Annotated in this window: 105 protein-coding genes, 1 tRNA gene and 2 pseudogenes (1 of these 108 running past the window's edge); 61 read left to right on the top strand and 47 right to left on the bottom strand. The window is 63.9% G+C overall.

Features of this window, described 5'->3' with window-relative positions:
• Positions 1-458 carry the 3' end of a chromate efflux transporter gene (gene chrA / locus MRB47_RS09670; protein ID WP_027457583.1) on the top strand. The gene continues 772 nt to the left of window position 1, outside the view, so 458 of the gene's 1230 nt are visible here — the last part of the coding sequence; its start codon lies beyond the left edge, outside the window; it ends in the stop codon at positions 456-458.
• Positions 459-512: 54 nt separating this feature from the next.
• Here chrA and MRB47_RS09665 read toward each other — a convergent pair whose 3' ends face one another.
• From MRB47_RS09665 to MRB47_RS09650, 4 genes are all read right to left on the bottom strand, one after another.
• A complete protein-coding gene (locus MRB47_RS09665) occupies positions 513-1469 on the bottom strand; it encodes an IS110 family transposase (protein ID WP_027457584.1) in 957 nt (318 codons plus the stop codon).
• 616 nt (positions 1470-2085) lie between these two features.
• Complete coding sequence (locus MRB47_RS09660) at positions 2086-2295, bottom strand: hypothetical protein (protein ID WP_252102567.1); 210 nt, start codon at positions 2293-2295, stop codon at positions 2086-2088.
• 62 nt (positions 2296-2357) lie between these two features.
• The gene (locus MRB47_RS09655) at positions 2358-4406 is read right to left on the bottom strand and encodes a ParB/RepB/Spo0J family partition protein (RefSeq protein ID WP_252102566.1); all 2049 of its coding nucleotides are present in this window, start codon (positions 4404-4406) and stop codon (positions 2358-2360) included.
• A 65-nt stretch (positions 4407-4471) separates the two neighbouring features.
• A complete protein-coding gene (locus MRB47_RS09650) occupies positions 4472-5296 on the bottom strand; it encodes a DUF932 domain-containing protein (RefSeq protein ID WP_252102611.1) in 825 nt (274 codons plus the stop codon).
• Between the two features lie 741 nt (positions 5297-6037).
• On the opposite strand from MRB47_RS09650, the gene MRB47_RS09645 reads away from it, so the two are divergent.
• From MRB47_RS09645 to MRB47_RS09605, 9 genes are all read left to right on the top strand, one after another.
• Positions 6038-6757 carry a DUF6088 family protein gene (locus MRB47_RS09645; protein WP_252102565.1) on the top strand — a complete coding sequence of 240 codons (720 nt, stop codon included), beginning with the start codon at positions 6038-6040 and terminating at the stop codon, positions 6755-6757.
• A complete protein-coding gene (locus MRB47_RS09640; protein WP_252102564.1) occupies positions 6754-7830 on the top strand; it encodes a nucleotidyl transferase AbiEii/AbiGii toxin family protein in 1077 nt (358 codons plus the stop codon). The genes MRB47_RS09645 and MRB47_RS09640 overlap by 4 nt, the downstream gene beginning before the upstream one ends.
• Entirely contained in the window at positions 7827-8738 is a 912-nt protein-coding gene (locus MRB47_RS09635) for an AbiJ-NTD4 domain-containing protein (protein WP_252102563.1), read from the top strand. Before MRB47_RS09640 ends, MRB47_RS09635 begins: the two co-directional genes overlap by 4 nt.
• A 241-nt stretch (positions 8739-8979) precedes the next feature.
• Complete coding sequence (locus tag MRB47_RS09630) at positions 8980-9888, top strand: DUF4007 family protein (protein WP_252102562.1); 909 nt, start codon at positions 8980-8982, stop codon at positions 9886-9888.
• Positions 9881-13336, top strand: a complete 3456-nt coding sequence (locus tag MRB47_RS09625; RefSeq protein ID WP_252102561.1) for a hypothetical protein — start codon at positions 9881-9883, stop codon at positions 13334-13336. Before MRB47_RS09630 ends, MRB47_RS09625 begins: the two co-directional genes overlap by 8 nt.
• A gap of 54 nt (positions 13337-13390) precedes the next feature.
• Positions 13391-14365, top strand: a complete 975-nt coding sequence (locus tag MRB47_RS09620) for an IS5 family transposase (RefSeq protein WP_252100569.1) — start codon at positions 13391-13393, stop codon at positions 14363-14365.
• A gap of 85 nt (positions 14366-14450) precedes the next feature.
• Positions 14451-15299, top strand: coding sequence for a phosphoadenosine phosphosulfate reductase family protein (locus MRB47_RS09615; protein ID WP_411275743.1), 849 nt, complete (start codon positions 14451-14453; stop codon positions 15297-15299).
• Between the two features lie 74 nt (positions 15300-15373).
• Positions 15374-17797: an ATP-binding protein gene (locus tag MRB47_RS09610; protein ID WP_252102559.1), complete on the top strand. Its 2424-nt coding sequence runs from the start codon at positions 15374-15376 to the stop codon at positions 17795-17797.
• Between the two features lie 47 nt (positions 17798-17844).
• The gene (locus MRB47_RS09605; RefSeq protein ID WP_252102558.1) at positions 17845-19617 is read left to right on the top strand and encodes a hypothetical protein; all 1773 of its coding nucleotides are present in this window, start codon (positions 17845-17847) and stop codon (positions 19615-19617) included.
• Here MRB47_RS09605 and MRB47_RS09600 read toward each other — a convergent pair.
• Positions 19608-20472, bottom strand: a protein-coding gene (locus MRB47_RS09600) for an IS5 family transposase (protein ID WP_252100767.1) whose coding sequence is annotated in 2 segments (ribosomal slippage) — positions 19608-20055 and positions 20054-20472 — 867 coding nt in all. Because the reading frame shifts where the segments join, the coding sequence is not laid out codon by codon here. The genes MRB47_RS09605 and MRB47_RS09600 overlap by 10 nt on opposite strands.
• Positions 20473-20578: 106 nt before the next feature.
• Here MRB47_RS09600 and MRB47_RS09595 point away from each other — a divergent pair.
• Positions 20579-20725: a hypothetical protein gene (locus MRB47_RS09595; protein WP_252102557.1), complete on the top strand. Its 147-nt coding sequence runs from the start codon at positions 20579-20581 to the stop codon at positions 20723-20725.
• 36 nt (positions 20726-20761) lie between these two features.
• On the opposite strand, the pseudogene MRB47_RS09590 reads toward MRB47_RS09595, so the two are convergent.
• Positions 20762-21322: pseudogene (locus MRB47_RS09590) on the bottom strand (site-specific integrase); the annotation flags it as partial.
• 188 nt (positions 21323-21510) lie between these two features.
• Here MRB47_RS09590 and istA (MRB47_RS09585) point away from each other — a divergent pair.
• Together istA (MRB47_RS09585) and istB (MRB47_RS09580) are read left to right on the top strand one after the other, a co-directional pair.
• The gene (gene istA, locus MRB47_RS09585) at positions 21511-23055 is read left to right on the top strand and encodes an IS21 family transposase (RefSeq protein WP_252100662.1); all 1545 of its coding nucleotides are present in this window, start codon (positions 21511-21513) and stop codon (positions 23053-23055) included.
• A 36-nt stretch (positions 23056-23091) separates the two neighbouring features.
• The gene (gene istB / locus MRB47_RS09580) at positions 23092-23829 is read left to right on the top strand and encodes an IS21-like element helper ATPase IstB (RefSeq protein WP_011805003.1); all 738 of its coding nucleotides are present in this window, start codon (positions 23092-23094) and stop codon (positions 23827-23829) included.
• Between the two features lie 153 nt (positions 23830-23982).
• On the opposite strand, the pseudogene MRB47_RS09575 reads toward istB (MRB47_RS09580), so the two are convergent.
• Together MRB47_RS09575 and MRB47_RS09570 are read right to left on the bottom strand one after the other, a co-directional pair.
• A pseudogene (locus tag MRB47_RS09575) lies at positions 23983-24633 on the bottom strand (integrase arm-type DNA-binding domain-containing protein); the annotation flags it as partial.
• A 296-nt stretch (positions 24634-24929) separates the two neighbouring features.
• Positions 24930-25337 (bottom strand): GlcG/HbpS family heme-binding protein, encoded by a 408-nt coding sequence (locus MRB47_RS09570; RefSeq protein WP_011805615.1) that lies wholly within the window; start codon positions 25335-25337, stop codon positions 24930-24932.
• A 227-nt stretch (positions 25338-25564) separates the two neighbouring features.
• Between MRB47_RS09570 and MRB47_RS09565 the strand changes: the two genes are divergently transcribed.
• Both MRB47_RS09565 and MRB47_RS09560 read left to right on the top strand, forming a co-directional pair.
• Positions 25565-26257 (top strand): Bax inhibitor-1/YccA family protein, encoded by a 693-nt coding sequence (locus tag MRB47_RS09565; protein WP_252102556.1) that lies wholly within the window; start codon positions 25565-25567, stop codon positions 26255-26257.
• A 113-nt stretch (positions 26258-26370) separates the two neighbouring features.
• On the top strand, positions 26371-26757 hold the full coding sequence (locus tag MRB47_RS09560; RefSeq protein ID WP_088886992.1) for a hypothetical protein: 387 nt from the start codon (positions 26371-26373) through the stop codon (positions 26755-26757).
• Between the two features lie 75 nt (positions 26758-26832).
• Here MRB47_RS09560 and rlmD read toward each other — a convergent pair whose 3' ends face one another.
• Both rlmD and MRB47_RS09550 read right to left on the bottom strand, forming a co-directional pair.
• Positions 26833-28281: a 23S rRNA (uracil(1939)-C(5))-methyltransferase RlmD gene (gene rlmD, locus MRB47_RS09555; RefSeq protein WP_252102555.1), complete on the bottom strand. Its 1449-nt coding sequence runs from the start codon at positions 28279-28281 to the stop codon at positions 26833-26835.
• Between the two features lie 49 nt (positions 28282-28330).
• On the bottom strand, positions 28331-28657 hold the full coding sequence (locus tag MRB47_RS09550; RefSeq protein WP_015913035.1) for a hypothetical protein: 327 nt from the start codon (positions 28655-28657) through the stop codon (positions 28331-28333).
• Between the two features lie 142 nt (positions 28658-28799).
• Between MRB47_RS09550 and MRB47_RS09545 the strand changes: the two genes are divergently transcribed.
• The 5 genes from MRB47_RS09545 (at position 28800) to MRB47_RS09525 (ending at position 31408) form a co-directional block, all read left to right on the top strand.
• Positions 28800-29354 carry a sigma-70 family RNA polymerase sigma factor gene (locus tag MRB47_RS09545; RefSeq protein WP_252102554.1) on the top strand — a complete coding sequence of 185 codons (555 nt, stop codon included), beginning with the start codon at positions 28800-28802 and terminating at the stop codon, positions 29352-29354.
• A gap of 15 nt (positions 29355-29369) precedes the next feature.
• Complete coding sequence (locus MRB47_RS09540; RefSeq protein WP_252102553.1) at positions 29370-29825, top strand: anti-sigma factor family protein; 456 nt, start codon at positions 29370-29372, stop codon at positions 29823-29825.
• A complete protein-coding gene (locus tag MRB47_RS09535) occupies positions 29822-30292 on the top strand; it encodes a Spy/CpxP family protein refolding chaperone (protein WP_252102552.1) in 471 nt (156 codons plus the stop codon). Before MRB47_RS09540 ends, MRB47_RS09535 begins: the two co-directional genes overlap by 4 nt.
• Before the next feature lie 136 nt (positions 30293-30428).
• Positions 30429-30908 carry a hypothetical protein gene (locus MRB47_RS09530; RefSeq protein WP_015913031.1) on the top strand — a complete coding sequence of 160 codons (480 nt, stop codon included), beginning with the start codon at positions 30429-30431 and terminating at the stop codon, positions 30906-30908.
• 152 nt (positions 30909-31060) lie between these two features.
• On the top strand, positions 31061-31408 hold the full coding sequence (locus tag MRB47_RS09525; protein ID WP_015913030.1) for a DUF4148 domain-containing protein: 348 nt from the start codon (positions 31061-31063) through the stop codon (positions 31406-31408).
• Between the two features lie 56 nt (positions 31409-31464).
• Here MRB47_RS09525 and MRB47_RS09520 read toward each other — a convergent pair whose 3' ends face one another.
• The gene (locus tag MRB47_RS09520; protein WP_011805624.1) at positions 31465-31944 is read right to left on the bottom strand and encodes an Lrp/AsnC ligand binding domain-containing protein; all 480 of its coding nucleotides are present in this window, start codon (positions 31942-31944) and stop codon (positions 31465-31467) included.
• A 71-nt stretch (positions 31945-32015) separates the two neighbouring features.
• On the opposite strand from MRB47_RS09520, the gene putA reads away from it, so the two are divergent.
• Complete coding sequence (gene putA / locus MRB47_RS09515) at positions 32016-35738, top strand: trifunctional transcriptional regulator/proline dehydrogenase/L-glutamate gamma-semialdehyde dehydrogenase (protein ID WP_252102551.1); 3723 nt, start codon at positions 32016-32018, stop codon at positions 35736-35738.
• Between the two features lie 65 nt (positions 35739-35803).
• Here putA and MRB47_RS09510 read toward each other — a convergent pair whose 3' ends face one another.
• Complete coding sequence (locus MRB47_RS09510) at positions 35804-36409, bottom strand: 2'-5' RNA ligase family protein (RefSeq protein WP_172206682.1); 606 nt, start codon at positions 36407-36409, stop codon at positions 35804-35806.
• A 258-nt stretch (positions 36410-36667) separates the two neighbouring features.
• On the opposite strand from MRB47_RS09510, the gene MRB47_RS09505 reads away from it, so the two are divergent.
• From MRB47_RS09505 to MRB47_RS09485, 5 genes are all read left to right on the top strand, one after another.
• Positions 36668-37963, top strand: coding sequence for an ISL3 family transposase (locus MRB47_RS09505; protein WP_252101325.1), 1296 nt, complete (start codon positions 36668-36670; stop codon positions 37961-37963).
• Between the two features lie 380 nt (positions 37964-38343).
• Positions 38344-39363 (top strand): IS30 family transposase, encoded by a 1020-nt coding sequence (locus tag MRB47_RS09500; protein WP_252100635.1) that lies wholly within the window; start codon positions 38344-38346, stop codon positions 39361-39363.
• A 108-nt stretch (positions 39364-39471) separates the two neighbouring features.
• Complete coding sequence (gene dsrO, locus MRB47_RS09495; protein WP_252102610.1) at positions 39472-40191, top strand: sulfate reduction electron transfer complex DsrMKJOP subunit DsrO; 720 nt, start codon at positions 39472-39474, stop codon at positions 40189-40191.
• A 17-nt stretch (positions 40192-40208) separates the two neighbouring features.
• Entirely contained in the window at positions 40209-41255 is a 1047-nt protein-coding gene (gene nrfD, locus MRB47_RS09490) for an NrfD/PsrC family molybdoenzyme membrane anchor subunit (RefSeq protein WP_252102550.1), read from the top strand.
• Between the two features lie 100 nt (positions 41256-41355).
• The gene (locus MRB47_RS09485; RefSeq protein WP_252102549.1) at positions 41356-44550 is read left to right on the top strand and encodes a tetrathionate reductase subunit A; all 3195 of its coding nucleotides are present in this window, start codon (positions 41356-41358) and stop codon (positions 44548-44550) included.
• A 150-nt stretch (positions 44551-44700) separates the two neighbouring features.
• On the opposite strand, the gene MRB47_RS09480 is transcribed toward MRB47_RS09485, so the two are convergent.
• The 3 genes from MRB47_RS09480 to MRB47_RS09470 all read right to left on the bottom strand — a co-directional run bounded on the left by MRB47_RS09480 (position 44701) and on the right by MRB47_RS09470 (position 50410).
• Positions 44701-45780 (bottom strand): calcium/sodium antiporter, encoded by a 1080-nt coding sequence (locus MRB47_RS09480; protein WP_252102548.1) that lies wholly within the window; start codon positions 45778-45780, stop codon positions 44701-44703.
• A gap of 350 nt (positions 45781-46130) precedes the next feature.
• The gene (locus MRB47_RS09475) at positions 46131-48728 is read right to left on the bottom strand and encodes a helicase C-terminal domain-containing protein (RefSeq protein WP_252102547.1); all 2598 of its coding nucleotides are present in this window, start codon (positions 48726-48728) and stop codon (positions 46131-46133) included.
• On the bottom strand, positions 48725-50410 hold the full coding sequence (locus MRB47_RS09470) for a VRR-NUC domain-containing protein (RefSeq protein WP_252102546.1): 1686 nt from the start codon (positions 50408-50410) through the stop codon (positions 48725-48727). Before MRB47_RS09470 ends, MRB47_RS09475 begins: the two co-directional genes overlap by 4 nt.
• 109 nt (positions 50411-50519) lie before the next feature.
• Here MRB47_RS09470 and MRB47_RS09465 point away from each other — a divergent pair, with 109 nt between their 5' ends.
• From MRB47_RS09465 to MRB47_RS09455, 3 genes are read left to right on the top strand one after another with little or no spacing between them, the layout of a single operon-like run.
• Positions 50520-51197: a response regulator gene (locus tag MRB47_RS09465; protein WP_015913018.1), complete on the top strand. Its 678-nt coding sequence runs from the start codon at positions 50520-50522 to the stop codon at positions 51195-51197.
• Entirely contained in the window at positions 51194-52654 is a 1461-nt protein-coding gene (locus MRB47_RS09460; protein ID WP_015913017.1) for an ATP-binding protein, read from the top strand. Before MRB47_RS09465 ends, MRB47_RS09460 begins: the two co-directional genes overlap by 4 nt.
• A gap of 7 nt (positions 52655-52661) precedes the next feature.
• Positions 52662-53495 (top strand): TlpA disulfide reductase family protein, encoded by an 834-nt coding sequence (locus MRB47_RS09455; RefSeq protein WP_011805638.1) that lies wholly within the window; start codon positions 52662-52664, stop codon positions 53493-53495.
• A 39-nt stretch (positions 53496-53534) separates the two neighbouring features.
• Here MRB47_RS09455 and MRB47_RS09450 read toward each other — a convergent pair whose 3' ends face one another.
• Positions 53535-54437, bottom strand: coding sequence for an MBL fold metallo-hydrolase (locus tag MRB47_RS09450; RefSeq protein ID WP_015913015.1), 903 nt, complete (start codon positions 54435-54437; stop codon positions 53535-53537).
• 107 nt (positions 54438-54544) lie between these two features.
• Here MRB47_RS09450 and MRB47_RS09445 point away from each other — a divergent pair, with 107 nt between their 5' ends.
• From MRB47_RS09445 to MRB47_RS09430, 4 genes are all read left to right on the top strand, one after another.
• The gene (locus tag MRB47_RS09445; RefSeq protein ID WP_047349308.1) at positions 54545-54868 is read left to right on the top strand and encodes an ArsR/SmtB family transcription factor; all 324 of its coding nucleotides are present in this window, start codon (positions 54545-54547) and stop codon (positions 54866-54868) included.
• 4 nt (positions 54869-54872) lie between these two features.
• Complete coding sequence (locus MRB47_RS09440; RefSeq protein WP_123676436.1) at positions 54873-55316, top strand: YeeE/YedE family protein; 444 nt, start codon at positions 54873-54875, stop codon at positions 55314-55316.
• A gap of 22 nt (positions 55317-55338) precedes the next feature.
• Positions 55339-55761, top strand: coding sequence for a YeeE/YedE family protein (locus tag MRB47_RS09435; RefSeq protein ID WP_196995689.1), 423 nt, complete (start codon positions 55339-55341; stop codon positions 55759-55761).
• 103 nt (positions 55762-55864) lie between these two features.
• Entirely contained in the window at positions 55865-56482 is a 618-nt protein-coding gene (locus MRB47_RS09430) for a DUF599 family protein (protein WP_252102545.1), read from the top strand.
• Between the two features lie 4 nt (positions 56483-56486).
• On the opposite strand, the gene MRB47_RS09425 is transcribed toward MRB47_RS09430, so the two are convergent.
• The 3 genes from MRB47_RS09425 to MRB47_RS09415 all read right to left on the bottom strand — a co-directional run bounded on the left by MRB47_RS09425 (position 56487) and on the right by MRB47_RS09415 (position 58843).
• Entirely contained in the window at positions 56487-57059 is a 573-nt protein-coding gene (locus MRB47_RS09425; protein WP_015913012.1) for a hypothetical protein, read from the bottom strand.
• A gap of 410 nt (positions 57060-57469) precedes the next feature.
• On the bottom strand, positions 57470-58090 hold the full coding sequence (locus MRB47_RS09420) for an FMN-binding negative transcriptional regulator (RefSeq protein ID WP_252102544.1): 621 nt from the start codon (positions 58088-58090) through the stop codon (positions 57470-57472).
• Between the two features lie 171 nt (positions 58091-58261).
• Complete coding sequence (locus MRB47_RS09415) at positions 58262-58843, bottom strand: TetR/AcrR family transcriptional regulator (protein ID WP_015913010.1); 582 nt, start codon at positions 58841-58843, stop codon at positions 58262-58264.
• Between the two features lie 106 nt (positions 58844-58949).
• On the opposite strand from MRB47_RS09415, the gene MRB47_RS09410 reads away from it, so the two are divergent.
• A complete protein-coding gene (locus MRB47_RS09410) occupies positions 58950-59291 on the top strand; it encodes a beta-ketoacyl synthase N-terminal-like domain-containing protein (protein ID WP_411275742.1) in 342 nt (113 codons plus the stop codon).
• Positions 59292-59429: 138 nt separating this feature from the next.
• Here the strand turns inward: MRB47_RS09410 and istB (MRB47_RS09405) are convergent, their stop codons facing one another.
• Both istB (MRB47_RS09405) and istA (MRB47_RS09400) read right to left on the bottom strand, forming a co-directional pair.
• Entirely contained in the window at positions 59430-60167 is a 738-nt protein-coding gene (istB, locus tag MRB47_RS09405; protein WP_011805003.1) for an IS21-like element helper ATPase IstB, read from the bottom strand.
• A gap of 36 nt (positions 60168-60203) precedes the next feature.
• On the bottom strand, positions 60204-61748 hold the full coding sequence (gene istA, locus MRB47_RS09400) for an IS21 family transposase (RefSeq protein WP_252100662.1): 1545 nt from the start codon (positions 61746-61748) through the stop codon (positions 60204-60206).
• Here istA (MRB47_RS09400) and MRB47_RS09395 point away from each other — a divergent pair.
• The 13 genes from MRB47_RS09395 to MRB47_RS09340 all read left to right on the top strand — a co-directional run bounded on the left by MRB47_RS09395 (position 61726) and on the right by MRB47_RS09340 (position 72879).
• Positions 61726-62202: a hypothetical protein gene (locus MRB47_RS09395; protein ID WP_252102661.1), complete on the top strand. Its 477-nt coding sequence runs from the start codon at positions 61726-61728 to the stop codon at positions 62200-62202. The two genes, istA (MRB47_RS09400) and MRB47_RS09395, sit on opposite strands and share 23 nt — an antisense overlap.
• A 324-nt stretch (positions 62203-62526) precedes the next feature.
• On the top strand, positions 62527-63396 hold the full coding sequence (locus MRB47_RS09390) for a hypothetical protein (RefSeq protein ID WP_252102543.1): 870 nt from the start codon (positions 62527-62529) through the stop codon (positions 63394-63396).
• Entirely contained in the window at positions 63393-63602 is a 210-nt protein-coding gene (locus MRB47_RS19975) for a helix-turn-helix domain-containing protein (RefSeq protein WP_411275741.1), read from the top strand. Before MRB47_RS09390 ends, MRB47_RS19975 begins: the two co-directional genes overlap by 4 nt.
• Before the next feature lie 111 nt (positions 63603-63713).
• Positions 63714-64064, top strand: a complete 351-nt coding sequence (tnpA, locus tag MRB47_RS09385) for an IS66-like element accessory protein TnpA (RefSeq protein WP_008903582.1) — start codon at positions 63714-63716, stop codon at positions 64062-64064.
• Entirely contained in the window at positions 64061-64408 is a 348-nt protein-coding gene (gene tnpB / locus MRB47_RS09380) for an IS66 family insertion sequence element accessory protein TnpB (RefSeq protein WP_008903583.1), read from the top strand. Before tnpA ends, tnpB begins: the two co-directional genes overlap by 4 nt.
• A 63-nt stretch (positions 64409-64471) precedes the next feature.
• Entirely contained in the window at positions 64472-66043 is a 1572-nt protein-coding gene (tnpC, locus tag MRB47_RS09375) for an IS66 family transposase (protein WP_034693102.1), read from the top strand.
• Positions 66040-66561 (top strand): hypothetical protein, encoded by a 522-nt coding sequence (locus MRB47_RS09370; RefSeq protein ID WP_008903585.1) that lies wholly within the window; start codon positions 66040-66042, stop codon positions 66559-66561. Before tnpC ends, MRB47_RS09370 begins: the two co-directional genes overlap by 4 nt.
• 54 nt (positions 66562-66615) lie before the next feature.
• Positions 66616-67650 (top strand): tyrosine-type recombinase/integrase, encoded by a 1035-nt coding sequence (locus MRB47_RS09365; protein WP_252102542.1) that lies wholly within the window; start codon positions 66616-66618, stop codon positions 67648-67650.
• 270 nt (positions 67651-67920) lie between these two features.
• Positions 67921-69132, top strand: coding sequence for a tyrosine-type recombinase/integrase (locus MRB47_RS09360; RefSeq protein ID WP_252102541.1), 1212 nt, complete (start codon positions 67921-67923; stop codon positions 69130-69132).
• Positions 69133-69341: 209 nt separating this feature from the next.
• Positions 69342-70316: a DNA-methyltransferase gene (locus tag MRB47_RS09355; RefSeq protein WP_210434046.1), complete on the top strand. Its 975-nt coding sequence runs from the start codon at positions 69342-69344 to the stop codon at positions 70314-70316.
• Positions 70313-70777, top strand: coding sequence for a BglII/BstYI family type II restriction endonuclease (locus MRB47_RS09350; RefSeq protein ID WP_103739051.1), 465 nt, complete (start codon positions 70313-70315; stop codon positions 70775-70777). The genes MRB47_RS09355 and MRB47_RS09350 overlap by 4 nt, the downstream gene beginning before the upstream one ends.
• A gap of 114 nt (positions 70778-70891) precedes the next feature.
• Positions 70892-72115, top strand: coding sequence for a hypothetical protein (locus MRB47_RS09345; protein WP_252102540.1), 1224 nt, complete (start codon positions 70892-70894; stop codon positions 72113-72115).
• An 86-nt stretch (positions 72116-72201) separates the two neighbouring features.
• Complete coding sequence (locus MRB47_RS09340) at positions 72202-72879, top strand: hypothetical protein (RefSeq protein WP_252102539.1); 678 nt, start codon at positions 72202-72204, stop codon at positions 72877-72879.
• A 3-nt stretch (positions 72880-72882) separates the two neighbouring features.
• Here the strand turns inward: MRB47_RS09340 and MRB47_RS09335 are convergent, their stop codons facing one another.
• Entirely contained in the window at positions 72883-73902 is a 1020-nt protein-coding gene (locus tag MRB47_RS09335; protein WP_252100635.1) for an IS30 family transposase, read from the bottom strand.
• 82 nt (positions 73903-73984) lie between these two features.
• On the opposite strand from MRB47_RS09335, the gene MRB47_RS09330 reads away from it, so the two are divergent.
• Together MRB47_RS09330 and MRB47_RS09325 are read left to right on the top strand one after the other, a co-directional pair.
• Positions 73985-75145, top strand: coding sequence for a DEAD/DEAH box helicase (locus tag MRB47_RS09330; RefSeq protein ID WP_252102538.1), 1161 nt, complete (start codon positions 73985-73987; stop codon positions 75143-75145).
• 1 nt (position 75146) lies between these two features.
• Entirely contained in the window at positions 75147-75980 is an 834-nt protein-coding gene (locus MRB47_RS09325; protein WP_252102537.1) for a DUF3883 domain-containing protein, read from the top strand.
• An 80-nt stretch (positions 75981-76060) separates the two neighbouring features.
• Here MRB47_RS09325 and MRB47_RS09320 read toward each other — a convergent pair whose 3' ends face one another.
• Positions 76061-76663: a recombinase family protein gene (locus MRB47_RS09320; protein ID WP_252102536.1), complete on the bottom strand. Its 603-nt coding sequence runs from the start codon at positions 76661-76663 to the stop codon at positions 76061-76063.
• A 582-nt stretch (positions 76664-77245) separates the two neighbouring features.
• Between MRB47_RS09320 and MRB47_RS09315 the strand changes: the two genes are divergently transcribed.
• The 4 genes from MRB47_RS09315 to MRB47_RS09300 all read left to right on the top strand — a co-directional run bounded on the left by MRB47_RS09315 (position 77246) and on the right by MRB47_RS09300 (position 81975).
• Positions 77246-77605, top strand: a complete 360-nt coding sequence (locus MRB47_RS09315) for a helix-turn-helix domain-containing protein (protein ID WP_252102535.1) — start codon at positions 77246-77248, stop codon at positions 77603-77605.
• A gap of 4 nt (positions 77606-77609) precedes the next feature.
• The gene (locus MRB47_RS09310; RefSeq protein ID WP_252102534.1) at positions 77610-79376 is read left to right on the top strand and encodes a DUF927 domain-containing protein; all 1767 of its coding nucleotides are present in this window, start codon (positions 77610-77612) and stop codon (positions 79374-79376) included.
• 165 nt (positions 79377-79541) lie between these two features.
• Positions 79542-80561, top strand: coding sequence for an IS30 family transposase (locus MRB47_RS09305; RefSeq protein ID WP_252100635.1), 1020 nt, complete (start codon positions 79542-79544; stop codon positions 80559-80561).
• Between the two features lie 88 nt (positions 80562-80649).
• Positions 80650-81975, top strand: coding sequence for a phage/plasmid replication protein, II/X family (locus tag MRB47_RS09300; RefSeq protein WP_252102533.1), 1326 nt, complete (start codon positions 80650-80652; stop codon positions 81973-81975).
• Between the two features lie 288 nt (positions 81976-82263).
• Here the strand turns inward: MRB47_RS09300 and MRB47_RS09295 are convergent, their stop codons facing one another.
• Together MRB47_RS09295 and MRB47_RS09290 are read right to left on the bottom strand one after the other, a co-directional pair.
• A complete protein-coding gene (locus MRB47_RS09295; RefSeq protein ID WP_252102532.1) occupies positions 82264-83403 on the bottom strand; it encodes an Ig-like domain-containing protein in 1140 nt (379 codons plus the stop codon).
• A 75-nt stretch (positions 83404-83478) separates the two neighbouring features.
• Positions 83479-84753: a hypothetical protein gene (locus MRB47_RS09290; RefSeq protein WP_252102531.1), complete on the bottom strand. Its 1275-nt coding sequence runs from the start codon at positions 84751-84753 to the stop codon at positions 83479-83481.
• Positions 84754-84841: 88 nt separating this feature from the next.
• On the opposite strand from MRB47_RS09290, the gene MRB47_RS09285 reads away from it, so the two are divergent.
• Positions 84842-85216: a helix-turn-helix domain-containing protein gene (locus MRB47_RS09285; RefSeq protein ID WP_252102530.1), complete on the top strand. Its 375-nt coding sequence runs from the start codon at positions 84842-84844 to the stop codon at positions 85214-85216.
• On the opposite strand, the gene MRB47_RS09280 is transcribed toward MRB47_RS09285, so the two are convergent.
• The 10 genes from MRB47_RS09280 to tolB all read right to left on the bottom strand — a co-directional run bounded on the left by MRB47_RS09280 (position 85202) and on the right by tolB (position 92847).
• Entirely contained in the window at positions 85202-85693 is a 492-nt protein-coding gene (locus MRB47_RS09280) for a hypothetical protein (RefSeq protein ID WP_252102529.1), read from the bottom strand. The genes MRB47_RS09285 and MRB47_RS09280 overlap by 15 nt on opposite strands.
• Positions 85690-86445, bottom strand: a complete 756-nt coding sequence (locus MRB47_RS09275) for a hypothetical protein (RefSeq protein WP_252102528.1) — start codon at positions 86443-86445, stop codon at positions 85690-85692. Before MRB47_RS09275 ends, MRB47_RS09280 begins: the two co-directional genes overlap by 4 nt.
• Position 86446: 1 nt before the next feature.
• Entirely contained in the window at positions 86447-86836 is a 390-nt protein-coding gene (locus MRB47_RS09270) for a type I restriction endonuclease subunit M (RefSeq protein WP_252102527.1), read from the bottom strand.
• 139 nt (positions 86837-86975) lie between these two features.
• Positions 86976-87632, bottom strand: a complete 657-nt coding sequence (locus tag MRB47_RS09265) for a hypothetical protein (RefSeq protein WP_252102526.1) — start codon at positions 87630-87632, stop codon at positions 86976-86978.
• Positions 87633-87930: 298 nt separating this feature from the next.
• Complete coding sequence (locus MRB47_RS09260) at positions 87931-89118, bottom strand: hypothetical protein (protein ID WP_252102525.1); 1188 nt, start codon at positions 89116-89118, stop codon at positions 87931-87933.
• A gap of 136 nt (positions 89119-89254) precedes the next feature.
• A tRNA-Lys gene (locus MRB47_RS09255) sits at positions 89255-89330 on the bottom strand.
• A 48-nt stretch (positions 89331-89378) separates the two neighbouring features.
• A complete protein-coding gene (locus MRB47_RS09250) occupies positions 89379-90161 on the bottom strand; it encodes a ThiF family adenylyltransferase (protein WP_252102524.1) in 783 nt (260 codons plus the stop codon).
• On the bottom strand, positions 90158-90943 hold the full coding sequence (gene ybgF / locus MRB47_RS09245; protein WP_252102609.1) for a tol-pal system protein YbgF: 786 nt from the start codon (positions 90941-90943) through the stop codon (positions 90158-90160). Before ybgF ends, MRB47_RS09250 begins: the two co-directional genes overlap by 4 nt.
• Positions 90943-91485 carry a peptidoglycan-associated lipoprotein Pal gene (gene pal, locus MRB47_RS09240; protein ID WP_011804994.1) on the bottom strand — a complete coding sequence of 181 codons (543 nt, stop codon included), beginning with the start codon at positions 91483-91485 and terminating at the stop codon, positions 90943-90945. Before pal ends, ybgF begins: the two co-directional genes overlap by 1 nt.
• 39 nt (positions 91486-91524) lie before the next feature.
• Positions 91525-92847 carry a Tol-Pal system beta propeller repeat protein TolB gene (tolB, locus tag MRB47_RS09235; protein ID WP_252102523.1) on the bottom strand — a complete coding sequence of 441 codons (1323 nt, stop codon included), beginning with the start codon at positions 92845-92847 and terminating at the stop codon, positions 91525-91527.
• A gap of 121 nt (positions 92848-92968) precedes the next feature.
• Here tolB and msbA point away from each other — a divergent pair, with 121 nt between their 5' ends.
• Positions 92969-94753: a lipid A export permease/ATP-binding protein MsbA gene (gene msbA, locus MRB47_RS09230; RefSeq protein ID WP_252102522.1), complete on the top strand. Its 1785-nt coding sequence runs from the start codon at positions 92969-92971 to the stop codon at positions 94751-94753.
• A gap of 123 nt (positions 94754-94876) precedes the next feature.
• Here the strand turns inward: msbA and MRB47_RS09225 are convergent, their stop codons facing one another.
• The 6 genes from MRB47_RS09225 to mltG all read right to left on the bottom strand — a co-directional run bounded on the left by MRB47_RS09225 (position 94877) and on the right by mltG (position 99462).
• The gene (locus tag MRB47_RS09225) at positions 94877-95563 is read right to left on the bottom strand and encodes an ankyrin repeat domain-containing protein (protein ID WP_252102521.1); all 687 of its coding nucleotides are present in this window, start codon (positions 95561-95563) and stop codon (positions 94877-94879) included.
• On the bottom strand, positions 95560-96369 hold the full coding sequence (locus MRB47_RS09220; RefSeq protein ID WP_123675730.1) for a TatD family hydrolase: 810 nt from the start codon (positions 96367-96369) through the stop codon (positions 95560-95562). Before MRB47_RS09220 ends, MRB47_RS09225 begins: the two co-directional genes overlap by 4 nt.
• 73 nt (positions 96370-96442) lie before the next feature.
• Positions 96443-96802 (bottom strand): PilZ domain-containing protein, encoded by a 360-nt coding sequence (locus MRB47_RS09215; RefSeq protein ID WP_011804989.1) that lies wholly within the window; start codon positions 96800-96802, stop codon positions 96443-96445.
• A 16-nt stretch (positions 96803-96818) separates the two neighbouring features.
• Entirely contained in the window at positions 96819-97814 is a 996-nt protein-coding gene (locus MRB47_RS09210) for a DNA polymerase III subunit delta' (protein ID WP_088886563.1), read from the bottom strand.
• Positions 97811-98464: a dTMP kinase gene (gene tmk / locus MRB47_RS09205; RefSeq protein WP_252102520.1), complete on the bottom strand. Its 654-nt coding sequence runs from the start codon at positions 98462-98464 to the stop codon at positions 97811-97813. Before tmk ends, MRB47_RS09210 begins: the two co-directional genes overlap by 4 nt.
• Complete coding sequence (mltG, locus tag MRB47_RS09200) at positions 98461-99462, bottom strand: endolytic transglycosylase MltG (protein ID WP_252102519.1); 1002 nt, start codon at positions 99460-99462, stop codon at positions 98461-98463. The genes tmk and mltG overlap by 4 nt, the downstream gene beginning before the upstream one ends.
• A 45-nt stretch (positions 99463-99507) precedes the next feature.
• Between mltG and MRB47_RS09195 the strand changes: the two genes are divergently transcribed.
• Positions 99508-100443 carry a YgfZ/GcvT domain-containing protein gene (locus MRB47_RS09195; protein WP_252102518.1) on the top strand — a complete coding sequence of 312 codons (936 nt, stop codon included), beginning with the start codon at positions 99508-99510 and terminating at the stop codon, positions 100441-100443.
• 59 nt (positions 100444-100502) lie between these two features.
• On the opposite strand, the gene MRB47_RS09190 is transcribed toward MRB47_RS09195, so the two are convergent.
• The 3 genes from MRB47_RS09190 to MRB47_RS09180 form a co-directional block, all read right to left on the bottom strand.
• Positions 100503-101366: a YbgC/FadM family acyl-CoA thioesterase gene (locus tag MRB47_RS09190; RefSeq protein ID WP_123675725.1), complete on the bottom strand. Its 864-nt coding sequence runs from the start codon at positions 101364-101366 to the stop codon at positions 100503-100505.
• Positions 101367-101387: 21 nt separating this feature from the next.
• A complete protein-coding gene (locus MRB47_RS09185) occupies positions 101388-102314 on the bottom strand; it encodes an alpha/beta hydrolase (RefSeq protein WP_172209278.1) in 927 nt (308 codons plus the stop codon).
• Between the two features lie 79 nt (positions 102315-102393).
• The gene (locus MRB47_RS09180) at positions 102394-103269 is read right to left on the bottom strand and encodes a 2-keto-4-pentenoate hydratase (protein WP_252102517.1); all 876 of its coding nucleotides are present in this window, start codon (positions 103267-103269) and stop codon (positions 102394-102396) included.
• A gap of 62 nt (positions 103270-103331) precedes the next feature.
• On the opposite strand from MRB47_RS09180, the gene MRB47_RS09175 reads away from it, so the two are divergent.
• Positions 103332-104468, top strand: a complete 1137-nt coding sequence (locus MRB47_RS09175; RefSeq protein ID WP_252102516.1) for an iron-containing alcohol dehydrogenase — start codon at positions 103332-103334, stop codon at positions 104466-104468.
• A gap of 104 nt (positions 104469-104572) precedes the next feature.
• Positions 104573-106024: a PAS domain-containing protein gene (locus tag MRB47_RS09170; RefSeq protein WP_252102515.1), complete on the top strand. Its 1452-nt coding sequence runs from the start codon at positions 104573-104575 to the stop codon at positions 106022-106024.
• 30 nt (positions 106025-106054) lie between these two features.
• Here MRB47_RS09170 and MRB47_RS09165 read toward each other — a convergent pair whose 3' ends face one another.
• The 3 genes from MRB47_RS09165 to MRB47_RS09155 all read right to left on the bottom strand — a co-directional run bounded on the left by MRB47_RS09165 (position 106055) and on the right by MRB47_RS09155 (position 110501).
• On the bottom strand, positions 106055-107200 hold the full coding sequence (locus MRB47_RS09165; protein WP_252102514.1) for a phospholipase: 1146 nt from the start codon (positions 107198-107200) through the stop codon (positions 106055-106057).
• Positions 107201-107228: 28 nt separating this feature from the next.
• A complete protein-coding gene (locus MRB47_RS09160) occupies positions 107229-108053 on the bottom strand; it encodes an HDOD domain-containing protein (RefSeq protein WP_252102513.1) in 825 nt (274 codons plus the stop codon).
• Positions 108054-108125: 72 nt separating this feature from the next.
• Positions 108126-110501, bottom strand: coding sequence for a Tex family protein (locus tag MRB47_RS09155; RefSeq protein WP_252102512.1), 2376 nt, complete (start codon positions 110499-110501; stop codon positions 108126-108128).
• 91 nt (positions 110502-110592) lie between these two features.
• Here MRB47_RS09155 and MRB47_RS09150 point away from each other — a divergent pair, with 91 nt between their 5' ends.
• From MRB47_RS09150 to MRB47_RS09140, 3 genes are read left to right on the top strand one after another with little or no spacing between them, the layout of a single operon-like run.
• The gene (locus MRB47_RS09150) at positions 110593-112077 is read left to right on the top strand and encodes an NYN domain-containing protein (protein ID WP_252102511.1); all 1485 of its coding nucleotides are present in this window, start codon (positions 110593-110595) and stop codon (positions 112075-112077) included.
• On the top strand, positions 112074-112481 hold the full coding sequence (locus MRB47_RS09145) for a hypothetical protein (protein WP_252102510.1): 408 nt from the start codon (positions 112074-112076) through the stop codon (positions 112479-112481). Before MRB47_RS09150 ends, MRB47_RS09145 begins: the two co-directional genes overlap by 4 nt.
• 3 nt (positions 112482-112484) lie before the next feature.
• Positions 112485-113594, top strand: a complete 1110-nt coding sequence (locus tag MRB47_RS09140; protein WP_252102509.1) for a DUF72 domain-containing protein — start codon at positions 112485-112487, stop codon at positions 113592-113594.
• Positions 113595-113630 lie beyond the last annotated feature (36 nt).

Below are 113630 nucleotides of genomic sequence, written 5' to 3'. Positions count from 1 at the left end.
TGCTGCAGGCCTCGGTGGTGCCCAGCGGCGTCGTGAGCAATGCCGACTTCCTGGCCGGCTACGGTGCGGCGCAGGCCGTGCCGGGGCCGCTGTTCACTTTCTCGGCCTACCTCGGCGCGGTCGCCCACGGACCGCTGCATGGCTGGATCGGCGGGCTGGCACTCCTGGGCACGATCTTCCTCCCCGCTTTTTTCATGCTGGTCGGTGCACTGCCGTTCTGGGAAGTGCTGCGCCACCGCGCGGGCATCCAGACGGCCATGGCCGGCATCAACGCCGGCGTGGTCGGTATTCTGGTGTCCGCCCTCTATGACCCGGTATGGACGAGTGCCATCCACAGCAAGGCGGATTTTGGGCTGGCGCTGCTCTCGTTCGGGCTGCTGACGGTGGGACGCGTGCCGCCAGCGCTCGTGGTGCTGCTGGCCGGGCTGGCGGGCTGGGTCATGGCGATGGGTATCTGAAGCCCATTCGCCGGCGCAGCGGCCGGCCGGACATGGGGACACTCTCCAGCAATTTCAGGCCTGTGCAAGCTGGTCATTCCATGGCCGCCCGCTTTTGACCATGGCATTCAGGATAATCAGCAGCTTGCGCATGCAGGCCACGATGGCCACCTTCTTCGGCTTGCCTGCCGCCAGCAGACGCTCATAGCAACGCCGTATCACGGCGTTGTGACGCATGGCGACGATGGCGGCCATGTACAAAGCGCTCCTGACCGCGGCACGTCCGCCGCAGATGAAGCGTTTGCCGCGGGCCTGGCCCGAGTCCCGGTTCATCGGAGCGACGCCTACCAGCGCAGAGATCTGCCTGGCCTTGAGCCGGCCAAGCTCTGGCAGCTCGGACATCAGCGTCGCAGCCGTTGCCGGACCAACCCCTTTGACGCTCTTGAGCAAGGCGGCCAGATCGGGCTGATGGTACGCCAAGTGTTCCGCAATCCTCCGATCCAGCGCTTCAAGCTGTCTCGACAGCACATCCATCAGTTCCACAATGTCCTGCACCACCTCGGCATGCGCCATGTGCTTGCGCTGGCGCTCACTGACCAGAAGGCGCACCAGTTGCCGGCGTCGAAGCACCAGTGCATGAAGGTATTGCTGCGCCTGGTCTGGCATCGGCTTGATGAAGCGGTCTCGATCCGGCCGCAGATTCAGCACCTGGGCCAGCTCAGCCAGCATGCGGGCATCCACGCTGTCGGTCTTGACTAGGCGCCCCATGGCCTTGGCGAAGTCCCGTGCCTGCCGAGGGTTGATGACGACGACAGCGAATCCCGCAGCTTGAAGTGCGCAGGCGCAGGCCAGTTGGTACTGTCCGGTCGCCTCCATCACGATCAGCGAGACCTGATGGTTTTTCAGCTCTTCGATCAACGCTTGATGCCCGGCACCATCGTTGCTGAATATGGCCGTAGGCTGCTCGTGCCCCATGGCTACATCCATGGTCTTCTTGGAGATGTCGATACCGACTGCAATTTGATTGGCCATGATCCCTGCGTCCCTTCCTTGCAAATGCGAACGGCGTTCACGCAACTGTTCGGGCTTTCAGAGATCGGGCGCATGCATGCGCCCAAGACTCACGCACGGGCTCCATGGGCACCGAGGGATGACGGGCTACATGCTGCGGCCAACCCCGAACCCTGACAGGTCCGGGCGTGACGGCACTGCCGGACACGCACTTCAAAGATACAAGGGATTGAAGCCGAATGGCCGTGACAGCGAAGTCGGCACGGGGCGCAGCCCGAAAGCCCGGCGGCGCATCGCGCCGACACGCCCAGGCCGTTCCAGATTTCCATGCAGGAAACGCGGATATGCCGCCGATGAAATGGAAGCGGCCCACGCTGCGGGGTATGCACGCGACAAGCCGAAAACTGCTGATGATTCCCGCGCAGGGTGGGCGCTTCGGCTTGCAGGCCCATGTGGGCCTGCCCATTGCCGGGCGGGAGGCCCGACCACTTCAACGCCGCCGCATGAGCTACGGCGAAGGCGGCGGCGTTCTGATTTGGCTGTTGGCCTTGAACACCGGGCGCGGCCACTGCCGCGCCCGGATTTTGCGTTTCACCGCGCCCAGGACGGAACGACCTGGGCGCGGTGCTGAACGCGGTTATTCCTTCGTCTCGATGATCCACCACACGGCACGCGGCAAGGCGCGGCCCGTGATGGGGTGAATGTCGGTGAGGTCGGCGCGGGCCGACCAGCCCGAGGGCGGGCGGTAGCCGCGCACGTCGCCATCGCCGTGCCAGCGGCGGGCGCGCACCGTGCCGGGGGCGTAGATCGCCGCCATGCGCGGGCGGCTGGTGGTGGTACGGGTCATGGGAGCTTTTCCTTCCAGCGAAGCGCCCCGGTCGGAGCCGGGGCGTTCGCCTTCTGCACGGGTCAAGCGGCCAGCGCCTCGGCGGGTTCATCCGCCATTGCCTCGGCATCCTCCGGGCCAGCCTCCTGCGCGGCATCCTGCGGGCCTTCGGCCTTGAAGATGGCAGGCATCCAGCCCGTGCCATCGGCCAGCCGCTCGGCTTCGCTGGCAATGTCGGCCTTCTTGAGCTTTGCCAGCCGGGTGACGGATTCCGGTGCAAACGCGCCCACGGCATCCAGAATCACGGCCTTGGAAACATGCTTGAAGTAGCCTTCGGCGGTCGGCTGCCACCATGCGGCCATGTCGAGGCCCACGGCCTGCGCCAGTTCCGCGCCGCGCTGGTGCGGCGTGGCGCGAGGCGTCACCACGTCCACCGTGGAAGCCACGCACACGGCCAGCAGTTTGACCAGTTCATCTTGCGGCTTCGCCAGCAGCACGGCGAACAGTTCGGCGCTGTCCTCCGGCAACCCTTGACCGGCCACCTGTTGCAGTTCGCGCAGTGCCACGGCGGCGGGCGATTCCGGCCAGTCCGGGGCCATGCCTTCCAGTCGGTCTTGCGGTTTCAGGCTCACGCCCAGCGGCAAAGAATCACGGTTGAGGCCGTAGCGGCTTTCCTGCAAGACGGTCTGCACCATGCCATGCACCACGGCGGCCAGCGCGGATTGCGGATGCCGTGCGACTTCGATTTGCAGCGCGGCGGTGCGGTGGGCGCTCAAGCGTTGCGCCAGCCGGTCAGACATGGCGGCGCTCTTGGGTTGCTCGTCGTCCTCGCCTTCGTCGTCGTTTTCGGCATCCTCGCCGCTGAACCCTTGGCGCAGCCGTTCCAGTGTGCGCAGCGCCTTGGCCTCGGCCTCGCGCATCAGACCGCGATGAATGACCGCCTCGCCGTTGCGGTCGATGCTGACGATGGCACCGGCTGCGGCCTTCACGTTCGCGCCGTAGTCCTGCAAGCCATCTTCCAGCGCCTGCAACTGCTCGCCCAGGGTTTCGCCTTCCTCCTGCAAGGCATCGGCCTTTTCCTCGTCGTCGGCGTCCATCGCGGCGTCCACAGCTTCACCGATGGCCCGCATTTTCTCTTGCAGCTTTTCGATGCGCTGCGCTTCGCGCTTGTTTGGCTCGCGCCGTTCCCTCGGCGCACGCTGGAAGGCGTGCAGGTCGGCATGAGTTACGCCCGGCGTGGCGTCCACCCACGCCCAACCCTCGGCGCGGACAGTGGCGGCAATGCCTGCCAGCTTGTCTTGCGCCAGCCGTTCCAGCAGCGCGGCGTCGGTCAGGTACACGCCCGCATCGCCTTCCGCGAACAGGTCACGGCGGATGCCGCCGCCTGCGGCTTCGTAGCTGTCCAGTCCGACGAAGCGCACCAGCGGATGCCGGTAGGCGTCGATTTCCCGTTCGGTCAGGCGCTCGCGCAAGTGCGAGGGATGGCGCTGCCACTGCGGCGCATCGTAGAACGCGGCTTCCTGCGCGGCGTGGTCGTCGGTGATGGCAAGGGCCATCAACTGGTCAAGGCTCACAGCATCGGCCCGATAGTCCGCCATCAGGCGCGGCGAGACATTCGCCAGCTTCAAGCGGCGCTGCACCACCAGCGGCGTGACGCTGAAATCCGCCGCAATGTCCTCGATGGGTCGGCCTTCGGCCACCAGAGCGGCAAACGCTTCAAACTGGTCTGCCGGGTGCATGGCTTCGCGCTGCACGTTCTCGGTGAGGCTGGCCGTGCGGGCCGTGCCATCGGCCACCTGCAAGCAAGGCACCTCCCAATCCTTGGCGATGCGGTGTTTCTTCGCCAGCAGCTTCAACGCGGCGAGGCGACGGCCACCGGCCACGACTTCGTAATGCTCGCCATCGGCGGATGCAATCACGATGAGGTTTTGCAGCAGGCCCACGCGCTGGATGCTCGCGGCCAGTTCAGGGATGGACATGCGCGGGGTCTTGCGCACGTTGCGGCCCGTGGGGCGCAGCACCAGCCGCGACAGCGGAACCAAAATCAGGTTCTTGGTCGGGTCAGCAGCTTCCAGCGGAATAGCTGCGGCGGTATTGACGGCGCGGGCTTCGGTTTGGGTGATGGCGTTCATGGTGTATCTCCAATCGAGTGAAACAAGGGAATGGAGGGGAAACCGCCCCTCCGGCGGGGGAGCGGTCAAACCTTGAGGGAGCGCATGCCATCAGCCAGCAGCCACAGGGCGCGGTTCAGGCGAATGTCGGAATCAATGCCCTGCACGGGCCGGGTGCTCTGGCGGCGTCCATTGCTGCTGCGGCCATGCAATCCGCCCTTGGTCAAGTTCTCCTGCGTGCGGTTGAACACGCTCCACAGGTCGGGGCGGCGGTCGTCGAACCGGCGCGGCATCAGGATTTGCGATTCGGTGATGGGCGCGGGCTTGTCCGGGTCGTCGTACTTCAACGCAAGCGCAGCACGGGCGAACACTTCGGCTTCGCCATCGTCCAAAGTGATGCTGCGCATCAGGTCGCGCGATTCCTTCACGCGCTCGAAGCCGCTCAACACCTCGAAAGCGCCTTCGATGACGGAACCGGCCACGTCGCCTTTGTGGGGCACGCGCACATCGGCCACGGTGTCACCACACACAAGGCCATTGCTGCACACGAAGCGGAACATTCCGGCCAGCATCTGATAGCTGCTCGTGCCGTCGTGCGAGTTCAGCAGCACGATTTCGTTAGCCTCCGCGCCGTTGATCTGGCTGGCATGGCGCAGGCGCAGCATGTGTTTGGTGTGCTCGCGCTTGCCTTCATCGCGCACGCGGGTCTGCGTCACCATGAAGGGCTGGAAGCCTTCTTTGCGAAGCTCGGTCAGGACGGCAGCGGTCGGGATGTAGCTGTACCGTTCGGAACGGCTCTCGTGCGGGGCGTCCGCGAAGATGGACGGGGCCACCCTGCGAATCTGGTCATCGGACAGCGGGTAGTCGCTGCGCAGCGCCGGGGAGTGGGAAGCGAAACGGGTTGCAAGCATGTCGTTCTCCTGAACAAGAAGGCTGTTGAAGAAAACCGCACACCGGATTCCTAGATTCGGAGCCCAGCCTTGCGGCTGTTCGGTGCGGTCGGCACGAGGAACCCGGTTGGCCCTGTTGCCACCGTCTTTCCTGAGTTCATCGCCCGCGACGAAAGGGAGCCCGTGGACGGGTGCAGTCAAGGAGACAAGCGCAGGGTTGGTGCGGCCCGCAGGCGCAGCCGAGGACACGGCCCTGCGCGCCTTGACGGCACACGGCCGCGGGCTACAGTCGCGGACAAGGTGATGAAGTCAGGGAAGACGGCTGAACAAGGCAACGGCTATCCCTGTGTGCCGACCGCACGGCAAGCGAAGCGCGCAGGCCCGAAGCTGGAAGCCGGGCCGGAGGCGTCAGCCGAGCAGCGCGAGGGGACGATGGAAGCCCGACAGGGGCGAGACGCCGTGACCGCAGGGAACGGGGGCTCGATGCGCTGCGAGCACGACAGCGCGACCGGCCATCTCCCTGGGGGGCCGGGGGCGCCCGCATCGCGGTTCATGGGCTTGCACGATCAATCCATCGGCATACGGATCCCGAGCCGTAACGCTGCTCGTTGATAGAACAAGGGATCCATTTTGTCCGAAGAACTCTACATTTTTCGGACATAATGAGCTTGTCGAGATCGACAAAAAGCTGAAGTTTCACCACAAATTTCGGACAAAAGTCTTGCCACAAGTCCGCAAAACAGCTACAAACATCGGACAAACATGTCCGACCTCAAAGCTGCTGTTCTATCCCTCATCACAACTGGCGGGGCCAGCCACGTCTGGGTGCCGACCGACTTTGCTGCTTTCGGCAGCCGCGATGCGGTCGACAAGACGTTGCAACGCATGGTTCACGACGGTGAACTGCGACGCATCGACAGAGGGCTGTATGACCGGCCGACGATCAACAGCCTGACCAAACGACCCACCAGCCCAGACTATTGCGCTGTCGTCGATGCCATCGCCCGTCGGGATCAACTACGGCTGCTGGTCGATGGCATGACTGCGGCGAACGACCTTGGCCTGACCGACGCAGTGCCTGCCCGTGTCACGATCCACACCGACGCCAGACGTCGATCCGTGAAACTGGACAACCTCGTCATCGAGTTCAAACAGACGGCACCCAGCCGCCTGTACTGGGCTGGCCGACCGGCCATGCGTGTCGTGCAGGCCCTCCACTGGCTGAAGGACACCCTGACCACCGACAGGCAGCGAGTCTTGAGCAAGCTGGGCAAGCTGCTAGCAGATCCAGTCCACGGCGATGCCATACGCAAAGACCTTCTGGAAGGCTTCAACACATTGCCGACCTGGATGCAAAGCTTCGTACGCGAACTGCCGGGATGCGATCCCAAGGCTGCGGCCACCACACAGCTCAAACGCCCCAAGGCCAACACCAGCGCAAAGCGCCCTCGCCCAAAAAGCGCGATCGGGGAGGCTGCTTGAACGCCGACTTCAAGACTGTGATCGCGGCAACAGATGCTGAGCGACGGGATCTCTTCCTCGGCGCGGCAGTGCGCCTGGGCACTGCCGTCCAAAACGTCGAGAAAGACTTCTGGGTCTGCTGGACCCTGGACGCACTGTTCAACGGCCTGCCTGTTGGTGGCCCACGACTGCTCTTCAAGGGTGGTACGTCACTGTCGAAGGCCTTCGGGCTTATCTCCCGGTTCTCCGAAGACATCGACATCACGGTCTTCCGAGATGACCTCGGTCAGGGTATCGAAGCGGCAGACCTGGAGGGGCTCAGTGGCAAGAAGCGCCGCGCTCGCCTCGACGCCATTCGCAATGCCTGCCAAAGCTACATCGCAGGCCCGCTGACCACCCAGTTCACCGAAGTCGCGGCGGCTGCGATTCCAGGGATGCGTTTCCGACTGGAGGCTGACCGCGACGACAAGGACGGTCAAACCCTGTTGTTCTGGTATCCCGCAGTTACGGCTACCGAGGGCGACTACATTCGCGCCGCTGTCAAGATCGAGGCCGGCGCGAAATCCGCGCTGGACCCGCACATCGCCGCGACAGTGACGCCATACGTGGCGGCAGATGTGCCCGACCTGAACCTAGCTGTCGGAAACGTCACGACGGTGCAGCCGGAGCGAACGTTCTGGGACAAGGTCATCATCCTGCACGGCCTGCGCCAGTGGTATGACCGCCGCAAAGAACTGCGACACGAAGGCCAACGGGTCTCGCGCCACTACTACGACATCCATCGGCTGATGCAGGCGGAGGGAGGGGTAGACTGGCAAGCCGATCACCATCTTGCCGCCGACTGCGCAACGCATGCCAGGTTGTTCTTCGGCAGCCCTGACCTAGGGTTGGACTCAGCGGTCCCAGGCACATTCACGCTGACTCCCGACGCCGCGATGCACGACGCGCTCGGGCGGGACTACGCAGCCATGTCCGGAATGATCTTCGGCGACATCCCTTCCCTGGATACGGTGCTAGCCAGCGTCGCGGCGCTGCAAGAAGCGATCAACGTCGCAGCCTCTAAGCCAACCTCACGCAGGGGGGTGTCCGCATGATCGACTATTACAGCGACCGCGAAAACGGACCTGTCGCCCGCACCGAAGACGTGATCACACCAGCGGTGTGGGCTGCCATCGTCGCCACTGTCCAGGGCTTGATCAACAGCGGCGCATTCGGTCAGCGATTCCCAGACCGCTGCCCTGACGGGCAGGCCGTTTGCGGCTGTGACGAAGCCGCCTTTGGCGCAGCTGTCGTCGGTGAAATCCGCGGCCTGGAATGGCCGCTGCAAACGACCCAAAGAGTTGAAGAAGGCTTTAGCTCTCAGTGGGAGCCGTTCGCACCAGACACCCTCCTCATCCTGGACTTTGTGACATTCGTTCACGCCATGGTGGCGAAACCCATCCAGCGCGAATATCACAAGTTTCTGCGGCACGATCACCTGGTGTTTGACCAGGCAGCTGGTCAAGAAGACTTCTGCGAAACGATCAATCGCTACTTCGCGCGCAACGGCCTTGCCTTTGAAATGCAGCCGACAGGCCGCGTCATTCGTGTGCTGCCTCCGGTCATCGATCTGGCGCTCAGGCGCACGACGTTTAACACCGGCGAGCGCACCTTGGATGTCCTGCTCGAAGAAGCACGAACCAAGTTCTCAGACCCCAACCCTCTGATCAGGCGCGAAGCGCTGGAGCGGCTTTGGGATGCTTGGGAACGCCTCAAATCCTTGGAAAATCCGTCAAACAAGAAAAACTCGGTCCACCTTATTCTGAGTGCGGTGACTGCGGAGCCCACGCTGTACGCACGGCTGAACGCCGAAGCGCTCGAATTGACCTCCATAGGTAACGATCACCTCATTCGGCACTACGAAGTCGATCAAAAGCCTGTGATCGACGCCGATCACATAGATTATTTATTCCATCGCCTGTTCGCAATGATCCAGATGATGCTCAGAAAAAAGGCGACCTGAACATGCTCGTTAGATTGCACGCCTCCCCAGTACAGCCATTTCTGCACTTGACCGCAGGAAAGGATGAACGCTCCATCTGCGGAAGAGGCTGCGTGTATGTCGAATCGAATATCCTCTAAGGATGCTCAAACACCATGAATAACAACAAATACTGCTTGCCCCTCGGTCGTGCCGTCTGGGAGAGAAATATTAGGCGCCAGACGAATAAGGTTGGCAAAACCAAAGGAATGCGGGGGACGTTATGAGAAGCAACGTGGATCGATTTTCAGGACATGAGTCCTTTGTGTGCCGCTACGGCTGGTTGCCCAAGGTCTACGCCGCGGTAAAGACCGAAGGCACTTTGCTGCGCAACGAAGAAAGCGCAATGAATGTGCTGGGCATCGGACGGAACATGGTGAAGTCACTTCAGTTCTGGGCCGAGGCCACGGGCGTTCTGAAGGCGGCCGAAGGCGGTGGTCACGAGCCAGGGCTGGTCGGGGTCAAGCTGTTCGGGGGCAAAGATGCCTGGGACCCGTATCTGGAGTCGCTGGAATCCTTGTGGCTCATTCACTGGCAGCTTTGCACCGGAGGAGGTCTTGCGGCATGGAACGAGGTTTTCGGCGAAGGCAGACTCATCCGGTTCGAACGCAAGCAACTGATCGCGGCGCTGGGTCGCCGTGGCGAGGGTGCCGCCCGCCCACTGGCGGCCAGCACGCTGGAGCAGCATTCTTCGATCTTCATCCAGTCCTACTATCAGGAAGAACGTGGCAGTGACGATACGTCCTGGTCACCGATGCAAGACCTGGGACTGCTGCGGGCAGTCAAGGGCGAGGACGGTAGAACCATCTTCAACAGTGAACCGCGCGCGCCGATGGGGCTCTCGTTGCGTGTGTTCGCAATGGCGCTGATTGACTTCATTGCCGCCGAAGGCCGGACCGAACTCTCGGTCGATTTCATCCGCCTGCTCAAAGGGGCGTACAGCCCCGGGGTCGTGTTCCGTCTTGATGAACAGCAGCTCCGGGTGTTCGTCGAAGCCCTTTGCGCGGGACCGCTGAAAGGTGCGCTCCGATTCGTCGACACAGCCGACACCCAGAGCCTCGTGTTGAACTTGAAAAAACTAGACCCGCAGTACCAGCTGCGACAGGCAGAGGAGGCCTACGCGCATGTCTAATCGCATTCTGCAAAGCATTGAGCTGGGCGGTGGTCACACGCGATCCATCGCGCTCGACAGGGATCTGCACGACGAATCGGCCGTCAAGAATTATTTGTTGACGCCTGCCGCCATGGGCGCACTGAAACAGATCGGCCAGGGATTGGTCGACAAGCATGCGCAGAGGGCCTGGAAGATCGTGGGGCCTTATGGCAGCGGAAAGTCTGCGCTGGGCGTCATGTTGGCCCAACTCCTGAGCGGTCGCGCATCACATCCTGCAGCATCGCTGGCGATCACCAAAAGCGCGCCTCAACTCGTTCCGCTGTTCAAGACGGCCAACCGTTTCCCGTTGGCAATCGTCGGGGCCCGCGTGTCCATTGGCGCTGCGCTTGCGCACGCCATCGGTGAGGCATTGGGTCGTCTGGGCAAAGGCAAAGCGGTGTCGGCGCTGAAGAAGCAGCTGGACACCGAGGCACTGACCTACAAGGGCATGCCGGTGAACTCGGTCGCCGGCAGTCTGGCAGCCGACTTTGCGCAGGCCATTGTTGCAGAAGGGTTCGATGGCGCCCTGCTGCTCATCGACGAAGTCGGCAAGTTTGTCGAGCACGCGGCCTTGCATCCAGATACGGGCGATCTGATCGCGCTGCAACAGATCGCGGAACAGGCATGCCAACCGGCGGACGCAAAGCTGGCTGTCGTCGCCATGTTGCACCAGCATTTCGCAAGCTACGCCGCAGGTGTGGGCCGCGCGCTTGGCGACGAGTGGCAAAAGGTGGCGTCGCGGTTCGACGAAATCCCATTCGACGAACCCGTCGAACGTTACGCACATTTCGCGGCTCACGCCATCGGCGCCAAAGCTGCAATTCACTCAAACCGCGAAGTGGTCCGTGAAGCGCAGGCGCTGTATGCATCGGCAAAGAAACTGGGTGTCCTGCGATCGTTGACGGCAACAGACCAGGCGCTGTTCGAACGGGCAGAAGCGCTGTACCCCCTGCATCCTTTCAGCATCGCAGCGCTTGCGGTGGTCGCCAAACGATACGGTCAAAGCGAACGCTCATTCCACGCGTTCCTGCGCGGAAACGAGCCACTCGGGTTGCGTGACTTCGCTGATCGCCATGAAGTCGATCCTGCTGTCTGGTACCGACTGCCCGAGGTGTTCGACTATCTCGCCAGTGGCAATGGACTGCGCTTCAGGGATCTGAGCGCTGAGCGTCGCTGGGCCTTCGCGTTGGCGTCGATGGAACGGCAGACCTTTGACGTCGAAGCCTTGAGAGTGCTCAAGAGCATCGCCGTGCTTGAACTGGTTTCGGCGGGTCTGGGCGTCCCGGTCACGGCCGAGACAGTCGCTTTTGCGCTCGGCAACGCCACCAAAGCCTCGGTATCCAAGCACTGCGATGGCCTCGTGGAGCAAGGATTGCTCGTACGTCGGCGGAACAAGGCGGAGTACGCCTTCGCCGTGTCGGAGGCCGTCAACATCGAGGCTGTCTACGAGAAAGCAGCAAGAAGCGGCGAAGACGAATTGGTCATCACCGGCGTGTCGCACGCCCTCTCGCAGCGGCTCATCGTGGCAAACAAGCATTACGACCAATCCGGCACGATCCGGACCGTCGGTGTTCTTGTCGGCTCTCCCGCCCACTGGCCCAAACCGCCAGTGTTCAAATCCGATGAGGCTCGCCCAGATGGCTGGATCAAATTGGTTCTGGTCATGGAAGGTTCAAACGACGAAGCCCTGACGCTTCGACGGCTGAAAGAAGAAGCCGATGCTTTCAGCATCTGCGGAAGTTTGTCGCTCACTCCGGAGAGTCGTGCTGCGTTGGCCGAATACTCCATCTGGCTGGCGGTGCAGCGGGAGGTTACCAGCAAGCGCCTGGATCCTTGGACCAGCCAGTACGTCGCCGGCCGTTTGCACGACGTTTCTGAGAAGGTCAGTCTGCTGGTTCTGCGCCAACTGATGCCTGTCCCAGGAAATCCCGGGCCGGAGTATTGGTACAGCGGCCAGCTCATCGCCAACAGCCGGAACATGAACGCCAGTCAGCTCGCATCCTGGCTGTTCGATTCCGTGTACAGCGAAACGCCGAGGATCGTCAACGAACTCATCAACAAGGAAAAGCCGCCCTCGGCCATTGTGCTGGCGCGCCAGCGTATGTTCGAATTCATCCTCGGTGGCGACACCGCGGCCCAATTGTGCGGGCCCAGCGAATTCCCCCCAGAGCGGCTCATTCACAACACCCTGCTTCGGCAGACCGGAATCTGGCGCGAAAAGAGTGGTCACTGGAGCCTGGCTGAGCCCACAGCGGACGCGGCCATCGACATTTCCAAGGTCTGGGCCGCGATCTCACAAGAACTCCGGTCTTCCAATGCCCCAACCTTTGCGGGCGTGCTGGCGGCACTTGCAGCGCCGCCATTGGGCGTCAGGGCAGGCCCCGCAGGCATCTGGATCGTCCTGTATTTGATGATCCACCGCAGTCAGTGCGCGATCTTCGAACGAGGAACGCTGATTCTTGAGTTGACGAATGAGCACCTGCAGCGGATGTACAAGAATCCGCAGGCGTTCGAATTGCGTGAACTCGCCAGTGGGACAGACAGCAAGAAGCTGCTGCTTGAGTACCAGACCGCCTTTGCTGCGATCGGGTGTGCGGTAGGCGGTGAGCTGACCTATCTGGAGCTGGCACGAAGCCTGTACCGCTGGTACGCGCGACTTCCGGAGTTCAGCTTGCAGACCACGCGCGTCGGCAAGGATGCCAGCCTCGTGAGGTCGGTGTTGAAGAAGGCGCAGGACCCGATCAAGCTGCTTACTTCAAGCCTACCGGAGACCTACGCACAGGCCAACGTGAAGGTGTCATTTGGCGAATGGCTGACGAGTACGCTTTCCGATCTGGGTATGGCGCACCGCCGGTTGCAAGAAGCCATGTCTGCCGAGATCAGCCAAGCCTTTGCCATCGCAGGCCCGTTGAACCGTGTGCGAAACCAGCTCCAGGCGGAATGTGCAGGCACCGCTTCGGATCTTGCAGACATCAAGCTCAAAAGCTTCATCCTGCGATGCACTGACCTGTCGCTCACGGATGAGAAGTGGCTGGACTCCATCGGCAGCCTGGTGGTCCAAAGACCGCTCGACGCATGGGCCGACGAGACCATCGGAAAGTTTGCGCAAGAGCTCACCGAATCGTGCGGCCGCTACAAGCGGTGGATGCGCATGGTCACCGAGCGCGGGCTGGCACCCCGAGCCTCTGAGCGTTTCGTCGGCCTCACGCTGACGATGCCAGGCGGTCAGGAATCATCTTTGTTCGTGGCAACCTCAGACGAATCCACCGCGGTGGCACGCAGCGTCATGGCGTTGATCACGAAAGAGACCAAAGGCAATGCGCAACTTGCCGCGTCGGCTCTTGCACAAGCGCTGCTCGAACTGCAAGCCCCAGTCACACCTGTTTCGGAAGAGGAGAGTTCCCATGGCAACCGAAAAGCGAGTTAGGGCAATGCTGAAAAAGTCTCCGCTGCTGCTCCAGCCTGGGTAAATTACTGGGCCATGAAGCAGCAGACCCTTGCTATGGCAGCCGACGCGCAGTTGGGCTTTGAACAACACCGTAAGCCTACGCGGCGCGACGAATTCCTCAAGACTATGGATTCGCTGGTGCCCTGGGCGGCGCTGTGCGAAGAAATCGCACCGCACTACCCCAAGGCCGGCAATGGGCGCCCTCCCATTGGCCTGGAGCGCATGCTGCGCATCCACTTCATCCAGCATTGGTTCAATCTCGCCGACCTGGCGTGTGAGGAAGCCCTCTACGACAGTGCCAGTCTGCGTCGCTTCGTCGGCATTGACTTGGGCTGTGAACCCGTGCCCGACGCGACCACGATGCTCAGGTTCCGTCGGCTGCTCAACGACAACAGGTTGAGCGAAGCCCTGTTTGCACGCGTTGGCAAGGAGCTGCAGGCACGCGGCATCAAGGTCAATACCGGAACCATCGTGGACGCCACCATCATCGGTGCGCCCAGCTCGACCAAGAACGCTAACAAGGCAAGAGACCCCGAGATGCACCAGACCCGCAAGGGCCAGCAGTGGTACTTCGGCATGAAGCTGCACATCGGTGTGGACAGTCAAACGGGGCTGAGCCATAGCGCGGTGGTCACAGCGGCAAACGTGCATGACAAGCATCCACTGCCTGATTTGCTGCACGGCAATGAGCAACGGGTCTATGGCGACTCGGCCTATGCCAGCCAGAAGGCACTGATCGCGAGCAAGGCGCCCAGGGCCAAGGACTTCACCAACCAGCGCACGCGCTGCGCTGGCGAGGTGGACGAAGTGCAGCGGGCCAAGAACCGCAACAAGTCGCGGGTGCGTGCTCGGGTCGAACATGTCTTTGCCGTGGTCAAGCGGCTATGGGGGTTCAGCAAGGTGCGCTATCGCGGGCTGCAGAAGAACGCCACGCGCGCATTCACGGCCCTGGCGCTGGCCAACATTTACCTGTGCCGCAGTCATCTGTTGGGACAGGTGCGCCCGTAAGGGCGGGAATCGGGCCTGAAGGCCCCGCGAACTGCCCAAATGGGCGGTGCGAGGGGCCAAAACATCCGAAAAACTGCGTCGTTCAGTGCCGCATAGCAAATTACGACGGCTTGTTCAGCGTTGCCTTAGGCACATCCTGAGTTTGTCTGGTGGCAAAGACAGCGCTGCGCTGGCGCTGTACATGCGTGATCGGGTTCCGACCATGGAGTACATCTTCAGCGACACGCGCAAAGAGTTGCCGGAGACGTACGAGTACCTGGAGCGTATTTCCAGTTATTTGGGCAAGGAGGTGATTCGACTGAATGCGGACGTCGGATTCGATCACTGGTACGAGATGTACGGCGGGATGATTCCCTCCAACCATCGACGCTGGTGCACGCGCGCACTGAAGCTCAAGCCCTTCGAGCAGCATTGCGGCGACGACGAAGTCATCAACTACGTCGGCCTGCGCGCCGACGAAGAACGCAGCGGATACATCAGCCACAAGCCGAACATCAAGGCCGTCTACCCATTCAAAGAAGACGGATTGATTCTTCGCGACATCGAGGACATTCTCAAGACATCTGGTGTCGGCATGCCGCCGTATACGAAATGGGGACGGACTAGGTCAGGCTGTTATTTCTGCTTTTACCAGCAGAAGATCGAGTGGGTGCGCCTCAAGGAGACCCATCCCGATCTCTATGACAAGGCCAAAGCCTATGAAAAGCCATTCGAGCCCACTGGCAACTTCTTCACCTGGAGCCAGGGCGAGAGCCTGGAGGAACTGGAGAAGCCTGTCCGGATGGAGCAAATCAAGCGGGAGCATGTCATCCGAATCGACCGGTTGAAGGCTCGCAAGGAAAACGCGACCCTACTGGAAGTGTTTGCAGCCGCGGATCAGGTCGAAGAACCGGACGATGACGATGAACAGGGGTGCCTGGTCTGTCAGCTGTGATCTGCAGGCCTCGCTCCATCCTTTCTGCACAGCCACCACCACGTCATTGATTCCCCCTCAAGGGACCCACCTGCATGTCATTCAAGTTCAAAGCGCGAGTCCTCTTAGAGCTGGGCGCGGAGCTGATCAGCTCCGACGCCGTGGCTCTGTACGAACTCATCAAGAACGCGCTGGACGCTGGCTCCAAGGAAGTCGAGATCCGAATTCGCATCGCGATGCAGCATTCGGCCTACACGCAGCTGCGCACCCTGTTGCTGCAGCACGTCCGGGAAGCGCGCACGCGCCGGTCGGCTGCCGCGACGTTCGACAGCGCCGAATTCCACGCGATGGTGCTACAGCAGCTGGAGGATCAAGCTAGTTCCGCCACGCGTAAGCGATTCACCGACGCGTATGGGGAGCCGGCCACGCCGCAGGCGGCCCTCGAGGCACTGGACCGCGCCTATTTGCGGGGAAACTATCTGCTCGTGAGAGATGGCGGCTGCGGCATGTCGCCGCAGAGCCTGGAGGAGAGTTATCTCACCGTCGGCACGCCCACGCGGCTGCTGGAGAAGAACGCGGCCATCGCCAACGCCACCTCCGAAGTCTCCCGACTGCAGAATCCGAAGGCGGAAACGGGCCTGCCATTGGGCGAGAAAGGCATTGGCCGACTCTCCGCCATGCGACTGGGGCACTTCGTCCGGGTGAAGACCAAGACGAAGGAGGCAGATTTCTGGAGCCTGCTTGACCTCGACTGGCGACCCGCGTTCAGTGACCCGACGCTCGATGCATCAGCCTTGGACTTTCCCGTCGAGACGGAGGCCTGCGAAGTCAAGGATGTGGCGCACCAGGGGACGTCGATCTACATCCGCGATCTGCAAAGCGACTGGTCTGAAAGCAAGGTGCGCCGGATCGCTGCAGCGGACCTGGCCAAGCTGGCGGATCCGTTTGCGCGGCTGCGCGCGAACAAGTTCATGGTGGTCAAGTTCCAGGATCTCGACATCAGTGTGCCGATTCTCGACCGGGAGCCGCTGCGCGCCGCCGACGCGATCTGCTCGGCCAAGTTCAGCTACGACGAATCCAACGAACCCCAATTGGCGCTGCACGTCGACTACAAGACCTTCGCCAGAGAGCGAACGGACCACCTGAGCGAGGAGCATCTCAGGGCCTGCGTCCGAGAGGAACCGGGCAAGAAGAAAAAGCGCTCGCTGCTGCTGGATGCCGAGATCGTCGCGCGCGCCTTGAAGCATGTCGGCCCGTGGGAGTTGAAGTTCTACTGGTTCAACCGCGGGCGCATCATGCGCAAGACGCCCGAGCTGTGGAACGACTCGATCCGCGATTTCCTCGCGCAATGGGGGGGTGGCTTTCTTGTTTACCGCGACGGGTACCGGGTGTACCCCTACGGCGAGCGTTCAGACGATTGGCTTGACCTGGACCGCAAGGCCTTGGCCGCGAGCGCCTACAAACTCAACCGCGCGCAGATGGTGGGGCGGTTGGAAATCTCCTCCATTGGCAACCCCTCCCTGCTGGACCAGACGAATCGCGAGGGCTTCCGGGACTCCTATGACCGAGAGGCGCTGATTCGGCTGCTTCGCTACGTCATCCTCGGGTTTTGCCGACCTTTCCTGGAGCAGGTCGAGCGCGAAGTCGAGCCGCCCATTGCCGAGGTCGTGGAGGAAGTCCAGGAGCGCTTGAGCACGTCGCGCGACATTGCCGTCTCCAGCCTTAAGAGCATGCAGGGCCGGCTGCCCGACGAGAGCGCCAACATCGGCAAGGTGATGCACCACCTGGAGGAGGTAAGCGAGGCCTGGGAAAGGGCCAAGCTGCGCATCGCCGGGTTTGAGGAGACCATCGAGAGCTTCGTTCACCTGGCGGGTGTCGGCCTGATGCTGGAATTCATCGCGCATGAACTCTCGCGGGTGACCCAGGACTCGCTGCGCGCCGTCGCCTCGGGGAAGTTTTCTCCGCAGGTGGTCGAGGCCCAACTGAAGACGCTCGAAAAACGCGTGCGCATCCTCGACGAACTCAGCATTCCTGGCCGTCAGATTCGCAAGGAGTCCAACCTCTTGGAGTTGGTGGAGCTGCTGTGCGAGTTCCACGAAGCCAAGAGTGTGCGCCACAACATCAAGATTTCCGTGAAGTCGCGATCGAAGGCGAAGTTCGTTGAGACCCTGGAGCGTGGCCAGTTTCTTCAGATCCTCGACAACCTGTTCAGCAACTCCTTCTACTGGTTGATGAATCGATTCGATGCATCGGTCGAAGGTCAGATTTCGATTGAGCTGGATGCAGGCGCACGCACCCTGCATTTCACCGACAACGGCCCCGGTATCCCCGCCGAGCGCAGCGAGGCGGTCTTCGATCAGTTCGTGACGACCAAGCCACCGCGCGAGGGTCGGGGCCTGGGCCTGTACATCGCCAGGCGCCTGGCCACGGAAAACGGCGCACGCCTGTACCTTGGCCCCGCCGACGATGATGGGATGCATCGGACCTTTGTCCTGAATTTCAATAAAGAACAGCCATAGCAGCGGGGAGCAAAAAACAGATGTGGGGAATTTCAACAGCGGTCGTGGTGGACGACGCCCTCGGACCGCCCGGCGAAGGCTCGCTGCACTCAGACGACAAGAACGCATGGATCGACTTCGTGAGCGCCGATGCGAATGCCCAGGCCGCGTTGCTGGCGACCTTCGCCGCCACGGGGCTCAATGATCTGGATGATTTGCTCGGCGAACTCATCAGTCATCCCGACCACATCACTGCTCTGTGGACTCACTACAACGACAACACCCTGGCGAACGCCGGCTTGGAGCTGTTGTTCAAGACGTTCGCGCTGGACTGGACGGGTAAAGCCCAGAAGCCCTTAGCGGTGTGCGCGGCGCTCGCCACCTTTGTTGGCGCCCAAGCAGTGAAGAAGTACTGGCGCATGGAGGATGCAACCGCAGCCGTGGCCCAAGCCGATGTGGCGTTCATCGATTTCTTCCTGAACGACAACGAGGGCGTTTCCGACGCACTGCAGAGGATTCGCAATCACAAGACGGATCTGGGTGGCGCAAAGCTCCTCTTCATCATGTCGTCCAGGGCAGCCATCGAAACGCAGCAACAAGTACGTCAGATCGTCGGGTCTCGTACGGCGTTCTTCGAGGTGATGGCGAAGAGCGATGTGGAGACCGCCTGGGTCATCGAAAAGATCAGGTCCAAGAGCTCCTCCTACCTGGGCAACAAGTCACTGGAAAACGTGGCGCGTGAACTGGTTGCCGCCACGCACGACGCCGCCAAGGAGTTCAAGGCGCAGTGCGACGACCTGGAGATCCACGACTTGCGGCTGTTCGACCTCGCGCGGCTGGTGAACGAGGGCGAGTCGATCGCGGCCTACCTGACCTGGTTGTCCTCAGAATCCATCGCCGCCAAGATTCGCCGCATCAGTTCGACCAAAATTAAGAACACGGCCATTGACGCGGGCGCCATTGGTTTCACGGGCCAGATCAAACAGGGCAAGGTGCTGTTTGATCTCTTCTCTGAGGTGGTGTTCGGACCGGGACACCCACCCGGAGAACCCCTGCATTTCGGTGAGGTGCTGGTCACCAAGCCCTATCGCAGGCGGCCGTCGCGCAACCCCTTGCTTGGCGCGGACCGGGCAGTGGCGCGCAGCGGCAGTCAGGCGAAGCACACATCGCCTATGCGGGCGGCGTTGTCTGCCAAGAGCGCATTCGCTCAGCGGCGCGTCGAGCGCGACAGAGTGCAGAGCCTCAGGTCGCTCGCAACGGTCAACCAGCAGTTGCATGAACCCGCCAGGTACCTGCTGGTCCTGACGCCGGCGTGTGATCTGGCGCGTTGCTCGCCTTCGAAAATGGTGCTGTGCGTGGAGGGGACCGCTCAGGACATGAGCGACGTCAAGGTCCAGGCGCGAGAGAAACTGTACGGCAAGCACTCTCAAGGGTTGCGTCATTTGTTGACGGTCGATGGACAGGGGGCGCCCGCGCTGATTACGTGGCACAAGAACCAGAGCCTGATGCTCTCCGTGCGCGACATCATGGGCGGGAACTTCAAGCGCTTGGCGCAGATGAACGAGCTCTACGCGCAGGAGGTCAAAGAAGAAGTGCTCCGTGAACTTGGCCGCGTCGGCACGCAGATCGATCCGCCACCGGCCTTCGCTTTGCACGCGACGCTGAAATGGAAGGTCGGATCGACCGCCCACGAAGCGGCGACGGGCGACGACAGTTTCTTCTCTGCCATCCTTTCCTACTCGGAACAATCCGACGACAAGTCGCCGACCGTCATCCTGTCGGATGAATTCAAGAAGTGGGCATCGGCCAAGATACAGGAAAGCCTAAGGATTTATCCGTAAATAATATTGACAGGTAGACTGATCTTTCGCAAGGTGATGATGGCAGCGGCCAGATGGTTAAGCGCGAGAAACGTGTGCTCCAGCTTTTCGTAGCGCACGAGCAGCTTGCGGAATCTGTTGAACCACCCATGGCATGCCTCCACTACCCAGCGGCGCGCCTTCTTCTGCGGATTGCGTTTCTTGCGCTCTGCCTCGCTCTTGCGGCCCACTACATGCGGGATATAGCCGTGGGCCAGGATGATCTTCATGGCGTTCTTTCCCCGGTAGCCGGCATCAGCGCATAGGTGCTTGCTGCGTCGCTGCTTGGGTGTGGGGCGCTTGATCATGCAGGACGCCAGCACGGCCTCAAGTTGCGTCACGTCGTGCGCGTTGGCCCCGGTCACGACGAGTGACAACGGGACGCCACGCCCGTCCACCAGCAGGTGACGCTTGCTGCCTTTTTTTCCCCCGATCCGTCGGGTTGCGCCCCACAGCCTCTTGCGCCAGTGGCGCCTTGAACATGGCCCCATCAATGCTTTGCCAGCGCCAGGCAACGCCTTCGAAATCATCGTACTCAGCAAGACCTGCACGCCACAGGTTCTCAAAGAACCCGGCCTTGGACCACAGCATGAACTTCTGATGGATCGCGCTGGCGCTGCCGAAGCGCTCAGCAGGCAATGCCTTCCATTGGCAGCCAGTGCGCAGCACATACATGATGGCCTCGAACACCAGCCGTGGCGGTTTGCTCGGGCGGCCCGCTCCGGCTGCGCGCTTGTACTGCTTGTCAGGATCGCGCGCAGGCTGCGGCACCAGCGGCTCCACCCGGCTCCAGAACTCGTCCGTCACTTCCCACGAATTGGCATGCACCTTGGCCATCTACATCTCCTGCGCCGCATCACGGGCGACTCAGGAACATAGTTTAATTTGCGGATAGATCCTAAATGGTCAGCCTGCGCATGCTAAGCTGCAGAACAGTTTGACTGTGCTCACGCAGTCCCCGCAGTTCATCCTCAAGCCCGATCTCACGGTTCGCAAGAACGAGTTGCTTGTTCGCGTGGCCGATGAGGCGAATTCGAAGAACCACAACGGCGTGGTACTCGAACTTATCCTGAGTTCAGATCTTCGTTGAACGATAAGGTCAACAGATCCGCAACCACAAAACAAATCAGGCTGCCCCGCCATTCTCACCGACGGCTTGGCGTCCGGCGATGACTGTCTTGCGCCGATTGGCTACCACGTCGGCGGCCCGGCGCACCGGATCGTCCTCCGTGTGAACGTAGCGCATGAACATCGCCACTGTCTTGTGCGCCGTCAGCGCCATGCCGACCTTGACCGGAATGCCCGAGTTGGCGATGTCCGTGGCCGAGCGGTGGCGGATACCGTGCGTGCCCACGTGCGCCGCTCCAGCGGCTTTGAGGGCGCGGCTCCAGCCGTTGTAGTACTCGCCCGTGGTCAGGTGCCGGCCGGGATGGTTGGGCGACGGCAGCACGTAGGGAAAGCCGTCCTGCCTCGGCGCGGTCGAGAGCAGCCGGTAGGCTTCTTCGCTCATAGGCTTCGACATGCCACCCGTCTTGCTATCGGGCCAAACCACGCGCCGATTCTGCAGATCGACCCAGGCCCATTCCAGCGTGACGATTTCGCCGCGCCGGCCGGCGAACTCGAACTGCAGGCGGATCGCCAAGGGAATGACGTAGTGCTCCAGCCCTTCGGCCTCCAACGTGTCCAGATGGCTGCGTATTCCACGCGATGGCGGACACGATTCCATGCTGATGGCGGACAGTGTTCCAGCGTGATGGCGGACAGTGTTCCACGCTGAAGGCGGACAGCATTCCAAACTGATGGCGGACACCTGCGGGGTGTTCTGAGTGACCCGAACGCGGCATACGCTGCCCGGTTTTTTGACCGGAACCAGCGATGCCCACACCCAGGGTCACCATGAGCAAACTACGACACACACTGCAACTGCTGCACCGCGGGGCCTTGAGCACCCGTCAAATCGGTGCCGCCCTCGGCATCTCCAAATCCACTGTCAGCGAGATAGCCAGCTACGCGCGCGTGGCCGGCGTGGACTGGGCACTGGCCCAGAGCCTGAACGACGACGAACTCCAGGCCCGGCTCTACAAGCCACCCGTGGCGCGCGAGTCCCGGCACCTTGAACCCGACCACGCCCACATCCACCGCGAACTGCGCCGACCTGGCGTGACGCTGCAGTTGCTTTGGGAGGAATACCAGCAACAGCACAGCGGGCAGGCGTACAAGTACAGCGCCTTCTGCGAGAAGTACAAGGCCTGGGCCCGGCGCCTGCAGCGCTCCATGCGCCAGACCCACACGGGCGGTGACAAGCTCTTTGTGGACTACGCCGGCCAGACCGTTCCCGTGGTGGATGCCGACACTGGCGAGATACGCCAGGCCCAGGTCTTCGTGGCCGTGCTGGGCGCATCGAACTACACCTACGCCTGCGCCACCGCCAGCCAGAAGACCACCGACTGGGTGGCCAGCATCATTAGCGCGCTGGAGTTCATCGGCGGCGTGCCCCGCCTGCTGGTGCCTGACCAGCCGCGCGCCCTCATGGCCCGACCCGACCGTTACGAGCCCACCGCGCACCGCCTGCTCGAAGAGCTCTGTGCGCACTACAGCCTGGCCGTGATGCCCGCGCGCCCGGCCAAGCCACGCGACAAACCCAAGGTGGAGGTCGCTGTGCAGGTGGTCGAGCGCTGGATTCTGGCCAGGCTGCGCCACCAGACCTTCTTCAGCCTGGCCGAGCTCAACCGGGCGATTGCCGCCTTGCTGGTGGACTTGAACCAGCGCGCGTTCAAGAAGCTGCCGGGCAACCGCACTAGCGCCTTCGCCGAACTCGACCGGCCAGCCCTGCGCCCCCTGCCGCCGGTGCGCATGCCCATCGCGCGCTTCAAACCCGCCCGCGTCAACATCGATTACCACGTTGAGCTCGATGGCCACTACTACTCGGTGCCCCACGCCCTGGTGGGTGAGCCGGTGGAGTTGCGCATCACGGCCGGCACGCTCGAAGTCCTGCACGGCAGCAAACGCGTGGCCGCCCACGCCCTCAATCCCCGACGGGGTGCACACACCACCACGCCCGAGCACATGCCGGCCTCGCACCGGGCGCACCTGCAGTGGACGCCGGCCAAGCTCATCGCCTGGGGTGAGCGCGTGGGCGCGGCCACCGCCGCCGTGGTGCGCTGGCAGATGGAGCACCGCCAGCATCCCGAGCAGGGTTACCGCTCCTGTCTGGGCCTCATGCGCCTGGGCCGTGAGTACGGGGCTGACCGGCTGGAGGCCGCCTGTGCGCGGGCGCAGTCGATTCGCTCACCGTCCTACAAGAGCATCGCCTCCATCCTGGGCTGCGGCCTGGACCAGCGGCCGCTGGATGCGCCGATGGCCGCACAGGCGAGCCTGCCGCTGCACGAGAACGTGCGCGGGCCGGGCTACTACCACTGAACTCCAACGTGCAAGCAAACCTAACAAGGAAGAACCATGCTCAACGAACAGACCTTGAACCAACTGCGCGCCCTGCGCCTGGACGGCATGGTGGCCGCCCTCAGCGACGCGGCCACCCACATCACGGCCAGCGAGCTGCCCTTTGAACAACGCCTGGCGCTGCTGGTGCAGCGCGAGGTGGACTGGCGTGACAGCAAGCGCCTGGAGCGCCTGTTGAAGGCGGCCCGCCTGAAGGTCTCCAGTGCCTGCCTGGAGGACATCGACTGGCGCGCCAGCCGGGGCCTGAGCCGAGAGGTCATCACCAGCCTGGCCGGCGGGGACTGGCTGCGCCATGGCCACAACGTGCTGCTCACCGGCGCCACCGGGTGCGGCAAGACGTGGCTCGCCTGCGCACTGGGGCAGCAGGCCGCGCGCCTGGGCTTCTCGGTGCTCTACACCCGCGCGCCACGGCTGCTGCAGGAGCTGCACGTGGCCCACGGCGATGGCAGCCTGGGCAAACGGCTGGCGCAACTGGCGCGGCTGGACCTGCTCATCCTGGACGACTTCGGCATCGCGCCGATTGCCGCGCACGAGCGAAACGACCTGCTGGAATTGCTGGACGACCGGGTGGGCACGCGCTCGACGCTCATCACCAGCCAGTTGCCGGTGACGGCCTGGCACGCCTGGCTGGACGAGCCCACGCTGGCCGACGCCATCCTGGACCGCATCGTGCACGGCTCGCACAAGATAGCCCTCAAGGGCGAGTCGATGCGCAAGCTCACCAAGGCCGTCTGAGCCGGCCGCGCCGACCGCCATTCCACGCTGATGGCGGACACTTCGGCTACGATTTGAGCGTCACTCAGGACACCCGCGCAACGTGTCCGCCATCGCCTGGAACGCTGTCCGCGATGGGAATGGAATCACTGTCCGCCATCAGTGGAATGCGCACAGATGGCGGAAGATCCGCCCCATGTCCTCGTCGCTGATGAGGTGCGTCGCCTTGCCGTTGGGGTACATGGGGACGTGTCGGCACGGGTTGGTACCGTCCGGCCGGTAGCCCCAGACCTCGGCCATGTTGAACATCTTGCGCATGACGCTGAAGGCACGATTCGCCTCGGCCGGCTTGTACGCCATCTTCTTCATCGCTCCGGCCACGTCCGGTCGCTTGACGTCCTGCACTTTCATACGACCCAGCATCGGGACGATGCAGCGGTCCACGACGCCCTGGTAGCCTCGCTGGGTGCTGGGCTTGTTGCGCTGGGCGGAGTACTCCTCCATGAACTTCTCGCACAGTTCCTTGACCGTGGGGGCAGCGCGGGCTGCGGCCTTGGCCGCACTGGGGTCGCCGCCTCGGCGGACCTCAGCCAGCCACTCCTGGGCCAGCGAGCGGGCCTGCTCGACGGTCAGTTCGCCGTACAAGCCCAGGGCGGGCTTGCGGCGCTCGCCGGCGTTCGTGCGGTACTGGAGCATGAACACCTTGCGCCCGGCTGGGGTAACCTTGCACAGGAAGCCTGGGACCAGCGTGTCCCTGAGTTCGATGGCCAGTACTTGGGGTTGTGCCGCATCGATAGCGGACTTGGTGAGTTTGATTTTTGCCATGACGACTCCTCGGAAAGACCCGATTCCCAGGAGCCTCATAGGGGCCAGCAGAAGGGAAGCCGGGTCAGGTTTCGGAAAGCACCGGCATATGTTGAACTCGCCTAAGTCCTTGATAAACCTGCTGTATCGGGCTTTGGCGTAGTCCAGCGAAGTTCGGTGCTGGCGTCATGGTGAAATGAAAAAACCGGCCCACGCGCCGGTTTTTCTGTTGGAACCCAATATGTTTTTGGCCTCCAGCGCCCTTCCAACAAGCGCTAGCAGCTATCAAAACAATAGTAATCGCTCCCGATGAGCGCTTACAGCCCGATCGCCGCAATCCCCGCGCGCGCAATCTGCGCGTCCTCATGGGACTTCACGCCGCTCACGCCCACGGCGCCCAGGCACTGGCCGTTCTTCATGATGGGTACGCCGCCTTCCAGCATGCCCTGCAGCGCAGGCGCGCTCAGGAAGGCCGTGCGGCCGCCGTTGATCACGTCTTCATAGCCCTTGCTCTCGCGGCGGCCCAAGGCGGCCGTGTGGGCCTTGGCCGGCGCGATGTGCGCGGACACCGCTGCGGCCCCGTCCAGGCGCTGCAGCCACAGCAGATGTCCGCCGTCGTCCACGATGGCGATGGTCACGGCCCACTGGTTCTTCAGGGCCTCGGCCTCGGCGGCGGCGGCGATCAGCTTGACGTCGGAGAGTTCAAGTTCGGGTTTGGTCTTCATGAGGCAGTCCTGCAGGAGGTGGGTGGATGCGCCTGGTCAGCCGGCAAGGCGCACAACGGAAAACGAAAAGCATAGTGCCAGCGGGCCCGCCCAGTGCCCCGCCGCAGGGCAAAAGAATGCAACCCATAAAGTACGGGATGGTGCGCGGGTATTGCATTCGGCGCCAAAAGCCACCACCTAGAATCATTCGGGTCTGCGCTGTGCAGGCCAATCAGGAGAGAAACCAGATGAACCCAGAAATCACCAGTGTCAGCTCCGCGGGCTATGGCATCTCGCAGGAGCAGCGCCACCGCGTACTGCGCAACACGTACTGGCTGCTGGCGCTCAGCCTGCTGCCCACCGTGCTGGGCGCCTGGATCGGCGTGGCCACGGGCATCACGCAGTCGCTGCGCGGCGGCCTGGGGCTGATCGTGTTCCTCGGCGGCGCCTTCGGCTTCATGTTCGCTATCGAGAAAACCAAGCGCTCGGCCGCGGGCGTGCCGGTGCTGCTGGCATTCACCTTCTTCATGGGCCTGATGCTGTCGCGCCTGATCGGCATGGTGCTGGGCTTCAAGAACGGCACCGACCTCATCATGACGGCCTTCGCCGGCACGGCGGGCGTGTTCTTCGTCATGGCCAGCCTGGCCAGCGTCATCAAGCGCGACCTGTCGGGCATGGGCAAGTGGCTGTTCGTGGGCGCGCTGGTGCTCATGGTGGGCGCCATCATCAACGTGTTCGTCGGCTCGTCGGCGGGCATGATGGCCATCTCGGTGGCAGCGATCGGCATCTTCAGCGCCTACATGCTGTACGACCTGAAGCAGATCCTGGACGGCGGCGAGACCAACTACATCAGCGCCACACTGGCGCTGTACCTGGACATCTTCAATGTGTTCCAGAGCCTGCTGGCCCTGCTGGGCATCATGGGCGGCGAGCGCGACTGAACGGCCTTCCCACCGCACATGCGTCGCAAGGCCCCGATTTCCGGGGCCTTTTTCACGTCCGCCCTTGGCTGACAGCCTCAACTTGACGGCACGCCTGCCGATAACCCCTGTACATGCTGCCTCGCCACCACCCCCTCCTTGCCGCCGGCGCTCGCGCCGCCCTGATCGCTGCCGCACTGCTGCCGCTGGCGGGTTGTGAGATTCCCGGCATGGGGCCGGACCCGCGCGTGGCCCAGCGTGAGGCCGAGGCCAAGGCCATCGGTGGCGCCTGCCGGCATGCGCTGCGCGGGCTGGAAGACTGCTTCACGCTGAACCCCAAGGCCCCCAAGGCCCAGGTGTTCGCGGGCTGGAAAGACATGGATCTGTACATGCGCGAGAACAAGATCGAGGGCACGGCCTCGGTGCTCACGCAGTTGGAGAAAAAGCCCGCCAGTCGCCGCGCAAGCGACGAAGAGGCGGACCTGCAGACCGAGGGCCGCACCTCCCGCAACCGCAGCTGATGCTATCCAAACGATAGCTGCTGGCGCTTGCTAGACAAGCGCCCCTGGCCAAAACGTCTTGAGCCACCGCGGGGATCAGCCCCGCTCGAACACTGCCATGCTCTCCACATGGGCCGTGTGCGGAAACATGTTGACCACCCCCGCAGCCACGCAGCGGTAGCCCGCCTGGTGCACCAGCAGGCCCGCGTCCCGCGCCAGCGTGGCCGGGTTGCAGCTCACGTAGACGATGCGCTGGGGGGGCTGCCAGCCTTCATGCCCAGCGGGCAGCGGCGGCGCGCCTTCGGCACCGATGCGCGCCTGGTGGATGTCCGCCAGCGCCTTGGACAATGCGAACGCCCCCTCGCGCGGCGGGTCCACCAGCCATTTGTCGGCGGCGCCATCGGCAATGAGCATCTCAGGCGTCATCTCGAACAGGTTGCGCGCTACAAAGCTGGTAGCTGCCAGCGCAGATCCATCCTGCCTTTGGGCCTGATTTGACTGGTAATTCTCGCGCGAACGCGCCACCAGCGCCTCACTGCCCTCGATGCCCAGCACCTCGCGCGCCTGGGTGGCGATGGGCAGCGTGAAGTTGCCCAGGCCGCAGAACCAGTCGATCACGCGCTCGTCCTTGCGCGCGTCCAGCAGGCGCAGCGCGCGTGTGACCAGCACGCGGTTGATGTGCGGGTTGACCTGCGTGAAGTCGGTGGGTTTGAAAGGCATGGTGATGCCGAAGTCGGGCAGCCCATAGGCAAGCGGCTCGCTGCCCTCGTCCAGCAGATGCACCGTGTCCGGCCCCTTGGGTTGCAGCCACCATTGCACGCCATGCACGGCGGCAAAGGCGCGCAACTTGTCTTTGTCCTCCGGGGACAGCGGCTCCAGGTGGCGCAGCACCAGCGCCGTGACCGTATCACCGCAGGCCAGCTCGATCTGCGGGCAGGTGTCGCGTGCGGCCATGCTGCCGATCAGGGCGCGCAGCGGCATCAGCATGGCGTCCACATGCGGCGGCAGGATCTTGCAGGTCTCCATGTCGGCGATGTAGCGGCTCTTGCGCTCGTGAAAGCCCACGAGCACCTTGTCCTTCTTGGGCACGTAGCGCACGGACAGGCGCGCGCGGTAGCGGTAGCCCCAGGCAGGGCCTTCAATGGGGCGCAGGATGGTCTCGGCCTTCACTTTCCCCAGGTGCCAGAGGTTGTCTTCCAGCACGCGCTGTTTCACGGCCACCTGTGCCGCCACGTGCAGATGCTGCATCTTGCAGCCGCCGCAGGCGCCCGCGTGCAGGCCGAAGTGCGGGCAGCCGGGCTGTACGCGCTGGCTGGACTGGCGGTGGACTTCCGTGAGGCTGGCCTGCTCCCAGTTGTTCTTCTTGCGGTGGGTGTTGGCGCTGACCAGCTCGGTGGGCAGTGCGCCGTCGATGAACACCACCTTGCCATCGGGCTTGCGCGCGACGCCTTGGGCGTCCATGTCCATGGCGGTGACTTCGAGCCAGCCGGGGGGAAGATCCGTGGAGGTGGGCGGTGGTGGGCTGAATTCTGTGGGGTCGCTCATGCCCCGATTGTCTCAGGCCGGCCCACCCCTGCCGCCGCGCGGGCGGCTTTCAGCTGCGGCTGGCGCGCGGCGCACGGGGCGCGGTGGGGGCGCCTGCAGCGGCATCCTTGCGGACCGCAGCCACATTGGAAGGCAGGCGGTTGACTTCCACCTCGCAGCCATAGTTGTTCAAGGAAAACACCAGCGTGCCGCCGGGCGCGACCTGGGGCAGGGTTTCGTGCAGGTTGCGCGACAGGTCCACAGGGGGGGTCTGCGAGCGGTAGATGACCTGCTGGTCTGCGCCATAGATCACGTAGCAAGTAGCCCACGCGCCCGGTGCAAACAGTCCGGCAATCATGGCGGCGGCGGAGGCCGTGGCAAAGCGAATGGCTCGCATGAGGGTTCCCTTCCTTCTTGTGCTGTGAATGCGGCGCATTATTGCGGAGTTTGCGCCCGCCCCGGTAAGCGGCTGTTCCCGGCCCCGCCCCGTGTCGACGGTTTCATGGAACTTTTGCTGCGGCCCTGCGTTGAAAGAGGCAATGCGCCCCCTGAGCCACCTTGAAGAGAGCGACTGCATCGCCCGCGCCCAGCGCGGCGAGGTCGCGGCGTTCTCCGAACTGGTGGCCCGCTACCAGGACCGCATCTACCGTTTTTTGTTCCGCATGACGCGCTCGCAGGAGGATGCGCGCGAACTCGCCCAGGAGACTTTCTTGAACGCCTACCAGGCACTGCCCCGCTGGCGGCCGGACGCACAACTGTCCACCTGGCTGTTTCGCATTGCGCGCAACCAGGCGTTGGACCTGTTGCGCCGCGCGCAGCGTGTCGCGTTCGTGGAACTGGACGAGACCCTGTCCGAGCAGGTGCCGGCGGCCACGCCCACGCCCGAGGCTGCACTGCAGGCCCGCCAGCGCATCGAAGCGCTGGAAGGCGCGCTGCAGCGGCTCTCGGTGGAGCACCGCGAGATCCTGCTGCTGCGCGACATCGAAGACATGGCCTACGAGGACATCGCCGAGGTGCTGGGCATCAGCCTGGGCACCGTCAAATCCCGCATTGCCCGCGCACGCGCCGGGCTGCTGCAACTCATGCCACGCTGAACGCAAGGAGCCGCCATGAACTGCCCTCGCACCGAAGACCTCTCCGCTTTGATCGACCATGCGCTGCCCGCGCATGCGCAGGTCGCGCTGCAGCAGCACCTGCACGCCTGCCCCCTGTGCAGCCAGCACCTTGCCGCATTGCAGGCACAGCGCCAGCAATTGCTGGCCCTGCCCTCGCCCGCGCTGGGCTTCGACCTGGCGGCGCAACTGCAGGACCGCCTGGCGCAGGCCCTGGCGCAACGCCCCACCCGGTCCCGGCGCACCGGCTGGAGCCTGCTGGGCTGGATGCCCACGGGCCTCGCCGCGGGGGCCGCGCTGGTGTCCGGCGTCTGGCTGGGGGGGCTGCTGCTGGGCACGGGCGCGGCCCTTCCGGCTGCCAGCCCTGCCATGGCGCGCGTGTTCGACCCTGTGCCACCAGGCGGGCTGTGCGCCGCCGCCGAAATCTGCCGTTTGCCGAGAACCCTGCCATGAAAAACCCTGCCTGGATTCGCACCCTGCTGGCGATCTCGCTGGCGCTCAACCTGGGCGTGGTTGCGGCACTGGTGCTGCGCCCTGCGCCGGACTCGGTGCCCGAGGGCGGCGCGCCCCCCGTGGTCCACCTGCCCGACTACCTGAAGCTCACCCCCGAACAGCGCGCGCGCTGGGAAGGAATGGAAGCCCCCTTCCTCCATGACCTGTCGTCCAACTGGAGTGACATACGCCGCCACCGCGAAGCCCTGGTGCGCCACATCTTTGCTGATGCACCAGAGCGCACCGCCATTGACGCCGAGCAGGCCGCCATCGCCCGCCTGCAGGCCACGCAGCAACAGCGCGTGATTGACCAACTCTTGGCCGAGCGCGCCATGCTGGACGACGCCCAGCGCACGCGGCTGCTGCAATTGCTGCTGACCCGCTATGCAGAAGAAGCCACCGAGGAGGAAATGCTGCACCGCAAGTGAACGCCGAGATGAGAGAAGGAAAAAGGTATAAATGAGATGGAACATTGAGGCACCCCCTTCGTTGAAGTAGGCAAGGCAGCCACACATTCCCTTGAGCGGCTGCCTTGATGGTTCAACTTTTCAACGGAGCATTCTCATGAACACCTTCACCGCACTGCTGCTGTCCGCCGCCCTGGCATCCCCGCTGGCCGTTTACGCCGCCGACGCACACAACCATGGCGGCAGTGCCGAAACCCACCAACTGCAGCTCAACGCCGGCAAGAAGTGGGAAACCGACGCGCCGCTACGCAAGGCCATGACGGCCGTGCGCGGATCGGTCACGCAGATCCTGCCCACCGCTCACTCGGGCAAGGCCACGCCGGCCGATTACGACGCCTTCGCCAACACCGTCAACCAGCAGGTCGCCTACATGGTGGAGAACTGCAAGCTGCCGCCCGCCGCCGATGCACAGCTGCACATCATCGTGGCCGACCTGATGGCCGGTGCCGAGGCCGCGCAAGGCAAGCACGGCGAGGACAAGCGCGCCGAGGGCGTGGTCAAGGTGGCCCAGGCCTCCAATGCCTACGGCAAGTACTTCAGCCACAGCGGCTGGAAGGCCATCCCGCTGGCCCACTAAGGGGCACACCGCAAGTACTGGAGGGGCGGCTGCACACCCCGGTGCATGCCAGCCCCCTTCCAAGCATTCATCTGCTGTGAGCGCCCCTTTGCGCCCCCCCTGCGCAAGGGCGGGATATGCACGCTCCGGCAAACCAACACAGGATATTGAACATGACGAATCGCCGACTTCCCCTTTTCTCCGTGATCGCAAGCGTGGCTGCCGTCGCAGCACTCGGTCTGCCAACGATGGCATCTGCCGGCTACTGGCACTCTGCCAACAACGAAGCGGGCGTGGTCGTTCACCCCGAGCACTTCAAGAGTGATCGGACCCGTGAGCAAGTCAGGGCAGAAACCGAGACCGCAGTGCGACAGGGCCGCCTGTCCTATGGGGAAAGCAGCTTTCCGGAACCGGCACCCTCAACGGCTTCGACCAAGACCCGCCAGCAGGTGATCGATGAGATGCGCAACGAAACATCGACACAACACAGGGAACGCCAATCGCTGTACCCGGCGGGCTGATGGGAAAACACAACGCCCGCACGACGCGGGCGTTGCGTCTTCCGTACCGAGGGGCTTCAACCCAGGTACAGGTGGTTGGAGTGCTTGACCTCTTCCATCACCGCGTAGGTGCGCGTCTCGCGCACGCCGGGCAACTGCCACAACACGGCGCCGGCGAACTGGCGGTAGGCATTCATGTCGGCGCAGCGCGTCTTGAGCAGGTAGTCGAAACCGCCGGCCACCATGTGGCATTCCATGACCTCGGGATGCACCTGCACCGCGGCCTTGAACTGGTCGAACACGTTGGGCGTGGTGCGGTCCAGCAGCACCTCCACGAACACCAGCATGCCCGCGCCCAGCTTGAGGGGATTGAGCCGCGCCTCATACCCCAGGATGTAGCCTTCGCGCGTGAGCCGCTGCACGCGCGCGAGCACGGCAGTGGGCGACAGCGCCACGGTCTCTGCCAGCTTGAGGTTGGAGATGCGCCCATCGTCTTGCAGGATCTTCAATATCCTGCGATCGATGCGATCCAGATCAGTGGGGAATTGGCCGGTCATTGAGCAAAAATTCGGTGGTGCTTGCCGATTTTAGTGATTCATTCGCCATTCACCCAAGGATGATGCGGCCCATGACAAACGCCGCCCCCCACGCCGCCCACTTTTCCCCTCGCCCCCGCGACACCGACCCGCTGCGCCTGGCGGTCACCCAGGCTTGCCGCCCGCCCGAGCCTGAGGCACTGGCGCCGCTGCTGGCGCAGGCGCGCCTGCCCGCTGCCATGGCGCAGGACATCCAGGCGCGTGCCCTGCGCCTGGCGCAAGGGCTGCGCCAGCGCGAACATGCCAGCGGGCGGTCCGGCCTGGTACAGGGGCTGCTGCAGCGGTTCGCGCTGTCCTCGCAAGAAGGCGTGGCGCTGATGTGCCTGGCCGAAGCGCTGCTGCGCATTCCCGACGCGGCCACGCGCGACGCGCTGATCCGCGACAAGATCGGTACGGGCGACTGGGCCGCGCACCTGGGCAAGAGCCCGTCGCTGTTCGTCAATGCGGCCACCTGGGGCCTGCTGCTCACCGGACGGCTGGTGACCACGCACAGCGAAGGGGGCTTGAAGGATGCGCTACGCCGCATCACCGCACGCGGGGGAGAGCCGCTGATCCGCAAGGGCGTGGACGTCGCCATGCGCATGATGGGCGAGCAGTTCGTCACCGGCGAGACCATCGAACAGGCGCTGGGCAAGGCGCGCACCCTGGAGGCACGGGGCTTTCGCTATTCCTACGACATGCTGGGCGAGGCCGCGCTCACGGGGCACGACGCCGACCGCTACATGCAGTCCTATGTGGATGCCATCCACGCCATCGGCCGCGCCAGCGCGGGCCGCGGCGTGTACGAAGGGCCCGGCATCTCCATCAAGCTCAGCGCGCTGCACCCGCGCTACGCCCGCGCGCAGTGGCAGCGCGTGATGGACGAGCTGTACCCGCGCGTGCTGCAGCTGGCGGAACTGGCGCGCGGCTACGACATCGGCCTGAATATCGACGCCGAAGAGGCCGACCGGCTGGAGCTGTCGCTGGACCTGCTGGAGCGCCTGTGCCATGCGCCGTCCCTCGCGGGTTTCAAGGGCATCGGCTTCGTGATCCAGGCCTACCAGAAGCGCTGCCCGCGCGTGATCGACTACTGCATCGATCTGGCGCGCCGCAGCGGCCACCGCCTGATGATCCGGCTGGTCAAGGGTGCGTACTGGGACAGCGAGATCAAGCGCGCCCAGGTCGATGGCCTGGCGGACTACCCCGTGTACACGCGCAAGGCGCACACCGATATTTCCTACATCGCCTGCGCACGCAAGCTGCTGGGCGCACCCGACGCGGTGTACCCCCAGTTCGCCACGCACAACGCGCAGACGCTGGCCACCATCTATGAGCTGGCGGGCCCCGCGGACTATCGCCCCGGCCAGTACGAGTTCCAGTGCCTGCACGGCATGGGCGAGCCGCTGTACGAGCAGGTGGTGCCCGAGCGCCCCTGCCGCATCTACGCCCCGGTGGGTACGCATGAAACGCTGCTGGCGTACCTGGTGCGCCGCCTGCTGGAAAACGGCGCCAACACCTCGTTCGTGAACCGCGTGGCCGACGCCACGCTGCCGCTGGAGGCGCTGATCGACAACCCCGTGGACACGGTGGATGCCGAGGCCCGCGCCGAAGGCGGCGCCGGCCTGCCGCACCCGCGCATCGCGCTGCCCCCGCAGCTCTACGGCCCGGCGCGTGCCAATTCGCAGGGCCTGGACCTGGCGGCCGAGCCCACGCTGCAGTGCGTGGCCGACGCGCTGGCCGCCAGCGCCGCCACGCCGCTGGAAGCCACACCCCTCATCGCCGCCGGCGCTCCCACCGGCCCGCGCGCCCCGGTGCGCAACCCTGCCGATGCCACCGATGTGGTCGGGCAGGTGCAAGAAGCCACCACCGCCGATGTGGACGCCGCGCTGCGGGCTGCCGCCGCGGCGCAGCCCGCCTGGGCTGCCACGCCACCCGCAGAACGTGCACGGCTGCTGCGCGCCGCGGCCGATGGGCTGGAACGCGATATGCCCGCCCTGCTGGCCCTGCTGATGCGCGAAGCCGGCAAGACCTGCGCCAACGCCGTGGCCGAGGTGCGCGAGGCGGTGGACTTCCTGCGCTACTACGCGGCGCAGGTGGATGGGCACTTCGACAACGCCACCCACCCGCCGCTGGGGCCGGTCACCTGCATCAGCCCCTGGAACTTCCCGCTGGCCATCTTCATGGGCCAGGTGGCCGCCGCACTGGCCGCGGGCAACGTGGTGCTGGCCAAGCCGGCAGAGCAGACGCCCCTCATTGCCTGCCAGGCCGTGCGCCTGCTGCACCAGGCCGGCGTGCCTGCCGCCGCCGTGCAGTTGCTGCCCGGCCGCGGCGAGACGGTGGGCGCGACGCTGGTGGGCGACGCGCGGGTGATGGGCGTGATGTTCACCGGCTCCACCGAGGTGGCGCGGCTGCTGCAGCGCAGCCTGGCCGCACGGCTGGACGCCAGCGGCCGGCCCATTCCGCTGATCGCAGAGACCGGTGGACAGAACGCATTGATCGTGGACTCCTCCGCCCTGCTGGAGCAGGTGGTCGCGGACGTGCTCACCTCGGCCTTCGACAGCGCGGGCCAGCGCTGCTCCGCCCTGCGCGTGCTGTGCGTGCAGCGCGACTGCGCGGACCGCCTGCTGGAGATGCTGCGCGGCGCCATGCAGGAACTGCGCATGGGCAACCCCACGCAACTGGCGGTGGACGTAGGCCCGGTGATCGACGAGGAGGCGCGCGCCACGATCGCGCGCCACATCGAGCGCCTGCGCGCCAGCGGCCGGCCGGTGTTCCAAAGCCATGCCGGTGGGCAGGGCACGGCGCATGGCACCTTCGTGCCGCCCACGCTGATCGAGCTGAACAGCATCACCGAGCTGGAGCGCGAGGTCTTCGGCCCCGTGCTGCACGTGGTGCGCTACGAGCGCGGCGAGCTGGACGCGCTGCTCGCGCAGATCAGCGCCACGGGCTACGGCCTCACCCAGGGCCTGCACACCCGCATCGACGAAACCGTGGCCCAGGTGCTGGCCCACAGCACGGCCGGCAACGTCTATGTGAACCGCAACATGGTGGGCGCCGTGGTCGGCGTGCAGCCTTTCGGCGGCGAGGGCCTGTCGGGCACGGGCCCCAAGGCAGGCGGCCCGCTGTATCTGTTGCGCCTGCTGTCGCGCCACCCGGCCAACGCCACGCACGGCGCGCTGGCGGCGACGGCCGTGCAGGTGCCCGACGCCAGCGCACAGCCCGCGCTGCTCGCCCCGCTGTCGGCGCTGGAGCACTGGGCCCATGCGCAAGGCAACGCAGCGCTGGCACAGGCCTGCGCGGCCCAGGCGCAGGCCAGTTGCGCGGGCCTGGCCTGCACCCTGCCCGGCCCCACCGGCGAGCGCAACACCTATCGGCTGCTGCCGCGCGAACGCGTGCTGTGCCTGGCCGACACGGACGAGGCGCTGCTGCTGCAGTTGAGCGCGGTGCTGGCCGCGGGCGCGCTTGCGCTCTGGCCGCAGGACGCGCAGGCCCTGTGCGCCACACTGCCGAGCGAGGTGCAGGCGCGCATCGCCCTGGTGTCCGACTGGCGCGGCGATGGCCTGGGCTACGACGCCGTGCTGCACAGCGGCAGCCCGGAAACGCGCCGCGTGGAATGCCAGCGCGTGGCCCTGCGCCCCGGCCCCATCGTGGGCGTGACGGCGGTGGACGGCCCCGCCGATGCGCTGCAGGCGCCCCTGCGCCTGTTGCTAGAGCGCGCGGTCAGCATCAACACCACGGCGGCAGGCGGCAATGCCAGCCTGATGACCATGGCGTGATGCCAGGGTAAATTGGCCTCTAGCGCTTATCCATCAAGCGCCAACAGCTATATAAACGATAGCAATCAATCCGCCAGCGGCCATTCGCCCAACACCTCGTAAGGGCCGGGCGAGCCGCGCAGGTTGTGCAACAGCACGAAGCGGCGCACCGTCCATTCCAGCGGCGGCACGGGTTGCTCGGGCGCGGCCTGGCGGCTGTAGCACAGCGTCATGTGCGGGGTGATGTGCGGCGCATGGGGCACGCCGTCCAGCCCCCGCACCTGCGACCACAGCGCCGTGTGCAGCGCCTCATACAAGGCGATGAAACCCTGCTGCCCGTCGGCGGGGCCGCAGAGCACGCAGGGCCGCTTGGCCTGCGGCGCGCGGCGAAAGCTCAACACCCGATCGAACCGCAGCGAGAACGCCCTCGCCCGCACCTGCTGCGCCGCGTCGCGCGCCCACTGCAGATGCCGGGGCGACAGCGCAGGCTCCCACCCCAGCGACAGCAGCGTGGCGTGCAGGCGCTGCGCGCGCACCTGCGCCTGCAGGTCGTGCCGCGCAATCAGCGTCTGCGCCAGATCGGCCGCAGCCTGCGCCGCTCCGGGCTCGGGCAGCACGGCAAAGAAAAGATGGTGGTTGGGGCGTGGCGCATCGGGCTCCACGCCGGCGAGCGGCAGTTGGTGAGCGTCCATGCGCCCCACTGTAGCGCCGCCCCTGGCCCTTGTGGGTAACAGGCACTCCGCCGGCGCGGGCAATAACCGATATTCTTAATCGGAATGGCGGCAATTGAGGCATATCGCCTCACCGCCCATTCATGGCTCTTCGTCATTTCGTGTGGAACCCAACAGTCACAATGACTCCTGGTCGTCGAGCCCGGTGGGCATGTGTGCAGGCCGCTGGCCGGCCTGTGCACATGTCCACGAGGCGTGTTTGATCAGGAGGATGAGTCCATGGGCATTGCCGTAGAAGCTCTGTTCACCAGCGCGCTGGGCTTGCAGCCGCCGTGGGTCGTCGATGACGTCAGGCTCGACACCGCCAAGCGGCGTATCGACTTCGAGATCGGCTGCCACACCAGCAGGCTCGCCTGCCCGGCATGCGGTGCGGCCACGCAACCGGTGCACGACCGGCTGCGCCGATCCTGGCGGCACCTGGACTTCTTCCAGTTCGAGGCCTGGCTGCATTGCGACGTGCCGCGCGTGGCCTGCGGTGCCTGCGGCAAGACCACGCAGGTGGCCGTGCCCTGGGCGCGTCCGGGCTCGGGCTTCACCGCGGCGTTCGAAGCGCTGGCGCTGACCTTGTGCCTGGACCTGCCGGTGCGCCAGGCCGCCGAGTTGCTGCGCTGCAAGGACAAGCGGCTGTGGCGGCGCATCGAGTTCTACGTCGAGCAGGCGCGTGCGCTGGAAGACTTCGCCGGCGTGCGCACGGTGGGCATCGACGAGACCAGCCTGCGGCGCGGGCAGCACTACATCACCGTCGTGCACGACCTGGATCGCAAGCGGCTGCTGTTGGCCACCGAGGGGCGCGAGCACCGCACGGTGGTGGAGTTCGCCGAGGATCTGAAGGCCCATGGCGGCGATCCCGCCCAGGTGCGGCACGTGTGCATGGACATGAGCGCGGCCTACGCCAAGGGCGTGGCGCTGGCGCTGCCCCAGGCGCAGATCAGCTACGACCGCTTTCACGTCGTCTCGATGGCCATCGATGCGATGGACCAGGTGCGCCGCGCGGAGATGGCCACCGACGCGCAGGCGGTGCGAGCCGCGCTGGGCGCTGGCGGCCGCAAGACGCTCAGGCAGCTGCTGTGGGGCATGCGGCGCAACCCCAGCACCTGGAGCGCCCGCCAGATCCAGGCGATGCACTGGCTGCAGCGCTCGACGCTCAAGAGCGCGCGGGCGTGGCGGCTGAAGATGGCGCTGCGCGAGGTGTACGCGCGGGCCACAGCGCACAACAGCATCGAACAGGCCGCATCCGACCTCAGGGCCTGGCTGAGCTGGGCGCGGCGCTGTCGGCTCGAGCCGTTCAAGAAGCTGGCCGCCACGCTCAAGGAGCGGTTCGACGCGGTGGTGCGCAGCATGGTCGATCACCGCAGCAACGCCTTCGTCGAGGCGATGAACGGGCTGCTGCAGCAGGCCAAGCGCGCCGCACGCGGCTTCAGGACGAGCCAGAACTTCATCGCCATCGCCTACCTGCGCATGTCCAAGCTCAAGCACCTGCCGGCCAGCCCGTTCGCGCCGGCGATGCCCCAGTGACGGTGTTGCTTTCCACACGAAACGACATGGAGCCCCATTCATCGGCAATTTTCGGATTTTGGTACCCAGGATGGCATTCGTATCCCCAAGCCCAGAAGGCTGACTTCCCGCGGGGCCCGGAACCCGCACGTATGGCCGTTTGCGGCCGCTCCACATTCCATACGCAATTGCTCGGGATTATTTAATATTTCATTAATTTTCAATTAATAAACTAAAAAAGTTTAACCAAAATAATCCAAGAAGAATATCAACAAAGTCATTTGACGTTAATCAAACGGATAATCTGGATGCGGGGAGAATAATGCATCTACGCAGTAAATATTCAAAGTGGCGGTCTCAAATCTGAAGTGCAACACCCTCACCAAGGGTAATGTACGCAAATGGGAACGAGATACGAGCACTTGCAGCCAGAAGACAGAGTGACGCTGGCATCGCTGCGCCAGCAGGGCTGGAGCATCAGGGCCATAGCCCGCCTTCAAGGCCGCAGCCCCAGCACCATCAGCCGTGAGTTGCGGCGCAACGCCTGCCACGGCGGTTACGCCAGCGCGCCTGCGCAGCGTCTGTGCCAGCTGCGGCGCATTCAGGCCAAGCCATACCCCAAGCTGCACAGCTGCGGGGCGTTGTGGACTCTTGTGACCACCATGCTGTGCTGGCTGTGGTCGCCCCAGCAGATTGCACGCACACTCCAGCGCATGTATCCCCAGGACCCAACCATGCATGCCTCGCACGAGAGCATCTACACCGCCATCTATGCATACCCACGCGGTGAGTTGCGCCGCCAGCTCATCGCACTGCTGCGCCAAGGCAAGAGTACACGCCGCCCGCGTTCAGCAGGCTCTGATCGGCGTGGTCAGATTCCAGACATGGTCTCTATCCATGTTCGCCCACCCGAGGTCAATGATCGCGTGATCCCGGGGCATTGGGAGGGGGATCTGATCAAGGGTGCTGGCAACCAATCGGCGGTGGGTGTGCTGGTAGAGCGCTCAACGCGCTTGGTGCTGCTGTGCAAGATGCCTGACGCATCCGCAGACAGTGCGCTGGCCGCGTTCACCAACAAGCTGCGCCAGATCGCACAGCCGATGCGCCAGACGCTCACCTACGACCAGGGCAAGGAGATGGCCCGGCACAAGGAACTCGCCCAAGCCCTTGGCATGCGGGTGTACTTTTGTGATCCGCACAGCCCTTGGCAAAAAGGCAGTTGTGAGAACACGAATGGGCTGCTGCGCCAGTTCATGCCCAAGGGCACAGACCTGAGCATGCATGACCAGGATGCGCTGGACTCCATGGCCGATCTGATGAACAACCGTCCTCGTCAGACTCTCGGCTGGGATTCTCCCTACCAGGCTTTTCAGCGATTCATGGCGGCTATCGCCGAGAAAAGCTCCGCTACCATTCATTGAATATCAACCAGCGGTGTTGCACTTCAGATTTGAGACCGCCAGTATTTATGTCAAAAAGTACCCTCCCCCACCGCCTGCGCCGCGCCGCAACCCGGCAAGCGCACCTTCCTGCAAGAACTCGTCGGCCTGGCCACCGCCTTTGGCCTGGCCGGCGCCAGCCAGGCCGCCACACCCTTCGCGCCGGGCCAGCCGCCGCGCCGCCCCGGCATGGAGGGCAAGCGCTTCGGCATGCTGGTGGATCTGCGCAAGTGCATCGGCTGCCAAGCCTGCACGGTGAGCTGCTCGGTGGAAAACCAGCCGCCCATCGACCAGTTCCGCACCACGGTGCTGCAGTACGAGATCGACAAGGATGACGGCAGCGCGCCCGCCATGGTCAGCCTGCCGCGCCTGTGCAACCACTGCGACGAGCCGCCCTGCGTGCCCGTGTGCCCGGTGCAGGCCACCTTCCAGCGCACCGACGGCATCGTGCTGGTGGACAACGAGCGCTGCGTGGGCTGCGGCTACTGCGTGCAGGCCTGCCCGTACGACGCGCGCTTCATCAACCACGAGACGCAGACCGCCGACAAGTGCACCTTCTGCGAGCACCGCCTGGAGGCCGGCCTGCTGCCCGCCTGCGTGGAGAGCTGCGTGGGCGGCGCGCGCGTCATCGGCGACCTGAACGACCAGGGCAGCGAGATCAACCGCCGCATGGCCGAACACAAGGAAGACCTCAAGGTGCTCAAGCCCGGCATGAACACTGCGCCGCGCGTGTTCTACATCGGCCTGCCCGATGAGTTCGTCAACGGCGTGGACGGCCAGGCCAGCGTGCGCCTGCTGTCCGACCACTGAACCCCAAGGAGCGCACCATGCAAATCATCGAACTCCTGACCCCGCACTACGAGGCGGCCTGGCTGCCCTGGGCCGTGCAGTACTTCTTCCTGGTCGGCGTGGCGACCGGCGCCGCCATCCTGGCCGCGCTGTGCGCCTGGGGCAAAGACAGCGGCACGCTGCAGCGGCTGCTGCCCGCGGCCGTGCTGACGCTGGCCGTCAGCGCCATCGCCGCCCCCGTGTCGCTGCTGGCCGACCTGCACCAGCCCGCGCGCTTCTGGCACTTCTATGCGCACTTCACGCCCTGGTCGTGGATGTCGGTCGGCGCGCTGCTGCTGCCGGTGTTCGTCACGCTCAGCGTGGCGATGTGCGCCGCCTGGTGGCTGGGCAAGACACGCTGGATGCGCCTGCTGGCGCCGCTGCTCGTGCTCTCTGCGCTCACCATTTCGGTCTATACCGGCGCCGAGATGATGGTGGTGCGCTCGCGCCCGCTGTGGAACACGCTGTGGGTGCCCGTCAACCTGGCGCTGACCGGCTGGCTGGCCACCGTGGGCGCGGCCTTCGTGCTGGAGCGCTTCCTGCCCGCCGCGCTGCGCCCCGGCGCTGAAGCGCTGCAGACGCTGCGCGGCATGGGCCTGGCGCTGGCGGGCGCGCTGCTGGTGGTGGCGCTGGCCTGGGCCGCGAGCGGCATGGCGGGCGACAGCCCCTCGTTCAACGCCGCACTGCGCCTGTGGAACGACTTCCCCGTGTGGCGCCTGACGATGATCGGCTCGGCCGTCGGTGGCGCCGCCGTGCTGGGGGCGCTGCTGCGCGGGCGCCACCGCCTGCATACCAAGGGCTACACGCTGGTGCTGGGCCTGGGTCTGGCGGCCGCCGCCTGGGCCTTCCGCTGGGCGCTGTTCATGGGCGTGCAGGGCGTGCCGAAGTTCGGCGCGGGCCTGTACCTGTACCACATGCCCCTGGGCGGCGACGGGCTGCTGGGCATGGTGGGTGTGGCGGGCCTGTGCGTGGCACTGGTCGGGCTGGCGAGCTGGGCGCTGGAGCTGTTCCCGGCCCGCAAGGCACCCACGGCCACCGCCGCTTGAAATTCATAGACAAATCGGCCTTTAACGCAATATCAGCAAGCGCGAGCAGCTATCAATACTGAAGTGATACCCGCTGGCGCTGCCCTTGAAGGTACAGACCATGACTGACAAGAAACCGCATTCCTCTCCCGAGACCGAGGCCCACCCCGACGCCAACCGCCGCCGCCTGCTGCTGCGCGGCGGCGCGGTGGCCGGTGGCCTGGCGGCCTTTGCCGCCGGCTACGGCGAAACCGTGGCCAAGGGCGCCAAGGGCCTGGTGACCGGCACGTCCGGCATCGCCACCAAGAGCGCCACGCGTGGCAATTCGCTCACGCCCGAGTTCCGCATCGACCCCGTGACCGGCCAGCTCACCACCCAGCCGGGCCAGGTGGTCAGCCCCAGCAGCTGCCTGGGCTGCTGGACGCAGTGCGGCGTGCGCGTGCGCGTGGACACCGCGCACAACAAAATCATCCGCATCGCCGGCAACCCCTACCACCCGCTGGCCACCACGCACCACGCACCCATGGAAACGCCCGTGCGCGAGGTGTACGCCCTGCTGGGCGGCGACAACGGCCTGGAAGGCCGCGCCACCAGCTGCGCACGTGGCTCCGCCATGCTGGAGCACCAGACCGCTGCCCACCGCGTGCTCACCCCGCTCAAGCGCGTGGGCCCGCGCGGCTCTGGCCAGTGGAAGAGCATCTCGCTGGAACAGCTGGTCAAGGAAATCTGCGAGGGCGGCGACCTGTTCGGCGAAGGCCACGTGGACGGCCTGGCCGCCATCCGCGACGTGCAAACGCTGATCGACCCCGAGAACCCCGAGTACGGCCCCAAGGCCAACCAACTGCTGGTGACCGATGCCTCCAACGAAGGCCGCACCCCGCTCATCAACCGCTTTGCGCGCCAGTCCTTCGGCACGGTCAACGTGTCCAACCACGGCGCCTACTGCGGCCAGACCTACCGCGTGGGCACGGCGGCGGCCCTGGGCAACATCCCCGGCATGCCGCACGGCAAGCCGGACTGGAAGAACTCGCGTTTCGGCCTGTTCCTGGGCACGGCGCCGGCACAGTCGGGCAACCCGTTCCAGCGCATGGGGCGCGAGCTGGCAGAGGCCCGCTCGCGCGACGACAACACCTACCGCTACGTGGTGGTGTCGCCCGTGCTGCCCATGTCGTCCAGCCACGCGGCCGGCGACAACAACCGCTGGCTGCCCATCAAGCCCGCCACCGACCTGGCGCTGGCCATGGCGCTGATCCGCTGGATCATCGACAACGAGCGCTACGACGCCAAGTACCTCACCCAGCCCGGCCCGGCCGCCATGGCCGCCGCGGGCGAGGCGAGCTGGAGCAACGCCACCCACCTGCTCATCAACGACCCCAAGCACCCGCGCTACGGCCAGTTCCTGCGCGGCGCCGACCTGGGCCTGCCCATGCCCGAGCCGGTGGACGAGAAGACCCCGGCCGAAGACGTGTACGTGGTGCAGGTGGCCGACGGCCAGGGTGGCTTCAAGCTGGTGCCCCACACCGTGGCCCAGCCGGCCGAGCTGGTGGTAGAGCGCGAATTCACGCCCCTGAAGGCCGCGGGCGCCACCGAGGAGCCCGCGCCGATCGCCGTGTGCACCTCGTTCGTCAAGCTGCGCGAGGAAGCGCGCCGCAAGACGCTGCAGGAATACTCCGACCTGTGCGGCGTGCCGGTGAAAGACATCGAAGACCTGGCGCGCGAATTCACCAGCCACGGCAAGCAGGCCGTGGCCAACTCGCACGGCGGCACCATGAGCGGCGCAGGCTTCTACACCGCCTACGCCATCGCCATGCTGAACAACCTGATCGGCAACCTGAACGTCAAGGGCGGCTGGGTGCTGGACGCCGGTCCGTTCGGCCCCTTCGGCCCTGGCCCGCGCTACAACTTCGCGCAGTTCGAGGGCGCGGTCAAAGCCACGGGCGTGGCGCTGTCGCGCACGCGCTTTCCGTACGAGAAGACCAGCGAGTTCAAGCGCAAGAAGGAAGCCGGCCAGAACCCCTACCCCGCCAAGGCACCGTGGTACCCGGCGCCCGGGGGCATTTCCAGCGAGATGCTGGCCGCCGGCTTGCTGGGCTACCCCTACCCGGTGAAGGCGTGGATCAACCACATGAGCAACCCGGTGTACGCCATCTGCGGCTTTGAGAACACGCTGGTCAGCGCCCTCAAGGACCCGAAGAAGCTGCCGCTGTTCGTCTCGGTCGATCCGTTCATCAACGAGACCTCGGCCCTGGCCGACTACATCGTGCCCGACACCGTCACGTACGAAAGCTGGGGCATCGGCGCCCCCTGGGCCGACGTGATCGCCAAGAGCAGCACCGTGCGCTGGCCCACCGTGGAGGCAGCCACCGCCAAGACCGCCGACGGCAAGCCGGTGAGCTTTGAGAGCTTCGTCTTCGCCGTGGCCAAGCAGCTGCAGTTGCCCGGCTTTGGCAAGGGCGCGATGAGCACCAAGGACGGCGAGCCGCTCGACCTGGAAAGCGCCGAAGACTTTTACCTGCGCGGCATGTGCAACATCGCCTACCAGGCCGGCAAGCCCGTGCCCGAAGCCAGCGACGACGACATCGCCCTGACAGGCGTCACCCGCTGGATGCCCGAAGTGGAAAAGCGCCTCAAGCCCGAGGAAGTGCGCCGCGTGGCCATGGTGATGAGCCGCGGCGGGCGCTTCGACAAGATCGAAGACGCCTGGAAGGGCGAGCAGATCAAGGCCGCCTACAAGTTCCCGGTGCAGCTGTGGCACGAAGGCCTGGCCAAGATGCGCCACTCCATGACCGGCGAGCGCTACGTGGGCTGCCCCACCTGGTTCCCCACCCGCTTTGCCGACGGCAGCAGCATGCGCGAGCGCTTCACCGAGCAGGACTGGCCGCTGACCATGAGCAGCTACAAGTCCAACCTGATGAGCAGCATGTCGATTGCCGCCAGCCGTCTGCGCCAGGTGCACCCGCACAACCCCATCAGCCTGAACAAGGAGGATGCGGCCAAGCTGGGCATCGCCAACGGCGACCGCATCGAGGTCAGCACCCCCGGCGCCAAGCTGCAGGGCGTGGCCCTGGTGCGCAGCGGCATCGCCCAGGGCGCCCTGGCCATCGAATACGGCTACGGCCACAAGCAGCTGGGTGCCGCCGTTCACACCGTCGACGGCAAGCCCATGGCCCACAACCCGCAGCACGGCAACGGCGTGAACCTGAACGCGCTGGGCTTTGCCGACCCCACCCGGCCCGCCAAGGACAACGTGTGGATCGACTGGGTGTCGGGGGCCGTGGTGCGGCAGGGGTTGCCCGTGAAGGTGCGGAAGGTGTGATGCCTGCCGGGTGCTGAGCACTGGGCGCTTGCGGGCGCAGGTGCACTGAATGGAAAAGCCCAGCGCAACTGCGATGGGCTTTTTTTATCAGCAGCGGCTTTCGACCCATAGCAGGCATTAGCTAGTGATAGAGGGCAAAGTTTTAGTGCTCTATCGTTTCTTTACTGGGCGGCGGATCAACACAACAACCAGCGTCACGACCGTCAGCGGTACGACGAAGCTGAGCATGACGCCCGAGAATGCTGGCAGCGCATCGTGCTGCTGCGCGGCCATGATCAAGTAAGCCACGTATGCGACGTAGTAGCCCAGAAAGACCCCGCCTTCCCAGCGAGCGATCTCGCGACCAGTCATGAACACGGGGAGGCAGGCAAACGACACTGCCACCATGACCCAGATGTCAAAGGCCAGCAGCGATGGAGCCATGTCCAACCCCAGGTCACCCGACACTAGGCCCGAGACACCCAGGCAGCCCAGAATGTTGAAGGTATTGCTTCCCACCACATTGCCCACTGCGATGTCCCGTTCGCCCTTGATGACTGCGGCGATGCTGGTGGCAACCTCGGGCATGCTGGTACCAGCGGCAACGATGGTCAGCCCAATGATCAGGTCGCTCACACCCATGGCCTTTGCGAAACTCACCGATGCTTGCACTAGGTACTCGGAGCCGAACACTAACGCAGCTAGGCCAGCGGCAATCAGCAGCAACTGAACCGGCAACCGATCGTCCCAGGCGCCGGGGGCAGAGGGTTTGATCTCACCCGCGTATTCGTCCTTGGCGAGCTGGGTTTCGCGCCGTGACTGCACGATCAGGAACACTGTGTAAGACACCAGCAGCACGAAGAGAAAACCGCCATCGAAAAACGAAAGTTGACCGTCCAACCCCAAGGCGAGCAAGAGAAAACATGCACCGATCATGATCGGTACCTCCTGGCGTATCAGCTGAATGTTGACCACCAGCGGTGCAATCAACGCGCTGATGCCAAGGATGAACAGAACGTTGAATATGTTGCTGCCCACCACGTTGCCAATGGCAATGTCGGTTTTCCCATCGAGCACGGCCCCCACGCTGACTGCAACCTCGGGTGCGCTTGTGCCGAGCGCAACGATCGTCAGTCCCACGACCAGCGGACTGATGCCAAACGACAGGGCCAGCTTGGAAGAGCCTCGCACCAACAAGCTGGCACCCATGACCAGCAAGAAAAGCCCGCCGAGAAATAGAAGGATGTTCATGACTGAGCACTGTAGCTAAGAATCAAGTGGCACAGCTTACCAGGCGCGTACCTTTATCGAGCCTCCATGCATGCCATAGCTCGCCATAAGTCCTCCTTATCGAGCGTCGGCTTCTGGCCGCAAGCTGCCCCACAGCCTTTGAAGCGGAGTCTTTGCTCAGCGCTTCCTGAGCATTTCACTGAAAAATCAGCCTTCCCTTCAAGCCGGTTCGGGAATCAAACCCTCCGGATTTATCAACTAAATTGGCCGCCAAGGCCATTTATATAAGCGCTAGCAGCTACCACATTCATAGCATCCAGCGCCTTTCGGTAGGACGGGCACGCGTGCTGCCCCCATCCGAACCCAGCCCCTCACCCCACCAGCCACCACCGTGGCAACAACGCGCGCACCTCTGCACGCTGAAAGCGGTCGTCCATCAGCACCACCACGCCCCGGTCGTGTTCGGTGCGGATCACGCGGCCGGCGGCCTGCACCACCTTGCGCAGGCCGGGGTAGAGGTAGGTGCAGGCATAGCCCTGGCCAGGGCCCATCGCCTCGTCCAGCGCACATTGCATGGCGTCGTTCACCGCGTTCACCTGCGGCAGGCCCAGCGTGGCGATGAAGGCGCCGATGAGGCGGGTGCCCGGCAGGTCCACGCCTTCGGCAAAGGCGCCGCCCAGCACGGCCAGGCCCACGCCCTGGCCACCTTCGGTGAAGCGGGCGAGGAAGGCGGCGCGGCTGGCGTCGTCCATCTCGCGCGTTTGCTGCCATTGGGGCACCTGCGGGTGGCGCTGGGCCAGGGTGGCGGCCACGCGCTGCAGGTAGTCGAAGCTGCTGGCAAAGCACAGGTAGTTGCCGGGCTGGTGCGCGTACTGCGCGGCCACCAGATCGGCGATGGGGGCGAGTGAGGCCTCGCGGTCACGCCAGCGGGTGGAGATGTGCGGGGCCACGCGCACCTGCAGCTGGTGGGCGGCAAAGGGGGCGGCCACGTCCAGCCAGGCGGTGTCGGGCGGCAGGCCCAGCAGGTCGCGGTAGAACTGCGGCGGGCTGAGCGTGCCCGAGAACAGCACCGTGGCCTGCGCCGCCGCGTGGCGCGCGGCCAGGTGCGGTGCGGGCATGACGTTGCGGATGCACAGCGTGGTGGCGGGTGTGCGCGCCCGGCCACTGTGGCTGCGCGGTGGCGTGGCGGTGCGCTGCAGATCGAACAACGCATGCGGGCCGAACTGCTCGGCCAGGGCCTGGAAGTGCAGCAGCGACCAGTAGAACGCCAGCACCGCGTCGCCCGGCGGCAGGGGTTGGTCGGCCTGGGCCTCGGCCATGGCGCCTACGGCGCGCTGCACGGCGCCCAGCAGCGCGGGCGGCACGGTGGTGTGGGCCTGGTAGGTGGGCGTGGCGGCGAGGGGGTGCGCGGGTGCGGTGGCGCCGGTGTGCAGTGCGCCGGGTGCGCCCGGCGTGCCAGCGTCTTCTGCGGCCTGGCCCACGGTCTTGTTCAGCGCGTTCCACTGGCGGTGCAGCGCGTCGAGCGCCTTCTTCACGGGGCCGGTGGCGGCCTGGCGCGCGGCGGCCAGCTCGAAGGGCGAGAGCGGCGCGGTGTACATGCTGCGTGCGCGCTCCAGCAGGTTGTGGGCCTCGTCCACCAGCACGGCCACGCGCCAGCCCTGCTGCTGCGTGAGGGCGTAGAGCATGGCGGCGCTGTCGTAGTAGTAGTGGTAGTCGGCAACCACCACGTCGGCCCAACGCACCAGCTCTTGCGACAGGTAGTAGGGGCAGATGCCGTGCTGCAGCGCCACGCTGCGCACGGCGGGCACATCCCAAGGCGCGGGCTGCTGCACGGCGGCGGCGCGGGCGGCGGGCAGCCGGTCAAAGAAGCCGCGCGCCAGCGGGCAGGCATCGCCATGGCAGGCGCTGCCGGGGTGTTCGCAGGTCTTGTCGCGCGCGTGCAGGTCCAGCACACGCAGCGGCGTGCCGGGCGCGTGGGGTGCCAGCGCGTCCTGCAACTGGGCCAGCGCGTGCAGCGCCAGGCCGTGGCCCGTGCCCTTGGCGGTGAGGAAAAACAGCTTGTCCAGGCCGCTGGGCAAGCGTGGCGCGCTCTCTTTTTTGATGGTTTCCGTGTCCCCGCTGGCCACCGCATCGGCGGCGGCGCCGGATGCGGCAGCGGCCGGAGCCGGCCCGCCTTGCCCTGGCGTGGTCATCGCCGGGGGCACCGTGGCCGGGAGCACCATGACCGGGGGCACCGTGGCCGGGGGCGCCATAGCCTTGAGCAGCGGGAACAGCGTGCCCAGGGTCTTGCCGATGCCGGTGGGCGCCTGGGCCAGCAGGCAGCGCCCGGCGGGGGCGCTGGCACCCTCTGCGTTGGGGTGTGCGGTGCGGTACACGGCCACGGCCAGCTCGCGCTGCCCGGCGCGGAACGCGGGCAGCGGAAAGCGCAGCCGCGCCAGGGCGGCGTTGCGCTCCTGGCGGTGCGCGGCCTCGCTGTGCGCCCAGGCCAGGTAGCGCTGGCACTGCGTGGCAAAGAACGCCTGCAGCGCGGCGGCGGTGTGTTCCTGCACCAGCACGGTCTCGGCATGGGTGGTGGCGTGCACGTAGACCAGCGCGAGCTTGAGCCCCGCCAACCCGCGCGCCTGGCACAGCAGGTGGCCGTACACCTGGGCCTGGGCCCAGTGCAGCGCGCGGTGGTGGGGGCGCACGCTGTCCAGCGTGCCGCGGTAGGTCTTGATTTCTTCGAGCTGCCCCAGCACCGCGTTCCAGCCATCGGCGCGGCCGCGCACCGTCAGGTGGTCGTACGTGCCGGTCAGCGGCACTTCGGCCTCGTAGCCGGCGCCCCGGCGCTGCTGCACCGCGCGGTGGCCCTCCATGCCTTCGAGCGCGCTGGGGGCGGGGGTGAAGCGCAGGTCCAGGTCGCCCGTGCGGGCCGTGAACTCGCACAGCGCGCGCACGGCCACCACCTGGGGGCGCGGGGCGGGCGTCATGCCGGGGCGCACCACTGCACGTGGCACACCTGCACCGGAATGCCCTGCGCCACGCAGTAATCCAGCCAGCGGATCTGGTTGTCCTGCAGCTTGTCGCCGGGGGCCTTCACCTCCACCAGCGCATAGCGCTCGGCCCCGGGCGGGCGGCCGGGCCAAAAGCGCACCAGGTCGGGAAGGCCGGTGCGATTGGACTGCACGTCGCACAGCAGCCGGGCAAACAGCCGCTCCAGGTGCGCGGGCGGAATGCAGTCCAGCGCCAGCGCCAGCAGCTCGGCGCTCAACGCGCCCCAGGCCACGAAGGGCGACTGGGTGCCGTGCTTCTCTTCAAAGCGCTGCAGGATGGTGGCGCGGTAGCGGCCGTCGTGCAGCTCGGCCAGGCAGGCGTTGAACAAGGCCTGGCGGCGCGCCACGAAGTCGGGCGCGCCCAGGTCGGCCGGGCCGCTCTGGAAGGGGTGGAAGAACGCGCCCGGCAGCGGCGCAAAGATGGCCGGCCAGCACAGCAGGCCGAACAGCGCGTTGACGAGCATGTTCTCCACATAAAACACCGGCGCCTCGGCGCAGTGCCAGTGCGCGCGCAGCGCGTGCTCCACCGACTGGGGCGGCGTGGGCGCGGGCAGTTCCACGTCCATGCGCAGCGCGGCCACGGCCGGGGCCAGTGCCGGCCGGCGCGGCCCGCCGCCCTGCCCCAGGCTGCGGCGCAGACGCGGCAGCATGCGCGCCACGCGCTGGTGTTCTTCTTCACTTTCAGGAGCAGCCAGCGCTTGATGGGCAAGGGCTAGAGCCTGATCGGAGCATTGCATGCGCTCCAGCACGCGTATCTGGCGGTGGCGCGCACCGGGGGCGCGGCTGGCGGCGTAGGCCTGTGCGGCCAGCGGCCAGTCGTGCGCACGCTCGCAGGCCTGGCCCACGCGCAGCAGGACCCGCGCGCGGCGCTGCTCCAGCCACGGCGTGGCGCTGTGCGCGGCGGCCAGGACCTGCAGCAGCGCAGCGGCGTCGAAGCCCTCCGCGTCCAGCGCCTGGCGGCAGGCGCTGAGGGCGAGGTAGGTGTCCACATCGGCTGGGCTCTGGAACGGGCGCGAGGCAGCGTCCAGCGGCACGGCCTCGTAGCGGAACACGCCCAGGTCGGCCAGCACGAACTCCGCCCAGCTCTGGTGCAGGTTGCCGAAGAACATGAGCCGCAAGCGCTCGCAGCGCGCGCCCACCGTCACCTGCCACACGGGCTCGTCGGCATGCGGGTGCCAGGCGGCGTAGGGCTGCCGCAGGTCAGCGCGGTCGGCCAGGGCCTGCAGCATCTCGGCCTTGCGCATGGTGGGGTGCAGCGCAGTGCCCTGCAAAATCTGTAGCAGCTCGCGCTTGGTATGCAAGGCGAACAGCTCCAAAAGACCCAGGGGCGCATCGGCGCACAGCCAGCCCCGCGACAGCAGCGGCGCGGCGGCGTCGCGCGTGTCGGGAATCTCGTCATAGGCCAGCTTGCTCGCGCGAAACCACGGCCCGCGCCGCATCACCATGCGCACCAGCAGGGCCTGTGCGGCCTGGGGCAGTTGCCGAAAGTCGGTGAGGAACTGCAGGTCGTCCACACCGAGCAGGTCGCCATAGCGCGTGTGCAGCCAGTCCAGCGCACGCTGGAAGTTGTGCAGGTAGTAAAAGCGGTGCGGTGCGGGCGCAGGGCCGGGCTGCGGCATACAAAAGACTGTGCGTTTATACAGTCAATGATACCGACGCAGCGGGTGCGCCGTTAATGTGGGGATAACGCGCCGTTCCTAGAATGCGGGCTTTTGCCAAGCGGGCCGCATGCACATCCTGATCGTCGAAGACAACGCACTGGTGGCCAGCGGCATCCAGGCCGGGCTGGAGTTGCACGGCTTCACCAGCGACACCGCGGGCAGCGTGGCGCAGGCGCAGGCCCACATGACTAGTCGCCAGTTCGATGCCTGCGTGCTGGACTTAGGCCTGCCCGATGGCGACGGCATCAGCCTGCTGCGCCAGTGGCGCGCCAAGGGGTTGGCGCTGCCGGTGCTGATCCTTACCGCGCGCAGCACCATCGAGGACAAGGTGGCCGGCTTTCAGACCGGCACCGACGACTACCTGACCAAACCCTTCGACCTGCAGGAGCTGGTGCTGCGCCTGCGCGCCCTGCTGCGCCGCGCGGGCGGGCGCACCAGCGACCTGCTGGCGCTGGGCGACTGCCAGGTCAACATGGCCACCGGCGAAGTCACGCGCAACGGCGTGGCGATAGACATCTCGCGCCGCGAATGGGCTTTGCTGCAGGCCCTGCTGCAGGCGCACGGGCGCGTGCTGAGCGCGGCACAGCTGCATGACAGCCTGTACGGCCTGGACCAGGACGTGGGCAGCAACACCGTGAACGTGCACGTGCACCATCTGCGCAAGAAGCTCGGCGCCGATGTGATCGACACCGTGCGCGGCCTGGGCTTTCGGCTGGGCGCGCGCTACTGCGGCGGTGCGGCATGACGGCACGACCTATGCAAAGCCTGCGGGTTCGGCTGGTGCTGGGCCTGAGCCTGACCATTTGCATGGTCTGGAGCGGCGTGGCGATCTGGCAGTTCACCAACATGCAGCGCGAGCTGCGCACGCTGCTGGACGACCGCCTCATCGCATCGGCCCGGATGGTGGTGGGCATCGTGCAGCAGTTCCAGCAGGCCGAGCTGGCGGCAGCGCCGCGCGCCAGCAACGATGCGCTGCTGTCGGTCATTGGCCGCGATGGCGTGGCCTGCGAGGTGAGCCTGGTGCGCAGCGAAGTGGACATCCTGCCCATCGCGCGCACCAACAACATCCCGGACATGGCCTCTGCCGGCAGCGCGGGCTTTGGCCAGATCACCAAGGGCGGCAAGCAGTGGCGCACCTATGTGCTGGAGGACAAGGGGGTGCGCGTGGCCACCGCCGACCGGCTGGATGTGCGCGACCAATTGGTGCAGACCTTCGTGCGCACGCTGGTGCTGCCCTTCGTGCTGGCGCTTGCCGTCATCCTGCTGCTGACCTGGTGGATGGGCACGCGCAGCCTGCGCCCGCTGCAGCGCCTGCGCGAGGAGCTGGTGCAGCGCCCACCCCACGACCCCACGCCCGTGCAGTCGGGCCGCGACGTCAAGGAACTGGCCCCGCTGGTGGACAGCCTGAACCAGTTGCTGGCGCGCATGGACGCCAGCATGGAACACGAGCGCCGCTGGACCGCCGACGCGGCGCATGAGCTGCGCACGCCGCTCACCGCCATCAAGACCCATGTGCAGGTGGCGCAGTTGACACTTGCCGCGGGCAACAACAACGCCAGCCCCGACAAGGCCGCCAACGCACTGCGCCAAGCGGGCGAAGGCATTGACCACATGCACGCCACGCTGGAGCAACTGCTGCAGCTTGCACGCGTGGAAAGCGCCAGCGCGGGAGAGGCGCGCGCCACCGTGGGCACCGGCATCGCGCAGGCCTTCCGCCTGGCCTGCAGCCAGTCCCTGCAGCGTGCCGAGAACGAGGGCATTCAGTTGCCCTCCCCACCGCTGGACGCGGCAGAAATACCCGCCGACCCGGCAGCCTGGCAGGCAATACAGCTACCGCTGCCCCCCGCGCTGCTGGCCTGCGCCATCACCAACCTGATCGACAACGCGCTGCGCCATCACCAGGGCCCCGCCCCTGTGAGTGCCACGCTGCGCTGGCAAGCCGATGCTGCCGGCCCGGGCACGGTGGAAGTCTGTGTGCGCGACGAAGGCCCCGGCCTGACCCCTGCGGAGTGCGAGCAAGCGCTGCGGCGTTTCTGGCGCAAGTCCAGCTCCTCGCCCGGCAGCGGCCTGGGCCTGACGATCGTGCGCCGCATCGCCGAAAGCGCCCATGGCACGCTGACGCTGGAGCCGGCCCAGCCCGGCCTGCGGGCGCGGCTGTGCCTTCCGGCGCTGGCGGTGACCTCTTCGGCGGCAAAGGACTGACGCCGCCGTGGACCGCGTACTGCACCTGGGCCCACTGGTCCTGCCGTGGATGTTGCTGGTGCTCCTGGGCGCCTGGCAGTTGGGCACGATGGTGCATGAGCGACTGGCCGCACGGCGTGGCCTGACGGGCGGCCCGCATGGCTGGCGGCTGCCCCTGGTCGCACTGATCGCGGCGCGGCTGGGCTTCGTGCTGCGCTATGCGGATCTGTATGCCAGCGCGCCGGTGGCTGTGCTCGACATCCGCGACGGCGGGTGGTCGCCCTGGGCGGGCCTGGGCGCCGCGCTGCTCTATGTCGCGCTGCTGTGGCTGCGCCGCAGCCCATGGCGGCAGAGCGCCACGGCCGGGCTGGCCACATTCGCCGGCGTATGGCTGCTGGGTTGGGGCGTGCTGCAGGCTACGGCACCGCGCGAGCAGGCCGCCCTGCCCTCATGGCAAGGCGTGGCGCTGGATGCGCGCACGGTCGCCCTGCCAGAGCTGAAGGGGCAGCCCGTGGTGGTGAACTTGTGGGCCAGTTGGTGCCCGCCCTGCCGGCGCGAGATGCCCGTCATGCTGCAGGCGCGCGAGGCGCAGTCGCCCCAGTCACAGGTGCGTTTTCTGTGGGTGAACCAGGGGGAGCCGCCCGAGACAGTCGCCCGGTTTGCGGCGCAGCAGCGCCTGCCGGCCGCCGATGTGCTGCTGGACTCAGCGGGCCAGCTGGGTAGCGCGCTAGGTCACAAAGCCCTGCCCACCACCCTGTTCTATGACCGCCAGGGCCGCCTGGCCGCAGTGCGCGTGGGCGAGCTGTCGGCTGCCACGCTGGCCCAACACCTCGCGCTCATCAGCGGCCACTCCGCTCCTTAGCAACCCGGCCCAGTGGCGCAAAGAGGTGCGCCGCCGGCATCACGACACGCCCTGCGGCGCGCCAGCCCCTTTCAGGAACGCATTGATGGGCAGCTGGATATAGGTACGCCCATCGTCCTGCGCGGGCGGCAGCTTGCCGGCGCGCACATTGACCTGCACCGAAGGCAGGATGAGCGTGGGCATCGCCAGTGTGGCGTCCCGCGCGGTGCGCATCTGCACGAACGCGGCCTCGGTCACGCCCTCGTGCACATGGATGTTGCCGCTGCGTTGCTCTGCCACGGTGCTGACCCAGGCAGGTGCGCGGTTCTCGGGCGGATAGTCGTGGCACATGTGCAGTCGGGTGTGCGCGGGCAGCGCCAGCAGGCGCTGGATGGAGCGGTACAGCGTGGCGGCATCGCCACCCGGAAAGTCCGCGCGGGCCGTACCCACGTCGGGCATGAACAGCGTGTCGCCCACGAACACGTCGTCACCCACGCGGTAGGCCATGTCGGCAGGCGTATGGCCCGGCACATGCAGCGCCGTCAGCTCCAGCCCGCCGACATGGAAGGTCTCGCCGTCCTCGAACAGGTGGTCGAACTGGCTGCCGTCGGGCAGGAAGCTGCGCTCGAAATGGAACACGCTGCGAAAGAGCTGCTGCACCGCGCGGATGTGCGCGCCGATGGCGACCTTGCCGCCGAGGTGGTGGCGTATGTGCTGCGCGCCCGAGAGATGGTCGGCGTGTGCGTGGGTTTCCAGGATCCACTGCACCTGCCAGCCCTGGCGGCGCACGTATTCAATGATGCGGTCCGATGAGGCGCTGGTCAGCGTGCCGGACTTCGGCTCGAAATCCAGCACGGGGTCGATCACGGCCGCTTGGCCGGCGTCGGTGTCTGCGAGCACATAGCTCACGGTGCCCGTCACGGGGTCGAAGAAGGGCTCGATATGCATGGAGGCGTGGGGCATGAAGGTCCTTTCGCAATGAAGACGGAAGTGCCGAAGCAGCACCACCAACCAACAACAGTTTATTTTTTGATATATTATATGAAAACATATTGTCTTGCACCTCCATCATGATTGACGACGCCACGACCCTGGACCTGCCCGCCATGCGCGCCCATGCGGGCGAAGCCGTGACCATGCTCAAGCTGCTGGGCAACGAAGACCGGCTCATGCTGCTGTGCCAGCTGACCGAAGGCGAGCGCACCGTGGGCGAGCTGGAGCAGCTCACCGGCATCGGCCAGCCCACGCTGTCACAGCAGTTGGGCGTATTGCGCCGCGACGGGCTGGTGCAAACCCGCCGTGAAGGCAAATTCATCTGGTACCAACTGGCGGACGACCGCGCACTGCAGCTGATGCAGGCCATCCATCGCCTTTTCTGCAAGCAAGGAGCTTGATCCCATGACCATCCTCTGGAATTCGTTCACCCCCTGGTCATCGCTGGCCGGCGGCATGCTGATCGGCCTGGCCGCGGCGCTGCTGATCGTGCTGCTGGGGCGCATCGCCGGCATCAGCGGCATCGTGGGCGCGCTGCTGCAGCGCAGCAGCTGGGCCAGCGTTGCCAACTGGGGCTGGCGTGCGGCCTTCGTGATCGGCATGGTGGTGGCGCCATTGGTCTGGCAGCTCATCGCCCCCCTACCACCCATGGAGATGCCCAGCAACCCGCTGGTCATCGTGCTGGCCGGCCTGCTGGTCGGTTTTGGCACCCGGCTGGGATCGGGCTGTACCAGCGGCCATGGCGTGTGCGGGCTGTCGCGCCTGTCGCTGCGCTCCCTGGCCGCCACCCTGACCTTCATCGGTGCCGGCGCCGCCACGGTGTTCGTGGTGCGTCACGTGCTGGCCTGACCCCATCTCAAGGAGAAACACCATGGCTTCTGCCATCGCATCACTGATTGCCGGCCTGGTCTTCGGACTGGGCCTGATCCTGTCGGGCATGGGCAATCCCGCAAAAGTACAGAACTTCCTGGACTTCTTCGGCGCATGGGACCCTTCGCTCGCCTTCGTCATGGGGGGCGCCATTCTTGTGGGGCTGGTGGCGTTCACCTGGGCCCGCAAGCGCAAGACCTCGCTGCTGGGAGACCCCATGCAGCTGCCCTCCTCCACCGCGGTGGACAAACGCCTGCTGACCGGCGCGGCGCTGTTCGGCATTGGCTGGGGATTGGCGGGGTTCTGCCCCGGCCCGGCCGTGATGAACCTGGGGACGCTGCGCGGCGAGGTCTGGCTGTTCGTGGCCGCCATGCTGGCGGGGATGCAGCTGCAACACTTCTGGGATCGCCGCACGCGCTCCTGAAAAAATAGCTGGCAGCGCTTGTCATTGGCTGAATTCATCGCAGTAACGCATTGAAAACCAATACCAGCAAGCGCTATAAGCTCCTTAATTCATAGCGATGCACATGGACTCCCTGCTGTTTCTCCTCACCGCAGCGCTGCCGTTGCTGTACCTTGTGCGGCACTGGGCGTGGGCACCTTCCGCCACACGCGCCCATACACGGTTGCGGCAGGAATGGTTTACCGCCATTGCGCAGCACAAGGGCACCGAAGTGCTGGGGGTCCAGACGCTACGCAACTCGCTCATGTCCTGCACCATGACGGCGACCACCGCCACCCTGGCCTTCATGGGCGGGCTCACGCTCACCCAGGGCCACTGGCCGTCGCAGTGGTGGCACCACGGTTTTCCACCGTTGGGCACCGACCAGGGGTTGGCCTTCTGGAACGCGTTCGCCGTGCTGGTGCTGCTGGCACTCGCATTTCTGACCTCGATGCTGGCGGCGCGCAACTACCACCACGCCGGCTTCGTGGCGGGCATGCCCGTGGAGTCCGCTGCGCGCCGGTCATGGCAGACCCTGGGCGAGCGCAGTCTGATGCGCGCGGGCCTGTACTACAGCCAGTCGCTGCGCCTCATGATCTGGGCGGTGCCGCTGGCGCTGTTCTACATCCACAGCCTGCTGGGCGCCGCCACTGCGGTGGCGCTGTTCGTGTCGATGTGGGGCTGGCTGGACGTGGACCGCTGATGCCCTATTTGCCGCCGCCCAGGCGGTCCATCAAGCCGCCGCGAGAGCTGTCGGGGTTGGCCACCTGGCCGCTGGCGGACTCCACGGCAGTGACAAAGTAGCTCATCGCCTCGACGGCCTTGCTGCGCTCCTCACCGCTGTTGAGCGTCTCATCCACGCTGCGCCCATCGGCGGTGTGAACCCGCACCCAGCTACGCGGCGTATAGGCGATTTGGTCCACCAGCCGCAAGGGCACATCGAACGCCGTGGCGGGGTAGCCCAGCGCAGCGGCCTCGGCGCGCGAACGTGAACGCACGCGCACTGCCTGCCCGCCCCCCAAATGGAAGTCCGCGCCCGTGACCTCCGCCGCCTGATGGGGCAGGCCCACGGTGAGCACCGCCTGCGCCGGCTTCGCCGCGCTCCACGCCGCCGCCAGCACGGGGCACTGGGGCCGGGAGCACGCGGCACTCGCGGGCGCCACCGTCACGGTCTTTTTCCCTTCGGATTCGCCTTGCTGAATCTGCGGCACCAGCGTTTGCTGGCTGGCACAGCCCGCCAACACCAACGCTCCGAACGCACCCGCCCGCCAGAATTTCATGGATTCACTCCCACATAGAAAACCGCATGGTGCCATGCCCGCGGGCGAGATGCGGCAACCCTCGGAATCCTTCATGGGCCCGCTCCCGGAATAAGGCATCCGTGCCGACCGGCTCCGGCATCGCCATTGCACGCTCTGCGCCAACGCGACGGCACGCGATGCGGCGCGCGGCTTTCACCGAGGCGCGCAGGAGGCGATTCGCCACCACACTGCCGGGCATTACCGCCCCCAGCAGGTCCGCCGACGGATTGCATGGCAGCCACCATGGCCGGGCTTACCACCAGTGCCCACCTTGCTAGGTCAGGGCCTGGATCGTTTGCTGGCCCGCGCATCACCTGGCAGGCAACGCACTGAGGCCCGCCACCCCGCTTCGCGCATGGCCGCAAGCCGGCCGGCCAAGGAGTTGCGGGTCACGATGTGGGGGACGTCGCCTCCCTCATGGCTTTGGCGAGCCCATGGTTGCCGCGGGACTCCAGTCCTTGAATCGCGCCCTCGCGGTCTTGCTCGCCGTGGTGCTGGTTCAGCTTGCGCTTTCCTTCCAGTCGCCCGAGACGGATCTCAATGCCCACGATATGCCGCAGTTGCTCATCCAGGTAGTCTGTGGGCGCATCGCCCATCTTCCACGGCTGTGCCTGCCCCGCCTCATGCTGGCGCGTTAGCAAGGCGACCACTCTGCGAACGAATTTCACATCGTCGCGGACATGAATCGTTCCGTGGGCATGGACAACCTCGTAGTTCCAGGTAGGCACGCGCCGATGAGTCTCCTGTTTACCAGGATACCAGTTGGGAGAGATATAACCTTCGACGCCGCGGAAGACGACAAGCACTTGATCGCCGTCGCGTACCTCGCGCCAGATGGGATTGCCACGCGCCACATGCGCCAGCAGCATGTCGCCATCCAGAAAAAATGGAAGGTGGTTGGCCTCCAAACTGGCGGGAGTGTGTGTCACCAGCATGCCCAGCGCGTTCTCGCGGACGATGCGGTGAAGCTCCCCAATCCGGGACTCGGCGAATTGTGCAGGTAGGTACATAAAGCGCGTGGTGGAAAAAGTTGCCGGAAGCCTTTCAAGCCAGGCGCCCGTTTGGCGCCTATCCAAACCCGCTGCGCAAAGGATGGACAGGCCCCTAAGGCTAGCAGCCTCATCGTCAGCACTAACGTGATGAGCGCTTCAAATGTGCGAGCGCCTGTCCAAATCCAGCGACTACGGGGCTAACTGCTCCCGCAAGGTTGCCAATATTTCTTCGGACAGCGCCGGGTTGCCTGCCGCCGTGGCGCGGGCGAGAACCAATGCACCAACCATGCTGCTAAGGGTCGCGATAGTCCGGGTACGCTTGGCCCCGTCATTACCCGGGAGCACGCTCATAAAGCGCTGGATGTTGCGCTCCACCCCCTGTGCAAAAACCTTTGACATCTCAGGCCCCGCTCTTGCAGCATCCGCCGCCAATGCCGCAGCAGGGCAACCCTCTCCAGGGTGATCGCGGTGGTTCACAGAAAGGTAGCCATGCACCAGCGCACGGAGTCTGGTTTCAGGCGCACCTTCCGCCTCCCGAGGCTCCCATCCGTCTAGCGGCGTGATCGTCCACTCAAATGCACGCAGGCACGCCTCGCGCGCGAGCGCATCCTTGGACTCAAAGTGTCGGTACAGCCCGCCGTGCGTCAAGCCTGCATCGCGTGTGATCTCGGCCACGCCCACGCCATCCAGGCCCTTCTCCCGATAAAGGCGCGCAGCGGCTTCCACGATTCCTTCGCGATTCTCGGCGGCCTGTGCTTTGCTCACTTTCATGCATTAGATGATACCCATCATCAAAACTCACTTATGATGACAACGATCATCAATAAATCACGCTCAACGCTTCGCAGGAGCTGGATTTCACAGTGGAAGGTGCAGCATGGATCGTCGGGTCGTCATCACTGGCTTGGGCTTGGTATCTCCTTTGGGGTGCAATGTGGAAGTGGCCTGGCAACGCCTGCTGGCAGGCCAGTCTGGGATCCGCACCCTGGATGCAGCCGTGGGTGAAGGCACGGGTGTCTCCATCGCTGGACGGGTGCCAAGCCAGGAAGAGGATCCGCAAGCCGGGTGGAACGCCGAAGCTGTCGTCTCGGCGAAGGAGCTACGTCGCATGGACCGCTTCATCGCCTTTGCGTTGGGCGCGGCAGACCAAGCTCTGGCACACGCACGGTGGACCCATCCAAGCGTTGAGGTTGAGCAGCAAGAGTGCGCATTCCACTGATGGCGGACAGTGATTCCATTCCCATCGCGGACAGCGTTCCAGGCGATGGCGGACACGTTGCGCGGGTGTCCTGAGTGACGCTCAAATCGTAGCCGAAGTGTCCGCCATCAGCGTGGAATGGCGGTCGGCGCGGCCGGCTCAGACGGCCTTGGTGAGCTTGCGCATCGACTCGCCCTTGAGGGCTATCTTGTGCGAGCCGTGCACGATGCGGTCCAGGATGGCGTCGGCCAGCGTGGGCTCGTCCAGCCAGGCGTGCCAGGCCGTCACCGGCAACTGGCTGGTGATGAGCGTCGAGCGCGTGCCCACCCGGTCGTCCAGCAATTCCAGCAGGTCGTTTCGCTCGTGCGCGGCAATCGGCGCGATGCCGAAGTCGTCCAGGATGAGCAGGTCCAGCCGCGCCAGTTGCGCCAGCCGTTTGCCCAGGCTGCCATCGCCGTGGGCCACGTGCAGCTCCTGCAGCAGCCGTGGCGCGCGGGTGTAGAGCACCGAGAAGCCCAGGCGCGCGGCCTGCTGCCCCAGTGCGCAGGCGAGCCACGTCTTGCCGCACCCGGTGGCGCCGGTGAGCAGCACGTTGTGGCCATGGCGCAGCCAGTCCCCGCCGGCCAGGCTGGTGATGACCTCTCGGCTCAGGCCCCGGCTGGCGCGCCAGTCGATGTCCTCCAGGCAGGCACTGGAGACCTTCAGGCGGGCCGCCTTCAACAGGCGCTCCAGGCGCTTGCTGTCACGCCAGTCCACCTCGCGCTGCACCAGCAGCGCCAGGCGTTGTTCAAAGGGCAGCTCGCTGGCCGTGATGTGGGTGGCCGCGTCGCTGAGGGCGGCCACCATGCCGTCCAGGCGCAGGGCGCGCAGTTGGTTCAAGGTCTGTTCGTTGAGCATGGTTCTTCCTTGTTAGGTTTGCTTGCACGTTGGAGTTCAGTGGTAGTAGCCCGGCCCGCGCACGTTCTCGTGCAGCGGCAGGCTCGCCTGTGCGGCCATCGGCGCATCCAGCGGCCGCTGGTCCAGGCCGCAGCCCAGGATGGAGGCGATGCTCTTGTAGGACGGTGAGCGAATCGACTGCGCCCGCGCACAGGCGGCCTCCAGCCGGTCAGCCCCGTACTCACGGCCCAGGCGCATGAGGCCCAGACAGGAGCGGTAACCCTGCTCGGGATGCTGGCGGTGCTCCATCTGCCAGCGCACCACGGCGGCGGTGGCCGCGCCCACGCGCTCACCCCAGGCGATGAGCTTGGCCGGCGTCCACTGCAGGTGCGCCCGGTGCGAGGCCGGCATGTGCTCGGGCGTGGTGGTGTGTGCACCCCGTCGGGGATTGAGGGCGTGGGCGGCCACGCGTTTGCTGCCGTGCAGGACTTCGAGCGTGCCGGCCGTGATGCGCAACTCCACCGGCTCACCCACCAGGGCGTGGGGCACCGAGTAGTAGTGGCCATCGAGCTCAACGTGGTAATCGATGTTGACGCGGGCGGGTTTGAAGCGCGCGATGGGCATGCGCACCGGCGGCAGGGGGCGCAGGGCTGGCCGGTCGAGTTCGGCGAAGGCGCTAGTGCGGTTGCCCGGCAGCTTCTTGAACGCGCGCTGGTTCAAGTCCACCAGCAAGGCGGCAATCGCCCGGTTGAGCTCGGCCAGGCTGAAGAAGGTCTGGTGGCGCAGCCTGGCCAGAATCCAGCGCTCGACCACCTGCACAGCGACCTCCACCTTGGGTTTGTCGCGTGGCTTGGCCGGGCGCGCGGGCATCACGGCCAGGCTGTAGTGCGCACAGAGCTCTTCGAGCAGGCGGTGCGCGGTGGGCTCGTAACGGTCGGGTCGGGCCATGAGGGCGCGCGGCTGGTCAGGCACCAGCAGGCGGGGCACGCCGCCGATGAACTCCAGCGCGCTAATGATGCTGGCCACCCAGTCGGTGGTCTTCTGGCTGGCGGTGGCGCAGGCGTAGGTGTAGTTCGATGCGCCCAGCACGGCCACGAAGACCTGGGCCTGGCGTATCTCGCCAGTGTCGGCATCCACCACGGGAACGGTCTGGCCGGCGTAGTCCACAAAGAGCTTGTCACCGCCCGTGTGGGTCTGGCGCATGGAGCGCTGCAGGCGCCGGGCCCAGGCCTTGTACTTCTCGCAGAAGGCGCTGTACTTGTACGCCTGCCCGCTGTGCTGTTGCTGGTATTCCTCCCAAAGCAACTGCAGCGTCACGCCAGGTCGGCGCAGTTCGCGGTGGATGTGGGCGTGGTCGGGTTCAAGGTGCCGGGACTCGCGCGCCACGGGTGGCTTGTAGAGCCGGGCCTGGAGTTCGTCGTCGTTCAGGCTCTGGGCCAGTGCCCAGTCCACGCCGGCCACGCGCGCGTAGCTGGCTATCTCGCTGACAGTGGATTTGGAGATGCCGAGGGCGGCACCGATTTGACGGGTGCTCAAGGCCCCGCGGTGCAGCAGTTGCAGTGTGTGTCGTAGTTTGCTCATGGTGACCCTGGGTGTGGGCATCGCTGGTTCCGGTCAAAAAACCGGGCAGCGTATGCCGCGTTCGGGTCACTCAGAACACCCCGCAGGTGTCCGCCATCAGTTTGGAATGCTGTCCGCCTTCAGCGTGGAACACTGTCCGCCATCACGCTGGAACACTGTCCGCCATCAGCATGGAATCGTGTCCGCCATCGCGTGGAATACGCACCCTGACTGTTGGGACTGGATCAGGCCCGAGGACGTGGTGAGACACGCTCTCGCCGCGTTCTATTGGGCCTGCAACAACGTCAAGGCCCCCAAGGGGGAGAAATTTCTCGGCGTTGATGGTCGGCCCTACGCTGATCGGGAAACCTTCGCTGATTGCATGACGCACTTCTTTGATCTGCGTATCAAGGCCGAAGCTCATTCAATCGGCATTGGCGACTACGCACCCGAGGCAAAAATGCTGGAACGGTGTACGCAACCACGCTCCGTGTAGATCACGGAGCTTGTCCACAAAACCCACAGGCCGAAGGCCCGGCGACCCCCCGTCGCTTGCGACGAACAGGGGGGTGGGAGCCGGGGAACCTGTGGGGGCTTGTGGTCAAGCGGCGCTCGTCGTATCAGCTTCACGACTTGAGATCCACGCCAATACACAATAGACTTCCTACTGCGACAGCTTGATTTCAGGCTATTTCTGACACCGACACTGGGTCGCCCCGCGCATCGGGGTTACGGTAGAAAGCAGGAGCTACCGTAGGAGCCAAGTTCCCTCTCACAAACACACCGCACCTGTCGCGAATTTCCAACTTCTGGAGTTCGCATGCGGTTACCTGCATCACTTTCTTTTTCTTCTGCAGTCCAGACAGCGGATTTGCCGCCCGTGGGTGGGCAAGCGGCGCGCTGCGCGCCCACGGGCGGCGAAGCCGCCGGGCTTGTCTCATCTAAAACAAGTGGCCCGGCTTTTCTGGATATCGGTTTCTCCAGAAATCTAGTCATGGAACGGCGCGTCAAGCGCCTGCGTCGCCAAGTCTGGGCAGGTGGTCATCTCCAGCGCTTCGGCACACCCAACGGCATGCGTGAAAACGTCTGGTTCGTCACCCTGACCTACCGCGGGGTCGACGACTGGCAACCACGCCACATTTCCAAATGCCTCAAGGCTGCACGCCGTTGGTGTCAGCTACGCAGGGTTCCCTTCAGGTACCTCTGGGTCGCTGAATTGCAGCAGCGTGGCGCCCTTCATTACCACCTGGCGATATGGCTTCCTAAGCGGCTACAGCTGCCCATGTTCGATAAGCAGGGATGGTGGCCCCACGGTATGACACATCGCGTTATCGCAAAAAACGCTGTCGGGTACCTCATGAAGTACCTGTCGAAGATTTCCCCGTTCCACCAGTTTCCCAAGGGAGTGCGACTCTATGGCCTCGGAGGACTTACACAGCAGGCCCGCGGCATCTGCAGCTGGCTCAACCTGCCCAGTTGGTGCAAACAGCGATTCGGAGTTGGTGACCTCAAAACCGTCGCGGGTCGTCGTGTGGTGCGTGCAACGGGGGAAATTCTTGGAGCCATGTACCGACGCGTTTTCCAGCCTGCCGGAATGCGCCTGTACCCCAATGGCCCGCTACCTGCGCGATGGGCTGACGGTCCCTATTCGTCCATAGGTTGCGTGTCGCTTCATGCGGGTGCGTCATGACGAGCCGCACCTTGAACGTGGGCGAGGCGGCGTCCTTGCTGCACATCCACCCCCAAACGCTCATGACCCGCGCCCGCTCGGGCCTCATACCTGGCTGCAAGGTCGGTCGCTCTTGGGTGTTCGTTGAATCTCTGCTGATCGAGTACTTGGTGACACAATCAACCCTGCGTGTGTCTGTAGCCGGTACTCAGGAAGAAACTGAGTAAGCGTGGCCCCAAGGCCCTTCTTGTGAGGAGCGGAGGGTCAATGCAGGATATGTCCATATGCAAGACAGTGGACACACCCCAGAGTGGAACGGCCCGACGGTGGAGCGAGTCATGCGCAACGGCAAGCGCATCTACGTCTCGGCCTTCAAGGCCTGGCTGGTGGAGCAAGCGCTCAAGCCAGAGGTTTCGGTTGCCGGCCTGGCACTTCGCCACGGTGTCAACGCCAACCAGCTTCGCAGCTGGATGAAACTCGAGCACTGGCAGTCCTCACCTCATACGTTGTTGCCGGTCACGGTCGTCGCAGACGCTCGGCCAGCTGAGGTGGTGGCCACCACAAACGCTCGTCAGCCAACCCAACCCAAGGGGGTGATGGAGATTGAGGTGGGCGGCACTGTCATCCGTCTGCGCGGCCCAGTGGATACCGAGCAACTCAAGGCGGTGCTGGCCGTGGTGCGCGCATGATCGGTTTGCCAGCGAACACGCGGGTGTGGATCGTGGCCGGCCACACCGACATGCGCAAAGGCTTCGACGGTTTGGCGGCAATGGTCCAAGGAGCTTTGAGCGAGAACCCGTTCAGTGGCCACGTCTTTGTCTTTCGCGGCCGGCGCGGCGACATCCTCAAAGTGCTGTGGTTTGATGGCCAAGGTTTGCTGCTGCTGAGCAAGCGGCTCGAACGCGGCCGCTTTGTCTGGCCGCAAGCTGCATCCGGCGGCGTGTCTCTGACCTCAGCCCAACTCTCGATGCTGCTTGAAGGCATCGACTGGCGCATGCCGGCGCGCACGCACCGTCCCGATCTGGCGGCGTAAAGCTTGGCAGTTGCGGGTCATTCCCGATGAGGTGAGACAGCAGAGTTGGGCATACTCAAAACCGTGCCGACGCCCCATCAACCGCCCCAGAACATCGACGAATTGCTGCGCATCATCGCGGCGCGCGACAGCGAGGTGGCCCTGCTCAAGTTGATGGTCGACAAACTCAAATTGCAACTGCTGCGCCGGGTTCGCTCCGAATTCGGTACCTCCAGCGAACAGTGGTCGGCGCAGATGCCTTTGATCGATGGTGGCGAGACCGCGATGGTCACTCGAGCCAAGGCCGCATCTGCACCGGCCCCCGCCAATGACCCGCAGATCGACCGCAGTCTGCCCGCGCACCTGCCGCGCGATGTTCGGGAGCACCTGCCCGAGATCAGCGACACGCACCAGGACACAAATGGCCAGTCCTGCGGGTGCACCGCTTGTGGCGCTCGACTGCGTAAGATAGGACAGGATGTCTCCGAACAACTGGAGTACGTGCCTGCCCACTTCAAGGTGATCCGGCATGTGCGTCCCAAGCTGGCCTGCGTGGCGTGCCATGCCATCTTCCAGGCCAGCGCACCCAGCCGCCCCATAGCGCGCGGACTGGCCGGTGCCGGCCTGCTGGCCCATGTGCTGGTGTCCAAGTACTGTGACCATTTGCCTCTCTACCGCCAAAGCGGCATTTACGCCCGCAGCGGTGTTGAGCTGGACCGCTCAACGCTGGCCGGCTGGGTTGACCAGGCCGGTCAATTGCTTGATCCCCTGGTGGCCGCACTGGGGCGCTACACCCTGGCGGCTGCCAAGATTCATGCCGACGACACCCCCGTGCCGGTGCTGCAGCCCGGGCGCGGCAAGACCAAGACGGGGCGCTTGTGGGTGTACGTCAGAGATGACCGTCCGATCGGCTCAAGTGCGCCACCGTCGGCCTGGTACCAGTACACCCCAGATCGCAAAGGCGAGCATCCAGAGCGCCACTTGAAGAAATATCGCGGCATTCTCCAGGCGGATGCCTATGGCGGCTGGGGCAAGCTGTACGCCTCAGGACAGATCACCGAGGCAGCATGCTGGGCGCACGCGCGCCGACCGTGGTGGGACCTGTACCTGAGCAGCGGCAAAGACGAGACGTCTATCGCAGCACAGGCGCTCAGACGCATTGCCGATCTGTATGCCATCGAGCGTGACATTCGGGGAAAGCCTCCCGACATTCGACAGGCCCAACGCCAGGCGCGTGCCGGGCCGCTGCTGCAGGAGATGCACGTCTGGTTGAGCCAGTTGGTTGGTCGGGTGTCGGCCAAATCGGAGTTGGCCAAAGCCATTGGCTATAGCCTGACACGCTGGCAGGCTCTGACGCGGTATTGCCAAGATGGGCGCATCGAGATGGACAACAACGCAGCAGAGCGGGCATTGCGCGGGGTGGCTTTGGGACGGGGCAACTACCTGTTCATGGGATCGGATGCCGGCGGCGAGCAAGCGGCGGCGATCTACAGCCTGGTGCAAACCGCCAAACTCAACGGGATTGACCCCGAGGCCTACTTGCGGGAGGTGCTCGGCCGCATAGCCGACCACCCCATCAACCGCATTGATGAGTTGCTGCCCTGGAACCTGATGCGGCAGTCCCGTCAGGCGGATCAACAACGCAAGGCGGCATGAGCGTGTCTGGCATTGACCCGCGGGTGCTGGACGCCCTGCAGAACGCAAGCAGCCTGGAGCTGTTCCAGCTCAGCACGCTGATCGAGCGGCTGCTGGCCGACCCACGCCGCATCATTGCCGTGCGCAAGGACATGAACCTGGGTCAAACCGTGCGCTTTGTGGACTGGCGCGATGGCAGTCTGCGAGAAGGCAAGGTGGTGGCCATGCGTGACACGCAGGTCACGTTGCAAGACCTGCGCGAGCGCAAAGAGTGGAAGTTGCCTTACGCCGCGATCGAACCGCCCTTGCCCGATCCTGCAACACGCCCTCAAGCTGTGGCGCCAGAGCCGCCGGCCGCCCCCCGACCGACGCGCAACGACTTTCGCTGCGGCGAGAAGGTCGCCTTTGAGGACAAGTACCTGCAGACCGTGGTGGGCACCATCGTGCGCATCAACAGCCGCACTGCAACCATCGACCCCGGTGATGGCACGCAGTGGCGCGTAGGCTTCGGCTTGCTGCGACACATCCTGGACGTCTGACTATCCCATAAGGACCTCGTCAAGAGGGTGCTGAGCTGACGCTTACGAAACTGAATGTCGCTCTACAGAAGAAAAGACTCGTCCTTTTGGTGGGTCAAACTCCCGGCAATCCGGGGCGAATCTGGCCCTCTACAGGTCAGCACTGGGACTGCCGAAAAACGCAAGGCCCAAGAGTTCCATGATCGGCTGAAGGCCGAACGATGGGAACAAGAAAAGCTCGGCGCCAAGCCTCGGCGCACGTGGAAAGACGCCGTGCTGAAGTTCTTGGAAGAAACCGCGCACAAGCGCACCCACGAACGCGACAAGTCGATTCTGCGCTGGCTGGACGAGCACCTCGGTGGCCGGTACCTCGATGAAATCGACCGCGCAACGATTGACCACATCAAGGCAACGCGAGCGAAGATTGCGACGCAAAGCACAGCTAATCGCTACCTGGCGTTGATCCGCACCATTCTGCGCAAGGCTTGCCATGAATGGGAATGGATCGAGCGCATTCCGAAGGTATCGCTCTATCGCGAGAAAGAGGGCCGCATTCGCTCGCTCACCCCCGCCGAATTCGCGAAGCTGCTGCAGCACCTCCCGCCCCACCTGGCAGACATGGCGACCTTCTCGGTTGCCACTGGCCTACGGCAAGGCAACGTACGCGGACTGACATGGACTCAGATCAATCTGGAATTGCGCCATGCGTGGATCACTCCCGAGCAGCACAAGAACGGTAGAGCGCACGCGGTTCCGCTGAACGACATGGCCATGGCCGTGCTGCAAAAGCAGATCGGAAAACACCCGACACACGTTTTCTCATACCGTGGCCACCCTATCGCCAACGTATCAACCAAGGCATGGTGGAAGGGCTTGGAGCTGGCCGGAATCGAGAATTTCCGATGGCATGACCTCCGACATACGTTCGCGACCTGGCATCGACAAGCCGGCACGCCAACGCATGAGCTTCAAAGACTGGGAGGGTGGAAAACGCTCTCAATGGTGGAGCGGTACGCACACGTAGCGCCAGAAGGCTTGCAGGCCGCTGCAAGTCGACTGGATAATGTGTTCGGCTACGCTTTGGCTACGCCAGACGAGAAAAGGGACTGACCATGACAGCCAGTCCCTCTGTATCTCTGGTAGGACGTACAAGATTCGAACTTGTGACCAACGGATTAAAAGACGCAAAAAGCATAGCATTACGCTAGGTCACCAACCATCAATAATCGTCATAACCCGTTGATTTATAATGTAAATTTTAAATCAACCAAGTTTTCATCCGTCACACGAAATCGACTCCGATGGTAGCAATGGGGTAGCAATTTGCTTGCGCGGTAGCAATACAGTAGCAACCAAAAGTCCATCCGACGGTCGTTTGCCATGACGGTTCTGACCACCATGACAAGCTCCACCAACCGCATCAACTTCACCAAGGCGAGCATCCAAAACCTTCCGATACCGGAGTCTGGCTGGAAGTATTACTACGACACGAAAGTGCCCGGCTTGGCTGTCGGTGTCGGCGCCAGCGGCGCCAAGACCTACGTTCTATACAAGAAGATCAACCGCCGCCCTGAGCGCATCAAGATCGGCCGCACCACCGACCTCACGGTGGACGAAGCGCGCACCAAGGCCATCGAACATAACGGCAAGGTGGCTCTGGGCAGCAACCCAGCCGACAAGAAGCGCCAGCAGCGCGCGGAAATCACCTTCGGCGAGATGTTCGCGCTGTTCTACGAGCAGCACAGCAAGCCGCGCAAGAAGACGCACAAGGAGGACTTGGCCAAGTTCACCAAGTACCTGTCCGACCGGAAGTACGGCGTCAACCTCGCAAAGCGCCGCCTGTCCGAGATCGGCATCGGCGAAATCAAGACCGTCTTCAACAAGATCGCGGAAACGCACCCCATAACCGCCAACCGCGTGCTGGCCTTGGTCAGCAGCGTTTTCAGCGAGGCCATCCGAGCAGAGCTTTACGATGGATTGAACCCCTGCCGCGGCGTCAGAAGGCACAAGGAAAACAAACGTTCGCGATTCCTGACCCGTGAAGAGCTTCCAGCCTTCTTCCGTGCAGTGGACGAATGCAGAAATCCCGTGGCCCGCGACTACATCAAGATGAGCTTGATCACCGGGGCGCGCCGCTCCAACGTACTCGCGATGCGTTGGGATCAAATCAACCTCGTGCGCAAGGAATGGATGATCCCCGAAACCAAGAACGGCGAGCCGCAGATCATCCCCCTGCTGCCGCAGGCCCTGGAGGTTCTTGCAGAGCGCAAGGCAGACCCCAACGCCGTTAACAGTCCGTTCGTGTTCCCCAGCTCCGGAGCCAAAGGCCATCTGGTTGAGCCCAAGCGAGCTTGGGAAACCGTTCGCAAGAAAGCCAGCATCGAAGACGTGCGACTTCACGACCTGCGGCGCACCTTCGGAGCATGGATGGCAGGCAGTGGAGCGAACCTATCGATCATCGGCAAATCGCTCAACCACAAGTCTCTGGACACGACAAAGACGTATGACAGGCTGTGGATTGACCCTGTGCGCGAAGCGATGGAGAAGGCCGTCGGATCCATCTTTGACGCGGCAAATTTGCAGCGAGAGTAGGCTAGTTCAGCCAGTACCGCGTAGTGCAAAGAAGCAATGTAGCGCTTGGGCGAGGTCTTGTCTCCCGTATGCTGACACCACAGCAAATAGATCTACAATGCTTTGAAGTTATGAATTTTCAGCCGAAGTGCCTCCAATATAGACGCCGACAGAACCTGACCTGCTTAATTGAAAAAGTTGAGCATATAGGAAATGATTGTTAGAAAATTATGAAAAGTAGTCAGGCAAGCCGCCTCAATTCGAGATTTGATCTATTTGAAAATTCCATCGAGGAATCAGTTTCCACCACGCCAAAAAAGTTAGTAATCGCCCAAAATACCAAAAAAAGAAGTGATGCTTCGGTCGTATCTTTAAATTTGGAAGATGCGAATATTTCCTGTCAAGACAATATGGCCTTCATGCGCACACTCGCCGACGAGAGCATGAATTTAATTGTTACATCACCTCCGTACAACATTGGAAAAGAATACGAGTCAAAACAACCGCTTACGGCATACATCGAAAATCAACGCGAGACAATTGGAGAGGCGGTTCGCCTGTTGAGTAAGACCGGATCAATTTGCTGGCAAGTCGGAAACTACGTAGACGGCAACGAAATTTACCCTCTAGATATCCTGCTGTACCCACTCTTTAAATCTCATGGCCTCAAGCTCCGAAACCGCATTGTTTGGAGCTTTGGACATGGCCTACATTGTCAAAATAGATTTTCAGGACGCCACGAGACAGTCCTTTGGTTTACAAAGAGCGATGACTATATTTTCAACCTCGATGAGGTGCGTATTCCGTCGAAGTATCCAAACAAAAAACACTTCAAAGGACCAAATAAAGGCCAGCTCTCTGGCAACCCACTCGGGAAGAATCCAGCAGACGTATGGGACATTCCAAATGTCAAAGCAAATCACGTTGAAAAGCTTGACCATCCGTGCCAATTTCCAGTAGGGTTAGTTGAACGCTTGGTGCTTGCTCTTACCAACAAGGGGGATACGGTGCTTGATCCGTATTTGGGCGTTGGCAGCAGTGCAATTGCTGCTCTGATGCACAAAAGAAAAGCATATGGCTGCGATATTCTTCCAGAGTACATAAATATTGCTAAGGAGCGAATCCTACAACTACAGGCTGGCAAGCTACGTGTTCGTCCCATGAATAAGCCAGTTTATGAGCCTACGTTAAGAGAGACTACATGAATTTCATCGAGGGGTATTCACATCGCAACGGGAATGTCGAATGGGAGAAGCGAGAGCTTGATGAGTGGCTAACCGATGCCTTTAACGCTCCCGCTATCAGACTGGAGGCTCACGCGACGCCCGCCATTCGAGAGCACATTCGAAGTGAGCTGACCAAAGAAGGTTGGTCTGAAGAGCTCTATATCGCACCCAATCTGGCCGGCGCTACGATTTTCAGCCGGAGAGGCGATCTTGCGATTCAATTGCAGACTGGAAATATCAGTCGGGTCTTTTACGATCTTTTGAAGCTGCAATACCTCTTCAATAGTAACAAGATCGAGGCGGCAGCTCTGGCTGTGCCGACGCGCAGCGGCGCCAGTCTACTTGGTAGCAATATTGCGAATTTCGAGCGGCTATGTGGTGAACTCGAACTATACGATCGTATCATTACGGTTCCAATTCTTGTAGTAGCTTTCGAGTAGGAAAAAATGGTCTATAAAATACGCGTTATTCCAAAGCATGAGCGCATCGAACAGATTTCTAGCTGCTGCTCTGCGACGACAGATCGTGCAGCGTTTTACGAGTACCAAAACTCTGTGCAGCAGCTGCCAGTAATCCGAGTCCCGATTGAACTGCCGATTTATCGCATGGCGAACGGGCGAACACGCACCGAGCAGCTAAAATACATCCGACTACATCAATGTAGTGCCACCTTTTTTTCCAACGGACAGGAAAACCAAGATGCGCAGCAGGCGCAGCATGAATTGCTGGATGCGTTCTCAAAGGAGGGGACGACTTCAATTATGCCGATCGCCAAGGTGCTGGAGGAAGGAAAACAGACTGAACCCATCTTAATCACCAGCTCAGGTGTTGTTGTCAATGGCAACCGTCGCTTATCGGCTATGCGTGAATTATATGCAGCGGGCGACAGCAAGTACTCCGAATTTACCCATATAAATTGCATGGTGCTTCCGGCATCGGCTTCAGACAAAGAAATTAAGGAAATAGAAGTTCGGTTGCAGATGCAACCAGAAACTAAGCTCGCCTACACGTGGGTAAACGAGGCCTTAACGATTAAGGATCTCATGCAGAGCGGATTCACGCGCGATGAGATCACGCGCGACATGCGCAAGGATATTCGAGAAGTGATGGCTATGCTGCAGGCGCTTGGCCACGCCGAGGTATATTTAAAAGACTGGAGAGGTCAGCCGGAAGATTATGAGCTAGTCGAGCGTGGTAAGCAATTATTCGGCGACATGGCTCGGGATCTGAAAGATAAAGTGGGTGAACACCTTGAAATCAGCCGGCGTATCGCGTTCTTGATTCAGGACAACTCCAGCAGCCTAGGGACTCGCGCATATGCATTCAACTTCAGCTTCGGCAAGAAGGCGCCTGATGTTGCCGAGGCGCTAGCTAGTAGGCTCGGAGTCGATCTAAACCAACCGCCCCCTCCCAGCAGCGATAAGGATGAGCAACTCGCAATCGATATTGATGACGAAAGTGAAGGCTCCAGCTATAAGCCGTTGATCGACGTTATGGATGATCAGTCGCGACGGGAGGAAGTCACTCAGGAATTGATCGCAGTGTGCGAGAGCATTCGCGCTTCTGAACAGGATCAGAAGCGTGGTCAGGCAGCCCTGAAAGCCGTCAAGGATGCGAACACCAAACTTCTGGAGGTAGATTTTTCTAATGCTGACCCAGATACTTATGGTGCTATTGACGCCCAACTTGAAAGCATCCTACTCACTACACAAAAGTTGAAGGCCGAGATAGCTCGCATGCGTGCTGGCGCACGCACTTCCACTGCACCAGGGATATAACGCCCATGGCCCAAAGCAAGCTTGAAATCTCAATTTCATACCGTGCGGGCCCGGTGCGGGGAGCCTTCACAATGCAAGAGAAGGGTATGACCGCGATCTGGGATCGTATCGTTCAGCGAGCGTTGGCGATCGAAACGGACTGCGATATCGGCCCCAATCATCTCGACCTGCCATGGGCAAGCTTGCTGTCATTGCTGCGCGAATTTGCACCACTACAGCGCGCTGAGAATTTTGCATTTCGGCCACTCGGTGAGGCTCAGGAGCGTGTTGCCCAATTCCTGCGGGAATATAAAGCTGTGCAGGCTGGCAGAGGCACCTTGACTCTCACGCTGACGCCGCAGGAAATTGCCGACCGCCTCGCGACCCTAGGCTTCAGTCCGGCTAAACGAAAGCTCACGGATTTTCAGCTTCGCGACCTTGCGCACCTGCTGGCGCTCGGTAATGGTGCCAACTTTTCTGTTCCTGGTGCAGGGAAGACCACCGTGACGTTCGCGCTGCATTTGTTGACACGTCAGCCGAATCAGCATCTCTTCGTTGTCGCCCCCAAAAATGCCTTCCTTGCCTGGCAGGAAGTTGTGCGCGACTGTATGGAAGCGGATGCCCCCGAGCACGGCACAGAGCCGTTCACCCTGCTTTCAACGGGGGTTGAAACGATCGGCTCGCTGTTGAACAGTGGTGCCACACGCTTCCTCATCAGCTATGACCAGTTGGTGCGCATTTCTAGCCTGGCGGTCTCAAATCTGAAGTGCAACACCGCTGGTTGATATTCAATGAATGGTAGCGGAGCTTTTCTCGGCGATAGCCGCCATGAATCGCTGAAAAGCCTGGTAGGGAGAATCCCAGCCGAGAGTCTGACGAGGACGGTTGTTCATCAGATCGGCCATGGAGTCCAGCGCATCCTGGTCATGCATGCTCAGGTCTGTGCCCTTGGGCATGAACTGGCGCAGCAGCCCATTCGTGTTCTCACAACTGCCTTTTTGCCAAGGGCTGTGCGGATCACAAAAGTACACCCGCATGCCAAGGGCTTGGGCGAGTTCCTTGTGCCGGGCCATCTCCTTGCCCTGGTCGTAGGTGAGCGTCTGGCGCATCGGCTGTGCGATCTGGCGCAGCTTGTTGGTGAACGCGGCCAGCGCACTGTCTGCGGATGCGTCAGGCATCTTGCACAGCAGCACCAAGCGCGTTGAGCGCTCTACCAGCACACCCACCGCCGATTGGTTGCCAGCACCCTTGATCAGATCCCCCTCCCAATGCCCCGGGATCACGCGATCATTGACCTCGGGTGGGCGAACATGGATAGAGACCATGTCTGGAATCTGACCACGCCGATCAGAGCCTGCTGAACGCGGGCGGCGTGTACTCTTGCCTTGGCGCAGCAGTGCGATGAGCTGGCGGCGCAACTCACCGCGTGGGTATGCATAGATGGCGGTGTAGATGCTCTCGTGCGAGGCATGCATGGTTGGGTCCTGGGGATACATGCGCTGGAGTGTGCGTGCAATCTGCTGGGGCGACCACAGCCAGCACAGCATGGTGGTCACAAGAGTCCACAACGCCCCGCAGCTGTGCAGCTTGGGGTATGGCTTGGCCTGAATGCGCCGCAGCTGGCACAGACGCTGCGCAGGCGCGCTGGCGTAACCGCCGTGGCAGGCGTTGCGCCGCAACTCACGGCTGATGGTGCTGGGGCTGCGGCCTTGAAGGCGGGCTATGGCCCTGATGCTCCAGCCCTGCTGGCGCAGCGATGCCAGCGTCACTCTGTCTTCTGGCTGCAAGTGCTCGTATCTCGTTCCCATTTGCGTACATTACCCTTGGTGAGGGTGTTGCACTTCAGATTTGAGACCGCCCCTCATAAGTTCGCACCTCTCGCGCCATCCCGTGCACCTTATTCTTGACGAATCACACCGAATGAAAGCGGGGATGGGCTCGCAGCGAGGTTCAATTTTATTAAATATCTCTTCGTTGCCGGTAAGGCGCGACATATTGAGCGGCACCCCTATGCCGCAGGCTCCATCCGATCTTCAATCGCAGCTCGACTTTCTTTGGCCCGGTTCCGGTTTGGGTCTAAAGATCGGACAAGGCTCACAACCCCGCCAGGTATTAGGGAACTTGTATGTCCGAACTACAAAAGAAGAACTCGGACTCAAAAAGCCTAAGCGTCACTTCATCCATTCCGAGATGAACCCGGGTCAACAAGCCCTGTACGCGATAGTGCGTAGCGAAGCGCTCAAGCAGTTCAGTTCACTAAAGACAGAAAGCCGCTTCGACGTGTATAAGGCGCGGCGGTCAGTAATGACGTTACTTCAGTTATCCGTCAATCCGGTGGTGGCTTTGCGCTCAATGTCAGAGGATGGCAACCTTAAAACAATCAATTCGGGAATCCTTGACAAGGTGATTGAAGAGGGGCCATCGCGTAAGATGCGAGATGTAGTCGCCCTTGCGCGTACGTTAGCGCGAAATGGCCGCAAGAGCGTAATCTGGACGATTTTTACAGACACGATCCTGCAGCTTGAAGTGATGCTCGCCGATCTAAATCCAGTGAGTTTGTACGGTGCAATACCAACAGGCGAAGAAGAAGGAGCCGATACGCGTGAAAATCGGATAAAGCGGTTTCACGAGGATGCCGCTTGCTCAGTCATTATTGCCAATCCTGCCGCCGCGGGCGAGGGCATCAGTCTTCACAAAGTTTGCCATGACGCAATCTATCTAGATCGAAGCTATAACACGACGCACTATCTTCAATCGATCGATCGTATTCATCGACTTGGCCTACCGCCAGATGTCGAAACCAATATTCATATTTTCCAAACGGTTGCCCCGAAAGGCATTGGCAGCATAGACTACTCTGTCAGCCGCCGCCTTGCGAACAAACTCCGCAATCTTCAGCAATTGCTAGATGACCCTGATCTTCACGAAATCGCGCTAGATGAAGAGAATTCAGTAGACCCTGTCAACTACGGTATTGAGCTTGCAGATCTCGTCGATTTAATCGCCGAACTTGAAGGACGCGAACCGCAGTTCGTAGACGAGGAGCCATAAAGTGGCTGAGGCGAGCAATGAACCGCTTCTAACGATGAGCGCATTTTGGGGTTTGGTTGCCCTCCGTCGATACGCGGCAATTCACCCGAATGTTCCCATTCCCGAGGCGGCACATGCCGTGCGTCGACTATCCGCCGACGATGCTCATCATGACTACGGGGCGGCGACAACTTTATACACACTCATTCCTAACGAATATACCCATGAGCATATTGCTCCCCTGTTTCGGGAGACCATCTCCAGCGTCGTCAAACGGCATCGACCATGGTGGACAAGGCTTGCCCCACTAGGTCGAGAGCGACTCAGGGCAGCATTGAATCCGAACGAAGCGCAATGCTTCGAGGCGGCTGGCTTGTTCGTTGATATGCCGACGGCCGAAGTCCTTGCGTGGTGGGACGGACTAGCACAGGTCGCACGCGCTAGAGAGAACGACAGTAAACTTCAGCAAGGCCGGGAAGCCGAGCAATTGACGCTAGCGTTTGAACGCAAACGCCTTGCGCGTCTAGGTATTGAACGGCATCCAAAATGGATAGCTATCGAAGATAACACGGCCGGATATGACGTTCAGTCGTATGACACTGGCTTGACCGAACCAGTGAGTAAACTCATTGAAGTGAAGTCATGTAGCCGCGAATTAGTTCAAATTTTTATTACACGCAACGAATGGGAAACTGCGATCAGCAGTGCGCCACACTATCAATTCCATGTGTGGCTGCTGCCTGAAAAAAAATTAATCGAGCTTTCTGTAAATGATATTGCACCCCACATTCCGCAAAATCAAGGCCATGGAATTTGGCAAAGCGTCGGCGTAACGCTCCATCAGGAATTCCCATAAGCTGGATAGCAGCTTATTTATGCAATATCGATTTTCCTTTCAATTAATTCAAAAATATTGTTCAAGGCGTACGCAAAAAATCACTCAAATTTTAGATATTGATAAACACTGGCCCTAGATATCTTGAGTGCTTTGGCTATTTGTATCTTCGGCATACCGCTTGCGGACATTTCCTGCAGTCTGACTATCGAAGACTCATCCAAGACCGGCTTTCTCCCTTTGTAGACGCCATTGCTCTTGGCAATAGCGATGCCCTCTCGCTGGCGCTCCCGGATCAGTGCTCGCTCAAATTCCCCCACGGCTCCGAGCATCTGCAACAGCAGCTTGGCATAAGCTGCCGTATGGCCACCGCCATTACTTCCTGGCCGCTCGAATTTCAGGTTCTCCTTGCAGAACTCCACAGCCACCCCGCGCGCCGTCAACAATTCCACCACTTCCTGCAAATCTTTCAATGACCGGGACAGGCGATCCATGCTGTGGACATACACATGATCCCCTTCGCGCACATGGCTAAGCATTGCCTGCAATTGCGGCCTATGCACATCTTTGCCGCTGGCCTTGTCCGTGAATATTTTGTCCAGCACCAGCCCATCTAGCTGGCGCGCATCATTCTGATCCACACTGGATACCCGGACATAGCCGATTTTTTGTCCGGTGGTGGATATCTGCTGTTTCGTCGTCATGGCTGGCTCTTTCTATTAAACATGTCTTAATAGAATTTAAGAGGTAATTTGGAATCTGTCAATATATTCCAAAACCACTCTAGATTGACACAAAAAGAGCCACCGCGATTTGTACAAATAGCGTGTACTTCAAATAGACAGCAGATTACTGCGCGTCGCCATCCGCCGCTGGAAATAACTATCAGCAAAAATCACTCCAGAAGCTACCAAAACGGCTTTTGAGCGGCTTTCTTATTTGGCTTGATGCAGAGTGGCGTCATCACGTGTCGCGCTGTTCTGGTGTCTGTCGGCGAGACTCTGAAAAGAGCCAGCAATCGCTAGCGTTACAAGCTTGCGCTTATGGCTTGTCACGTTGTCACGTGCTCTGCGGCACAAACACCATCAGCCACATCCCGGACAGCACGAAGAAAACCGCCAGCACACCCTCGAATCGCTGTCAAAAAAGTAGAGGGTGGCTACTTTTTTTGAGAATTTTGCTGACCTGCGCGACCATGCGAACCAGCAGAAACCGAAGCCAAGAGTAGAGGCACAAGACTAGGGCTCTCCGCTTATCGCAGCGTCCATGCTGAGACAAACGGAGGGGTGCTGCTTCGGCCCGGCTCTTCAAGCCCCTGCTTCAACAATAACAACCCAAGCGGTAAACAAACGTTCAAGCGGCATCGACAGATGCCATGTATTAATTTTGAACGGGCGCGCAATCGCGCAAATAACGTGACTCAAAAATCCACTGAAGGACTGGTTGTCCCTGGAAAACTATGGTCTGACGCAGACTTGACGGCACTTTTGAAAATCCACCCCAGAACGCCCGCGCAGTGGCGCTATTTGGGCAAATTCAAGAAAGAGCTTCCCTACATCAAGATTGGTAAAACGGTGCGCTACACCGATGAGGTAGTGGCCAAGTTCCTTCAATCCCATATGAGCATGATCGTCGCGAAGGATTAAGGCCATGAACCAGACAGCCAAAGCAGACGATCACAACAAGAAGGAAGCCGCTACCCCTGCGGCTAAAAGCAAACCGAAAAAGCAAAAGCCCTCGTCCAAGCCCGCCGCTACCAGGCTGAGCCCCGATTTGCCGAAGAACCTGCTCTCGGTCAACCAAGTAGTGAATGACAAGGGGGAGTTGTCGGGACAATTGCTGGTAAAGGCGACGGACAAACGCGGCAATGAGGTCCACGCCACCCTGGATGTAAAAGAACTGGCACTTGGCCGTTGCGAGGGGTTGGCGCATTTCGCCGTACGCGCCGGAATGTCCAGCTTCATGTCGCCGAAGGGGCTGCGCACCATGGCGGCGATCCTGCCAGAGTCTGCGGACAAGGAGGTGTACGTCGCCCGCCGCGAAGGCTTTCACAGCCTGCAGTTGCAAGGCCAGCGCTATGGCTTCTACGTTATGCACGAGAAGCCCTACTTCTTTGGCCACAAGCCGCCTTTGTCCGTTGTAGTGATCAATGAGGCGGGCGGCATTGACCCACCGTCCGGAGACCTCGCCAGTTGGCAGAAAGCCATTGGCATCCATCTGCCGGGCAACCCCTACATGCTGGTATCGGTGCTGGCCGCACTGTCTCCAGCGCTGGCCCGCGCGCTGGGACTGCAGATCCTCATCTTGATGATCGTGGCCCCAAGCAGCATGGGCAAGACCACGCTGCAGCAGGCGGGCCGCAGTGTCCGTGAGCGCGCGGACAAGATCGACGACGCATCGGGCACCACCAATGGCCTGCGCGTGAAGATGGAGCAGCACCCGGACGCGCCCGTATTCTTCCAAGACGTTCACAAAGCGGAAGACATGAAGGGGCTGATGGGACTCTGCTTCCTGGTTGCCAATGGCGGGCAGCGCCTAACCAGCACGGCCAACCAGAAAGTCCAGGCAGGCGATGAACTGTCATGCGGTGTGAGCTTTTCGTCGGAAATGTCGTTCATGGAAATGTTCGGCGACTCCAAGATGAGCTTGCCGGAGGGCTTCTCCGCTCGTTGCTTCGAGTTGGTACTGCAGGGGCCGAACGGTGCCTTTCACACTCTGCCAGAGGGCATGCAGGCGCATGAATTTGCGAATCAACTCAAGCGAGCGTGTGGGGAGCACTACGGTGCGCCCTGGGCCGAGTGGATCGCCGCCATTGCCAAGCAGCCTCCCGGCAAAATTCGCGCCTGGCTTCCCCAGAAGCTGAAGGAAGCAGAGACCGGGCTGCTGGAAGGCTTGGACATTAAAGATCGGGTCACGCTGCGCCTAGTCAGCGGATTGGCGGTCTGGGTCGTGACGGGCTGGTTGGCAATCAATCTCAAGGTGCTCAAACTCAAGCCTGAGGTGGTGCTCAAGGCCGTGCGCCTGGTTCTGCGTGAGCATGCCGCTCGCCAAGCCCACCACACCACGCCCATCGGCGAAAAAGTGATCACGACCGTCCGTGACTTCATCGACCGCAATGCCAACCGTTTCCCGGCCCTTGCCATGTTCGGACGCTCGGATCAAAGCAATGTCATGGGCTACACCAAAGGCAGCGGCGGTGAGATGGTTTATCTGCTCTTGCCTGGGGTGCTGGAGGCCCTTCTGACCGAGAAATTCGGCCTCCAGATGGCGTTGCAGAAGCTGTATGAAGCGGGCTATTTGGTGAAAAACAGCGAGGGCTGGCAAATGCAAGTACGACTGCCCATGGAAGAAAAGCTGCGTAAACGCTTTTATGCGATCCGTGCCTCTGTCCGCTTTGACGGTGAAACGGCGGACTAGGCTTGTCACGTTGTCACGTCCATTTGGAGAGACAAGCCACAACTCAGAGCCTGCGCAAGAGTGCGTGAAAAGGCTGGAATACAGACCCCGGATCACTCTTGCCGCTGATCACCGGGCGGTCTCAAATCTGAAGTGCAACACCCTCACCAAGGGTAATGTACGCAAATGGGAACGAGATACGAGCACTTGCAGCCAGAAGACAGAGTGACGCTGGCATCGCTGCGCCAGCAGGGCTGGAGCATCAGGGCCATAGCCCGCCTTCAAGGCCGCAGCCCCAGCACCATCAGCCGTGAGTTGCGGCGCAACGCCTGCCACGGCGGTTACGCCAGCGCGCCTGCGCAGCGTCTGTGCCAGCTGCGGCGCATTCAGGCCAAGCCATACCCCAAGCTGCACAGCTGCGGGGCGTTGTGGACTCTTGTGACCACCATGCTGTGCTGGCTGTGGTCGCCCCAGCAGATTGCACGCACACTCCAGCGCATGTATCCCCAGGACCCAACCATGCATGCCTCGCACGAGAGCATCTACACCGCCATCTATGCATACCCACGCGGTGAGTTGCGCCGCCAGCTCATCGCACTGCTGCGCCAAGGCAAGAGTACACGCCGCCCGCGTTCAGCAGGCTCTGATCGGCGTGGTCAGATTCCAGACATGGTCTCTATCCATGTTCGCCCACCCGAGGTCAATGATCGCGTGATCCCGGGGCATTGGGAGGGGGATCTGATCAAGGGTGCTGGCAACCAATCGGCGGTGGGTGTGCTGGTAGAGCGCTCAACGCGCTTGGTGCTGCTGTGCAAGATGCCTGACGCATCCGCAGACAGTGCGCTGGCCGCGTTCACCAACAAGCTGCGCCAGATCGCACAGCCGATGCGCCAGACGCTCACCTACGACCAGGGCAAGGAGATGGCCCGGCACAAGGAACTCGCCCAAGCCCTTGGCATGCGGGTGTACTTTTGTGATCCGCACAGCCCTTGGCAAAAAGGCAGTTGTGAGAACACGAATGGGCTGCTGCGCCAGTTCATGCCCAAGGGCACAGACCTGAGCATGCATGACCAGGATGCGCTGGACTCCATGGCCGATCTGATGAACAACCGTCCTCGTCAGACTCTCGGCTGGGATTCTCCCTACCAGGCTTTTCAGCGATTCATGGCGGCTATCGCCGAGAAAAGCTCCGCTACCATTCATTGAATATCAACCAGCGGTGTTGCACTTCAGATTTGAGACCGCCCCGTAATACGCAACAAACCACGAATACATTCAATTTTGGAAAACGATGATGAAATCCTCAAAACGTCTTCGTAAACACGAGCCCATCCCCATCAGTAACTCCCTCTGGTCTTCCAATGCACAAGCGCCAGCAAAACGCGCATCGGTGACTGTTGGCCGTGCCCACAAGCTCACCGTGCCCAAACGGGCAGTGCCAGAGCACCTGGCCACGCTGGTGAAGCCGAGCATGCGCTTTCCGCTGGCAACCACGGTGCTCAAACCGGCGTTGGACTGGAAACCGTTCTTTTCATGTCTGATTGATACCGTTGCGGTACTCATTGATGTGGGCCACAAGTCCCTCCGGAAGATTGCGCAGAACAACCCAAACATCACTTGGCACGGCAACTACCAGCTTCAAGTCCACTCGCCGTTCTCTGCCACGATCAAGGCCCGTGTTTTCAGCCGTGAAAAAGGCACCAAGCTGATGATCGAGGCATCCATTCCCAAGTTCTTGACCGGCCAGAACATTGTTGGTGTGGAAGCGCTATTCGAGCCCTGTAAACAACTGATATTTGCTGTCCTTGAGCAGATGAGAATCGAGCCCACGGCAGCAGAACGCCGCAAAATCAATCGCGGGAAGTTCGAGATGAAGCGCGTGGACTATGCCCTGCATTGCGCCTGCGGGACACCCGAGCGCGCAGCCGCTCTCATTGCAGCCATTCGCAGCCTGATGTACGCAAAAGCTAAGGACCCCGGTTCGTACGGTGATGAAACCGTCTATGCTGGCCAGCACAGTAACCGTTGGACGTTCAGGATCTATCGCAAGGATTTTGAGATCAAGAAGCGCGGCCGTGGCCTGCCCGCTAATGTCTACGGTCGGGACTATCTGATTGCCAAAGTCCAAAACTGTGCGCGCATGGAACTCGTGTTGCGCGCACCTGAACTCAAGCGCCTTGGCCTGAATGACCCGCTGGCATGGAACGTTGAAGCTGCCCGCCAGCGGATGCAAGTGTGGATCGACCGCCTCTCCACCGCAGGCGGTGTGGTGCCCAACATTGAGCACCTCGGCAAACTCACAAGCGTTCAACAAATGAAATTGCTCTTGTGGCTTGGCGGGCATCGGACGGTATTCACTGATAGTCACAGCACGTTTGCGGCCACGCACAAAACCATCTTGGCGAAAACCGGCATTGATATTCGTGGAGAGCCCAGCGTCGAACTTCAGCGCCGTGCAATGAAAACCATTCGTGAGGTTTTGATCCACGGTACCGGCTTCAAAAGCTACGCCCACAAATGGGATGCCCTTTGCAAAGGAGCTGACACCGGAAACGCAAAAGTCAATAAACAAGCAACGACACGTTCAACGCTCCGGTCACCGCCAAATATCACAATATGAAATCAATTTAAACGCGATTTGGCGCGCTTTCGATGGTTGGCGCTGGAGAGCCACACGCCACCATCGAAATTCGCTCAAAACGGCCAATTTGACGATCTCCGGTACCGTCTCTCACACCAAATTCAGTCATTGACCGCCACAATCAGCGCGAGTCGCATCTCACGCTCTCAATCACTAAACTTGACGGTTTCGACTGCAACGGTGATTGCTGAAACAGCGACCGTAACCGCTGGTCATTGCCGCAAAAAAACTTGCAAATCATCCGCCAGCGATAGGGGGCCGCTAGCTTTATTGCGTCAGCATTGCTCCATACTGCCCCGCGAACGACTGTCCCTGTCGCACCGCATCCAGCAGTTGCACCACTCCGGCATTGCCGCGCTTGCCGATCCAAGCAGCCACTTCCGCACGTGCTTGGCAGTACGTCTTGAAGAACACATCTTCCGGCCCCGTGTAAGCAACCCAATCTGTCTCCAGATCGAGCTTGCGCAGATCGTCGATGCCCTTGCCTGTGACGTTCGTACAGATCGGCTCACCAGCGATATAGGTCGCCAGACCCTCATCGAACCAGGCTGGCACGTGCTTGCCACCAGTGCGCGTTGCCACCTCCACATGCGAGAACTCATGGGCCAGCACATAAGGGTTCTGCGTCCAGTTCGGTGACGTGAGCACCACAGTCATGCGCGGCGCCACATACTGGCCCGCATACGTGTTCGGGTACAGCGTGACATTACGCCGACGAGGTCCGGCGAAGTAGTCTGCGCAGCTTCCTGACTGGCACACCAGCACATCCGGCTGAGCCGATTGCAATTGGCCGTAGACCTTGCGATCCATCTCCAGGGCTGCCTGGATGCCATTGACGATCCCTGGCCAGAGATTCTTGGCAACGGCGGGCTCAACGAACACATTGCCACAGGCAGCCACCAACGCCGCGCCATTGAACGACGGAGGGGTGTTGGCCGTGCCACCAGGGCATGCCAGCGCTTTCACTGTGAAACTCGTTAGGGCCGTTGGTCCGGTGAACACTGTTCCGGCTGCATCTTTCGTCGCTGTCGCGTCCACCGTAGCCGTGCACTGCGCATTGGCGGCAACTCCTGGAGCATCTGGCTTGAATGTTGCCACGGCGCCGGAGACAGTGGTCTTGCCCGCCACGGCCACCCCATCGCAGACCAATTTGATACCGGCAGCAGCCAGGGCCTTGCTAGCCGTGAACTGCACCGCAGGCACATAGTCTGCACCAGTGGTTCCGTTGGCCGGTGCAATGGCCGGAGCAGCCGCCAGTGTGAGAGCCACAGGCGTGGTCGGTGCGCTGTTGTCACCGCCCCCACCACCACCGCAGGCGGACAACGCCGCAATAAAAGTGACTGACAGCAAAGACGCAGGGATGGTTCGTCGGAAGATAGGCATGACAAAGCTGTGTTGATGTTTCATGGTGATTGGCGTGGTGCAGGAATTTATAGATCGGCGCAGGGCCGCGTGCGGGAGAAAGGGCTCGTGCCACAGGCGTCATGGCTTGCCTCGGTCGATGGTGATTTCCTTGAGAGCCATCCCCATGAGGGTGTGCTCATGCGGTGTTCGGACTTCTTCAGCCTTGCCCTCGGCAACCGCGCCCCAGACATAGGCTTCATTGCCCTCCATGCGAAAAACAGCGCCGGTCGCGGGTTGTCCTGTGCGCTTGACGGTGACGCCGGGCATTCCGCGCACCGAAATCGCCTGCACCGATGCAATCTTGGGGTTATCGAACAGAAGGCCCAGCCACTGCGCACAAGGAAGAAGAGGCTCCCAGTTGCCCATATTGTTGACATACAGGGTGGCATTGATGAACGCTGAAGGCAGGCCAAGGGCCTTGATGCGATCTGCATGGCGCGTAGCTGCGGTTTTGGCCCGCGCTTCGTACTTGGCCTGTTCTGCAGCGCGCTCCTGGGCATCACGCGCTTCCTTTTGCTTCCACGCAAGCTGGCGCTGGTTCTCTTGTTCTTCCTTCGCCTTGCGCTCGGCCTCGTATTTGCGCTGGTCTTCTTGGCGCTGCTGCTCCCAGCTAGTCTCATCACGACGGCGTGCCTCGCTGCGCACCTGCGCCACTCGTTGCGCCTGCTCGTCCTCTCGCCGTTGAGCTTCCCTTTGGCGAGCTATGCGCTCATCGTTTTCTCGAATGGCACGCTCACGCAGCGCATCTTTCTCCCGGTTGGCTTCCTGATCGCGCAGGGCACGCTCAGCGACAGCAGCAGAGGCGGACACCGGGGGCAGTGTCACGGCCGACTTGACAACTGCCGCCGCTGCAGCTGGAAGCCCTGAAAGCACCTGCGGTGTATTCGCCGCTGGCTGTGCAGCCCTGCGTGACGCTCCCGCCGTGGTATCAGTGACCCCCGGTATCGCAACCCGCACTGAACAATCGCGCAAACGCTGCTCGCCATTGGCAGAGAAGATGGTGGCAGGCCCGGATAGTGCGGAGTCCTTCCACTCCAGCATGACCACGTTGCGCCACTGGCCGGTACTGCGCTGTCCGGGGTTCCAGCGGCCATCCAGATTGAAGCTCACGCGGCCATTGCGCAGCATGCCGGAGCCCGACTCGGACAGCCGACTGTCCAGCCGTTCCCAGGCCACGCTTTGGCCCGAGACGGTCAGTTGAACGGGCTGACTCCACGCGCCCTGCTGGGGGTTGGTGATCAAAGGACCACAGTCGATTGTTCCGGTATAGGCGCCATCACGAATCTGCGCGGAAACAGAACCGCACACCAGGGCAATGCAACCCCAGGCCACGCTTTTAAGTTTTGCTGTCATCTCCATCCTCTTTCTGTATCTGGAAGTTTCTCACAATGAAGAATTAACTCTGTCGTATTTAAGTCGTCATTGATGCATTTTTGCCTCAATGGAATCCACACCAACCACCGCCAAGAAGATGGTCGCAGCCGACCGTCATCCGCTGGCCGTGGCTTTTGGTGAGTACCTGAAGAGCGTGCGCAAGGACAGTGACAAGTCCCAAGCGGAACTCGCCTTCGATGCATCCATGGATCGCACTTACATCTCGCTGTTGGAGCGCGGTCTGTCTGCACCTACGTTGCTGGTACTGGACTCGTTGGCAAAGTCACTCGGAATGACCATCACGGAACTGATGGCTGGCTTCGAGGCCCAACTGCCAAAGAATCTTCGCCGCACATCTGTGAAGCGCCGGATCAACGAGGCATCGTTGGCAAAGACCGGGGCAGATCGGCCACAGGGAACGCGACGCTCACCGCTGCGCTAAACCATCGGGTCCGCCAGCCAGCCACGTCACGCTCATGGCGTCCACCAGCATGGGGTCGAATACCGCGCCGAACACCAAACACGCTGATTCGTCCATGGCGCGCCGGACCACCTCGAAGACCTCTGCGCAATGGCCCAGTCGAAAGCTCTTGCCGTATCCGCTGCACACCACCACAGCGGCTGCTTTGTTGTGCGTCGGTATCCGTGCCAATGCATCGCGGCAAGCATCAAGCACCTTGTCCGCGTCGTGGTTGGTCACCGTGAAGCTCACGGGGGAACTGCCGCAGAGCTTCAGCGTGTCGCGCAAATCTTCCAGGTCGATCTGCAATATGGAGCCTTCTTCCGTTGCCGCCAGCAGCTCCGCTACCGTCTGCTGAACCCTGTCGGTTGGGGTGGATGCCGCAGGCAGTGGCCACGGTGACAACGCCATGCCAGCGACGATTTTGAGGACCTGACGCCGCATCCGAGTGCGCTTCACGCTGCCACCTTCAGTTGCAGCCGTACAGCGGCCAGCAAACGAACTTCTTCGGCATTCCACTCCGCTGCCTCGTACAACCAGTGCACCGGCTTTCGCTTGCCATCTTCCGAGGGCTTGGGGAGATTCGGTGGGGCTCGCCGACTGCCGGGACCGGATGTTGGCAAACGCAGCCGCGCGTTGAAGGGCGCAAAACCCGGCTCGCTGGCGCTGGGGTCGAGCAAGAGAATAGTGTCCGGCGTATGCACTTTGCCGACCGCAGCACCTTCCACGCCAACTGCCAGCGCCCAGTGCTTGGTTCTGCGGTGCTTGACCGAAGCGAATGCCAGCGCCACCAGATCGCCGCCCCGCATCAGCCATTCAAGGGCATGACCATCGGCGTTGTCTTGCATGCCGTACTTGGCTGTCAGAAACAGCGGCAGGTCAAGGCCATCCATCAGTTCCCCCCACTCTTCGGGGTTTACTCCGGAAAAATATGTGTGCTGAAACGCTTGCCAAACTGTTGCAGCAACACCCGATTTTCTGTGGCTCATCTCGTGCAGAGCAGACGGTTTTGCGAGATCGTAAATCGCCAAAATCATCGCCGCGATATGTACCCCGCAGGCTCCGTCAAGGTCAGATTGCTGCATGAAAAACCGCACCGGCTCTTGGCGCTTGGTCTGCACGGTCAGCGCGTGCCCAGTTAGCAATCCCGGAAACACACGCTGGAACCGATAGGACACTGCCGGGCGATTCAATGAGATCGCTTTGGACATTTCAATACTCATCTGGACGCAACAGCGTGGTGACACTGCGGTCGGCTTCCGTGATGATCCAAAGGGTGGGCAGTGCACTGCGCTTTTCCAATGGCGTAGCCGCCAGCCGCTCGGCATCCACCAGCCGGTAGCAACTCAGAATCCGCAGGCGTCGCGTCACGGCAAACTCGTTTTCAGCGCGGTCTTCTTCAGACAGATCGCCCCAACTTCCGTGAACATGCCGCGAGATCAAAGCGGCTGCGCTGAAGCCAGTTTCTTGCAGTAGTTCCAACGCACCCGTCGTGGCGAGGATCTGACCCAGCGGGAACTGGGCGGTATTGGAATAGATGATCGTGGGGGTGGTCGGTGCAGAAGCCGCCACATTGGTTGTGGACGTGGGTGTTGTGGTCATGGAAATCTCCTTGGATGTGGAACGAAACAAAACGGCGACAACGGGCGTGCGTAGTCCTCCGCAAACAGGTACCGGATAGAAAACGCGGGTGAGAGAAATCAGTGCGGCCGCAGAAAAGCAGCCGCCGAGAGACGTGGCCTCAGCGAGAGGCTGGCAACGAAACTTGCGCCAGGCAGAGCGCTATCATCAGGTCAGTGTCCGAGTCATAGGGCTGCTCGATCCACTCTGAAAACTGCTCGGTGGCCGACAACCACCCACTAAGCATGCATGGCATCGCACCATCGGTATCACCGCCATCCAGCAAGCCCCAGGTGTGCAACCGGCGCGATGCCATGGCATCTCGCACAGCGTCCACTGGCATATCGCACAACAGCGCCAGCACGTTGCAGCCGTGAGTAGCGTCACGCAATGGGCTGGCTGGCAAGATCGCACGGCCGAAGCACCGGACGCAGTAGGACCACCGCAGCCACAGGGACTCGAAAGGTGTGAGGTTCAGCAGCCTTGCCAGCGTGTCGAGATTCGTGCCGATGGACGACGATGTTGGCGGTGGTGATGGCGCCAAGGCAGCCAGCCGACCGGCCAGTTCCACCGGGTCCGTTGGGATCGACAAATCAACGTGGTGACCGTCCGCATCGACCATCAAAAAATCCGGCAGGTCGCCATCGAAAATGGGCTGCTTTTCGTCTCCGAGTTCACGCCAGCACATCTGCTCGATAGCCCGACTTTCTCGGATCAGGTCTTGGCCGTCCAACAAGCGGGGCAGAACTACCCCAATGCGATGCAGGAGGCGGCTCATGTGATGGCGGCGGTAGGCTGTTTCGCTTACGGCGTAAGCTGATCCGTTTCGACCGCAAGGGTCAAGCACCGACGTGGCAGCGTTGCCGGAGTTTTGGTCACTAACCATCTGAGCAGTGACGCTCAAGCGAGCAACATGTATTGATTCGCCACATTTTGCTTTTTAACGCAAAATAAAATCTATTATACAATATTTAAATCCAATCTCAAGCTGCGCATGTTGCGATGCAGCATTATCATCGAATGGCTCAGATTTATCATTAATAAAATTGTAGCGCTTAGAAAAAATCGAATTAATGTTAGTTCCGATCAGCCTCCTGCTTCCTATCACGCATTCTTTGCTTTTGCGCCACACTCAGCGGCTTATACCTCACCAACGCCTTGTAGTTTCCACCAACAATATTTAAGGCAGCGGAGTACCAATCCGTTATTCTTCTCTCGTTGACTACTGCTGGCAAAAAAGAGGAATCGAATTCACGCCCCCGAGAATAAAGCTCCTCCGAAAATATCTCAACCAAATTCCGCCGCAGCCTTCCAGTCAAGAAGCCACCGTTGATGTTTGCAGCATCAAAAATTCGCAGTTGAAGTTGCAGCGCCTTAGTATAATTTTTGGGGTCTGATACAAACCCTAAATCTTTATCAATTGAATCCCAGTCACCCGGCGCCATCATCTCCAGGCGTAATTTCATGAAATATATTTGCCTCAACTCACGGAGGCGTTCAGATGCTCTTTCAAATTGTCCTTCGAGCGGCTCGTTTAGATCAAATTTGAGCAATATTTCATTACTTAACAATACACTCTGAACTTCTTGAAACGGGAAATCAGGGAGCCATGCGTCATGAGTAAAATGCGCCGGAGTGACTATTTTTGGCGTATTTGCACAAAAGAAAGAGTCCTGCTCTTCACGACTTAGATCGAGAAATTCTTCCTTGGGCGACAGTGGGCGGTTGATACCCCAGCAATGCCGTAAAACAAGGATTGGCATAGCGATTACGGCATGAATACCATTAGCTCGGCAATGCTCCCTGTAGTCGCCGACAGTTCGCTGCCCGGCCAATGGGGCCGGGTCGCAAAGCACATGTTCGAGCAGGTCGTCAGCTTTAGACTCTTCCCGCAGTCTGGTGCCATCCGGCAGGCTGTTCATCCACGTCGCGAGCAGCGCGTATTGCTCGTTGCGGCGCAAAAATTCCCAAGCCCAACGCCGCCAGTTTTGATCATCGGCGGAGGGGTAGTCATCGGCGACCGTCCACTTTGCCCAATACTCGATACGGTGCAGCTCCTCAGCAAAATCGGCGTCTTCGTTGGCATCGTCGGCAACGAAGTCTTCCGACGCTGCGCAGGGATCACTCAAAGCCACTGCGGGCGCAGCACCCTTGGAAATGATGACTTGGCCGTCTGGCGTGTAGGTGGCCGATAAGTCCAGGCTCAGCGCGTAACGCAGCAACTGGACCGCAGGTGGGGATGGCTCCGGCTCGGCATTCTTCATGCATGCATGGTAGCAGCCACGAGCATGGTCAATAGCCATCACTCTAGCCGGTAGCAATAGAGTAGCAATGGCGCTCAGACAAGAAAAAAGCACTTAGGCATTTCTGCTCTAAGTGCTTGATTCATAACCAAATTCTTGGTAGGACGTACAAGATTCGAACTTGTGACCAACGGATTAAAAGTCCGCTGCTCTACCAACTGAGCTAACGTCCCAACCTTTGCCACCTCTCGGTAGCAAAGCTAAAGATTATAGCGTGATTTTTAGGTCTTCGACCTTTCCGCCAACTTGTCGAGAATCCATCCCGCTGCACAGTGACCAAATGTGGCCGTGACGGCGACCGATGAGCCATAACCATGGCAATTCAGGGATCCGTCGCCTTCACCGACGCCGCAAGACGCGTGTGGCTTTGATACCGCTTCCTTGCTATAGACGCAGGTGACGCCGATTTTGCGGCCTTCTCGGGCCGCGCCGTGGTTCCTACGCAAGCGATAGCGCAGCTGGGCCAGCAGAGGATCGTGCGTGGTAAACGCCAGATCTTCTACCTCGACTTTATATGCGTGACGCTTGCCCCCGGCAGCACCTACCGTGACGAAAGGCAGCCGCGTGGAGACGGCCCAAGCTGCCATTACGGCCTTGGCGTTTACTTGGTCGCATGCATCCACCAGTGCATCCACCGAAGATGGCAACAGAGTGGGCCAGTTCTGTGCATCCACGAACTCTTCAACGCAGTTCACCCGACATGCCGGATTGATCAGGGCAATGCGCTCGGCCATGGCGCGTACCTTGGCTTGGCCTATGGTCGTGGTCAGAGCGTGAATTTGCCGATTGACGTTCGACTCGGCCACATGGTCCAGGTCAATCAGCGTGAGCGCTCCGACGCCGCTGCGCGCGAGTGCTTCTGCTGTCCAAGAACCCACGCCGCCAATTCCGACCACAGCAACATGCGCGCACCGAATGCGTGCGGCGCCCTCCTGCCCGAACAGGCGTTCCAGCCCTGCGAAGCGCCGCTCCAAGTCTGGCGTGTCGTCAACGGATGTGATCACTTCAGGCGCGCCAGGCGTTCCTTCGCAGCGGCTGCCGCTTCCGACTGCGGATAAACGCGCAGCAAGTCTTCCAGGGTCTTGCGCGCAGCCCGCGTATCTTTCAATTCGATCTGGCAATTGGCAATCGAGAGGGCCGCCTCGGGAGCGCGCGCATGGTCTGGCGCCGCCGACAACAGAGCCTTGAAGTTGTTGATGGCCTCTTTGTAATCACGCGTGGCGTACTGTGCATTGCCCAGCCAAAAACGGGCAGACGGTACATAACCGGACTGTGGATACTGGCGCACGAAGCCGCTGAAAGCGTTGGACGCTTCACCAAACTTACCTGCACGGAAGAGCGCCAAGGCCGCCTCGAAATCACGCTTCTCTGCAGGATCAGCCCGGAATTCGCGCCCGTCCAGCGTCACCGTCGCGGGCTCAAACTGGCGCAACCGCTCATCGACACCCTGTGCCATGTCCTTCTGACGGCGCTGCAGCTCTGCGACATCGCGCAATAGCTGCTCGTTCTGACCACGCAGTGTCGCCTGTTCAGTGCGCAATGCCTCGATTTGCATCTGTAGGTCGAGCAGGCTGCGCCGTAGTTGCGAGACCTCATCACCGGACCGTTCACCCGCACGCTGGCTGGCCTGTGTCAATGCATCGACACGCTGGCGCATCTCAAGGATTGCACGGCGCGCCTCGCTGTCCTCGAACAATGCATAGCTGGGGGTCGACCAGCAGGCAGCGGTGGCCAGCGCCGCCGCGCCCAGCGCCCGCGGGCGCAGGAGCAAAGACATGCGCGGCATCAACGGTACGACAGCTCAACGCGGCGGTTTTGCGAGTGCGCGTCTTCCGTGTGGCCCTGCACCGCCGGCTTTTCCTTGCCAAAGCTCACCGCCTCCACCTGCGCGTCCTGCACGCCCAGCAGCCCCAACGAGCGGCGCACGGCTTCCGCGCGCTTCTGGCCCAGCGCCAGGTTGTACTCGCGGCCACCGCGCTCATCGGTATGGCCCTCCAGCACGACCTTGCGGGCGGAAGACGCCTTCATGAAGCGAGCATGGGCCTCCAACACGGATTGGAACTCAGGCTTGACGATGAAGCTGTCAAAGTCGAAGTAAATGACGCGCGCCACGCCAACGGGACCCGCAGCGTCCCGGCCCGACTGGGACAGGTCCACAGGAGCCACGCCGCTTTGGCCCGTGCTGCCCGAGTTGGCGCCCGGGGCAGTGGACGTAGCGCCGCGGTCTTCGACCGGCACATCATCCAGTTTGACGCCGGAGCTGCAACCTGCCATGAGGGCGACGATGGAAAGCGCCAGGGACACGCGCTTGAAGGGGAAACGGTTCATTAATGACTCCTGAAGAGCAGTTGTTCGAAAAACGGAAACTTATTTGTTCTGGAACGGGCCCCAGTCGGGCTCGCGGATATCCCCACCCTGCCCCGCCAGACGCGCCTTGATCTTGCCGTCCAGCGTGGTGGTCATCAGGGCTTCGCGACCCTGCTGCTGCGTGGCGTAGACGATCAGGCGGCTATTGGGAGCAAAGCTGGGATTTTCATCGGCGGAGGTGTCGGTCACCGCCGTCACGCTGCCCGACTTCAAATCCATCACGTGCAGCTTATAGGCGCCGCCCACGCGGGAAATGTAGGCCAACCACTGACCATCGGGACTGATGCTGGGTGAAATGTTGTAGGACCCGTTGAACGTCACGCGCTCCGCGCCTCCCCCGCTGGCTGCCACGCGGTACACCTGGGGCGAACCTCCACGGTCGCTGACGAAGTAGATGCTGCGGCCGTCGCTGGAGAACACGGGCTCCGTGTCGATGCCGCTGCTTTGCATCAGGCGGCGCGGCTCACCGCCGTTGGCGTCGATGGTGTAGAGCTGCGAGCCCCCGTCGCGGCTGAGGGTCACGGCCAAGGTACGGCCATCGGGCGACCAAGCAGGGGCACTGTTGGAGCCACGGAAATTGGCGATCAAACGGCGGCGGCCTGTGGCCACGTCATGCACGTACACCACCGGCTTGCGCGACTCGAACGATACGTAAGCCAGCTGGGTCCCGGTGGGCGCCCATGCGGGAGAAATGATCGGCTCAGGACTGGAAAGCGCTGACTGCGCGTTCTCGCCGTCCGCATCGGCCACCCAAAGGCTGTAGCGCGAGCCGGCTTTGGTCACATACGCAATGCGGGTGGAGAAAATACCGCGCTCGCCCGTGAGTTTTTCGTAGACGAAGTCGGCAATGCGGTGCGCCACCAGACGCAGGTCGGCCTGCGTGACCACGAAGCTCTGGCCGCCCAAGTCCTGCGCCTTGACCACGTCCCACAAGCGGAATCGGACGTCGAAACGGCCGTCGGCCAAGCGCGTGATGCTGCCGGAGGTGAGTGCGTCGGCCTTGCGCTGACGCCACAGGGACAGATCGGGACGGGACGATTCATCCAGCGCGACACCCGACGCGTCCACGCCCAAAAAGCGCCCGCTGCGCTCCAGGTCAGCCTGGACGATGGCGGATATTTTCTGCGGCGACTGCGGTTCACCACGGAACGGTGCGATCGCAATGGGCAGTTGCGTCAGGCCTACGCCCGTGATTTCCACACGGAACTGCGCAAGCGCTGAAAGGGAGGAACTGGCAGCCAAGGCTGCAACGGCGTGGCGCCGCGAAAGGTGCGGCAGAGCCGTGCGGAAGGAAGGGGTATTGGGGATGCGGTCAATAGTCATTGGAACCATCGAATAACCGTCAAATGCCGGCAAACAGAGCCTCGCATGTTACACATAGCGTAGCGTGCCATGTGACAAACTGTGCCGGTCTGCAATAGCCGAAACGTAGAATCCGCCCCTCATGCAAGATTCGAATCATAGCGCGCCAAAGACCACTTTGCAGCAAGCTCCGCAGTCTCTTTCGCTGTGGGAGCGGTTGCGCAGGCTCCATCCGTACTTCGGCCACCAGCGGCTGGCATGGACCATGGCGGTGTTGGCGACGATCGTCGCGGCCGCTACCGAGCCATTGATTCCCGCGCTTCTCAAACCATTGCTGGACCAGGGTTTTACAGAAGGATCGCTGGAGCTGTGGATGGTTCCCGTGGCCATCATCGGCGTCTTCCTGGTGCGTGGGCTGGCCCAGTTCACGGGACAGTACGCCCTCACGCGCATCGCCAACGAGGGCATGCTGCGCCTGCGCACGGCGCTGTTCGAGCGGCTGCTGGCTGCGGACATGGGGCTTTTCCATCGCCAGTCGGCCAGCGCACTGTCCAACACCGTGGTGTATGAGGTGCAGACCGGGTTCACCTCGCTGGTCCAGGCGCTGCTGGGCCTGTCGCGCGATGGTTTCACGCTGGTCGCCCTGCTGGGTTATCTCATCTACCTGAACTGGCAACTCACGCTGATCGTGGCCGTGCTGGTGCCGGGGGTGGCCTGGGTGATGAAGACGCTCTCGCGGCGCCTGTACAAGATCACTAAAAGCAGCCAGCAGGCCACCGACGACCTGGCCTATGTGGTCGAAGAGAACGTACTGGCCCACCGTGTGGTACGCCTGCACGGCGCCCAGGCCGAGCAGGCCGCGCGCTTTGACACGCTGAGCCAGCGCCTGCGCCGCCTGGCCATCAAATCCACGATCGCCTCGGCCGCCATGACGCCCACCACGCAGTTGCTGTCCGCGGGCGCGCTGTCCACCGTGATCTGCATCGCCCTGTGGCAAAGCCATGGCAACGGTGCCAAGGACGTGACCGTGGGCGGTTTCGCCTCGTTCATCGCGGCGATGCTGATGTTGATAGCGCCCATCCGCCGCATGGCCGACATCGCCAACCCCATCACGCGCGGCGTGGCGGCGCTGGAACGGGGTCTGGCCCTGCTGCACGAGGCGCCGGCCGAGACAGGCGGCACGCACACCGCGCAGCGCGCCCAGGGGGCGATTGCCCTGCGCAACGTGACCGTGTCCTTCCGTCCCGACCAGGCACCCGCACTGGACGCCGTGAGCCTGGACATCCGCCCGGGCGAAGTGGTGGCGTTCGTCGGCCCCTCCGGTGCCGGCAAGACCACGCTGGTGAACCTGCTGCCGCGCTTTCTCAGCCCCAGCAGCGGCCAGGTGCTGCTGGACGGCGTGGCGACCGACCAGTGGGCGTTGCCCAGCCTGCGCGCGCAATTCGCCATGGTGAGCCAGGACGTGGTGATGTTCAACGACAGCATCGCCGCCAACGTGGCGCTGGGCGCTGCCGTGGACGAGCAACGTGTGCAGCACTGTCTGGACGCAGCGAACCTCGCCGAGTACGTGGCCAGCCTCCCGCAGGGTATGCACACCGTGGTGGGGCACAACGCGACGCAGCTGTCGGGCGGACAGCGGCAGCGGCTGGCCATCGCGCGGGCGCTCTACCGCGACGCTCCGGTGCTCATCCTCGACGAGGCCACCTCGGCACTGGATACCGAATCCGAACGCCTGGTACAGCAGGCCCTGCAGCGCCTCATGCAGGGGCGCACCACGCTGGTAATTGCCCACCGCCTCTCCACCATCGAATACGCGGACCGCGTGGTGGTCATGGAGCAAGGGCGCATCGTCGAGCAGGGCCCCCACGCGGAGCTGTTGGCCCGGGGCGGCCTGTACGCGCGCCTGCGCGCACATGGCGGCGCGTGACGACTACCAAAAACAATAGCTGCTTGCGCTTACCCTGCAAGCGATTCGGCACTATTTTGGCATGAAACCGCCAGCTGACAAGCGCCAGCAGCTCCGTTATTCATAGCATACGTGCCCAGGGGCCTACCATTTCCCGCGGTCCGGCTGGCGGCGGCGTACGGCCTCCGCCACCAGTTGCACCATGTCCTGCCGGTCGGCGCGCAGGGCGAAATCCACGGCCGACAGGCCCAGTTGGTTCTTCAGCGATGGGTCGGCCCCCTCGCTGATCAGCAGGCGCGCCGCATCCGCCGTGCCGTAGCGCACGGCCATCATCAGCGGCGTGGTGCCGTTGGGCGATGCGGCGTCGATGTAGGCGTGATGCTCCAGCAACAGCGCCACCATGGCGGCGGCATCGGCCGTGGTGCTCGCGGCGGCATAGTGCAGCGGCGCCCAGCCGGTCTTGTTGACGTCCGCCTCGCGCGCGATCAGGCCGCGCGCAGCGGGCAGATTGCCGCGCAACGCGGCCATCATCAGCGCGCTTTCGTCCTTGGCATTGCGCTCCTCCACCTTCAGCCCCTTGGCGGCGATCAGCACCTCGGCCACCTGCCGCGCTTCCTCGCGCAGGGCCAGGATCAGCGCGGGCTGGCCCTTGGGATCGCGCGCGTTGGGGTCAAACCCGCGGCGCAGCAGCGAAGCCACCGTGGCGGCATCGTCGCGCGCGATGGCACGCAGGAAATCGTCGTACGCGCCGGCATGCGCCAGCCCCGCGGTGCCGGCGGCAACCACGGCGAGCCACGCCAGGGCGCTGCGACGCTGCAACAGGCTCTTCATACTGCCTCCTTGCTCAAGAAAAGTTGCTCGAAGTTACGGCTGGTTGCCTCGGCCACCTGCTGGACGCTCAGCCCTTTCACCTGTGCCAGCTGCTGGGCAACGTAGGGCACATAAGACGGGTTGTTGGTCTTGCCCCGGTAAGGCACCGGCGCCAGATACGGACTGTCGGTCTCGATGAGCAGGCGGTCCATGGGCACAAAGGCGGCCACGTCGCGCAGGTCCTGCGCGTTCTTGAACGTGACGATGCCCGAGAACGAGATGTAGTAGCCCCGGTCCAGCGCCGCGCGGGCCACCTCGGCGGTTTCGGTGAAGCAGTGGAACACTCCGCCCGCACGGTTGCCCGCGCCGTCCTCGCCCTCCTCGCGCAGGATGGCCAGGGTGTCCTGCGAAGCGCTGCGCGTGTGGATCACCAGCGGCTTGGCCGCCGCGCGCGCAGCGCGGATGTGCGTGCGAAAGCGCTCGCGCTGCCACTCCAGGTCGGCAATGCTGCGGCCGCCCTTGCGGTCGTCCATGCCGTAGTAGTCCAGCCCCGTCTCCCCGATGGCCACCACGCGCGGCAGCGCTGCGCGCTCCAGCAGGTCCTGCACGGAGGGCTCGGCCACGCCTTCGTTGTCCGGGTGCACGCCGACCGTGGCCCAGAAGTTGTCATAGCCGGTCGCCAGCGCGTGCACGGCGGAGAACTCCTCCATCGTGGTGCAGATGCACAGCGCGCGGTCCACCTGCGCCTCGGCCATGGCCTGGCGGATCTGCGGCAACTGGCTGATGAGTTCGGGAAAGTTCAGGTGGCAGTGGGAATCGACAAACATGGTGGTCTCGAAAAACAAAAATGCCGACCGGCGGGCGCGGTCGGCATCCTGCGGGGCCCGCGAAGGGTTGCCCTTAGATGGTCTGCGTAGGCCGTTCAGACGCCAGGGCCGAGCCCAGCACTTCCTCGATCTTGTGCTTGAGCTGGCGCGACTTCTCGTCCTTGGGGAACTGGATGCCCACGCCCTGCGTGCGGTTGCCCGCGGCGCGCGCGGGTGTCACCCAGGCCACGCGGCCGGCCACGGGGTAGCGCTGCGGGTCGTCGGGCAGCGTGAGCAGCACGTACACATCATCGCCGAGCTTGTATTCGCGCGCCGTGGGCACGAAGATGCCGCCCTCTTCGAAGAACGGGATATAGGCCGCGTACAGCGCGGCCTTTTCCTTGATGTTCAGCTGCATGACGCTGGGGCGCGGCGCGGTGGAGGGACTGCTCATAGGTCGTAGAAGGCTTTCAATGGCGCGAGTTTAGTGTGTGGCGCGCCTGCGCCACAAGCGACTCCAGCATCAGGCCGGCGTTGAAGGGGTGCTCGGCCGTGCGCGCCTCCTTGGCGAGGGCGCGCGACCAACGCGTGAGCGGCCCCACGCCGGGCGGCGCGGGCAAGTCGGCGGGCGAGAAATAGCGCGGCTGTGCACCCACGCGTTGCGCCAGCAGATCGTGGCAGAGCTTTTGCAAGGCATCTACGGCCTGTGCGGGTTCCAGCCCGGCCAGCGCCGACACGTCGCCGCGCGCCACGGCCTTGGGCAGCAGCGCCCAGGTCTGCGGGCTGCGGCCCGCACGCGCCAGGGCCAGTGCGTCGTCAGGCCGGCCGCCGGCGGCGCGCAGCAAGGCCTCGGCCGCATCAGCGGGCACGCCCTGCTCTACCAGCCATTGCTGGCTTTGGGCCGGATCGGGCCACTGCAGGGTGTGCCCCAGGCAGCGGCTGCGGATGGTGGGCAGCAGTTCGTGCGCGGCCTCGGTGGCCAGCACAAACCGGACGTCGCCCGGCGGCTCCTCCAGCGTCTTGAGCAGCGCGTTGGCCGTCACATGGTTCATCTGCTCTGCCGGGTAGACCAGCACGGCCTTTCCGCGGCCGCGCCCGCTGGTGCGTTGGGCGAACTCCACCGCGTCGCGCATGGCCTCGACGCGGATCTCGCGGCTGGCCTTGCGCTTCTTGTCCTCGATCTCGGCCTGCGCCTTCTCGGGCAGCGGCCAGCCCAGGGCCAGCGCCTGCGTTTCGGGCATGAGCACGCACAGGTCGGCATGCGTATGCACATCGATGCCATGGCAGCTGGCGCACTGGCCGCAGGCGCCGTGCGCGGTGGGCGCATCGCACAGCCAGGCGCGCACCAGCTCCAGCGCCAGCGTGTACTGGCCCAGGCCGGACGGGCCCTGCAGCAGCCACGCGTGGCCGCGCTGGGCCAGCAGCGCCTGGCGCTGCGCGGCGATCCAGGGGGCGACCGCACTCATGGCGTCTGCGCCAGCCAGCCGCGTGCGGCCACTACGGCACGCAGCTGCGCGGCAACCTGCTCGCGCGGCTGCGACGAGTCGATGCGCGCAAAGCGCTGCGGCGCTCCCGCGGCGCGGTCGGCATAGCCGCGCGCCACGCGGGTGAAGAACTCCACGGGCTGCGACTCGAAGCGGTCGGGCGCGCGCGCGGCGGACAAACGCTGCGCGGCCACCTCAGGTGGCACGTCGAACCACAGCGTGAGGTCCGGGCTTCGCATCAAATCGGGCTGCAGACCAACACCAGTCTGCGCAAGGCGCTCCATATACGATAGCACCTCCAGATCGAAGCCGCGCCCTGCGCCCTGGTAGGCAAAGGTGGCATCGGTGAACCGGTCGCACAACACCACCTCGCCGCGTGCCAGCGCCGGCTCGATCACGCAGCGCAGATGGTCGCGCCGTGCGGCAAACACCAGCAGCGTTTCGGTCAGCGCGTCCATGCTGTCGTGCAGCAGCATCTCGCGCAGCTTCTCGGCCAGCGGTGTGCCGCCGGGCTCGCGCGTCAGGGTCACGGTATGCCCCGCAGCGCGCAGCGCCTGGGCCAGCGCATCGATGTGCGAGGACTTGCCCGCGCCGTCGATGCCCTCGAAGGTGATGAATGCGCCGTTGGTCATTTCTGGCCGCGTTGGTAGCGGTTCACCGCACGGTTGTGGTCTTGGAGCGTGCTGCTGAAGTGGCTGGAACCGTCGCCGCGCGCCACGAAGTACAGCGCCTTGGTGGGCGCGGGCTGCACCGCGGCCAACAGCGCCGCCTTGCCGGGCATGGCAATCGGCGTGGGCGGCAGGCCCGCACGTGTGTAGGTGTTGTAGGGGGTGTCGGCGGTCAGGTCACGGCGGCGCAGATTGCCGTCGAACTTCTCACCCAGGCCGTAGATCACCGTGGGGTCGGTCTGCAGCAGCATGCCCACGCGCAGGCGGTTGCTGAACACGCCGGCGATCTGCGCGCGGTCTTCGGCGCGGCCGGTTTCCTTCTCGACGATGCTCGCCAGGATCAGCGCCTGGTCGGCGGATTGGAGCGGCGTGTCCGGCGCGCGCTGCGCCCAGGCCGCGTCCAGGCGGCGATCCATGGCGTGCAGCGCGCGACGCAGCACGGCAATGTCGCTGCTGCCCTTGGCATAAGTGTAGGTGTCGGGAAAGAAGCGCCCCTCCGCGGGCACGCCCGCGCGGCCCAGGCGCTCCATGATGTCCGCGTCGCTCAGGCCCTGGCTGTCGGGCTTGAGCTGCTCGGCCCGCGCCAGCGCCTGACGCACCTGGCGAAAGGTCCAGCCTTCCACCAGCGTGACGGCGCGCAATGCCTCCTCGCCGCGCACCAGCTTCTGCAGCAGCGCGTAGGGGCTGGTGCCCTGGGGAATCTCGTAGTTGCCGGCCTTGATCTCGCGGTCCTTGCCCGACAGCCGGAACCACAGGAACAGCACGTCCGCATCCGTGGCCATGCCCGAGCGCACCACCGCGCGGGCCACGCTGCGTGGCGTGGTGCCAGGCTCGATCTCCAGCTCCAGCGGCTGGCCGGCGGGCACGTCCGCGCGCACCGGCAACGGCGCCTGCAGCCACCAGGCGGCCACGGCGCCCACGGCGATCACGATGAGCAACACCAATGCGAGGAAACGACGCACAACCCTGCAGCCTGTATGAAAGAAGCCGGGCATCATAATTCAGCCATGACCGACTCCATGCCAGTGCCCCCGTCCCTGCCTGCGGACGGCGTAGTCCCCCTGTCCCACCTTGGCGTGATCCGCGTGGCCGGTGAAGACGCCGCCAAGTTCCTGCACGGCCAGCTGACGCAGGACTTCGCGCTGCTGGATCTGCACCACGCCCGCCTGGCGGCGTTCCTGACCGTCAAAGGCCGCATGCAGGCCAGCTTCATCGCCTTCAAGTGCAGCGAGGCCGAGGTACTACTGGTCTGCGCCCGCGACCTGCTGGCGCCCGCGCTCAAGCGGCTGTCGATGTTCGTGATGCGCGCCAAGGCCCAGCTGACCGATGCCACCGGCGACTTTGCGCTGTACGGCCTGCTGGGCGACGCCGCCCGCGCCGTGCTACCCGCTGGCGAGCCCTGGGCCAAGGCCGATGTGGGGGATGCCAGCGTGGTGCAGATCTACCCCGCCGAAGGGCAGCCGCGCGCGCTGTGGGTAGCGCCCGCTGGCAGCGCCGCGCCCGCTGGCGCAGCCCTGACCGAAGCGCTGTGGCTGTGGAGCGAGGTGCGCAGCGGTATCGCCACCCTGACCGCGCCCGTGGTCGAGGCCTTCGTGCCGCAGATGCTGAACTATGAATCCGTGGGCGGCGTGAACTTCAAGAAGGGCTGCTACCCCGGCCAGGAGGTCGTGGCGCGCAGCCAGTTCCGCGGCACGCTCAAGCGGCGCACTTACCTGGCACATGCCCCTTCGGCCGTGGCCGTGGGTGCTGAAGTGTTTGCCGACGGTGACGCCGAACAGCCCGTGGGCACGGTGGTGCAGGTTGCGACCGCACCCACCGGCGGCGTGGATGCGCTGGTGTCGCTGCAGATCGCAGCCACGGGCGGCGCCCTGCGGGTGGGCGCAGCGGATGGCGTGGCGCTCACGCTGCTGCCGCTGCCCTACGCGCTGCTGGAAGACATTTAAGCAAAAACAGGCGTTAGCGCTTATTTGACAAGCGCTAGCAGCTATCAATAAAGAAGCAGTCAGCCCTGCAGACTGCGCCGCATGGTGATGTGGGCAATGCCCGCCTCCTCATACGGTTGGCCTGCCGCCTCAAAGCCCGCGCGGCGGTAGAACGCCTCGGCGCTGCACTGGGCATGCAGCGTGACCTGCGCGTCGCCGCGCGCGCGTGCCGCCTGCACCAGTGCGTCCAGCACCATGCGGCCCCAACGCTGGCCGCGCAACACGCGGTCCACTGCCATACGGCCAATGCGCGCCTCGCCCGGCGCATCCTGCAGCAGTCGGCCCGTCGCCACGGGCAGACCCAGGCGGTTGTAGGCGACGGCGTGCACGGCGGTGGCGTCCAGCGCGTCCAGCTCGATCTCGGGTGCAATCCCCTGCTCCTGCACGAACACCGCCGTGCGCAGCGCCGTGGCGTCGCGCCCCAGCGTGGCCCAGTCGCCCACGCGCAGCTCCACCATCTCGCCGCCGGCCTCGAAGTGCTCGATCATCGCGCGCAGCGCGGGCGGCACCGCGCGCTTGGTCTGCGTGGCGGGGTCGGCAAACACATAGACCAGTTCCACGGTCACCAGCAGCCGATCGCCAGCGAACATGCTGGCCTCGAACACCAGCGACGTGGTGCCCACGCGCGCGCAGCGCATGCCCACGTCCAGCAGGTCGTCGAGCCGGGCGGAGGCGTGGTACTCGACGCTGGCTTTCTTGAGGTACACCTCGCCGCCCAGCGCCTGCATGCCGGTTTCGTACGGCAACGCCAGCGCGCGCCAGTATTCGGTCATGGCGCAATCAGCGTAGGTGAGGTAGTGGGCATTGAAGACGATCTTCTGGATGTCCACCTCTGACCAGCGCACGCGCAGGCGGTGAAAACAGCGAAAGTCAGAGCGTTGCATGGCGTGTTTCCGTCGAAGGGATCAGTCGAGTTGAAAGGCGCTGCGCAGCGCGGCGGCAGCATCGGCATGGGCCTGGCGCGCCTCGGGAAGGGCGCGACCCATCTTGATGAATTCGTGCGTCACGCCGCGGTAGATCTCGAGTTGCACCGGCACGCCCGCAGCACGCAGCTTGTCCGCGTACTCCACGCCCTCGTCCACCAGCGGGTCGTACTCGGCCAGACCGATCCAGGCCGGCGCCACGCCCTCGGCGTCGGGCGCGAGCAAGGGGGCGAAGCGCCAGTCCTCGCGCTCGGCGCGGCTGGGGATGTACTGGTCGAAAAACCAGCCAATGGCCGCGCGTTCGAGCACCAGGCCGTGCGCGAACTCGGTGTGCGAGGGCGTGTCCTGGTGCGCCGTGGTGCCGGGGTAGATGAGCAACTGCAGCGCCAGGGGCAGCCCGGCATCGCGCGCCTGCAGAGCGCACACCGCGGCCAACGTGCCGCCTGCGCTGTCGCCGCCCACCGCCAGGCGCGACGGGTCGGCGCCCAGCGTGGTGGCGTGCTGCGCCAGCCAGGCCAGCGCGTCCCACGCATCGTCGCTGGCCGTGGGGAACGGATGCTCGGGCGCGAGCCGGTATTCCAGCGACACCACCATACAGCCGGCCAGCCGCGCCAACTCGCGGCACAGCACGTCGTGGGTGGCAATGCTGCCGATGGTGAAGCCGCCACCGTGCAGGTACAGCAGCAACGGCAGCGCCTGCGCGTCAGAGGCCGTGGGTGCATACAGGCGCGCGGGCAACGGGGTGCCGTCGCGTGCGGGGATGCGCAGGTCTTCCACGCGCGGCAAGGCCGCCTTGGGCAGCTCCAGCACCCCGGCACCCAGTTCATAGGCAGCGCGGGCCTGTGCAGGGCTCAGGGTGTGCAGTGGGGGGCGCCCGGCGCGCGCCATGCCGTCGATGACGTTGCGCATCTGCGGCGTGAGCCGCGCGTGGTGGGGGGAAGGCACATGGGAAGCGGAACCGGGCGTCGTCAACGGAAAAGTCCTTGGGTTATTGGAAGTGCACCTGCACCGGCTGCGCGCCGGGCAGGCCCAGATAGGTTGCCGTGACGCTCAGGCCGGCGCGCGGGGGCAGCAGCGGAGAAAACGACCCCAGGCTCACCAGGTCGCCGGGCTGCAGCGTGATCTCCTCCTGCTGCAGCGCCTGGGCCAGCCAGACCACGGCGTTGAGCGGATGCCCGAGGATATCGCTGCCCTTGCCGCTGGCGAGCAGCGCGCCGGAATGGTCCGTGAGCTGCACGGTCATGCGCTCCAGCGCGTCCAGCAGCGCATAGCGCTCGCCGCGCGTCGCCGGCACGGCGATAGGCTGCCCGGCGATACCCAGGCGCGCGCCCACGTTGACCGCGCCCACGCCGGCGCCGTTGAGCTGGGGCGGCGCCTGCACCACCAGGTCGGGCAGTTCAATGAAGGGGATCACCTGGTCGATGTGCTGCAGCACCTCCTCGGGCGTACGCGCGTGGTTGATGGCCGCATCCTTCACGCGTACCAGCAGGTCGGCCTCGTACAGCGGGCGCGCCCCAAACGCGGCGGGCACGGTGCTGCCGCCGGGGCGCACCATGCCCTCGTACAGCTTGCCCCACACCGGCTTGTCGGTGTTGAAGCGCTTTTGCACCGCGGGGTTGGTGAGGCCGGCTTTGTAGCCCACCACCTTGCCCAGCCGGGCGCCCAGCAGCGCATTGAACTTGGCGCGGGTGCAGGCGCCGTCGGCGTCAGACAGCGCCGGGAAGTTGGGCGCGGGGGTCTTGGCGGCGTAGTGCGAGGCCATCGCCCCCACCGCAGCATCGCTGAGGCACTCGGCCTGGGCGCCCAGGCCGGTCGCCAAGGCGACCCCCGCGCCCAGGGCGATGAGGGTTTGCTTCATGGTCATGCGTGTCTCCTGGTTGTAGTGTGTCGGGCGATCCTACTGGCACTCCCTCTCTTTCGCACACCATGGCTTTCATCTACTACGTCACCCAGATCCAGTTCGAATTCGGCGCCGTGCGCCTGCTCAAAGCAGAATGCGAGCGCATCGGCATTACACGCCCCCTGGTGGTCACCGACCCCGGCGTGAAGGCCGCCGGCGTGCTGCAGCAGGCACTGGACGCCCTGCCCGGCCTGAACGTCGCCGTGTTCGACCAGACGCCCTCCAACCCCACCGAGGCGGCCGTGCGCGCGGCCGTGGAACTCTACAAGGCCCAGGGCTGCGACGGCCTGATCGCCGTGGGCGGTGGCAGCGCCATCGACTGCGCCAAGGGCATCGCCATCGCCGCCACGCACGACGGCCCGCTCACGCACTACGCCACCATCGAGGGGGGTTCGCCGCGCATCACCGAAGCCGCCGCGCCGCTGATCGCCGTGCCCACCACCAGCGGCACGGGCAGCGAGGTGGCGCGCGGCGCCATCATCATCGTGGATGACCACCGCAAGCTGGGCTTTCACTCGTGGCACCTGGTGCCCAAGGCCGCCATCTGCGACCCCGGCCTCACGCTGGGCCTACCGCCCCTGCTGACGGCCGCCACGGGCATGGATGCCATCGCGCACTGCATGGAGACCTTCATGTCCGCCGCCTTCAACCCGCCGGCGGACGGTATTGCGCTCGATGGCCTGGAGCGCGGCTGGCACCATATCGAGGCCGCCACGCGCGACGGCCAGGACCGCGACGCGCGCCTGGCCATGATGAGCGCCAGCATGCAGGGCGCCATGGCCTTCCAGAAGGGCCTGGGCTGCGTGCATTCCCTGAGCCACAGCCTGGGCGGGCTGAACCCGCGCCTGCACCACGGCACGCTGAACGCCGTGTTCCTGCCCGCCGTGGTGCGTTTCAACGCGCAGGCCGAATCGGTGCGCAAAGAGCGCCGCCTGGAGCGCATGGCCCATGCCATGGGCCTGGCCTCCGCCAGCGACATCCCCGATGCCATCCGCGACATGAGCGCACGCCTGGGCTTACCCACGGGCCTGGCGGCCATGGGCGTGACCGACGCCGTGTTCGACGACGTGATCAAGGGTGCCCTGGCCGACCACTGCCACAAGACCAACCCCCGCCTGGCCACGCCGGACGACTACCGGGAGATGCTGGTCCAGTCGCTCTGACCCGCGGCAGCGTCCGCCGAGCAGGCGCCCGGCGGCCCCGCTACACTGGTGCGCTTAACATTTATTAACACGCATTCCGCCGGTTCGGCGGGGTCGCGTACCGCATGCGCACACACCCGCTCTCCAAATGGCTGACGCAAGGCACCTACCCGCGCCTGTACGTTCCCATTGTGCTGATCATGGTGGTGGTCACGCTGGTGCGCTACCACGCGCTGGTGGGCGCCGAGCGTGAGCAGGCGCAGCTGCGCATGCGCGCAGAGCTGCAGGCAGCCGCGTACGCCGTGCTGCAGGTGCTGGACGAGCCTGCCGGCAATGCTGCAGCGCAGGAGCGCCTGCGCCAGGCAGCGCAGGTCGCGGACGCACCGGTCCAGTCCATCCGCTGGGAACTGCCCTCCCGCCCGGCCGTCGACCTGCGCAACGCCATGCCGCCCACCAAGGCGCCGCCGTGGTTCGTGCAGCTACTGGACCTGCCCACCCCGCGCCACACGGTGGCGCACCGGCTGGCGGACGGCCGCACGGGGCAGCTGGCGCTGGCGCTGTGGCCCCAGCACTACGTGGACCGCGCCTGGAGCGCCATGGCCACGCAGTTGCGCATCACGGCGCTGAACATCTTCACCATCCTGCTCCTGCTGACCCTGATCCTGCGCGCGAACGACCGCATGTTGGACCGCATGCGGCACGCGGCGGAGCGCTTCAAGCAAGGCCACCTGGACGCGCGCATACGCCGCACGGGCACGCTGGAGGCGCGCGAAATCGCCGACACCTTCAACGACATGGCGGGCAAGGTCCAGTCCCTGGTGCTGTCCCTGCAGGAAACCCAGCGGCAGCAGAACGAGCAACTGCACTTTCGCCGCCAGCTGGTGAACGCCCTGCCCCTGCCTTTGTTCGTGCTGGGCGCGGATGGCGCGCACCTGGAGACCAACAAGGCCTGGCGCGAACTGCTCAATGCCTCCCGCCCCTCCACCGTCGCGGGCACGCTGGACCAGCTCTGGGCCGACGGCGTGGGCTCCTCCATCGTCCTGGCCCAGCGGCTGTCCGACCGGCCCTCGGGATGGCAGACCACCGTACGCCCCTTGCAGGGCGTGCCGCACGAGATGGCCTGCTACCACGCCACCTTCACCGCGCCCGATGGCGTACCCGCCGGCACCATCGGCGTGCTGGTGGACATGACGGAGCACACCCAGGCACTGCAGGCAGAGCGCGCCGACCGCGCGTGTGCGGAGGCCGCGCTGGACGCCGTGGCCGATGGCGTCATCACCATGGACGCGCAGGGCCTCGTGCGCACGATCAACGGCGCGGCCCAGCGGGTCATCGGGCTCGCGCAGGGGCAGACGGTCGGCCGCCACGTCGATGAGGTCTTTCGCCTGGAGCCACCGCACTCCGTGCTCGCCGCCTCGGGAACGCAGGGGCATGCTGCGCACGGCGCGGGCGCCGCGGCCACCGCGATCCTCGCCTGCCATTCGGGTGCGCCGCGCACGGTGGACTACTCCGTGGCGGCCGTGCACGCGCCCGACGGCACCGCCGCGGGCCACGTACTGGTCTTTCGCCCCCGGTGACGTTGCCGCGGCACGCCGCGGCGGACACGCTCACAGCGGCTGGACGCGAGCGGGATCGGGCCGCCGCAGCCACTGCGCCCACTCGTCCGCCAGCTGCTGCGCCGCCGCCGCTGCGGTGCTCCAGGCACGGGCGCGCGCGGCCGTGTCGGTGCCGTAGCGGGTGAAATCGGTGCGGTCCGGCAGTTTGCCGCCGGGCAGGCTGCGCACCCAGTCGGGATGGGGCGACAGCAGCACCATGCGGTCCAGCGCTGGCGTGGCGCGGTGGCGCCAGGGCAACCCCTTGTCCAGCCAGCCAGGCACCACGCGGTGCTGGAAGTGCGGGTAGAGCACGATCCCCGGCGCACTTTCCAAGCCGTTTTGGCCTGCAGCGCCCGCGGGTAAAGCGGTATCAGCTATATTTTTAATAGCAATTGGCACCTGATACCGCAGGTGCAGGTGGTAGTCGGTGATGCCCCCGTCCCAGTAGGCGCCGCGCGGTGCGCCAGCGATGTCGTGCACGGCACGCAGCACGAAGGGAATGGAACAACTGGCCTGCAGCGCGGGCATGAAGTTCTGCGGGGTCAAGGCCACCTGGTGGGTGCGGAAGTCGCGCACGTCAAACGGCAGCGCGCCCGGCGCAGCGGTGGAGAACACCACGCGGTCCAGCCACAGCGCCAGCGCGCGGCGGTGCAGCGCATTGCTGGCGAAAGCGCCCAGGTAGCCCAGCGGCGTGGCCCAGCGGTGCTCGCGCGCCAGCAGGTGGCGCCCGCGCGCGGCGATGATGTGCAACCGGTAGCGCGCATGGCCCAGTACCGTGTCCACACGGCCGCCAAAAAAGGCCTGCAGGTTCTGGCCGAACTGCGCGCTCACCGCGTCCGCCGTGGGGCGGCGCGCGCCAGGGGGCAGCTCGTACTCCTGGTGGATGTAGTCGTGCTCCAACCGTTCGAAGGCCGGCAGGCTGTTATCCAGGCACGCCGTGGCCATGCGCCACGCGCCGATGGAGGCGCCCACCAGGTCCACCGGCTGTGCCGACTGCGCCAGCCATTCACCAAAGACAAACCGGTCCAGCGGGCCGAGGATGAGTCCCTTCGGACCGCCCGCGGCCGCGGGAATCACGGCCACGTCGCTCGGCGCCAGGCCATGGCGCCCGATGTGCCGCAGCGCCTGCGGACCGGCATGGATGCACAGCGCCTTCATCACGCCCCCGCCTCACGCATGCGCCGGCTCACACGTAATCGCCCGCGTCGGGGCGGACCTTCCAGTCAATCGGGTCCTGCTGCAGCACCATGTCGATGTCCAACCCCAGCGCGATGCCGACTTCGCCGGGGAAAGACCCCGCCAGGTCGCGCGCATCCAGCCCTGCCTCGCGCGCGCGGGCGCGCCACGCGGCCAGGTGCAGCACGCCCGCCAGCGGCTCGTACACATCGTTGTCGAACGGCGCATGGTGGTGGCGCAGCGCGTCCACCACGGTCTCGGGCAACTGCCAGCGCCAGGCCAGCCCCGCGCTCACATGGGCGTAGCAGTAGCCGCACAGGTGCTGCTCCAGCCGGGCGCGGCGCAGGTCCAGCGGGCCCACCAGGCTGTTGAGGGTCTGCATTCGGCCCGCGTCGGCCAGGTGCATGGCCAGCTCGCCCACCCCGTGCAGCAGGCCGGCCGTGTAGGCGGCGATCTGGTTGTGGTGCACCAGCCCGGCGAGCGCGCGTGCCACTTTGGCCGTGTGCAGGCTGTAGCGCCAGAAGTGCTGCAGGTTCATCCCCGGCACCGAGCGCGACGTGGTCCCCAGCGGCGCGGACGCCACCAGCGCGCGCAGTTGGGACACCCCCAGGAGCGCCAGCGCCTCAGGAATACCGCCGATCTGGCGCTGCGCGGCGAATGGGGGCGTGTTCGCCTCTTCCAGCAGGCGTGCGGCCAGTGCAGGGTCGGTGCCGAAGAGCTGGTTCAGGCGCCGCAGGTTGGGCTCGACCGCGCTCAGCTCGTTCATCAGCAGCGCCACCGCGCGTGGCAGGCTGGGCAGCGTGATGGGCTGCGCCAGCAGTGCGTTCAACTCCATGGATCGGATCGCCCAGACAGGAAAGTCGGGCCATTATCCATGCAACTCTTACGGTTGTTTACGGGCAGCGCTTCAGCGCTTGCCCTGCTGCAGCTTGGCGAAGGCCGAGGCCATGGCCGAGGGCTGCGCCGGCTCGGCCGCGCGGCGCGGCGGGGCGTAGCCACGGCCCGCGCCTTCGAAGCGGTTGTCGCGCGGGCCGTCGCGGCGCGCGGGTGCGGCGTCCAGCTTCATGCTGAGGCTGATGCGCTTGCGCGCCGCATCCACCTCCAGCACCTTCACTTTGACGATGTCGCCGGTCTTGACGACCTCGCGCGCGTCATTCACGAACTTGTGGCTGAGCTGGCTCACGTGCACCAGCCCGTCCTGGTGCACGCCCAGGTCCACGAAGGCGCCGAACTGGGCCACGTTGCTCACCGTGCCCTCCAGCACCATGCCTTCCTTGAGGTCGGCGATGTCTTCCACGCCCTCGTTGAAGCGCGCCACCTTGAAGTCGGGGCGCGGATCGCGGCCGGGTTTTTCCAGCTCGCCCAGAATGTCGCGTACGGTGATCACGCCGAACTTCTCGTTGGCGAACAGCTCGGGCTTGAGCGTCTTGAGCATCTCGGCGCGGCCCATGAGCTCGGCCACCGGCTTGCCGGTCTTTTCCATGATCTGCTCGACCACGGGGTAGGTCTCGGGGTGCACGCCGGTCATGTCCAGCGGGTTGTCGCCATCGCGGATGCGCAAGAAGCCCGCCGCCTGCTCGAAAGTCTTGGCGCCCAGGCCGCTGACTTCCATGAGCTGCTTGCGGTTCCTGAAGGCGCCGTGCTGCTCGCGCCAGCGCACCACGGCCTTGGCCACGCTGCCCGACAGGCCCGACACGCGCGCCAGCAGCGGCGCGCTGGCGGTGTTCAGGTCCACGCCGACGGAGTTCACGCAGTCCTCGACCACGGCGTCCAGCGTGCGCGCCAGCTCGCTCTGGTTCACATCGTGCTGGTACTGGCCCACGCCGATGCTCTTGGGCTCGATCTTCACCAGCTCGGCCAGCGGATCCTGCAGGCGGCGCGCAATGCTGGCGGCGCCGCGCAGGCTCACGTCCACGTCGGGCATTTCCTGGCTGGCGTACTCGCTGGCGGAATACACCGAGGCGCCAGCCTCGCTCACCACTATCTTTTCAATAGCTGGTAGCGCTTTCCCCGCCTGGTCTACCGCCTGTTTTTGCATTAATTTAATCAACTCGGCCGCCAGCTTGTCGGTTTCGCGGCTGGCGGTGCCGTTGCCGATGGCGATGAGCTGCACGCCGTGCTTCATGCACAGGCGGCCCAGCGTGGCCAGGCTGCCGTCCCAGTCGCGGCGCGGCTCGTGCGGGTAGACGGTGGCGGTCTCCACCAGCTTGCCGGTGCGGTCCACCACGGCCACCTTCACGCCGGTGCGGATGCCGGGGTCCAGCCCCATCACGGCGCGCGGGCCGGCGGGCGCGGCCAGCAGCAGGTCGCGCAGGTTGTCGGCAAACACCTTGATGGCCACCTTCTCGGCCTCCTCGCGCAGGCGCGAGAACAGGTCACGCTCGGTGGACAGGCTGAGCTTCACGCGCCAGGTCCAGGCCACGCACTTGCGCAGCAGGTCGTCGCTCTTGCGGCCCTGGTGGCTCCAGCCCAGGTGCAGGGCGATCTTGCCCTCGGCAATGCTGGGCTGGCCCGGCTCGGGCTCCACGGGCAGCACCAGCTTGGCTTCCAGAATCTCCAGCGCGCGGCCACGGAACACCGCCAGCGCGCGGTGCGAGGGCACGCGGCCGATGGGCTCGTCGTACTCGAAGTAGTCGCGGAACTTGGCGACCTCGGGGTCGCTTTCGTTCTTGCCCTCCACCTTCTTGCTGCGCAAGAGCCCCTCGGCCCACAGCCATTCGCGCAGCGACTGCACCAGCACGGCGTCCTCGGCCCAGCGTTCGGACAGGATGTCGCGCACGCCGTCGAGCACGGCGGAGGTGGTCGAAAAATCGGGCCCCGGCTTGCCGTCGTCAAGCGTGGTGGCGGGCTGGCAGAAGGCCTGGGCCTCGGCGTGCGGGTCCAGCGTGGGATCGGCCAGCAGCTTGTCGGCCAGGGGCTCGATGCCGAATTCCTTGGCAATCTGGCCCTTGGTGCGGCGCTTTTGCTTGAACGGCAGGTAGATGTCTTCCAACTCCTGCTTCGTTGGAGCAGCAGCAATGGCAGCGCGCAATGCGTCGGTCAACTTGCCCTGCTCGTCGATGCTTTTCAGCACGGCCACGCGGCGGTCTTCCAGTTCGCGCAGGTAGACCAGGCGCGCTTCGAGCTCGCGCAGTTGCACATCGTCCAGGCCGCCGGTCACCTCCTTGCGGTAGCGTGCGATGAAGGGCACGGTGGCCCCGCCATCGAGCAGCTCCACCGCTGCGCGGACTTGGGATTCGGTGACTTTGATTTCTGCGGCCAACTGCCGAACGATCTGCTGCATGTGCCTTCTGAGACGGGTCAAAACACGAAGCGCGCGAGTTTGCCACAGGGCCATGGGCCAAAATGGCCGCGTCCAACTCGTTGTCCCCCGCATGAAAAGCGCCCTGTTCGTCGATTTCGACAATGTTTTCTCCGGCCTGCGCCGGCTGGATCCCATAGCGGCCGACCATTTCGCCTCCCAACCACAGTCATGGATGCACTGGATTGCCCAATCGCTAGAGCCTCCACCACACGCACCAGCAGGCGCGCGGCGCCTGCTGGTGCGCCGCTGCTACTTGAACCCGCAGGTGTACCAACGTTTTCGCCCCGCGTTCAACCGCGCCGGCTTTGAGATCATCGACTGCCCCGCAATGACCAGCGGCGGCAAGACCAGCACCGACATCCACATGGTGCTGGATATCGTGGATCTGCTGCAGCACCAGGTGCACTACGACGAGTTCATCGTGCTGTCAGCGGACGCCGACTTCACGCCCGTGCTGCGCAAGCTGCGCCGCTGGGACAGGCGCACGACTGTGCTGGCAATCGGATTTCCCTCGGCGGCATACCAGGCCAGTGCTGACCTGCTGATCGACCAAGATGCCTTTTTGCGCGAAGCGCTGCGCCGCGAGGAGACCGAAACACCCGCCGCCGTATCAGCGCCACCCATGTCACCCGCTCCATCGCAGGCCAGCCTCATCCAGGCTGCGGCCCGTTTCATCAGCCAGTCCGTGGCCCATTCGGACAGGCCTGTGGCCCTGCCATGGCTGGCCAGCAAGGCGCCAATCCAAGTGGTCGGGCTGGATGCTGTCACCTGGGCTGGGCTGGGCAGTTTTCGTAAGCTGGTGGATTCACTGCGCCTGGCCCCACTCGTTGTGGACTGGAAATCAGGCGTGGTGCTCGACCCCGCACGCCACACCCCTTCTGTACCCACGGGCGCCCTACCCGTCCCGGACCAAAACACCCTGGCCGCCATCGCCCAACTGGTGCGCGCCGAAGTGGTCAAGGCGAAGGCGCCCGTGCCCTGCGGGCGGCTGGCCCAGGCGATCATCGACCAGTATGGAGTGGCTGCATCCGACTGGTGCGGCAAGGGATCGTTTCGCAAGCTGCTGGAGGCGCTCTCGCTGGCACCATTGCGTGTCGACTGGACCAATGGCGGCGGCCACGTTCTGCACCCGCAACAACAGAACAATGGGCTGGTGGAGTGGGGCCGCGATGGCGATCTATTGCCACTGCTGAGACAGGTCAACGCCGCCACCGGCATGCCGCTTCTGCCACCGCCCACCTTCCAGGCCCTGCTGGCCCAGATTGCCGCCGACGCCGCCCACCACCCCTTTTCCCTCACCGAAACCGGCAAGCGTGTGCGCGACCGCTGCCGAGATGCTGGACTGCCCATCAACCGCAGCACAGTGAGCTTCGTGCTCAAGGGCATCTTGCTCGGAGGCCACATGTTCGGAGAACACACTAATGATGCGCATGCGCTGGGCACACGGTTCGTGAACAGCATTCTCGATCTGTGCCAGACCGAGCAGCTGACCCTGGACGACGCACAGAAAGAGCAATTGCGTGACTGGGCCACGCGTGGCGCATCACCGCAGTGACTCCCACCCCTCCCTTCCCCCTCCGCACCGAATGCCCGCCCGGCGCCTGCGTGTGCGAGCGCGACGCGCTGATGCGCACGCCCGGCGGTGATGTGCGCATCCTGCGCCTCACGCGCGACGAGGAAAAGCGCCTCGTGCAGCGCCTGGAGAGCCTCACCAGCCTGGCCGACCTGCGTCACATGGAGCAGCGCCTGTTCGAGCAGCTCGGCGTGCGCCTGACCATCGGCACCAGCCCCAACGAGGTGCGCAGCCTGCGCGGCATCACCGTGCTGGTCCAGGAGCAGCCGGGTCTGTGCCGCAAGACGCGCCAGGCCATCCCTGCGGCCATCAAGAAAAGCATGGACCGGCACCCCGAGATCGTCTACGCCCTGCTCAACGCGGGCGGCCTGTTCAAGGGCCTGTGACCCATGCAGGACGATCTGTTTGGCGGTGCGCCGCCATCACCCTCAGCATCGCCCTCAGCATCGCCCTCAGCACCGCCACGACCACCGGAAGACACCCCCGCCCGCCCACGGGAAAAGTCGCCCACCCGCCGCACCGGCGTGCATCCCGCCGCCTGGGGCGACGATCTGCACGCACTCGCCAACCGGCTGCCGCCCACGCTGCGCCTGGGCACCTCCTCCTGGAGCTACCCTGGATGGCAGGGCCTGGTGTGGGAGGGGGCGCATTCCGAACAGCTGCTGGCCCGCACAGGCCTGCCCGTGCTGGCCCAGCATCCGCTGATGCGCACCGTGAGCATCGACCGGAGCTTCTACCGCCCGCTCACGGCCAGCGACTATGCGCGCTACGCGGCCCAGGTGTCGGCGGACTTCCGCTTTGTGGTCAAGGCGCCCAGCCTGGTCACCGACGCGCTGGTGCGCAGCGAGGACGGCCGTGGACGCGAGCCCAACCCGGCCTTCCTGGATGCGCAGTTGGCCGCCCAGGAGTTCGTGGCGCCCGCACTGGAGGGGCTGGGCCAGCGCACCGGCGCGCTGGTGTTCCAGCTGAGCCCGCTGCCCTGGAACCTGCTGGACCGCCTGCCCGAGGTGTTGGAGCGACTGCGCACGCTCTTGCTGGCCCAACCGGCGCTGCGCCCCGCGGCGCCCGACGCCGTGCTGGCCGTCGAGGTGCGCGACCCCGAATGGCTGGCGCCCGCGCACCCTCCCCACTTCGCCGACGTACTGCGCAGCAGCGGCGCTACCTACTGCCTGGGCCTGCACGCGCGCCTGCCGCCCCTGGCCGAGCAACTACCGCTGCTGCGCCGGCTCTGGCCCGGCCCACTGGTCTGCCGGTGGAACCTGAACCCCGTGCACGGCCCGCAGGGGTATGAAGCCGCTGAAAAAGGCTACGCGCCCTACGACCGCATTCACGACCCCGATCCGGACAACCTGGCGCTGCTGGCGCGCACGGTGGCGGGCATCTGCGGACGGGGCCAAAACGCCTTCGTGACCATCAGCAACCACGCGGAAGGCTGTGCGCCGCTGACAGTGCAGCGGCTGGCGGAACAGGTGGTTCTTTATGATCAAAAACAGCTCTAGCGCTTGACTGGCAAGCGCTGGCAGCTATCTTTTTTG

The organism is Diaphorobacter sp. LI3 (assembly GCF_022807955.1).
In the GTDB taxonomy this organism is placed as follows: domain Bacteria; phylum Pseudomonadota; class Gammaproteobacteria; order Burkholderiales; family Burkholderiaceae_C; genus Diaphorobacter; species Diaphorobacter nitroreducens.
The sequence above is the reverse complement of the archived record's forward strand: the minus strand, read 5'-3'. Positions and strand labels throughout refer to the sequence as shown.

What these genes read in the sequence shown, in the direction of transcription:
- MRB47_RS09665 (WP_027457584.1), bottom strand. Translation starts at nt 1,469, where the DNA reads ATGGCCAATCAAATTGCAGTCGGTATCGACATCTCCAAGAAGACCATG.
- MRB47_RS09660 (WP_252102567.1), bottom strand. Translation starts at nt 2,295, where the DNA reads ATGACCCGTACCACCACCAGCCGCCCGCGCATGGCGGCGATCTACGCC.
- MRB47_RS09655 (WP_252102566.1), bottom strand. Translation starts at nt 4,406, where the DNA reads ATGAACGCCATCACCCAAACCGAAGCCCGCGCCGTCAATACCGCCGCA.
- MRB47_RS09650 (WP_252102611.1), bottom strand. Translation starts at nt 5,296, where the DNA reads ATGCTTGCAACCCGTTTCGCTTCCCACTCCCCGGCGCTGCGCAGCGAC.
- MRB47_RS09645 (WP_252102565.1), top strand. Translation starts at nt 6,038, where the DNA reads ATGTCCGACCTCAAAGCTGCTGTTCTATCCCTCATCACAACTGGCGGG.
- MRB47_RS09635 (WP_252102563.1), top strand. Translation starts at nt 7,827, where the DNA reads ATGATCGACTATTACAGCGACCGCGAAAACGGACCTGTCGCCCGCACC.
- MRB47_RS09630 (WP_252102562.1), top strand. Translation starts at nt 8,980, where the DNA reads ATGAGAAGCAACGTGGATCGATTTTCAGGACATGAGTCCTTTGTGTGC.
- MRB47_RS09625 (WP_252102561.1), top strand. Translation starts at nt 9,881, where the DNA reads ATGTCTAATCGCATTCTGCAAAGCATTGAGCTGGGCGGTGGTCACACG.
- MRB47_RS09620 (WP_252100569.1), top strand. Translation starts at nt 13,391, where the DNA reads ATGAAGCAGCAGACCCTTGCTATGGCAGCCGACGCGCAGTTGGGCTTT.
- MRB47_RS09610 (WP_252102559.1), top strand. Translation starts at nt 15,374, where the DNA reads ATGTCATTCAAGTTCAAAGCGCGAGTCCTCTTAGAGCTGGGCGCGGAG.
- istA (WP_252100662.1), top strand. Translation starts at nt 21,511, where the DNA reads ATGCCCACACCCAGGGTCACCATGAGCAAACTACGACACACACTGCAA.
- istB (WP_011805003.1), top strand. Translation starts at nt 23,092, where the DNA reads ATGCTCAACGAACAGACCTTGAACCAACTGCGCGCCCTGCGCCTGGAC.
- MRB47_RS09570 (WP_011805615.1), bottom strand. Translation starts at nt 25,337, where the DNA reads ATGAAGACCAAACCCGAACTTGAACTCTCCGACGTCAAGCTGATCGCC.
- MRB47_RS09565 (WP_252102556.1), top strand. Translation starts at nt 25,565, where the DNA reads ATGAACCCAGAAATCACCAGTGTCAGCTCCGCGGGCTATGGCATCTCG.
- MRB47_RS09560 (WP_088886992.1), top strand. Translation starts at nt 26,371, where the DNA reads ATGCTGCCTCGCCACCACCCCCTCCTTGCCGCCGGCGCTCGCGCCGCC.
- rlmD (WP_252102555.1), bottom strand. Translation starts at nt 28,281, where the DNA reads ATGAGCGACCCCACAGAATTCAGCCCACCACCGCCCACCTCCACGGAT.
- MRB47_RS09550 (WP_015913035.1), bottom strand. Translation starts at nt 28,657, where the DNA reads ATGCGAGCCATTCGCTTTGCCACGGCCTCCGCCGCCGCCATGATTGCC.
- MRB47_RS09545 (WP_252102554.1), top strand. Translation starts at nt 28,800, where the DNA reads ATGCGCCCCCTGAGCCACCTTGAAGAGAGCGACTGCATCGCCCGCGCC.
- MRB47_RS09540 (WP_252102553.1), top strand. Translation starts at nt 29,370, where the DNA reads ATGAACTGCCCTCGCACCGAAGACCTCTCCGCTTTGATCGACCATGCG.
- MRB47_RS09535 (WP_252102552.1), top strand. Translation starts at nt 29,822, where the DNA reads ATGAAAAACCCTGCCTGGATTCGCACCCTGCTGGCGATCTCGCTGGCG.
- MRB47_RS09530 (WP_015913031.1), top strand. Translation starts at nt 30,429, where the DNA reads ATGAACACCTTCACCGCACTGCTGCTGTCCGCCGCCCTGGCATCCCCG.
- MRB47_RS09525 (WP_015913030.1), top strand. Translation starts at nt 31,061, where the DNA reads ATGACGAATCGCCGACTTCCCCTTTTCTCCGTGATCGCAAGCGTGGCT.
- MRB47_RS09520 (WP_011805624.1), bottom strand. Translation starts at nt 31,944, where the DNA reads ATGACCGGCCAATTCCCCACTGATCTGGATCGCATCGATCGCAGGATA.
- putA (WP_252102551.1), top strand. Translation starts at nt 32,016, where the DNA reads ATGACAAACGCCGCCCCCCACGCCGCCCACTTTTCCCCTCGCCCCCGC.
- MRB47_RS09510 (WP_172206682.1), bottom strand. Translation starts at nt 36,409, where the DNA reads ATGGACGCTCACCAACTGCCGCTCGCCGGCGTGGAGCCCGATGCGCCA.
- MRB47_RS09505 (WP_252101325.1), top strand. Translation starts at nt 36,668, where the DNA reads ATGGGCATTGCCGTAGAAGCTCTGTTCACCAGCGCGCTGGGCTTGCAG.
- MRB47_RS09500 (WP_252100635.1), top strand. Translation starts at nt 38,344, where the DNA reads ATGGGAACGAGATACGAGCACTTGCAGCCAGAAGACAGAGTGACGCTG.
- nrfD (WP_252102550.1), top strand. Translation starts at nt 40,209, where the DNA reads ATGCAAATCATCGAACTCCTGACCCCGCACTACGAGGCGGCCTGGCTG.
- MRB47_RS09485 (WP_252102549.1), top strand. Translation starts at nt 41,356, where the DNA reads ATGACTGACAAGAAACCGCATTCCTCTCCCGAGACCGAGGCCCACCCC.
- MRB47_RS09480 (WP_252102548.1), bottom strand. Translation starts at nt 45,780, where the DNA reads ATGAACATCCTTCTATTTCTCGGCGGGCTTTTCTTGCTGGTCATGGGT.
- MRB47_RS09475 (WP_252102547.1), bottom strand. Translation starts at nt 48,728, where the DNA reads ATGACGCCCGCCCCGCGCCCCCAGGTGGTGGCCGTGCGCGCGCTGTGC.
- MRB47_RS09470 (WP_252102546.1), bottom strand. Translation starts at nt 50,410, where the DNA reads ATGCCGCAGCCCGGCCCTGCGCCCGCACCGCACCGCTTTTACTACCTG.
- MRB47_RS09465 (WP_015913018.1), top strand. Translation starts at nt 50,520, where the DNA reads ATGCACATCCTGATCGTCGAAGACAACGCACTGGTGGCCAGCGGCATC.
- MRB47_RS09460 (WP_015913017.1), top strand. Translation starts at nt 51,194, where the DNA reads ATGACGGCACGACCTATGCAAAGCCTGCGGGTTCGGCTGGTGCTGGGC.
- MRB47_RS09450 (WP_015913015.1), bottom strand. Translation starts at nt 54,437, where the DNA reads ATGCCCCACGCCTCCATGCATATCGAGCCCTTCTTCGACCCCGTGACG.
- MRB47_RS09445 (WP_047349308.1), top strand. Translation starts at nt 54,545, where the DNA reads ATGATTGACGACGCCACGACCCTGGACCTGCCCGCCATGCGCGCCCAT.
- MRB47_RS09440 (WP_123676436.1), top strand. Translation starts at nt 54,873, where the DNA reads ATGACCATCCTCTGGAATTCGTTCACCCCCTGGTCATCGCTGGCCGGC.
- MRB47_RS09435 (WP_196995689.1), top strand. Translation starts at nt 55,339, where the DNA reads ATGGCTTCTGCCATCGCATCACTGATTGCCGGCCTGGTCTTCGGACTG.
- MRB47_RS09430 (WP_252102545.1), top strand. Translation starts at nt 55,865, where the DNA reads ATGGACTCCCTGCTGTTTCTCCTCACCGCAGCGCTGCCGTTGCTGTAC.
- MRB47_RS09425 (WP_015913012.1), bottom strand. Translation starts at nt 57,059, where the DNA reads ATGAAATTCTGGCGGGCGGGTGCGTTCGGAGCGTTGGTGTTGGCGGGC.
- MRB47_RS09420 (WP_252102544.1), bottom strand. Translation starts at nt 58,090, where the DNA reads ATGTACCTACCTGCACAATTCGCCGAGTCCCGGATTGGGGAGCTTCAC.
- MRB47_RS09415 (WP_015913010.1), bottom strand. Translation starts at nt 58,843, where the DNA reads ATGAAAGTGAGCAAAGCACAGGCCGCCGAGAATCGCGAAGGAATCGTG.
- MRB47_RS09410 (WP_411275742.1), top strand. Translation starts at nt 58,950, where the DNA reads ATGGATCGTCGGGTCGTCATCACTGGCTTGGGCTTGGTATCTCCTTTG.
- istB (WP_011805003.1), bottom strand. Translation starts at nt 60,167, where the DNA reads ATGCTCAACGAACAGACCTTGAACCAACTGCGCGCCCTGCGCCTGGAC.
- MRB47_RS09395 (WP_252102661.1), top strand. Translation starts at nt 61,726, where the DNA reads ATGGTGACCCTGGGTGTGGGCATCGCTGGTTCCGGTCAAAAAACCGGG.
- istA (WP_252100662.1), bottom strand. Translation starts at nt 61,748, where the DNA reads ATGCCCACACCCAGGGTCACCATGAGCAAACTACGACACACACTGCAA.
- MRB47_RS09390 (WP_252102543.1), top strand. Translation starts at nt 62,527, where the DNA reads ATGCGGTTACCTGCATCACTTTCTTTTTCTTCTGCAGTCCAGACAGCG.
- MRB47_RS19975 (WP_411275741.1), top strand. Translation starts at nt 63,393, where the DNA reads ATGACGAGCCGCACCTTGAACGTGGGCGAGGCGGCGTCCTTGCTGCAC.
- tnpA (WP_008903582.1), top strand. Translation starts at nt 63,714, where the DNA reads ATGCGCAACGGCAAGCGCATCTACGTCTCGGCCTTCAAGGCCTGGCTG.
- tnpB (WP_008903583.1), top strand. Translation starts at nt 64,061, where the DNA reads ATGATCGGTTTGCCAGCGAACACGCGGGTGTGGATCGTGGCCGGCCAC.
- MRB47_RS09370 (WP_008903585.1), top strand. Translation starts at nt 66,040, where the DNA reads ATGAGCGTGTCTGGCATTGACCCGCGGGTGCTGGACGCCCTGCAGAAC.
- MRB47_RS09365 (WP_252102542.1), top strand. Translation starts at nt 66,616, where the DNA reads ATGTCGCTCTACAGAAGAAAAGACTCGTCCTTTTGGTGGGTCAAACTC.
- MRB47_RS09360 (WP_252102541.1), top strand. Translation starts at nt 67,921, where the DNA reads ATGACGGTTCTGACCACCATGACAAGCTCCACCAACCGCATCAACTTC.
- MRB47_RS09355 (WP_210434046.1), top strand. Translation starts at nt 69,342, where the DNA reads ATGAAAAGTAGTCAGGCAAGCCGCCTCAATTCGAGATTTGATCTATTT.
- MRB47_RS09350 (WP_103739051.1), top strand. Translation starts at nt 70,313, where the DNA reads ATGAATTTCATCGAGGGGTATTCACATCGCAACGGGAATGTCGAATGG.
- MRB47_RS09340 (WP_252102539.1), top strand. Translation starts at nt 72,202, where the DNA reads ATGACCGCGATCTGGGATCGTATCGTTCAGCGAGCGTTGGCGATCGAA.
- MRB47_RS09335 (WP_252100635.1), bottom strand. Translation starts at nt 73,902, where the DNA reads ATGGGAACGAGATACGAGCACTTGCAGCCAGAAGACAGAGTGACGCTG.
- MRB47_RS09320 (WP_252102536.1), bottom strand. Translation starts at nt 76,663, where the DNA reads ATGACGACGAAACAGCAGATATCCACCACCGGACAAAAAATCGGCTAT.
- MRB47_RS09310 (WP_252102534.1), top strand. Translation starts at nt 77,610, where the DNA reads ATGAACCAGACAGCCAAAGCAGACGATCACAACAAGAAGGAAGCCGCT.
- MRB47_RS09305 (WP_252100635.1), top strand. Translation starts at nt 79,542, where the DNA reads ATGGGAACGAGATACGAGCACTTGCAGCCAGAAGACAGAGTGACGCTG.
- MRB47_RS09300 (WP_252102533.1), top strand. Translation starts at nt 80,650, where the DNA reads ATGAAATCCTCAAAACGTCTTCGTAAACACGAGCCCATCCCCATCAGT.
- MRB47_RS09295 (WP_252102532.1), bottom strand. Translation starts at nt 83,403, where the DNA reads ATGAAACATCAACACAGCTTTGTCATGCCTATCTTCCGACGAACCATC.
- MRB47_RS09290 (WP_252102531.1), bottom strand. Translation starts at nt 84,753, where the DNA reads ATGACAGCAAAACTTAAAAGCGTGGCCTGGGGTTGCATTGCCCTGGTG.
- MRB47_RS09285 (WP_252102530.1), top strand. Translation starts at nt 84,842, where the DNA reads ATGGAATCCACACCAACCACCGCCAAGAAGATGGTCGCAGCCGACCGT.
- MRB47_RS09275 (WP_252102528.1), bottom strand. Translation starts at nt 86,445, where the DNA reads ATGTCCAAAGCGATCTCATTGAATCGCCCGGCAGTGTCCTATCGGTTC.
- MRB47_RS09270 (WP_252102527.1), bottom strand. Translation starts at nt 86,836, where the DNA reads ATGACCACAACACCCACGTCCACAACCAATGTGGCGGCTTCTGCACCG.
- MRB47_RS09265 (WP_252102526.1), bottom strand. Translation starts at nt 87,632, where the DNA reads ATGAGCCGCCTCCTGCATCGCATTGGGGTAGTTCTGCCCCGCTTGTTG.
- MRB47_RS09260 (WP_252102525.1), bottom strand. Translation starts at nt 89,118, where the DNA reads ATGAAGAATGCCGAGCCGGAGCCATCCCCACCTGCGGTCCAGTTGCTG.
- ybgF (WP_252102609.1), bottom strand. Translation starts at nt 90,943, where the DNA reads ATGCCGCGCATGTCTTTGCTCCTGCGCCCGCGGGCGCTGGGCGCGGCG.
- pal (WP_011804994.1), bottom strand. Translation starts at nt 91,485, where the DNA reads ATGAACCGTTTCCCCTTCAAGCGCGTGTCCCTGGCGCTTTCCATCGTC.
- tolB (WP_252102523.1), bottom strand. Translation starts at nt 92,847, where the DNA reads ATGACTATTGACCGCATCCCCAATACCCCTTCCTTCCGCACGGCTCTG.
- msbA (WP_252102522.1), top strand. Translation starts at nt 92,969, where the DNA reads ATGCAAGATTCGAATCATAGCGCGCCAAAGACCACTTTGCAGCAAGCT.
- MRB47_RS09225 (WP_252102521.1), bottom strand. Translation starts at nt 95,563, where the DNA reads ATGAAGAGCCTGTTGCAGCGTCGCAGCGCCCTGGCGTGGCTCGCCGTG.
- MRB47_RS09220 (WP_123675730.1), bottom strand. Translation starts at nt 96,369, where the DNA reads ATGTTTGTCGATTCCCACTGCCACCTGAACTTTCCCGAACTCATCAGC.
- MRB47_RS09215 (WP_011804989.1), bottom strand. Translation starts at nt 96,802, where the DNA reads ATGAGCAGTCCCTCCACCGCGCCGCGCCCCAGCGTCATGCAGCTGAAC.
- MRB47_RS09210 (WP_088886563.1), bottom strand. Translation starts at nt 97,814, where the DNA reads ATGAGTGCGGTCGCCCCCTGGATCGCCGCGCAGCGCCAGGCGCTGCTG.
- tmk (WP_252102520.1), bottom strand. Translation starts at nt 98,464, where the DNA reads ATGACCAACGGCGCATTCATCACCTTCGAGGGCATCGACGGCGCGGGC.
- MRB47_RS09195 (WP_252102518.1), top strand. Translation starts at nt 99,508, where the DNA reads ATGACCGACTCCATGCCAGTGCCCCCGTCCCTGCCTGCGGACGGCGTA.
- MRB47_RS09190 (WP_123675725.1), bottom strand. Translation starts at nt 101,366, where the DNA reads ATGCAACGCTCTGACTTTCGCTGTTTTCACCGCCTGCGCGTGCGCTGG.
- MRB47_RS09185 (WP_172209278.1), bottom strand. Translation starts at nt 102,314, where the DNA reads ATGCGCAACGTCATCGACGGCATGGCGCGCGCCGGGCGCCCCCCACTG.
- MRB47_RS09180 (WP_252102517.1), bottom strand. Translation starts at nt 103,269, where the DNA reads ATGACCATGAAGCAAACCCTCATCGCCCTGGGCGCGGGGGTCGCCTTG.
- MRB47_RS09175 (WP_252102516.1), top strand. Translation starts at nt 103,332, where the DNA reads ATGGCTTTCATCTACTACGTCACCCAGATCCAGTTCGAATTCGGCGCC.
- MRB47_RS09170 (WP_252102515.1), top strand. Translation starts at nt 104,573, where the DNA reads ATGCGCACACACCCGCTCTCCAAATGGCTGACGCAAGGCACCTACCCG.
- MRB47_RS09165 (WP_252102514.1), bottom strand. Translation starts at nt 107,200, where the DNA reads ATGAAGGCGCTGTGCATCCATGCCGGTCCGCAGGCGCTGCGGCACATC.
- MRB47_RS09160 (WP_252102513.1), bottom strand. Translation starts at nt 108,053, where the DNA reads ATGGAGTTGAACGCACTGCTGGCGCAGCCCATCACGCTGCCCAGCCTG.
- MRB47_RS09155 (WP_252102512.1), bottom strand. Translation starts at nt 110,501, where the DNA reads ATGCAGCAGATCGTTCGGCAGTTGGCCGCAGAAATCAAAGTCACCGAA.
- MRB47_RS09150 (WP_252102511.1), top strand. Translation starts at nt 110,593, where the DNA reads ATGAAAAGCGCCCTGTTCGTCGATTTCGACAATGTTTTCTCCGGCCTG.
- MRB47_RS09140 (WP_252102509.1), top strand. Translation starts at nt 112,485, where the DNA reads ATGCAGGACGATCTGTTTGGCGGTGCGCCGCCATCACCCTCAGCATCG.